This window comes from Stenotrophomonas sp. SAU14A_NAIMI4_5, from assembly GCF_003086795.1.
Lineage (GTDB): Bacteria > Pseudomonadota > Gammaproteobacteria > Xanthomonadales > Xanthomonadaceae > Stenotrophomonas.
The window spans coordinates 4351179-4464046 of sequence record NZ_CP026003.1 but is presented as its reverse complement, the minus strand read 5'-3'; the positions used below and the strand labels follow the sequence as shown (position 1 = coordinate 4464046).

Below are 112868 nucleotides of genomic sequence, written 5' to 3'. Positions count from 1 at the left end.
GACCGCGCAGGACTACCGCAACTACATCGCCCGCCTGAACGACGTGCCGCGCTACTTCGGCCAGCAGACCGACAACATGCGCGCCGGCCTCAAGCGTGGTTTCAGCGTGCCGCGCGCGGTGCTGGACGGCCGCGAGGTCTCCATCGCCACCGTCGCCGAGCTGAAGGACCTGACGACCTCGCCGCTGTACGCGCCGTTCAAGAAGCTGCCCGCCAGCATCCCGGCCGCCGAACAGGCCGCCCTGCGCGAACAGGCCGCGGCGGCCATCAGCGGCAAGGTGGTGCCGGCCTTCCAGCAGCTGCGCACCTTCTTCGTCAGCGAATACGTGCCGCAGGCGCGCACCACCCTGGCCGCCGAGGCCATGCCGGGCGGCAAGGCCTTCTACAAGCAGCAGATCCACGAATACACCACGCTGGACCTGTCGCCGGATGAGATCCACCGCATCGGCCTGGGTGAGGTGGCGCGCATCCAGAAGGAGATGAACGACATCATCCAGCAGGTGCAGTTCAAGGGCAGCTTCGCCGAATTCCTCACCTTCCTGCGCACCGATCCGCAGTTCTACGCCAAGACGCCGGAAGAGCTGTTGTCGCGCGCTGCATGGATCTCCAAGCGCGCCGATGGCCAGCTCGGCCTGTTCATGACGCTGCCGCGTGCGCGCTTCACCATCGTGCCGGTGCCGCCGGACATCGCCCCGTTCTGGACCGCCGGTCGCGGTGGCATGGGCACCTACTGGGTCAACACCTACGACCTGCCGTCGCGCCCGCTGTACAACCTGCCGGCGCTGACCCTGCATGAGTCCGACCCGGGCCATGCGCTGCAGGGCGCGATCGCCTCCGAGCAGAAGGACCTGCCCGAATTCCGCCGCAACGCCTACATCTCCGCCTATGGCGAAGGCTGGGCGCTGTACTGCGAGAAGCTGGGCGTGGAAATGGGCATCTACGAAACCCCGTACGAGGATTTCGGCCGCCTGACCTACGAAATGTGGCGTGCCGCGCGCCTGGTCATCGACACCGGCGTGCACAGCAAGGGCTGGACCCGCGAGCAGGCCCTGGCCTACCTGCGCGACCACACCGCGCTGAGCGAGCATGAAGTGACCACCGAAGTGGATCGCTACATCTCCTGGCCGGGCCAGGCGCTGAGCTACAAGCTGGGCGAGATCGCCATCGTGCGCCTGCGCGCGCAGGCCGAGAAGGAACTGGGCGACAAGTTCGACATCAAGGGCTTCCACGATGTGATCCTGAAGCAGGGTTCGGTGCCGCTGCCGGTGCTGGAACAGCAGATCCAGGCGTACATCGCCGAGCGGAAGAAGGCCTGACCCTGGGCCCGGGGTCGGATCCCTTTCCATCGGAAAGGGCTCCGACCCCAACGCACCTCAGCGCTTCACCAGCCGCCCGGCAAACGTCGGCAGCACCAGCAGGGTCAGCACCGTGGCGGTGATCAACCCACCGATCACCACCGTCGCCAGCGGCTTCTGCACCTCCGCGCCGGCACCACTGGCGATGGCCATCGGTATGAAGCCGACGATGGCCACCAGGGCCGTGGTCAGCACCGCGCGGATGCGGCTGGCGGCACCATTGATGGCCGCCTGCATCGGCAGGTCGCCACCCTCCAGCCGCTCGCGGATCGCCTGCATCAGCACCAGGCCGTTCAACGTGGCCACGCCGGAGACGGCGATGAAGCCCACCGCCGCAGACACCGAGAACGGCATGCCACGCAGCAGCAGGGCGAGGATGCCGCCGACCAGCGCCAGTGGCACGCAGCTGAACACCAGCAGCGCTTCCCTGCCACTGCGCAGGGCCATGAACAGCAGGCCGCCGATCAGCAGGAACACCACCGGCACCACCGTGGCCAACCGCTTCTCCGCGCGCTGCAGGTTCTCGAACTGGCCGCCCCAGCGCAGGTAGGCACCGGCGGGCAACGCCACGTCGGCCACTGCTGCCTGGGCCTCGCTGACGAAGCCACCGAGATCGCGCCCACGCACGTTGGCCTGCACCACCACCCGCCGGCTGCCGTCGCTGCGGCTGATCTGGTTCGGCCCTTCGCTGACGCTGATACGCGCCAGCGAGGACAACGGCACGACCTGGCCTGCCGGCGTGGCGATCGGCAGCGAGGCCAGCTGGTCCGGATCGTTGCGTGCGGCATCGTCCAGGCGCACGACCACATCGAAGCGTCTGTCGCCTTCGAAGATCCGCCCGGCCGCGGTACCACCGATGCCGGTGGACAACGCATCACTCACGTCCGCCGCGGTCAGTCCATGCTGCGCGGCGGCGACATGGTCGATCCTGACGTTGAGCGTGGGCAGGCCGGAAATCTGCTCCACCCGCACGTCGGCGGCGCCGTCCACCGCGCGCAGTTTCAACGCCACCTGCTCGGCCACCTTCTGCAGGGCGGCGAAATCATCGCCGTACACCATCACCGCCAGGTCCGTGCGCACGCCGGAAATCAGCTCGTTGAAGCGCAACTCGATCGGTTGGCTGAACTCGAAACTGTTGCCCAGCTGCTGCCCGGCCAGCTGCTCGAAGCGCTGCACCAGCGCTACCTTGTCCAGCGACGGATCGGGCCACTGCGCGCGCGGCTTCAGCACGATCACGCTGTCGGAGATGTTGGTCGGCATCGGGTCGATGGCCGCTTCGGCGGTGCCGGTGCGCGAGAACACCGTTTCCACTTCCGGCTGTTCGGCCAACGTTTTTTCCAGCGCCAGCTGCATCGCCAGCGACTGCTCCAGCGACGTGGACGGCACGCGCAGGGCCTGCATCGCCACGTTGCCTTCGTCCAGGGTGGGCATGAACTCGCGGCCCAGCAGCGAGAACGAACCGATGCCCACCACCACCATCATCACCGCACCGGCCAGCACCGTGCGCGGGTGCGCGACTGCACGACGGACCACCGGCTCGATGCGCGCACGCAGCACGCGGATCAGTTTCGTCTCGTGCTCGCCGTCGCCAGCATGTGCATCGCCGTCCTTCACCGTGGGCTCGCGCACCAGCAGTGCGGCCATTGCCGGCACGAAGGTGAAGGAGAAGATGAAGGCGCCGATCAGGGCCAGCATGAAGGTGGCCGCCATCGGGTGGAACGTCTTGCCCTCCACGCCTTCCAGGGTGAGGATCGGCGCGAACACCAGCAGGATGATCAGCTGGCCGAAGGCCGCAGGCCGCGCCATCTTCATGGCCGAATCGGAAGCCACGCGGAGGCGCTCCATCGCCGTCAGCGCGCGGCCCAGTTCGGCGCGGCGCTGGCCCAGCATCAGCAGCGTGGATTCGATCACGATCACCGCGCCATCCACCAGGATGCCGAAATCCAGCGCGCCCAGGCTCATCAGGTTGCCGCTGATGCCGAAGCGGTTCATGCCTATCACGGCGAACAGGAACGACAGCGGGATCACCAGCGCGGTGATCGCCGCTGCGCGCAGGTTGCCCAGCAGCAGGAACAGCACCACCACCACCAGCAGCGCACCCTCGCTGAGGTTCTTCGCCACGGTCCTGATGGTGGCGTTGACCAGCTCGCTGCGGTCCAGCACCGACACTGCCACGATGGACGGTGGCAGCGAGGCATTCACCTGCTGCAGGCGTTCCGCGGCGGCCTGGGCCACGGTGCGGCTGTTGCCGCCGGCAATCATCAGCGCGGTGCCGAGCACGGCTTCGTGGCCGTTGCGGCTGGCCGCACCCAGGCGTGGTGCGCGGCTCAAGGCCACCTCGGCCACGTCCGCCACGCGCACCACCACGCCATTGCGCGTGGCCACCGGGGCCTGCGCCAGATCGTCGGTGGTCAGCGCCAGGCCATCGGCACGCACCACCAGGCCTTCGCCAGCGCGCTGCACGAAGCCGGCGCCGGCCTGCACGTTGGAACGCTGCAGGGCGGTGACCAGGTCGGCCAGGCCCAGCCCATGCGCCGCCAGCCGCGCGCTGTCCGGGTGCACGCCGTATTCCTTGACGTAGCCGCCGACCGTATCGACACCGGCCAGCCCAGGGCTGGAGCGCATCTGCGGCGCAATGATCCAGTCATGCACGGTGCGCAGGTAGGTGGCGCGTTCTTCCGGCGTGCGCAGCAGGGTGCCTTCCGGCGTGCGGTAGACCTCGCCAGCCTGCCAGCCGGCATCACCGGGCTTGGCCAGCTGGGCCGGATCGAACGCGGTGAAATCCACCGTCCACATCAGCACCTCGCCCAGGCCGGTGGTGACCGGTGACAGCAGCGGTGACGCACCGTCGGGCAGATCGTCGGCGGCTTCGCGCATGCGCTCGGCCACCTGCTGGCGGGCGAAGTAGATGTCGGTCGCATCGGTGAAGATGGCGGTGACCTGCGAGAAGCCGTTGCGTGACAGCGAGCGGGTGGTGGTCAGGCCGGGAATGCCGGCCAGCGCGGTTTCCAGCGGGTAGGTCACCTGCCGTTCGATCTGTTCCGGCGTCAGCGCCGGGGCCACGGTGTTGATCTGCACCTGGCGGTTGGTGATGTCCGGCACCGCGTCGATCGGCAGCTTGCCCAGCTGCAGCAGGCCGACGGCCGCGAGCAGGGCGGCGGCGAACACCACCAGCCAGCGGTGGCGGACCGCGGTTTCAATGATCAGCTTGAACATGGTCGCCTCCTCAGTGGCCGTGCTCGGCTTCGCCCTTGGCCAGTTCGGCCTTGAGCAGGAAGGCGTTGGCGCCGACGATGCGTTCGCTGCCGGTCAGGCCACCGAGGATCTCGATGCGGTCACCGGCACGGCGGCCGGCCAGCACCGGCTGCGCCTTGAAGCCGCCGTCGACGGCGACGAACACCGCGCTGCGGCCATCGACGTTCTGCACCGCATCGGCCGGCACGCTCAGCGCGTCGCCCTGGGCCTCGGTGACCACCACGGCCGAGACCGGCGAACCGGCTGGCGGCAACGCGGCGTCCACCGGCATGGCACGGATCACCGCCACGCCGCCCTGCTGGCGCACATCCGCGGCCGAACCGGTAACGGTGGCGGTGAAGCTGCCGCCCGGCACGCTCACTTCCAGCGTCATGCCCGGCGTGACCTGCGCGGCCAGAGCCGGTGGCGCGGTGAACACCAGCTCGTTCATTGCCGGATCGGCGACCTCGGCCACCACGCTGCCGGCAGCGACCACGCCGCCCGGCGTGACCTGTACGTTGCCGACGATGCCGGCCACCGGGCTGGTGATGCGTACGCGGCCGCTGGCATCGGGTGCGCCATTGGCGGCGGCCTGTGCCTGTGCCGCCGCCGCCTGCGCCTGCGCAGCCATGGCACGTGCATGCGAGGTTTCCAGCTCCTGGCGCGCGACCACGCCCTGTTCCACCAGCGCCCTGTCACGGCCGTGGGCCAGGCGCGCAGCCTTGGCTTCGGCGGCAGCCGCCAGCGCATTGGCGCGCAGCACCGCGGCCTCACCGCTGAGCACGATGGCCAGCGTCTGGTTCTGCTTCACGGCCGTGCCCGGTGCCACCAGCACGCGTTCAACGCGGCCGGTCACGCTGGACGCCACCGACGCGCGCGCGCCGATCGAGGGTTCCACACGGCCAGACAGGCGCGTGGAGCCGCCACCGCCTCGACCGACGGCGACCACTTCGATGGACGACGCCTTGATCTGTTCCGGCGTCAGCGCGACCACGCCTTCATCGGCTTCGGGCGCGTTGCCTTTGGTGTTCTCAGCGCTGCCCGGTGCATGGCCGTGGCCATCGTCGGCAGCGGCGGTTGGGGTCTGTGCAGTGCCAGTGCAGCCGGCCAGCAGTGCGCCCAATAGTGCAGCGGTCATCAACGAAAAAGTACGGGAGAACATCAGCGAACCTCCACAAACGGGGCGCGCCCTTCCAGGCGGGCAAGATCGATTTCCGCGCCGACGCGCGACAGGCGCGCATCCACGGCGCTGCTGCGGGCGGCGATGAGGGCACTGCGCGTGCTGCGCAGTTCCAGCTGCGAGATGCGTCCGGCGTCGAAGCCAATGCGGGCCAGCCGGTAGGCTTCTTCGGCAGCCACCACGCTGTCATCGGCGGCGCGTGTGCGGCTGCCGGCAGCCTTCAGCCCGGCCACCGCCGCGAGGCGCTCGGCTTCGCTGTCGCGACGCTGCTGGTCCAGCCGCGCTTCGGCCGCACGCTGTTCGGCACTGGCCGCGCGGATGCCGCCGCGGTTGCGGTCGAACAACGGGATCGAAAGGCTCACGCCCAGCGAATAGGCCTGTTCGCGGTCCTCGCGGAAACGGGTCTGCGCGGCGGTCACGCTGAGATCGGGCAGGGCACGCTTGCGCTCCACGTCGACCAGACGGGTGCTGGCCTGTGCCTCGGCTTCGGCGATACGCACCGCCAGCGCGGCATCACCGGCGCCGCGTGGCAGCGGCGGCGTGCGATCCAGCAGGCTGTTGTCGATCGACTGCACCGGCGCATCCAGCAGGGCCGCACTCGCCAGCCGCGCCAAAGCCGCATCGCGGAAGGCCTGTGCTTCATCCAGTGCTGCCGTGGCATTGGCCACTTCGCTGCGCGCTTGCACCGCGCGCAGCTGCGGTTCGCGGCCCTGCTCCACCAGCGCGTCGACGGCCACGGCATCGTCGCGGGTCAGGGTCAGCGCTTCCTTGGCCAGGGCGTAACGACGCAGCGCGCTCTCGGCCTGCGCGTAGAACGCCGCCAGCTGGCTGGCTACATCACTGCGGCTCTGCGTCCCACGCAGTGTTGCGGCCTGTGCTTCGGCGCGGGCAGCACGTACGCGTGCACCACGCTGGCCCCAGATTTCCAGCGGCTGGGACAGGGTGAGCACGTTGTCGGCGCGGCCCATGCCGCCGTAGCTGCCGGTACCCCAGGCGTTTTCGGTGGTGTAGGAGAGCGATGGGTTGGGCAGGGCGCGGGCCTGCTCGGCGCGTGCCTCGGCAGCGTCGGCCAGGGCCGCGCCAACGCGGGCGCCGGGCAGCTGGTCCAGGCGTTCAAGCAGGGTGTCATAGGAAGGGGCGGCTTGCGCCATCGCCTGCAGTGCCGGGGCAAGGCCCAGCAATACGGCAATGACCCGCCCGGCCGCACGCAGCGACCGAGGTGTCGAGTTCGACATGAAGGATGTCCGGTTGTGAGTGAAACGGAAGCCCGCGATCGCGGGACGCGCTCAACTCACGCCCGGGGAGGACGCTTCAGTTCATCCTGCGCGACGGCATAGGTCGCGCTGTCACCGTCCGCCATCCAGCGTGCCGGCAGCGGCGTGCCGAAGGCAGCAACGGTGCCGGCCGGCAGGCTCAGGTTGGAGTGGTGGCAGTGGTTATGGCTGCAGGCACCGTTATGCGTGCCGTCACTGTCGCCGTCTGCATCGTCAGGCGCGGCTTCAACATGGGCCGCGACCGTCTCATGCGGCTCGACCGCGCAGGCCAGCACATCGGCCACCGGCACGACCACGAATGCCGCCATCAGCAGCATCAGCAGGGTCGAACGGAGGTGGCGGGCAATCCAGCGCATGGAGGGCAGGCTAGCAAGCGGTTTCCTGTGGATACAATATCAATGGGGGGGCGGATCCCTTTCCGCAGGAAAGGGCTCTGACCCTCCGGCCTGGTTGCTCCGCCACGCACCATCGTCGAGGATCGGGATTCGTCACCAGGGAAGGAACGATGACCGCACGCATTGCCGCAGCAGGCCTGCTGCTGATACTGGCCAGTCCCGTCGCAGTCGCCGCCGAGGACGTCTACGTGGAATTCCTGTGGGCGCCGACCCCGGCAGATGCCCTCGCGCGCTCGCAGACCCAGCTGTTCATTGCCGACGGCCACCACGATCACCGCATCTGCGTGGCCGCCAATCTCGTCGATACCGACGTGGCGGGCCTGCACATCGACATCCGTGATGCCAAGGGCGTGCAGGTCTCGCGCACGGCCCACGAGGATTACCGGGGCCGCAAGAAGTGCTATGCCGCTGACCTCGGCAGTACCGGCGCGGCCGGGATGTGGACCGTCGACGCCGTGCTGGGGGATGGACGCCGTGGCAGCGCGCAGATCCGGGTGGATCCGACGCTGGAGGCGTCGCCCCTGTACCTGCGGCATGACCAGCCCTACGTAGCGGGGCGGCCGAACTACGACGCGTCCATTCCGCCGGCCGAGTGGGTGGGCAAGCTGGTCTGGGCGATGGACGTGGATGCCGCAGGCAAGGTGACCCATGTCGAGGTGGAGACCGCCGAAGGCATCGGCGAGCGCCTGCGTGAGCGCGCGCTGGCGGCCGGGTGGCTGACCCGGTTTGGGCCTGACCCGGCGCGTGCGCAGACGCCGCTGCGCTGGCGTCGCACGCTGGAGTTTGCTGCGGAGTGATGGCCGCGCGGGGGCAGTGCCCTTCGTCTGGGTAGTGCCGGCCGCTGGCCGGCAACCTCACGAGCGCAGGCAATCGCCTGCCATTGCCGGCCAGCGGCCGGCACTACCCGTCAGGGCAGCTTCGCGATCACCTTGATCTCGAACTGGAACCCATACAGCCAGGTCACGCCGATGCCGGTCAGGGTCGGGTGCGGGGCTTCGCCCCAGTACTCGGGCACGATGGCCCAGGCCTTCTCGAAGTTCGTTTCCGGGTCGACCATGAACACGGTCACGTCGATCACGTCATCAAAGCTGCAGCCGGCAGCGGCCAGCACCGCGTTGAGGTTGTCGAAGGCGCGGCGCACCTGGGTCTCGAAGTCCGGTTCGGGCGAGCCGTCCTCGCGGCTGCCGACCTGGCCGGAGACGAACAGGAAGCCATTGGAACGGATGGCGGGCGAGTAGCGGTTGCGCTCGTACAGCGCCTGCCGGCCGGCGGGGAAAACGACGTCGCGAGGGGTCATTGGGGAGGCTCCAGAGGGAAGGCCTCCATGCTGCTCGCCGGCGCTGTCTGGATAAACAGCGATGATCGGCCTAGATTGATTGCCAATCCCAAACAATCATGGCCCGGCCCATGGACCGTTTCGAGGCGATGCGCGCCTTCGCCCGCGTGGTGGAAACCGGCAGCTTCACCCGTGCCGCGCACACCCTGCAGGTCAGCCGCACCACGGTCACCCAGCTGGTACAGCAGCTGGAGGCGCACCTGCGGCTGCGCCTGCTCAACCGCACCACCCGGCGGGTCAGCGTCACCGCCGATGGCGCGGCCTACTACCCGCGCATCGCGCGCCTGCTGGCTGAGCTGGAAGAAGTGGAGGGCGGGCTCGGCGATGCCGCCAGCCAGCCGCGCGGGCGCCTGCGCATCGACGTGCCCGGTCCATACGCGCGGCTGCAGCTGGTGCCGGCGCTGCCGGATTTCCACGCGCGCTATCCGGACATCCAGCTGGACATCGGCGTCAGCGACCGCGAGGTCGATGTCATCGCCGACAACGTGGACTGCGTGATCCGTGGCGGTGCGCCTGCCGATCCGGCGCTGGTGGCGCGGCCACTGGCCAGCTTGCCGATCGGCTTCCACGCCAGCCCTGCGTACCTGCAGCACTTCGGCATGCCCGCGCACCCGCGCGCGCTGGAAGGGCCGGACCATCACATGGTCGGCTTCCTCAGCCCGCGCACCGGTCGCGCACGCGTGTTCCTCGCCCAGCGCGGTGATGAGCGCACTGAAGTGCAGGGTCGCCATGCAGTGGGCTTCGATGATGGCAATGCCTATCTGGCTGCCGGCGTGGCGGGCCTGGGCGTGGTCGCGCTGCCGAGCTACATGGCGGATCCGCATGTGGCCAGCGGTGAACTGCGGCCGGTACTGCAGGACTGGCAGCTGCCGCCGATGCCGATGCACGTGATGTTTCCGCCGAACCGGCACATGAGCCAGCGCCTGCGGGTGTTCATTGACTGGGCGGTGGAGGTGTTGGGGTGACACGCGCCGCGCATGCGAAAATCATCACTGCACGCACCAGGAAACCGCCACACGCATGAGCCGCATCGTCGCACTGGATACCGAAACCACCGGCATTTCCCATCGCATGGGCCATCGGGTCATCGAAATCGGTGCGGTGGAACTGATCGATGGCCAGCTCACCGGCCGCCAGTTCCACACCTACCTGCAGCCGCAGCGCTCGGTGGACTGGGGCGCGCAGCGCGTGCACGGCATCAGCGATGCGATGCTGGTCGGCAAGCCGCTGTTTTCCAGCAAGGCCGCAGAGCTGCTGGAATTCCTGCGTGGCAGCGAGATGGTCGCGCACAACGCCACCTTCGATGTGGGCTTCCTCGATAACGAGCTGCGCCTGGCCGGCATGCCTGGCAGCCTGGCGCAGTACTGCCGCATCACCTGCAGCCTGAAGCTGGCGCGCGGGCGTTGGCCGGGCCAGGGCAACAAGCTGGACGATGTGCTGCAGCGCCTGCGCATTCCCGGCAATCGCGGCCTGCACGGCGCGTTGAAGGATGCGCATCTGCTGGCGCAGGTGATTCCGCACCTGCGTTGATGGCCGCGCGGGGTTACACCGGCTGCAGCCAGCGCTCGATCATCGCCACACCCGTTGCCACGCCATCCTCGCTGGCCATCGCTACGCCTAGTGCAGCAGCACGCGCACGCGTCGCGCTGTCCTCGGCGAACGCAATCGCCGCCGTAAGCGAGGCCGCTTCCAACCGCTTCGGTGACAGCGGCGCAGGCGCAACGCCCAGCGTCTGCAGGCGCCGCGCCCAGAAGAACTGATCGGCGGCGAACGGCATCACCAGCGAAGGAATGCCGGCGCGGCAGGCCGAATGCGTGGTGCCGCTGCCGCCATGGTGGATGGCCAGCGCGCAGCGTGGGAACAGTGCTTCATGCGGGGTCGGGCCGAGCACGAACACGTTCGCTGGCAATGCACCCGCAGGCAATCCGGCCCAGCCCGGGAACAGCAGCACGCGGCGTGGCGCCAGCGCCTTCAGCAGGGCCGGCAGCACGCGCTCGCGGTCGAAACCGGTCATGCTGCCGAAGCCGAGATAGACCGGTGCCGGGCCTGCATCGAGGAAGGCCTGTAGATCAGCAGGCGGCGACCACGGTTGTTCCGGCATCCGCCATTGCCCGCACACCACATGGTCGGCCGGCCAGTCGGCAGGCGGCGGCAGCAGCTGCGGGGAAATGCCGTACAGCATCGGCAGGCCGGTCCACAACGTGCGGCGCGGCGGTTGCCCCAGTGCGGCCCGCGCAGCGTTGATCGGCGTGCGGAAGGTGCGCCACACCGCCTGGTTGACCAGCCCGTAACTGGCCCGGCGCAGCACGCCCGGCAGCGGCATCGGCGGCAGGAAGGGCGACGCGAAGGCGCGCGTCGGCGTCAGCGGGATCATGCCGGTACCGATGGCCGGCAGGCCGCGGCGCTCGGCCACGCTGAGGCCGACCACCGCGGCCAGACCGCCGGTCAGCACGGCATCGCAGCCGGCGGCCGCCACATCGGCCTGCGCCATCCAGGCGGGCACGTGGCGGCCGGCCATCCGCGCCAGGCCGCGCGAGGCGGCGGCCAGGTTGTTGCCGCGTGCCACCAGGGCCACCACTTCGTCGTGGATGTCGCCTTCCAGCGCCGCGTGCGGCACGCCCAGCTCGCGCGCGCTGCCCAGCGTGCCTTGTTCGGCCAGCAGCATTACCTCGTGGCCGGCCTGGCGCAGGCCATGGCACAGCATCACCAGCGGCCGGGTGTCGCCTTCGGTGCCATAGGTCAGGGCCAGCAGTCGCATCGGGGGCTTCGCGGGTGGGGCCGCCAGTATCGTCGCAGGTCGCAGAAGGCCGCGCGAATGCACCCGCGTGTTGCTATTGGTGGCATTGCACGGGTCCGGCCAGTACGCTTCCTGCATGCGAACCAAGCCCAATGCCCAGCCCAACCAGAGCCTGATCGACGGCATCGCCACCCTTCAGGCACTGGCGTCGTCGCCCGAGCCGGTGGGCTGCCGTGAACTGGCCCGCCAGCTCGACGCCAACCCGACGCGGGTCAACCGCCTGCTCAAGACCCTGGCCTATCTGGGCATCGCGCGGCAGACCGCCGACCGCAAGTACACCGCCGGCCCGGGCATGCACGTGCTGGCCGCACAGAGCCTGTTCGCCTCCGGCCTGATCCGTCGCGCGCTGCCGGTGCTGGAAAGCCTGCGTCGCTTCGGTCACACCGTGGCACTGGGCGTGCTGTGGAACGACAGCGTCAGCTACCTGTTCCATGCGCCGCCGGGCATCGAGGCGGCACGGGGCCTGGGCCGCATCGGCCTGCTGCCGGCCACCACCAGCGGCATCGGCATCGTGCTGCTGGCGCAGCTGAGCGATGACGAAGTGCGCGAGATCTACCAGGACAAGCCGATTCCGATGTTCCCCGAGGGCATCGAGCAGCTGCTGGCGACCCTGGCAGTGACCCGTGCGCAGGGCCATGCCCGGGTGCACGTCGCCGACGAACGTGACCACCACATCGTCGCCATCGCCATGGGCGACCCGGTCCACGCCGGCATCGCCATGTCCGGCTGGATCCCCGAATCGGCCACCGCGGAACTGGTGGCGGCCCTGCGCACGGCGGCGGCGGAGATCGGCTGAGGCACCGCGGACAGGGCTGCCGCAGTGCGACTTGACCTGTTGCTACAATAGCAATACGTTGCAGCCTTCCGATGGGGAGGTGTCGTCGATGGCCAAGCGGTGGAACGCGTGAGCGGGTCGGGCAAGACTAGGTGGGTCCTGCTGGGACTGCTGTTCTTTTCCACCGTCATCAACTACCTGGACCGGCAGGCGCTGTCGATCCTGGCCACGACCATCCAGGCCGACCTGGACATGTCCGACATCGAGTACGCGCGGGTGGTGCAGGTGTTTCTGTTCGCCTATGCCGCCGCCTACGTCATGGCCGGACGCATCACCGACTGGCTGGGCGCGCGGGTGGCGCTGCTGCTGTTCGTGGGCTGGTGGTCGCTGGCCAACATCGCTACCGGCTTCGTACGCAGCGCGGTGGAACTGGGGGCGGCGCGGTTCGCGCTGGGCCTGGGCGAGCCGGGCAATTACACGGTCGGCACCAAGGTGGTGTCCGAACAGTTCCCGCCGCGGCAGCGCGGCCTTGCCCTGGGCCTGTACACCGCCGGCGCGATGATCGGCGCCACCCTGGCACCGCCGCTGATCGGCGGCATCGCCATCGCCTACGGCTGGCGCGCGGCATTCTGGATCACCGGCCTGGCCGGGCTGGTGTGGATGATCGGCTGGTGGTGGGCCTACCCGCGCGGCGCCGGAAAGCAGTCGACCGCAGTGGCGGCCAGCGCTTCGGATGCGTCTCCAGCCGACGAGGCCGCGGCCGCACCGACGCCACCGAGCATGAAAGGGGTCTGGGGCCGGTTGGCGCGCGACCGCACGGTATGGGCGTTGGTCGCCTCGCGCGCCGTGGCCGACCCGGTCTGGTACTTCTACCTGTTCTGGTTCCCCAAATACCTGGGCGATGCGCGCGGCATGAGCCTGATGGCGGTCGCGTCCCTGGCCTGGATCGTCTACGTGGCCGCCGACATCGGCAGCGTCGGCGGTGGCCTGATTTCCGGTGGCCTGGTGAAGCGTGGCATGGACCCGGTGCAGGCCCGCCTGCGCACGATGATCGGCGCGGCGTGCCTGGCACCGGTCGGCATCTTCGTGGCCCTGCATCCGCCAATTCCCGTGCTGCTGGGGCTGGCCTGCCTGGTCACGTTTGCCCACCTCACCTATCAGATCAACCTGACCACGATGACGGTGGACCTGTTCCCGTCGCGCTACATCGCTTCGGTGGCGGGGCTGGTGGGCTGCGGCAGCGCGCTGGGCGGCATGGTGTCGGCGCAGGTGGTCGGGCATCTGGTGGCCGGTGGCAACTTCGACCGCGCGTTCGTGCTGATGGCGGTGCTGCACCCGATCGCGGTGGTGCTGGCCTGGATCGCACTGCGCCAGGCACGTCGCTCGCCGATGACACTGGTGGGGCAGCAGGCGGCGTAACCACGTGTCTCTGTAGCGTCGAGCCGTGCTCGACCGCGGAAAAAACAGTCGAGCATGGCTCAACTCTACAAAGGCCGCAGTCGAGCATGGCTCGACGCTACAAACGGCTGAGGTCAGGCCACGGCTTCGGCGTGTTGCCAGAACGTCGCGTTGGGAACCGCACCCAGGCCGGGGCCGCTGGGCAGCTGGTAGCCGTCCTGCGTATAGGCCATGTCGGTGTCCAGCATCTGCACCGAGCGCGAGAAGATCGAGTGCTGCCACTCGTGCCGCCACAGCCCTTCGACCACCGCCGATGCATGCAGGCTGGCCGCCATGAAGATGCCGCCGCCGATGGTGGCGTGCGGTGCGACCTGTACGCCGTGGGCAGCGGCCAGGCGGGCGATGCGCAGGAACTGGGTGATGCCGGTGTGGCCCATCTCCGGCTGCACGTAGGCCAGGCTTCCACCTTCCACGCGCGGCCTCGCCACGTAATCAGTCGGCCACTCTTCGCCCGCAGCCACCGGAATCGGGCTCTGCTGGCCCAGCGCGACCAGTCCAGGCACGTCCTCCGGCTTCAGCGGCGCCTCGATGAAGGTCAGGCCCACTGGCTGCAGCTGGTGGGCCAACTGCAGCGCGCCCTCCAGATCGAACTTCCAGTGCAGGTCGACCATCAGCTGGGCGTCCGCGCCCAGTGCCTGGCGAAGCGCCGCCATCTCTTCGGCAATGCCGTCGTGGCTGACCACCGCGTGCACCTTGAAGGCGGTATGGCCCTGCTGCTGGAACGTGCGCGCCATGGCCACCTTTTCCTCCAGCGTGGCCGCGGGCAGGCCGGACACGTAGCCGGCGATGCGCTCGTGGCGCCGCTCTCCCAGCAGCGACCACAGCGGCTGGTCCGCGGCGCGTGCGCGCAGGTCCCACAGCGCGATGTCCAGCGCGGCGATGGCATCGGTGTGGAAACCGCTGCCGCAGCCGCGCACGCGCATCAGGCCGTACAGGTCGTCCCAGATCGCCTCGACATCTTCCGGTTCGCGGCCCAGCAGCTCCGGTGCCAGCAGGTCGTTGATGATTTCGCAGGTCGCTCGCGGTGCGCAGATGCCGTACGTCTCACCCCAACCAACGGCGCCGTCGGCGGTGGTCACCCGTACCAGCACCGAGCGGTCCACGGTCGGGTACAGCGTGCCGTTGCCCCGGCGCACCAGGTAGCCACGCTCGTTGACCCTTTCCCCGATACCCAATGGCCCCAGGTAGGGCGTGCTGCGTGGCACGGTGAGGATGAAGGTTTCGACGCGGGTGACGGCGCTCATGCAGGGGTCCGTTGTGGGCGGCCGGGCACAACGTCCAGCGGCAGCAGGTCGGCAATGCGGGACAACAGGGTATCCAGTTCCCGGCGGTCCCAGGCGTCCAGCGCCGGGCCGGGGGCGCGTACATGTTCGCAGTCGATGATGCCTCGGCGCAGCAGCACGGCCTTGGTCAGCCGCCAGCGGAACACCGCCTGCATGCTCAGCAGCGGCAGCGTGCGCTCGAACAATACGCGTGCGCGCTCGTGGTCACCGGCGGCGTATGCGGCCAGCATCGCCACGTGCACTTCGGTGATCTCGCAGGCCGGCATGGTACCCACCGCACCGCGTGCCAGCTCGTCCAGCACGTAGCGCGCGCCCGCGCCACCGAACACCGCCTGCACGGCATCGCCAGCCCGTTCGGACAGCGCGGTGATGCGATGCCCGGACGGCATTGTTTCTTCCTTGACGTAGGTGATCGCCGGCACCTGCGTGGCCAGGGCCAGCAGCGCATCCACGCCCAGGCCCACGCCCATCGGCGGCGGCGCGTTCTGCAGCATGATCGGCACGCCCGATTCGGTGCCCAGGCGCGCGAAGAACGCCGCCATGCCTTCGTTGTCACCGGCCAGCGCGTGCGGGGTCAGCACCATCGCCGCCGCCGCGCCTGCTTCGCCGCCGGCACGGGTCAGGCGCACGGCATCGTCCAGCGTCTTCGCACTGCCACCGACGATGAACGGCACGCGGCCGCTGTTCCAGCGGCCGATGCAGGCGGTCAGGTGCAGGCGCTCCTCCATGTCCAGCATGTCGTATTCGCTGGCCAGGCCGGGGAACACCACGCCGGCGGCGCCCGCGGCCAGCAGGTATTCGAACACCCCCTGGGTAGCGGTTTCGTCCACTACGCCCTGGGCATCGAAGATCGTCGGAAGAATCGGGAAGACACCTTGCAGAGCGGCCATTGCGCCGGATCCTTGTGGAAAGGGTGTGCCATGTGTAGCAACACCATGAAAGGGAGGTTCCCGCCGAGGCCGCGAAGGAACCGTCACTCTTCGCTGCATTGCAGCGTGCGCGGCGAAAACATATTGCTATATTAGCTACACCATTGCCAAGTCGCAGTGCAGCAGCAACGACCGGAAAAGCGCTGGATCCAGGTGGCAGTTCGGCAAGCGGGGTGGGGCGGGGCAGCGGACGGAGGGTCCGCGCCGGTCCCGGTCGGTGCCGCCTGGGTCCCAACCTTGGGAGAGGGCCCGATCCATGCATCGTTTTCCACGTTCGACCTTGTTCACCGCTCTGGGGACCTGCCTGCTGATGCCCGTGCTGGCATCGGCGCAGGACACGGCCCCGGCCACCACCACAGGCGACGGCCAGCAGCAGGCGCAGACCCTGGATGCCGTCAGCGTCGTTGGCATCCGCGGCAGTCTGGAGGCCTCGCGTGACCTGAAACGCGACTCGGCGCAGATCGTCGATGCGATCGTCGCCGACGACATCGGCAAGCTGCCCGACACCAACGTCGCCGAGTCGCTGGGCCGCGTGGCGGGCGTGCAGCTCGAGCGCGGCATGGGCGAGGGCAGCGACATCCTGGTGCGCGGCCTGAAGGAAAACGTCCTGCTCTACAACGGGCGGCAGATCGTCGATGCCACCGGCCGCGGCGGCAACGGCCTGGACCAGCTGGCCACCTCCACCTACGGCCTGCTCTCGCTGGTGCCGTCGGAGCTGATCTCGCGGCTGGAGGTGACCAAGCTGGCCGGTGCCGACCAGCTCAGCGGTGGCCTCGGTGGCATCGTCGACATCCATACCCGGCAGCCGCTGTCCGGCGATGCCGAGCAGAACGTGGTGAGCGTGGCCGGCACCTACGATCAGATGGCCGATTCCTGGGGCCACAATGCCTTCGGCCTGGTGTCGCGGCGCAGCGATGACCGCCGCTTCGGCGCGCTGGTCTCGGCCACCTATGGCCGCCGCAACGTAGTGCAGCAGGGCCTGGATACCTTCTCAGGCTATGCCCGCTACACCGACCCGGCGAGCCCGGGTACCACCCGCTTCGGCAGCACCGACATGCGCGCGCAGAACATCGACGACGACCGCACCAAGGTCGGCGTCAGCACCGTGCTGCAGTGGCGCCCCAGCGATGGCGTGGAGCTGACCTGGGACACGTTCTATTCGCGGCAGAAGGCAGAGCGTGACCGCTACTGGATCGCCTTCAACCCATCCGCAGGCCTGAGCAACGCGGTCTACTCCGAGCACGACATCCTGCTGGCCGGCCGGTCCACCGGCACCGTGCTGCTCAACTCCGAAGCGGCTGACATCGATTCGGACACGATCTCCAGTGCGCTGCGCGCCAGCTTCCGCGTCGGCGAACGGCTGGATGGTTCGGTGGAACTGGACTGGGGCCGTTCCACTGCAAAGTACGACCAGCGCTACATGCGCCTGGCGCCGATGGCCGGGCTGACCTCGGTGACCGACTTCGACCTGCGCAGCGGCAACTTCGGCAGCTTCAACGTCAGCGGCGTGGACGTGGCCGACCCAGCGCAGTGGCGCATGACCATCATGTTCGACAACTACTGGCGGGCCAGGACCGACTCGCGCGCGCTGCGCAGCGACTGGAGCCTGGCCTTCGATGACGGCCCGCTGCGCTCGCTGGATTTCGGCGCCCGCTTCAGCCGCCTGGAGAGCCTGCAGGATCCGCTGCGCGCGGACATCCGCCCGGCTGGTGGCATCCCGGTCACGCAGATGGCGCCGTACATCCGCGTCTACAGCAACAACGATTTCCTGCCCGGTGAATTCAGCGGACTGCCGCGCGACTACCTCGGCGCGTTCCGCAGCACCTTCGGTGGCTGTGAAAGCTTCACCACCGTGCCGCAGATCTCGCAGAACGCGCAGTGCCTGGACCCGCGCAACAACGCACTGGCCTACGCGGCAACCTTCCGCGTGGACGAGGATTTCCTCGAGGCCTACGCCAAGCTCAACTGGGATACCGACGTGGCCGGCATGGCGCTGGGCGGCAATGTCGGCGTGCGCTTCGTTGGTCGTGACCTGACCTCGCGCGGCAACCTGATCAGCGGCAACGGCACGCTCACCCCGTCCACCTTCGACCGTGACGACCGCGAAGTCCTGCCCTCGGCGGTGGCCAAGCTGCAGATCACCGACAGCCTGGTGCTTCGTGGTGGCGCGGCCAAGGTGGTGGCGTTCCCCAACACCGAAGACCTCAACAACGGCGTAACCCTCAACAACAACGCCGTGTTCGATGGCAACGGCGTGCAGACCTCGCCGGGCACCGGCAGCGGCGGTGCACCGGACCTGGACCCGTTCAAGGCCACCCAGTACGACCTGTCGCTGGAGTGGTACTACGGCGGCCAGGGCCTGCTCTCGGCCGGCCTGTTCTACAAGGATGTGTCGACCTTCATCGTGCAGCGGCAGAGCGCGGAAACCTACAACAACATCAACTACTTGGTGCTGCGCAAGATCAACGGCGACAAGGCCAAGGTGAAGGGCGTCGAGCTGCTGGCGCAGGTGCCGTTCAGCGGCATGCTCGATGGCTTCGGCGTGGTCGCCACCTACACCTGGATCGACTCGGAAACCCCGATCACCGACGTCAACGGCAATGCGATGACCTTCCCGGGGCTGTCGAAGAACAATGCCAACCTGATCGGCTATTACGAGAACGGCCCGTTCGGCATCCGCGTGGCCTACAACTGGCGCGATGAATACCTGGTCGGCCTGTCCAGCGCCGCCACCGGCATCTTCAACGACACCTACAAGGATCTGTCGGCGTCGATGAGCTACGATTTCAGCGACCGCCTGTCGTTGAAGGTGGAAGCCAACAACCTGCTGGACAGCGAGCAGCGCACCTTCGACGGCTATGACGAGGGCCTGCGCACCAACGTGGTGTTCGGTCGCTCGTACAAGGCCAGCCTCACCTACCGGTTCTGAGCATGGGCAACGACGCAATGCAGGGCGAATGGCAGGGCCGGCATGTCTGGTTGAGCGGGGCGGCCAGCGGCATCGGCGCGGCAGTGCTGGCGCAGCTGCAGGCACAGGGGGCGACGGTGTTGGCACTGGATCGCGAGCCGGTGCCGGCGGCGACCACGCAGGTACAGGCCGATCTGGCTGATGCCGGCGCGGTCGATGTCGCCCTGGCGCCACATCTTGGCCAGCCGCTGGACGCGCTGATCCACTGTGCTGGCTGGTGCCCGCCGGCCGATACCTGGGCTGACGACGATGCGCTCTGGCAGCAGGTTCATGCGGTGAACGTGCTGGGTGCGCGCCGTCTGATGCGCCATGCATTGGCTGGCCTGCATGCGAATGGCGGCGGCAGCATCGTGCTGCTGTCCTCCATCAACGCGCGCTACGCCACGCCTGGGCTGGCGGCCTACGCGGCCTCCAAGGCGGCGCTGGAATCGCTGGCACGTACCGCAGCGCTGGAACTGGCCGAAGCGAACATCCGGGTCAACGCGATCGCGCCGGCTTCGGTGGATACGCCGATGCTGCAGGGCTCGTTCGCACGCAGCGCTGATCCCGCCGCGGCCCGCGCACGCAACGTGCAGCGGCATCCTCTGCAGCGCCTGGGCAGCGCAGTCGATGCGGCGGAACTCGCGCTGTTCCTCGCCTCACCGCGCAGCGGCTGGATGACCGGCGCGGTGGTGCCGCTGGATGGTGGCGCCGGAGTGACGCGCCGATGAGCATGCACGACAACGACGCACCGATCATCGGCATCAACTGGGGCAGCAGCAACTTCCGTGCCTTCCTCATCGCCGCCGATGGGCGGGTGCTGGACAGCGTGGAACAGCCACGCGGCATCGCCGGGCTGGACCGCGCGCAGATGCAGGCCCTGCTGGAGCAGACCGTGGTCGCCTGGCCCGACGCGGCGGCGGTATATGCCTGTGGCATGGTCGGCTCGAACATCGGCTGGAGCGATGCCGGCTACGCCGATTGCCCGGCCACGCCGCAGCGGCTGGCCGCGCAGCTGCACCACACCCGCATCGGCCAGGTGCCGGTGGCCATCGTGCCCGGGCTGGCCTGCCAGCGTGCGCAGGACGACGCGCCGGACATCATGCGTGGCGAGGAAACCGAGCTGCTCGGCCTGCTGGCCGGTGGCGCCCTGCCGCTGGATGGGCTGGTGGCACTGCCCGGCACGCACAGCAAGTGGGTGCAGCTGCAGGGCGGGGCGGTGGTGTCCTTCCTCACCGCGATGTCGGGTGAAATCTTCGACCGCCTTACCGCTGCCGGGCTGCTGGCGTCGGTGGTGGATGGCCCTGCCGAGGAAGGCGCGGCCTTCTTCGATGGCCTGCAGCACGGCCATGCGGGCGGGCTGGGATTGGGCAGTCTGCTGTTCGGCGCACGCGCGCGGGTGATCCGTGGCCAGCTGCCGCGCCCGGACGGTGCCTCATGGCTGCGCGGTGTGCTGATCGGCGCCGAGCTGGCCGACGTGCGCCGGCTGTGGCCCGCCGCGCTGCAGGTGCCGCTGCCGATGGTCGGTGCTGCGCCGGTGTGCGCGCTGTACGCCGCCGCCGTGCGTGCCCTGGGTGGCAGCGCACGCACGCTGCTGTCCCACGATGCCGTGACCCGCGGCTTCCTCGCCCTGCACCGGGCCGCACAGGTAACGCCATGAACACCGCACACGCCGCCGCCTTCGATGCGGCCATCGAACACACACCGCTGGTAGCCATCCTGCGCGGGCTGACCGGCTCCGAGGCGTTGGCCGTCGGCCAGGCCCTGGTGGATGCCGGCGTGCGCTTGGCCGAAGTCCCGCTCAATTCGCCGGACCCGCTGGCCACCATCGCCCTGTTGGCCGCGCATTTCGGCGACCGCCTGTGGGTGGGTGCGGGCACCGTGCTGGAGGTGGCCCAGGTCGAAGCCCTGGCCGCCACCGGCTGCCGCTTCTGCGTATCGCCCAACACCAACCCGGAGGTGATTGCCGCGGCACGCGCGCACGGCATGGAGCCGATGCCCGGCTTCAGCACTGCCACCGAGGCGTTTGCCGCGCTGGCCGCAGGCGCGCGCTACCTGAAAGCATTTCCGGCGCACGATTCCGCACCGCGGCTTGCGGCACTGTCGGCGGTGCTGCCGGCGCAGGCGCGGCTGGTGGCCGTGGGCGGGTTCACCACCGATGCGCTGCCTGCGCTGTGGCAGGCCGGCGTGCGTGCGGTGGGCATCGGTACCGACCTGTATCGCCCCGGTCGCGCCGCGGACGAGGTCGGTCGACGCGCGCGGCACTGGTTGCAGGCGCTGCGGGCGGTACCTGCCAGCGGCGTGCGCCTGGCCTGCGATGCCGGAACGCTGGTGGGGGAGTCGCCGGTGGTGCTGGAGGATGGCCGCGTGGCCTGGGTCGAGCCGACCGCACCGGCGCTGCTGCATTGGGATGGCCAGGCGTGCGTGCGCACGCCGCTGTCCGAGCCGGTCTGGTCGCTGGCGGTGACGCCGCAGGGCCTGGTCGGCAACGGCGAAACGCACTTCGTGCGGATTGCCGATGACGGTGGCCTGCAGCCCGGGCCGACCATCGATGTGGGTGCCGGTTGCCGCCTGAACGACATGACCGTGGATGCGCGCGGCGGCCTGTGGGCCGGGTCGATGCACCGGGGCCTGCTGGGCGGCCGTGGCGCGCTGTTCCATGCAACAGCGGTGGATGCGCCGGTGCGGCGTGTGGCCGAAGGGCTGGGGGTGGCCAACGGCATGGTGTTCAGCCCCGCGGGCGATACCCTGTATGTGATCGATACCCTGGCCCGCACCCTGCTGGCCTACCCGGCCGATGTGGCCACAGGCACGCTGGGCGAACCGAAGGTGGTCACCGATTTCCTCGGCGAAGCGGGCAAGCCCGACGGGTTGGCGCTGTCGCCGCAGGGCAGCCTGTGGGTGGCCATGTGGGGCGGGGGCTGCGTGCTGGAACTGGCGGCCAACGGCGCGGTACAGCGGCGGCTGGCGGTACCGGCGCCGCACGTGGGCGCACTGTGTTTCGCCCCGGATGGGCGCCTGTTCATCACCACGGCACGGGCGCGGCTGGGCCCCGACGCATTGCAGCGGGCTCCGGGCTCCGGCGGCCTGTTCATCGCCACGCCCTGACCCACGCCTGTGGGTAACTTGCGCAAGTGCTTGAACCCGTGCATAATGCGCGGCTCGCTGTGTCCGGTTTTCTACCGGGCGGCGCCCCCGGGAGCACGTCCCCGGCCGCCCAACGCCAGCGTAACCCTTTGATTCTCTTGACGTGTGGTGGGCAACCACCGAGGCCGCCGTCTCCCGGGCTACGGGCTGACACAACTTACTATCGAGGTGCGCAATGTCCCGCGTATGCCAGGTTTCCGGCAAGCGAGTGCAGACGGGTAACAACGTCTCGCACGCCAACAACAAGACCCGTCGTCGTTTCCTGCCGAATCTGCACGAGCGCCGCTTCTGGGTTGCCAGCGAGAACCGCTGGGTGAAGCTTCGTGTTTCCGCGCATGCACTGCGCACCATCGACAAGAACGGTATCGATTCCGTTCTGGCTGAGCTGCGTGCGCGCGGCGAAAAGGTCTGAGGAGTAGACGATCATGGCAGGCAAGCGCGATAAGGTCCGTATGATTTCGACCGCTGGTACCGGTCACTTCTACACGACCGACAAGAACAAGAAGAACACCCCGGGGAAGATGGAATTCTCCAAGTACGATCCGGTCGTGCGTAAGCACGTCCCGTACAAGGAAGGCAAGATCAAGTAATCCGCGAGGATTGCTGGTCGCTTCCGAAAAAACCCGCTCTCGTGGCGGGTTTTTTTGTGCCCGGCTTTCCTGTGGTGGGTGCCGGTGGGTGCCGGTGGGTGCCGACCGTTGGTCGGCACGCTTTGGGTTGGCACACCGACAGAAGGCTGGGCAGAATGACCCCACACCTCCGACGGGCGACGCGATGCTGTTCGAGTGGCTGCTGGGTTCCTACCTGCTGTTGATCGACTGGCTCATCCGGCTGGTCGCGCTGTGCTGGATCCCCACCCGCACCACGCCGGGGGCGGCGCGCAGCTGGCTGCTGCTGGTCGGCTTCGTGCCGCTGCTGGGCCTGCCGCTGTACCTGCTGTTCGGCCACCCGTGGCTGTCGCGCGAACGCATCCGCCGGCAAGCCGAGGCGTCGCAGGTCATCCGCGAGGAACAGGCGCTGCAGCACCGCCTGCGCTGGACCCCGACCGCCGACACCGCCATCGCCGAGATCGTGCCGCTGGTGCAGCGCCAGGGTGATTTCATGCCGGTGCACGGCAACGCCGTCGACCTGCTCACCGACTACGACGAATCGCTGCACACCCTCATCGCCGACATCGACCAGGCCGAGGACCGCGTCCACCTGCTGTACTACCTGATGTTCGACGACGCGGTAGGCGAGGCCATTGTCGAGGCGCTGCAGCGTGCCGCCGCGCGCGGCGTGCAGTGCCGCGTGCTGCTGGATGCAGTGGGTGCCAAGCGCGGCCTGCGCGCCTACCGCAAGCGCCTGCAGGCGCGTGACGTCGAAGTGCGGGCGATGCTGCCCGGAGGCCTGCGCTGGCGCCGCAGCGGACGCATGGACCTGCGCAACCACCGCAAGATCGCGGTGATCGACAACGAAGTGGCCTACGTCGGCTCGCAGAACCTGGCCGGCCCGCGCTTCGTGCCCGGCCACCCCAACCGCGAGCTGGTCGCGCGCGTGCGCGGCCCGGCGGTGGCCCACCTGGAGGCGGTGTTTGCCAGCGACTGGTACATGGAAACCGGGCAGCGCCTGGACGTCATCGCCGACGTGCCCGAGTGCGGCGATGACATCGCCACCCAGCTGCTGCCCAGTGGCCCGGCGTACCCCTACAGCAACGCGCGCGATGCGGTGGCGGCGCTGATCCACCTGGCGCGGCGACGGCTGGTGATGGTCACGCCGTATTTCGTGCCTGACGAAGCGACGCTGAGCGCGCTGCGCATCGCTGCGCTGTCCGGCGTGAAGGTGCAGCTGATCCTGTCGGCCAGCAACAACCAGCGGCTGACCTCGTGGGCGCAGGAGGCGTACTACGAGGAGCTGCTGCGTTGTGGCGTGCAGATCGCGCTGTACGAGCCGCAGTTCCTGCACGCCAAGCACATGAGCGTGGACGAGGACATCGCCGTGCTCGGCTCGATCAACATGGATATCCGTTCTTTTGCGCTGAATGCCGAGATCGGCCTGATCTGCTACGACCGCCCGCTGGTGCAGCAGCTGTGCGCCATCGAGGACGACTACCTGCGCCAGTCGCGCCTGCTGGACCTGGAGCAGTGGCGCCAGCGCCCGGCCTGGAAGCGCAGCCGCGAAGGCATCGCGCGGTTGGCCGATGCGTTGATGTAGGCAGCGCTGGTGGGGGCGCGTGACCGGTGGGTATGCGTGATCCGCAGGTATGTGTAACCGGCAGGTATGTGTAACCAGCAGGGTAGAGTCGACTGTTAGTCGACTGCTCTTCGCATCTGCGTTCGAAATCCCCGCGCTGCGCGCGATAGTCGACTAACAGTCGACTCTACCCCGTCGTCCCGTCGTCCCACGCCCGATCCTGCACCCAGGCCGTCACCCGCCATGGCCTACAATCGGCGCATGACTGATTCATCGCGACATGGCGAACTGGACCTGGCGATCATCGGCGGTGGTGCCGCCGGTGTACTGGTGGCGATCCAGGTGTTGCGCCAGGCCCAGGCGCCGCTGGCGCTGGCCATCTTCGAACCCGCCTCGCAGCTCGCCCAGGGCATCGCGTACGCCACGCCGTGGCCGGAGCACATGCTGAACGTGCCGGCGGCGAAGATGAGTGCCTTCCCCGACCAGCCCGGCGATTTCCTCGATTACCTGCAGGCCGTCAACGCTTACCCGGGCGAGACGCGCGAGCTGCTCGGCGAGCGTTACGTGAGCCGCCACCACTTCGCCGCCTACCTGCAGCAGCGCCTGCAGGACGCGGTGGCCGCCAGCCCGGCGCAGCTGCAGGAGATCGCGCAGCCGGTGCTGGGCCTGCAGCCGGATGACCACGGTTACCACCTGCAGCTGGGCGATGGCAGCACGCTGCACGCGGCGCAGGCGGTCATCGCCACCGGCAACAGCATGCGTCCGCTGCCGGTGGCCGGCGCCGATGCGCTGCCTGCCGACGACGTGGTCGAGGCCTGGGACTATGACGGCGTGCGCACGCTGGCCGGTGCCCATGCGCTGGCCATCGTCGGTTCCGGCCTGAGCATGGCCGACACCGTGCTGGCCCTGGTCGCCGCCGGCCATACCGGCCCGCTGCACGTGATCTCGCGGCATGGCCTGTTGCCGCTGCCGCATGCGCATGGCGTGCTGCCCGAATTCGATCCGGCCGCGCTGCTGCCGATGACCCTGCGCCAGCGCGTGCGGGCCCTGCGCGGCTTCGCCCGGCAGACGCAGGCCGATGGCCAGCCGTGGCAGGGCGTGATGGATCGCATCCGCCCGCATGGCCAGGCGCTGTGGTGCAGCCTGGACGAAGCCGACCAGCGACGCTTCCTGCGCCACGTGGTGCGCTATTGGGACGTGCACCGCCATCGCATCGCCGAAGACGTCGATGCCCAGCTGCAGGCCCTGCAGGCCAGCGGCCAGCTGCAGCTGCACCGTGCCCGCCTGCAGCGCATCTGGCGCGAAGGCGACGCGCTTCACCTGTCCGGTCGCGATGCCGCTGGCGACGAACAGCAGTGGACGATCGCGGCGGTGGTCAATGCCACCGGCGTCGAGACCCGAGCCGCTGCGCTGCGCAATCCCTTGCTGCAGCAGCTGCAGGCCGACGGCCTGGCCCGCCCCGGGCCGCATGGCCTGGGCCTGGACAGCAGCGTGCCGGGCGACCGTCTGTGCAGCCGCAGCGGTGCAGCGCAGGCGCGGCTGGGCGTGCTCGGCAGCCTGCGCATCGGCAGCCTGTGGGAAAGCCTGGCCGTGCCTGAACTGCGTCAGCAGGCGCAGGCCCTGGCCATGCAGGTGGTCGCAGGAGCCGCGACGGCGATGCCGTAAAATGGGGGCATGGATGTCTCCCACCTGCTCGATGGCCTGAACCCGGCCCAGCGCGAAGCCGTCTCCGCTCCCCCCGGCCACCACCTGGTGCTGGCCGGTGCCGGTTCCGGCAAGACCCGCGTACTCACCCACCGCATCGCCTGGCTGCATGAAGTCGAAGGCGTGCCAACCCATGGCATTTTTGCGGTGACTTTCACCAACAAGGCCGCCGGCGAGATGCGCCACCGCATCGACGCGCAGCTGCCCAACGGCAGCCGCGGCATGTGGATCGGCACCTTCCACGGCCTGGCCAACCGCCTGCTGCGTCTGCACTGGCAGGACGCCAAGCTGCCCGAAGGTTTCCAGGTCATGGATTCGGACGACCAGCTGCGGCTGGTCAAGCGCGTGGTGCAGGCGCTGGAAATCGACGACAGCAAGCACCCGCCCAAGCAGATCGCCTGGTGGATCAACGAACAGAAGGATGAGGGCCGCCGCCCGCAGCACATCCAGCCCGAGCCGCATGATGCGTGGCTGGAAACCATGCGCCAGGCCTACATCGAATACCAGGCGCGCTGCGACCGCGCCGGCCTGGTCGACTTCGCCGAGCTGCTGCTGCGCGCGCACGAACTGCTGCGCGACAACCCGCCGCTGCTGGCGCACTACCGCGCGCGTTTCCGCGAAATCCTGGTGGACGAGTTCCAGGATACCAACGCCATCCAGTACGCCTTCGTGCGCGTGCTGGCCGGTCACGAAGGCCATGTGTTCGTGGTCGGTGACGATGACCAGGCCATCTACGGCTGGCGCGGCGCCAAGGTCGAGAACGTGCAGGGCTTCCTGCGCGATTTCCCCGGTGCACAGACCATCCGCCTGGAACAGAACTACCGTTCCACCGCCAACATCCTTGGTGCGGCCAACGCGGTCATCGCGCACAACCCCGACCGCATCGGCAAGGAACTCTGGACCGACAGCGGCGACGGCGAGCCGATCGACCTGTACGCGGCCTACAACGAGATGGACGAGGCGCGTTACATCGTCGAGCGCGCGCGGCAGTGGGTGCGCGATGGTGGCAGCTACACCGAAGTGGCCGTGCTCTACCGCAGCAATGCGCAGTCGCGCGCGCTGGAAGAAGCGCTGCTGAGCGAACAGGTACCGTACCGCGTGTATGGCGGCATGCGCTTCTTCGAGCGTGCCGAAATCAAGGACGCGCTGGCCTACCTGCGCCTGCTGTCCAACCGCAATGATGATGCCGCCTTCGAGCGCGCGGTGAACACGCCGACCCGTGGCATCGGCGAGCGCACCCTGGATGAGGTGCGTCGCGAGGCGCGCGCACAGGGCATCTCGCTGTGGGAGGCCACCATGCTGGTCACCCAGGGCACGGCCCTGGCCGCGCGTGCACGCAATGCGCTGGCCGGCTTCCTGGTGCTGGTGAACGAGCTGCAGGCGCAGACCCTGCACATGACCCTCGCCGAGCGCGTGGACCATGTGCTGTCGCGCTCGCAGCTGCGCGAGCACTGGAGCAAGGAAAGCCGCAATTCGCTGGATTCGGAATCGCGTACCGACAACCTCGACGAACTGGTCTCGGTCGCTTCGCGCTTCCTGCGCCGCGCCGACGACATCGAGGAAGTGGGCGAGGACATGGACGAGCTGGTCGCGTTCCTGGCCTACGCCGCGCTGGAGGCCGGTGAGGGCCAGGCGCAGGCGGGCGAGGAAGGCGTGCAGCTGATGACCCTGCACTCGGCCAAGGGCCTGGAATTCCCGCTGGTGTTCCTGGCCGGCATGGAAGACGGCCTGTTCCCGAGTGCGCGTTCGCTGGAAGAAAGCGGCCGCCTGGAAGAAGAGCGCCGATTGGCCTACGTGGGCATTACCCGCGCGCGGCAGAAGCTGGTGCTGTGCTACGCCGAATCGCGCCGCATCCACGGCCAGGACAACTACAGCCTGCCGTCGCGCTTCCTGCGCGAGATCCCGCGCGAGCTGCTGCACGAAGTGCGCCCGAAGGTGCAGGTCTCGCGGCCGGCCTCGCTGGGCAGCAGCCGGGTGATGGGCCACGCCTCGATCGAGGCACCGCCGCTGAAGCTGGGCGCGCTGGTGACCCATCCCAAGTTCGGCGAAGGCATGGTGACCGACTACGAAGGCAGCGGCGCCCACGCCCGCGTGCAGGTCGAATTCGCCGACGCCGGCAGCAAGTGGCTGGTGATGGCCTACGCCAACCTGACGGTGATCTGAAATCGCATCGCTGGATCCGGCTTGCCCGCGTCCGCAGGCAAGCCGGAGTCGATAGTCACTCCATTGCAATGTTGCTTTCAAAATTGCAGCGGGCGGCTGCAAGTCGAATCAATTCGACTGGAACGTCATCGGCAATCAAGTGCCGCTTATTGAACATCTTGGGAAAGTTCTTCCTCGCAAGATCCGATCGGACATACGCGGTTGATCGCCAAACGCCCCTCCACGCAATGAGTTCCCGCTCTGCTTCGATGACGTAGACGGGATGGCGTCCTAATCTACGTACTGCCTCTACCGATGCGGCTCCCTCAAGGGGACGAGGTACTCGAACTTCCTGACCGAATTTGTCCCAACCCTCCCACTGACTGTAGTGGGCTATACCGTTTGGCAGCGCCTTCAGCTCGAAGTAGGGCTGTAAATTGTCAATGGGCAGCCTTGCAGCGCAAATCTCCCGCATGAGCCTGAGAGACACTGGACCAAGTTCGTCCTTGGGCGTGTGCTCCAAACTGGCACGGAAGTCATGATAGTTCCGGTAACCGAGCAAGACCGCTTTCCGGTCCAGTGTCCGGCAGTACCCAATTTCAGCTACGAAGGAATCAAGAACAGAAGCGTTCTTGAACGCGTCAATCACTTCGTTGAAAGAGAACATGCAAGACTCCAAAGAGATCGCCTACCAGAAGAACTGGTCGAGTCGGCACGCTGCTTGCCAATGTGGCGAAAAGGGGTCTTCAAGAGTGAGTGACACTATGGCGAATTTTCCCATGCAGCGGGGAGGCATTCGCAATGCCCAAGGCGAAATTAGCAGCTTCCAAAATCCCTGTAAAGGCTGCAGGAACGACCAAGTTCAACGATGCCGGGGCTTAGGATTCATCGCGCAGCGCCCTCCCTTCTACGTGCTCTTCCTCTGCAGCCAGAACGCCTGCGCAGCCCAACGGCCGAGCAGGTGCTTGCCCATTGGCCGGGGATTGAAGCTGCTTCGGCCGGGCTGCTGGCGGACGCAGAGGCAGTGCTCAGCCCGGAGCTGCTGCAGTGCCGCCGTTCCTGCGGCGAGCCCGGGTGTTGCAGAGCCGAGCAAAAGGCAGCCGAGCATCGGCTCGGCTCTACAATAGGCTCCACATCTTCCAGGAACGCCCCCATGACCGAACCGACCTTCCACGTCACCGTGAAGTTGAATGCGAAGCTGCAGCCCGAGCATCGCCACGAGCTGTTCGAGGATCCGCTCGATGCGCTGCTGCAGGCGGTCCAGCTGGGCGAGCTGGTCGGAGGCGGCACGGCGATCTCTGACCTGGGCGAAGTCGAGTACGGCGACATCGAAGTGGCGCTGGTTGATGCGGACGGTGTGCCGAAGCTGATCGACCTGCTGGAGCAGCTGGGTGCGCCGAAGGGTTCGCAGGTGCAGCGTGCGGAAGAGGCTGATCGCGCCTTCGGCGTGACCGAGGGCCTGGGCATCTACCTGGATGGCCTGAACCTGCCGGACGAGGTCTACGAACAGTGCGATTCCAACCACGTGTTCGAGCAGCTGTCCGACAACATTGATGGCCTGGGCGAAATCTGCAGCTGGTGGCAGGGCCCGACCGAGACCGCGCTGTACATGTACGGCGAATCGTTCGAGAAGATGCGTGATGCGATCGCCGAGTTCGTGGCCAGCTACCCGCTGTGCCAGAACGCGCGCATCGTGCAGATCGCCTGAGACAGCCGAGTCTTCGGCATCGTGCCAACCGGGTTGGCACGATGCTGACGGTTCGTCCGGTAGGTGCCAACCTTGGTTGGCACGATGCCGCCGGTCACAAAGAACAGTCGAGCAAGCTCGACTCTATCGGCTTGCGGCCTGCTGCGCGTTCTCGCGCAGGGCCAGCTGCTTACCCACCTGGTAGCCGCTGTAGAAGAGAACGAACGCGGCGGCCACGGTCAGCAGAATGTTCCGTGCGGTGATCCATGACGTCGGCTTGCGGTCCTGCATGTGCGTGCTCCCCGCGGGCGGCGGCATGCCGCGCGGCCAGCATGCGCCGCCGGCGGCCGTCGAGCAAGCTCGACGCTACCGTTCCACGGGGCCGCGCACCTGCTCCCAATCCAGTCCGAATTTCGCCAGGTACTTGCGCAGGCGGTCGGCATCGTTGGTGCTGGCACGCTGGGTGCGCGATACCGCGAACAGCTCGCGGCCGGCCGCAGACAGCGACTTCGAGCGCGCGCAGACCTGCACGACCTCCTCCAGCTGCACGCGGTCGAAGCGGTCCAGTTCATCCACGGCCGGGCCCAGCAACGCCTCCAGCGGTGACGGCGCCTGGCCGCCGCGCCATTGCTGGCGCAGGCGCGCGATCTCGTCGTCCACGCCCTCGGTCTGGATGCGCCCGGCGTTGGCCAGCGTCGCCAGGCGCATGATCGATGCACCCAGGTCGCGGAAATTGCCGCGCCAGGCGGCCTCGGCACTGGTGGCAAAGGCCAGGTAACGCGTGCGTGCCTCCACGTTGAAGCGCACCTGCGCGTGCTGCTGCTGCGACCAGCGCTGCAGCTCGAACTCGATGTTCGGCTCGATGTCCTCCCTGCGCTGGGCCAGGCCGGGCAGGTGGTAGGTCCACAGGTTCAGGCGCGCCAGCAGGTCTTCGCGGAAGCGGCCTTCCAGCACCGACTGCTGCAGGTCGCGGTTGGTGCCGGCAATCAGCTGGAATTCGCTTTCCACTTCGCGGTCGCTGCCCACCGGCAGGAAGCGCTTCTCTTCCAGCGCCCGCAGCAGCATGGCCTGTTCGTCCAGGCCCAGCTCGCCGATCTCATCCAGGAACAGCAGGCCCTGGTGGGCGGAACGCAGCAGGCCGGCACGGTCGGAGGAGGCGCCGGTGTAGGCGCCCTTGGTGTGGCCGAACAGCGTGCTCATCGCGCCGTCGCCACGCAGGGTGGCGCAGTTCACTTCGACGAAACGGCCGGGCAGCTGGTGCTTGAGCTTCTTCAGCTCGAACACGCGCTTGGCCAGCTGGCTCTTGCCGGCACCGGTGGGCCCCATCAGCAGCATCGGCGCGCGTGAGCGGGTGGCCACGGTTTCGATCTGCGCGATCATCGCGTTGAAGGCCGCGTTGCGCGTGGCGATGCCGCTCTTCAGCAGGTCGCGGTCCTGCAGCTGCTGCTGCGCGAAGCGCTGGGCGATGTGGTCGTAGCGCGACAGGTCCAGGTCGATGATGGCGTAGCTGCCGGCGGCGCCGTCCTGTTTGCGCGGCGGCGAGGTCTGCAGCAGGCGGCCGGGGAAATGCCGGCTCTCGGTCAGCAGGAACCAGCAGATCTGCGCCACGTGCGTGCCGGTGGTGATGTGGACGTAGTAGTCCTCCTCCTCCGGCTGGAACGGATAGCTGGCCAGGAAGTCGTGCAGCGTCGAGTAGACCCCTTCGAACTCCCAGGGATCGGCCAGGTAGGTGTCGTGCCGGCGCACGTCCATCTCCGGCGCCACCTGCTGCAGGTCCGCGCAGACCACGCGGGCCAGCTTGGCGTAGCGGCGTTCGTCCAGCAGCAGCTCGATGCGGTCGGGCAGGAAATCCTCGTGCATGCCCATCGACACCGTCGGCCGCCACTTCTCCCACCGGCCCGGGCCCTCGCCCGAATCGAGCTGGGTGCCAAGCATGCCGAAGACTACCTGTCGCCGTGACATATCCATTCCTATAAAAGACGCGCTTTAACTATATACGTGTTGGGGCGCCAGCAAGGCAGAACGTCACCTAAAAATAAGAAAAAGACACTAAAAACAATACGTTGAAAGAATGTGGCAAAAGTTGGCACGGCCATTGCTCTAGCCATCCCATGACACGAAGCGGGCTGTTCCCGCCGAGGACACCACGATGGCCAACCTGACGCTCTTCTCCACCCCGCGTGCCCCGGCGCTGCCGCCGGCCACCACCGTCAATGAAGCCGGTGGCCTGGCCTACCGCCGCGACCCGCGCGCTGCCCTGGCCCTGTACGCGGCCACCGGCTGCCTCAACAACACCTTCTACAGCGATGCCCAGGCACAGCTGCAGCACGTGCTGGCGCTGACCGCGCAGGTCGAGCCGCGCTTCATTGCCCGCACGGCGGTCTATGCCCGCCAGGTGGCGCACATGAAGGACATGCCGGCACTGCTGGCGGCCGTGCTCAGCGTGCGTGACCCGGAAGCCTTCGCCCAGGTGTTCCCGCGGGTGGTCGACAACGGCCGCCAGCTGCGCACCTTCGTGCAGATCATGCGCAGCGGCCAGGTCGGCCGCCGTTCGCTGGGGTCGCTGCCGAAGCGTCTGGTGCGCGAGTGGATCCAGCAGGCATCGGCGGAAACCCTGGTGCGTGCGGCTATCGGCCAGCAGCCGTCGCTGGCCGACCTGATCCGCATGGTGCACCCGAAGCCGGCCAACGCCGAGCGCAAGGCGCTGTATGCGTGGATCGTCGGCCGGCCGTACGACGAAGCGCAGCTGCCGGCACTGGTGCAGGCCTACGAGGCGTTCAAGCGTGACCCGCGTGGACTGCCGCCGGACCTGCCGTTCCAGTACTTCAGCACGCTGCCGCTGGATGCGGCGCAGTGGTCGGCGCTGGCGCGCAATGCGTCGTGGCAGTCGATGCGGATGAACCTCAACACGTTCGCCCGCAACGGCGTGTTCGAAGACCCGGCGATGGTGTCGGCGATCGCAGCGCGGCTGCGTGATCCGGCCCAGGTGCGCCGCGCCCGGGTGCTGCCGTACCAGCTGCTGATGGCCTACCAGGCCAGCGCCAGCCTGCCGCAGCAGATTCCCGAAGCGTTGCAGGACGCGATGGAAACGGCCACGGCGCAGGTACCGGTGCTGCCGGGCCGGGTGGTGGTGGCGGTGGACGTATCGGGTTCCATGCAGTGGCCGGTGACCGGCTACCGCAAGGGCGCCAGTTCGGCGGTGCGCTGCGTGGACGTGGCGGCGCTGATCGCGGCCTGCGTGCTGCGCGGCCAGCCGCTGGCCACGGTGCTGCCGTTCGACACCGAGGTGCGCCCGGTGCGGTTGAACCCGCGCGACAGCGTGATGACGTTGGCGGCGCAGCTGGCGATCAATGGCGGTGGTACCTCGGTCAGTGCACCGCTCGAATACCTCAACCGTCGCCGCGAGCAGGTCGACCTGGTGGTGCTGGTGTCGGACAACGAGAGCTGGCGTGACACCCGCAAGGGCGGCGTGACGGCCACGATGCAGGCCTGGGACGTGCTGAAGCAGCGTTGCCCGCAGGCGCGGCTGGTGTGCATCGACCTGCAGCCGGTGGCCAGCAGCCAGACCGTGCAGCGCGAGGACGTGCTGCACATCGGCGGCTTCAGCGATGCGGTGTTCGACCTGCTGGCGCAGTTCGCGCAGGCGCCGGGCGATGGCAGCGGCTGGGTCGAGCGCATCGAGGACATGCCGTTGTAAACACGATGTTGGACGGCGGCAAGGATGTCGCCAGGGACCGCCCGGCTGGCAATGGGGCCAGCCGGGCAGGACCAGGAATTGAAGTTTCAACGCCGGCACTGCGAATGCCGGAGGAACTACAGCCTTCTAAGCTCCGTGTCGCGGGTTCGAGCCCCGCCCGCTGCGGCAACGCAGCGGTAGCTCAGTGGTAGAGCAGGATGTTCCTCCACCCCTCGTCGTGCTGCCGGCACCTTCGCTTTCGTTGCGCGGGGAATGCAGGCCGAACTACATCGGAAACCCTTCGGGGGCGGGTTCAAGTCCCGGCCGGCTGCCACGGCAACGTGGCAGGCGGAGCGTTCGGCCACCTTTGTCACCGCACTTTTTTTTTTTATGTATTGGATGAAAGGAAACATCACCATGACCACTGTGAACCATGACGTGATCCAGCAGCCGGGCGCTGCACCCATCAAGCTGTGGACGCGCGGCGTGCCGCTGGAAGACCAGGCACGCGAACAGCTGCAGAACATCGCCAGGCTGCCGTTCATCCACAAGTGGATCGCGGTGATGCCCGACGTGCACCTGGGCAAGGGTGCAACCGTGGGGTCGGTGGTGCCGACCGTCGGCGCGATCATTCCCGCCGCGGTGGGCGTGGACATCGGCTGCGGCATGATGGCCGTGCGCACCACGCTGGATGCCAGCGACCTGCCGGACAACCTGTCGGCGGTGCGCAGCGCGATCGAGCGGGCGGTGCCGCACGGCCGCAGCGTGACCCGTGGCGGCCGTGACAAGGGCAGCTGGGACACGCCGCCGGAGCTGGCCATCGAAGGCTGGAAGCAGCTGGTCGATGACTTCGCGCTGATCTGCGAGCGCCACCCGCGCCTGAAGAACACCAACAACCTCAAGCACCTGGGTACCCTTGGCACCGGCAACCACTTCGTCGAAGTCTGCCTGGACCAGGACCAGCGCGTGTGGTTCATGCTGCACTCCGGCTCGCGCGGCGTGGGCAATGCCATCGGCACCTACTTCATCGAACTGGCCAAGCAGGAAATGCGCCGCTGGATGATCAACCTGCCCGACCAGGACCTGGCCTACCTGCCCGAGGGCAGCCAGCACTACGGTGACTATGTGTTCGCGGTGGAATGGGCGCAGCGTTTTGCCCGCATGAACCGCGAGGTGATGATGCGCAACGTGGTGGCGGCCGTGCGTACGGTCATCAGCAAGCCGTTCGAGGCCCAGGCCGAGGCGGTGAACTGCCACCACAACTACGTCAACCGCGAGGTGCACTTCGGCAAGGAAGTGATGCTGACCCGCAAGGGCGCGGTGAGCGCGCGCAAGGGCGAGCTGGGCATCATTCCCGGCAGCATGGGCGCCAAGAGCTTCATCGTGCGCGGGCTGGGCAACGAGGACAGCTTCCACAGCTGCAGCCACGGCGCCGGCCGCGTGATGAGCCGTACACAGGCGCGCAAGCTGATCACCGTGGACGAGCACGCCAGGGCCACCGCGCACGTGGAATGCCGCAAGGATGCGGACGTGGTGGATGAATCGCCGGCGGCCTACAAGCCGATCGAGGCGGTGATGGAAGCCCAGCGTGATCTGGTCGAGATCATGCACACGCTGCGCCAGGTGGTGTGCGTGAAGGGATGAAGCGGGCCGCGCGCGACGTACACTGCGTCGCGCGCGGCAGGACGGCCTGCAGACCAGACCGCAGGCATGGAGGAACGGAACAGATGGACATGATCGAACTTGATGGCGGGCACGGCGGCGGACAGCTGCTGCGCTCGGCCCTGACCCTGAGCCTGTGCACCGGCATCGGCTTCACCCTGCAGAACATCCGCGCGATCCGCCGCAAGCCCGGGCTGATGCGCCAGCACCTGACTGCGGTGAATGCCGCCGCACAGGTCGGCAACGCCTGCACCCACGGTGCAGCGCTGGGCGCTACGTCGCTGCGCTTCGAGCCGGGCGTGATCAGCGCCGGCGACTACCACTTCGCCACCGGCAGTGCCGGCTCGGCCACCCTGGTGCTGCAGACCGTGCTGCCGGCGCTGTGGCGCGCGCAGGGGCCTTCGCGCCTGCGCCTGGAAGGCGGCACCCACAATCCGTTGGCACCCAGCGCCGACTTCATCGCCGACAGCTACCTGCCGTCACTGGCACGGATGGGTGTGCAGGCCTCGATGCAGCTGCTGCAGCATGGCTTCCACCCGGCCGGTGGCGGCGTGATCGAACTGCAGGTGCAGCCGTGTGCCGCGTTGCAGGCGCCGTGCATGGAACAGCGCCCGGCACTGGAGTCGATGCAGGCGCAGGTGGTGATGTCGGGCCTGTCCAGCAGCATCGGCCTGCGCGAACTGCAGGTGCTGGCCGATGAACTGGGCATCGATCCGCATCCGCGGCACGTGCAGTCGGTGCGGCCGGCGCTGGGCCCGGGCAATGTAGCGATGGTGCGCGTGCGCCATGGCGACCACGTGGAAGTGTTCGATGGCCACGGCGAGCGTGGCGTGTCGGCCGAGCGGGTCGGCGCGCGCCTGGCCGGCCAGGTCCGCACCTATCTCTCCGGTGGCGCCTGGGTGGGCGAGTACCTGTCCGACCAGCTGCTGCTGCCGATGGCGCTGGCCGGCGGGGGCAGCTTCACCACCCACGTCATCAGCGACCACCTGGCCAGCAACGCGCGCCTGACCGAAAAGTTCCTGCCGGTGGAGTTCGACTGGCAGCCGCACGAGGGCGGCTGGCGGGTGACCGTCAAGGCCTGAACGCGCCGCCGGGCATGCCCCGGCGCTACCGGGGCACGGATTGATCCTGCTCAAGGCGCGGCCTGCACATCAGGTGTGCAATGGTGGTGTTCCCAACTGGCACCCCGCCAAGGAGGCCCACCATGTACACCCGCATCCTGATCGCCACCGACGGCTCCGAGCTGTCCGACAAGGGCCTGGCCAAGGGCCTGGAGCTGGCCAAGGATCTCAATGCCGAGGTCGATATCGTTACGGTCTCCGAGCCGTGGGCGGTGGGCATGTATGACGCCATGGGCTGGAGCGTGGGCTACATGAACAGCCCGGAGTACAAGGCCGACCGCGAGGAGGGCGCGCAGAAGGTGCTGCAGCCGGCGCTGGCCAAGGCCGCCGAGCAGGGCATCCGTGCCAATCCCATCCATGTGCTGGACCGCTACGCCGCCGATGGCATCATCGAGACGGCCGGCGAGCGCAACAGCGATCTGATCGTGATGACCTCGCATGGCCGCCGTGGCGTGACCCGCGTGCTGCTGGGCAGCCAGACCGCCGAAGTGCTGGCGCGCAGCACCCTGCCGGTGCTGGTCATCCGCTGATCGATACCTGCGGGCTCAAGCGTTCCCGGGGAGGGGACCCGGCGCCGGCACGCAGGACGCGTGCCGGCGCCACCTTCCCGCCCCGCCGATGGCGGCAACATGCCCGCTCAGGACAGCAGCGACCCCCGTGCGCGCTGCCTGCAGGCGAGCCGCCAATCGGCCGGCGACATGCCGAACTGCGCCAGGAACGCGCGCTGGAACTGGCGCTCTGACGCGAATCCGACTTCATACAGCAACCAGGTGAGACGGCAGCCCGGATCACGCGCCAGATGGCGGTGCGCCAGCCAGGCCCGGCACTCGCGGATATAACGCGCCACCCCGCCGTGGGCCTGGAACAGCCGGTAGACCGTGGAGCGGGACATCCCGAAGGCCTCGCAGATCATCTGCTCGCCCAGTTCGCTCTCACCCAGGTGGTCGTCGATGTAATCAAGGATGCGCAGCAGGCGCGGGTCGGCCGTGCCGTTGCGGCTGATGCGCGCGCGCGCGTTGCTGCGGCGCAGGTCGGCGGCGAGGGATGCAACCAGCGATGGGGTTGCCGGTTCGAGGTTCATGGCAGCGCGATCCCGGCCCACTTGCGGGGCCTGTCATGGGATCAACCGGAAGATCCGGCGCGAACCTATCACCGGCCTGTGGGGGCCGGCCGGGGGTCGGATCCCTTTCCGCAGGAAAGAGCTCTGACCCCCCGCCCATCACCAGCTGTAGAGCTTCCAGTAGACCGGCGAGACGCCGTCCTTGTCGTTGTCCATGCGGCCATCGCCGTTCTTGTCGTACATGTAGAACGGTGCGCCGCGCGACGGGGTCACCTTGACCATGCGCAGCTGGCCGGACACGCGGTATTCCTCGATGACATCACCGTTGTCCATGGTGCGGCTGGACACTTCGGCGCCCTTCACGTCCACCGGGGGAGCGCCTGCACCACCCATGCTGGCGCAGCCAGCAAGCAGCAGCAGGGAAGCCAGCATCAGGGTCTTCATCGGCAGGGCCTTCGCATCGATCGGAGCCTGATTATGCCCCATGGATGCGTCGCCGCCGTGTCGCCGCGGTGCAGGCAGGGGCGCGTAGAATCGTCGCATGAGCAGATTAGTCCTGATCGACGGGTCCAGTTACCTGTACCGCGCGTTCCACGCGCTGCCGCCCCTGTCCAATGCACAGGGCGAGCCCACCGGCGCGCTGTTCGGCGTGGTCAACATGCTGCGCTCGACGCTGAAGGAGCGACCAGCCTACGTCGCCTTCGTCGTCGACGCGCCGGGCAAGACCTTCCGCGACGACCTGTACGACCAGTACAAGGCCAACCGCCCGCCGATGCCCGATGACCTGCGCAGCCAGGTCGAGCCGATGTGCCGCATCGTCGAAGCGCTGGGCATCAGCATTCTGCGCATCCCCGGCGTGGAAGCCGACGATGTGATCGGCACGCTGGCCCTGCAGGGCGTGGCGCAGGACCTGAAGGTGACCATTTCCACCGGTGACAAGGACTTTGCCCAGCTGGTGCGTCCGGGCATCGAGCTGGTCAACACCATGACCGGCAGCCGGATGGATTCCGACGCCGCGGTGATGGACAAGTTCGGCGTGCGCGCCGACCAGATCATCGACCTGCTGGCGCTGATGGGCGACACCGTGGACAACGTGCCCGGCGTGGAGAAGTGCGGCCCGAAGACCGCCGCCAAGTGGCTGGCCGAATACCAGCACCTGGACGGCGTCATCGCCGCCGCCCCGACCATGAAGGGCAAGATCGGCGAGAACCTGCGCGCGGCGCTGGAGCGCCTGCCGCTGAACCGCGAGCTGGTGACCATCCGCACCGACGTCGAGCTGGATGCATCGCCGACAACCCTGGCCCTGCGCGAGCAGGACGTGCCGGTGCTGACCGAGCTGTACGCCCGCTACGGCTTCACCCAGGCGCTGAAGGAGCTGGGCGGCCCGCTGCCGGCGCCGGCAGGCGCCAGCGAAGCCACCCCGAGCCTGCGTGGCACCGCCGCCGGTTTTGCCCGTGGCAGTGCCGAGGCAGCGCCATCGGCTGAACTCGACCCGGCGCTGTCCGCGCCTGGTGAATACGAAACCGTGCTGACCAGCGAACAGCTGCAGGCCTGGGTCGAGCGTGTGCAGCAGGCCGACCTGATCAGCTTCGATACCGAGACCGATGCGCTGGACGCGATGCGTGCACGCCTGGTCGGCGTCAGCCTGGCGGTGGAGCCGGGCAAGGCGGCCTATATCCCGGTCGGCCACGATTACCCCGGTGCGCCGGCGCAGCTGCCGCTGCAGCAGGTGCTGGACGCGCTGCGCCCGGTGCTGCAGGACCCGTCGAAGAAGAAACTGGGCCAGCACGGCAAGTACGACCTGCATGTGCTGCGCCGCCATGGCGTGGACGTGCAGGGCTACCACGACGACACCATGCTCGAGAGCTTCGTGCTCAATTCCACTGCCACCCGCCACGACATGGATTCGCTGGCCCTGCGTTACCTGGGCTACAACACCATCAAGTTCGAGGACGTGGCCGGCAAGGGCGCCAAGCAGATCCCGTTCTCGCAGGTGGGCATCGACGAAGCCAGCCGCTATGCGGCCGAGGACGCCGACATCACCCTGCGCCTGCACCACGCGCTGCAGCCGCAGCTGCTGGCCGAGCCGGCGCTGGACAGCGTGTACCGCGACATCGAGATGCCGCTGGTGCCGGTGCTGACCCGCATCGAAGCCAACGGCGTGCGCATCGACACCGATGAGCTGCGCCGGCAGAGCCACGATCTGTCCTCGCGCATGCTGGCCGCGCAGCAGAAGGCCACCGAGCTGGCCGGGCGCAGCTTCAACCTGGATTCGCCCAAGCAGCTGCAGGCGGTGCTGTTCGACGAGCTGAAGCTGCCGGCGGTGGTGAAGACCCCGAAGGGCCAGCCCAGCACGAATGAAGAGGCGCTGGAGGCGATTGCCGACCAGCACGAGCTGCCGCGGGTGATCCTCGATTACCGCGGCCTGGCCAAGCTGCGCAGCACCTACACCGACAAGCTGCCGGAGATGGTCAACCCGGACACCGGCCGGGTGCACACCAGCTACCACCAGTCCGGTGCGGCCACCGGCCGCCTGTCCTCGTCCGACCCGAACCTGCAGAACATCCCGATCCGTACCGAGGATGGCCGCCGCATCCGCCGTGCCTTCGTGGCGCCGGAAGGCTTCCAGCTTCTGGCGGCCGACTATTCGCAGATCGAGCTGCGGATCATGGCCCACCTGTCCGAGGACCCGGGCCTGGTGCGCGCCTTCGAGCAGGGCGCCGACGTCCACCGTGCCACCGCCGCCGAGGTGTTCGGGCGCACGCTGGAAGAGGTGACGCCCAACGAGCGCCGCGCCGCCAAGGCCATCAACTTCGGCCTGATGTACGGCATGAGCGCCTTCGGCCTGGCCCGCAACCTGGGCATCGACCGTGGCCAGGCGCAGGATTATGTCGCGCTGTATTTCAGCCGTTATCCTGGCGTGCGCGACTTCATGGAGCGGATGCGCCAGCAGGCGCGTGACCAGGGCTACGTGGAAACCCTGTTCGGCCGCCGCCTGTATCTGAATGACATCCACGCGCGCAACCAGGGCCTGCGTGCCGGTGCCGAGCGCGCGGCGATCAATGCGCCGATGCAGGGCACCGCGGCGGACATCATCAAGCGGGCGATGGTCTCGGTGGACCAGTGGCTGCACGACAGCGGCGCCCCGGCGCGGATGATCCTGCAGGTACACGATGAACTGGTGTTCGAAAGCGAGGCCGGTTTCACCGAGGAACTGCGTAAAAACGTGATCGAGCGCATGTCGCAAGCGGCCAAATTGCGGGTTCCGCTGGAGGTCGATACCGGCGTTGGGGTTAACTGGGACGAGGCGCACTGATTCGCATTCAGGCTAATAACGCCATGAATCGTTCATTTGTCCGGTTTTTCTGACTCGAAGATGAATGTTTCCGGCGGGGGCCCACAATAAATTGGGTCCCTTCACGAACCGTTAGTGTTCGGGGTGTTTCTATAACTCTCGACAGGCGCAACGCCTGTTGTGGATCTCTCCCATCCCCTGGAGCAGATCTCGGAACGGGGGCTCCTCCCCAAGCGCCCGTTCCCCGGCCCCGTTGACCTCCCCCTGGTCAGCGGGGCTTTTTATTTGTGCCTCGCTGCGCCACGCTGGGGCATCGCTTCGCAGGGGAAACCACAATGCCCGATCTGTTCGCACTGGCGATGCCGTGGTGGGAATTCGTCCTGCGCGCGGTGGTGGTCTATGTCGTCGTGCTGGGCATGGTCCGGCTGGGCGGCAAGCGCGCGCTGGGGCAGATCACCCCGTTCGATGTGCTGCTGATCGTGCTGCTGGGCAACGCGGTGCAGAACGCATTGCTGGGCACCGACACGTCGCTGGGCGGCGGCCTGCTGCTGGCCGCCACGCTGATCCTGCTGAACTACGGCGTGGGCTGGCTGACCACGCGCAGCCGGCGCATGGAACGCATGATTGAAGGCGAGCCGGTGGTGATCGCCCGCGACGGGCGCCTGCTGGCGGCGGTGCTGCGTCGTGAGCTGGTCAGCACCGCGGACTTCGACGCCGCGCTGCGCCAGCAGGGTTGCCTGCGGGTAGAGGATGTCGAACTGGCGCTGCTGGAAACCACCGGCCACATCACGATCATTCCGCGGCAGAAATCCGCGTAACGCCGAAAGCAGCCGAGCGTGGGCTCGGCTCTACACTGCAGAGATCCGTGTAGAGCCGAGCCCACGCTCGGCTGCCTTTCGCATGGCGCTACAGGCTCACACCCAGTCGCGCGGCACCAGGTAATCGGCCAGGCGCGCCTCGGCGCTGCCGGCTTCGGGGCTGAACCCATATTCCCAGCGCACCCGCGGCGGCAGGCTCATCAGGATGCTCTCGCTGCGGCCGCCACTCTGCAGGCCGAACAGCGTGCCGCGGTCGTAGACCAGGTTGAACTCCACGTAGCGGCCGCGACGGTACAGCTGGAACTCGCGCTCGCGTTCGCCATGCACCGTGTCCTTGCGCTGCTGCACGATCGGCAGGTAGGCCTCGAGGAAGCCGTCGCCGACCGCGCGCAGGTACTCGAAGTCGCGCTCGAAATCGCCGTGCAGGTCATCGAAGAACAGGCCGCCGACGCCGCGCGTTTCATTGCGGTGGCGCAGGAAGAAGTACTCGTCGCACCAGCGCTTGTGCGCGGCGTAGCGCTCCTCGCCGAACGGCGCGCACAGGTCATGGGCCACCTGGTGCCAGTGCTGCACGTCCTCATCGAAGGGATAGAACGGGGTCAGGTCGAAGCCACCGCCGAACCAGCTGGCCACCACTTCGCCATCGCGCTGCGCCTGGAAGAAGCGCACGTTGGCGTGGGTGGTCGGCACGTAGGGGTTGAGCGGGTGGAACACCAGCGACACGCCAGTGGCGCGCCAGGAGGCGCCGGCCAGCTCCGGCCGGTTGGCCGAGGCCGACGGCGGCAGGCGGCTGCCGGACACATCGGAGAAGCCGATGCCGGCCTGCTCGAACACCGCACCGTCGCGCAGCACGCGGGTACGCCCGCCACCGCCCTCGGCCCGCTGCCACAGGTCTTCCTGGAAGCGGGCCTGGCCGTCGGCGGCTTCAATGGCCGCACAGATACGGTCCTGCAGGTCGGTGAGGTAGGCGCGGACGCGCTCGAAATCGTTCATGGCGCGTACTTTACCGCAGGGCCCGTGCTGTTCCGCAGCACGGCGGCCGCGCAGATCAGCGGAAGCGCGCGCGGATGTCCGGCCGCAGCAGGCGCCAGGCCAGCCAACCCTGCAGGCCAAGGATCACTATCGAACCACCGAACGTGGTGGCTGACATCAGAAGGCGCTGCACCTGCATCTCGCTGCGGGTAGCAGCATCGTCCACGTGGGCGATCATCTCCGCTACGACGGCGTCCAGCCACCCGGCCAGGACCAGATTGGCCAGCCCGGACAGCACCAGCAGCCAGACGTAGCTCCACAAGCCCCAGCGCCGCTGCCGGTACAGGCCCCAACTGGCCAGCGTGGAAGGCACGCAGCCAGCCGACAGCCACAGGCTGGCTGCAACCGGCTCCCGCAGGAGCCACAGTACGCTGGACGGGAGCGATTTCTCTTCTGCGGCGGCGACCATAACCTGCCATGGTCCGCTGCCGCTCAGCGCCCACAGCGCCAAGGTCTGCAGCAGGCACCAGACAAGCACCAGTGCGCAGACCAGCAGGGAAGCGATCGCCAGCGGACGGACGAAATCGTTGCGTGCGAACGCACGGGCCGCGGGCAATGTGGGGGGAGACGATGACATCCGATGTCCTTGGCTGCGGGTCTCAGAGCGTGCAGAAGCGCGCTACTGCCGGCAGGATATGGTGTTCGCTCAGGGGTGCCAAGCGCAGGCCGTGCGGCGGCCGCAGCGGCACCCAGGCCAGCTCGGCGATCTCGGCGCGTGCGGTCGGTATGCCCGCGACCTGCACCCACCAGGCCTGCGCCTGCACGCGGTGGCCGGGTTCGTTCACCGCCCAGTCCTCGAAACGGCCCAGGGCAACCGCGCTGGCGGCATCGAGCTGCACGCCCAGCTCCTCGTCCAGCTCGCGGGCCAGCGCCTGCAACGGCGCTTCGCCCGCCTCGGGCTTGCCGCCGGGCTGGATGAAGCGGTCGGCGCCGTGCTTGCGCACCACCAGCGCCCGGCCGCGGTCATCCAGGATGACCGCGGCCACGATCTGGATCGTGGCCGCGGCGTTGCTCACTTCAGCGTGGTCTCGAACAGCTTGAGGATGCGCTTGTACTGGTCCAGCCAGGAGTCGGCACGGATGTAGCCGTGGCGTTCCAGCGGGTACGGGGCGATCGACCAGTTGTCCTTGTGCAGCTCGATCAGGCGCTGGGTCAGGTGCACCGAGTCCTGGAAGAACACGTTGTCATCCATCATGCCGTGGGCGATCAGCAGGTTGTCCTGCAGGTTCTGCGCGTACTCGATGGGCGAGGACGTGCGGTACGCCTCCGGGTCGATGTCCGGGGTGTTGAGGATGTTGCTGGTGTAGGCGTGGTTGTAGTTCTGCCAATCCAGCACCGGGCGCAGCGCGGCACCGGCCTTGAACGTGCCCGGCGAACGGAACAGCGCCATGAAGGTCATGAAGCCGCCGTAGGAACCGCCGTAGATGCCGGCGTGGTCGCGGTCACCCTGCTGGGTGTCGACCAGCCAGTCCAGGCCGTCCTTGTAGTCTTCCAGTTCCGGGTGGCCCATGTTGCGGTAGATCGCCGTACGCCAGTCGCGGCCGTAGCCCTCGCTGCCGCGGTAATCCATGTCCAGCACGATGTAGCCCTTTTCCACCAGCAGGTTGTGGAACATCTGCTCGCGGAAGTAGGCCGGGTAGCGCTGGTGCACGTTCTGCAGGTAGCCGGCACCGTGCACGAACATCACGATCGGGTACTTCCTGCCCGGCTCCTTGTGCTCGGGCTCGTAGTACTTGGCCCAGACCACGCCGGCACCGTGCTTGGACGGCACCGCCACCAGCTTCGGCTGGATCCACTCGCGCGCCTTGTACTCGGCGGTGCGGGTGTCGGTCAGCACGCGCGCCTGGCCACCGGCGCTCGGCACCACGGCCAGCTGGGTCGGCAGGTAGGCGGCCGAGTAGCGCACCAGCAGCTGCTGGCCATCGGGCGACAGCGAGAAGTCTTCCACGCCATTGAGGCTGGTCAGCTCGCGTACCTGGCGGTTGCCGGTGTCGACCGCGCAGACTTCATAGTCGTGCGGCGCCTGCTGGTTGCACAGGAAGTAGAAGCCCTTGCCGTCGGCCGACAGCACCGGCGCGGAGGTTTCCCACTTGCCGCTGGTCAGCGTCTGCGGCTTGGCCGAACCGGCCTGGGTGTACAGGTGCGAGAAGCCGGACTCTTCGGAAAGCAGCCACAGGGTGCGGCCATCGGCCATCCAGCCGAAATCGTTGAAGCCCCAGTTGATCCAGGCGTTGTCGGTCAGGCGGTGGCGGGTCTGCACGCGGCCGTCGCTGCCGATGCTGACGATCCAGCGGTCCTTGTTGTCGTTGGCGCGCAGCATCACCGCGGCCAGCTGACCATCGGCGCTCCAGCGCATGCCGCCGCCCATGAAGTCGCTCATCACCTGCACGCTGCGGTCGCCCTTCAGCGGGTCCTTGCCGGCCTTGCGGCGCAGCTCGGCCAGCGGGTCGGTGCCGATACCCGGCAGGCCCGACAGCGAGAGCTTCTCGGCCTTGCCGGTGCGCACGTCCACGTACCACAGGGTGTGCGGCTCGAAGCCGTTGCGGCCGACGCGGGTGCGGGTGTCCTCGCTTTCCTCATAGCCGGATTCGGTCACGTACAGCGGCATCTTGCTGGTGCGGCCGTCGTCGAAGTCCTTCGGCTTGGTCACCACGATCAGGTGGCCCAGGTCCGGCGACAGCAGGCTGTCGGCGATCTCCACGTCGGCGCCCAGGTAGATCGGGGCCGCCGCGCGGGTCGGGTCAGCCTGGCGCCAGCGCTGGTCCTGGTCCTTCAGCGCCTCACGCTGGTCGCGGTCGCGGCGCAGGGTTTCCAGGGTACGCAGCTGCTGGTCGCGCAGCAGGTCGTCCTTGGGCTTGCTGGCCGGGTCCTTGTCGGCCTTCAGGCTGGCCACCTGCTGCACGCCGCTGGCGGCGGTCCAGTGGAACCAGTTCTGGCCCACGCGCCAGATCACGCCGTTGTCGGCGGCGAAGTTCACGCCGGCGGCGCGCTCGTTGCTGCGGGTCAGCTGGGTCAGCGCGCCGCTGCGCAGGTCGCGCACGAACACATCGCCGTTGCGGACGAAGGCGCTGCGGCTGCGGCTGCGGTCGTAGACCGGCTCGGCCACGTCCAGGGTGCCGCGCTGGTCATCGGCCACCTGCGCGGCGGCGCCACCGGCCAGCGGCTGGCGGAAGGTGTCGCGCACCGGGCTGCCGCTGCGCTTGAGCTGGTACTCGACCTGCTGGCTGTTCCAGGACCACCAGGCCTTCTCGACCGGCGGACCGATCCAGTCCGGGTCGGCCATGGCCTGTTCGATGGTGATCGGCGTCGGCGCAGCATGCGCGGCCGGTGCGGCCAGCACGGCCGACAGCAGGAGGGACAGGGGCAGCACTCGGGACATGGGCTCACGGCACCAGATGAGGAAACCGGGCAAGGGTAGCAGCCGCCCGGGCCGGGGGAGGGGGCCACAGGTCATGCAGACCGCTTGGGCAAAGGCGCTGCAGGGCCTCGCGTGGCGCATGATGGGCGCCTGATCCGGACGGAACCGACGTGTACCCTTACGACTACCGCATTTCCCTGGTGGTGCAGCACCCCGTGTGCTCCAGCGCCGACATTGCGGCCCGGCTGGGGTTGGAACGCGGGTTCTTCCGGGATGTGGGCACCGACCTGCTTGACGGTGATGGTCACTTGATCCGGGTACATGGCTTCACCCGGGTGAGCTTTGAACTGGCCGCTGGCAAGGACGGCTGGCTGATGGACGCCTGGCCCCAGGTGGTCGAAATCCTGCAGGCGCGGCTGGGGGTGATCCAGGCATTGAACCAGGAAGGCGCCGAAATCGGCCTGCGCATCGCCGTGTTCGGCAAGCAGGCCTGGGCCGGGTTCGTGCTGGACGACGCGCTGGTAAAGCTGATGGCCGACCTGCGGCTGGGCTTCCATGTGGAAACCTACTTTCCCGATCCGCCGGCCGACCCCGGGACCGACGACGACGCCTGAAATCTGCACTGCAACCGGTGACCGGCCTCAAGCATCCAATCTCCTGAACCCGCATCATTCACCGGACAGGAGCACGACCATGCAGGAACTCATCCCGATCACCCTCTTCATCTGCATCGCCTACGCGATCCATGCCGTCGCCGATGCGCGTGCACGCAGCAAGTTGGTCGCCCCGCACGTGCCGGAGGAGGTGATCCGCTCGCTGGCCGGGCTGGAAGAAGAGCGCCGCCGCCAGGGCGCGCTGCGCTGGGGCATCAGCCTGGTCTGCCTGGCCCTGGCCATGGCCCTGCTGGAAGCCATCGGCGCCCGCGAGCTGACCTTCGGAGCCGCCGCCGCGCTGGCCGGCAGTGCCGGCCTCGGCCAGCTGCTGGCGTGGCACTTCACCCGTCCCGCCGTCCGCAAGGGCTGACCGGCGCATGCCACGGGCGCCCGGAGTGCATTGCGCATGAGCCTGCTGGGCGGTGCCTTGGCCGCACTGCGCGGGCGTCGTCGCGACGCCCCCGTGGAGGCACCGGCTGGGTGGGAGGACGACCGCGCGCTGGTGGTTGCCATCATCGATGGCTCGCAGACGGCGTTCGCGCAGCTGGTGCAGGCCCATCAACGCACCTGTGCGCACGTGATCGGGCGCATGGTCGGCGACCGTGACCAGGTCGCCGACCTGCTGCAGGAGACCTTCCTGGCGGTGTTCCGCCAGCTGCACCGGTTCCGTTTCGAATCCTCGCTGCGCACCTGGGTATCGCGGGTGGCCTACACCACCGCGCTGCAGCACCTGCGCCGCCGCCGGCTGGAAATGCAGTGGATGGTGGCGGTGGAGGTGCCCGAGGAACTGGGCATCGGCGACGAGGGGCCCGGCCCGGCCGAGCTGAGCGAGGCGCTGCAGGCTGGACGCCAGCTCGGCGCGGCGCTGGAACGGCTGACCCCGCCGCAGCGCCTGATCGTGGGCCTGCACTACCTGGAGGATTTCGATCTGGTCGAGATCGAACAGGTGACCGGGCTGGCGCGCGGTACCATCAAGAGCCACCTGTTCCGCGCGCGGCAGACCCTGAAACAGGAGCTGACGCGACGCGCCACCGCCGGAGAGCTGCTGTGAGCGAAGCCAACGACCCCCGCGATGCCGATGCGCGCGCGCTGTCGCAGGCGCTGCGCGAGCAGGAACGGCAGGCGCCGGTGCCGGATGTGAGCGAGGCGCTGCAGCGGCGGCTGCAGGCGGAAACGCGCGACAGTGGCGCGCTGTATCTGGTGGTGCAGGTGCTGTTGTTCGGCGCGCTGCTGGCTGCGGCGGCCTGGTATTTCTGGCACTGACAGCCCCCCGCCGGGCATGGCCCGGCGCTACCGCGGCCGATTCCAGGGTAGCGCCGGTCCATGCCCGGCGGCTTCCGCCCTGCGACATAGTGAAGCAGCGCGTCACCCGGTCGCATCCCGGCTTAACCAAATCCTCCTAAAGTGGTCCGGTATCCCACCCGTACCCGGCAGGAGGCGTCCCTTGGACGCGTTGTTGTTGTCTCGGATCCAGTTCGGATTCGTCATCAGTTTCCACGTGCTGTTCCCCGCCTTCACCATCGGCACGGCCAGCTGGCTGGCCTTCATCGAGTGGCGCTGGCTGCGCACGAAACTGCCCGTGTGGCGCGACCTGTATTTCTTCTGGCAGAAGATCTTCGCCGTGTCCTTCGGCATGGGCGTGGTCAGCGGCATCGTCATGGCCTTCCAGTTCGGCACCAACTGGCCGCGGCTGAGCGAGGTGGCCGGCACGGTCATCGGCCCGCTGCTGACCTATGAAGTGCTGACCGCGTTCTTCCTCGAAGCCAGCTTCCTCGGCGTGATGATGTTCGGCTGGGGCCGGGTATCGCCGCGCCTGCATTTCCTGTCCACCTGCATGGTGGCGCTGGGCACGCTGTTTTCCACCTTCTGGATCCTGTCGTCCAACAGCTGGCTGCACACGCCGGCCGGCTACGAAATGATCAACGGCATCGTGCACCCGGTGGACTGGTGGCAGGTGGTGTTCAACCCATCCTTCCCGTACCGCCTGGCGCACATGGCGCTGGGTTCGTTCATCACCACCTGTTTCGTGATCGGTGGCGTGGGCGCGTGGTACCTGCGCAAGGGCACGCACGTCGAAGCGGGCCGGCGCATGCTGGTCGCGGCGGTGGCGTTTGCCGCGCTGACCGTGCCGGTGCAGATCTTCGTCGGCGACATGCACGGACTGAACACGCTGAAGCACCAGCCGATGAAGATCGCGGCGGTGGAAGCGCACTGGCATGAAAGCAAGGCCGGCGAGGGCGTGCCGCTGGTGGTGTTCGCCCTGCCGAACGAAAAGGAAGAGCGCAACGATTTCGAAGTGGCCATCCCCAAGCTGGGCAGCGTGATCCTGACCCACTCGCTGGACGGCACCTTCGATCCGCTCACGTCCGTGCCAGCCAGCGAACGGCCGCCGGTGACGCCGGTGTTCTTCGCCTTCCGCATCATGGTCGGGCTGGGCACGCTGATGCTGCTGCTGGCCTGGGTCTCGGCGGTGCAGCTGTGGCGGAAGAAGCTGCTGCAGTCACCCTGGCTGCTGCGCGGCTGGAACTGGATGCTGCCCAGCGGCTTCATCGCGCTGGTATCCGGCTGGTTCGTCACCGAGATGGGGCGCCAGCCGTGGGTGGTCTACGGCGTGCTGCGCACCGCCGATGCGGTGGGCCCGCAGAGTGCGTGGATGACCGCGCTGTCGCTGGCGGTGTACGTGGTCGGCTATGCCTTCGTGTTCGGCTGGGGCATCTGGTACCTGGTGAAGATCCTGCGCCACGGTCCGCAGCCCTATGTGGAAGGGCCGTCGCTGGACCATGGCAGCCACACCCCGGCGCGGCCGTTGTCGGCCGCCGACGAACCGCTGGAGGAGCGCTGACATGGACCTGATGACCTGGCTGCCGGTGGCGTGGTTCGCGGTGATCGGCTTTGGCGTGCTGATGTACGTGGTGCTGGACGGCTTCGTGCTCGGCATCGGCATCCTCGCCCCGTTCGCCGAGGACGAGGAACAGCTGGACCTGATGATGAACACCGCCGCGCCCATCTGGGACGGCAACGAGACGTGGCTGGTGCTGGGCGGTGCCGGCCTGCTGGCCGCGTTCCCCAAGGCGTATGCGGTGCTGCTGTCGGCGCTGTACCTGCCAGTGCTGCTGCTGGTGGTGGCGCTGGTGTTCCGTGGCGTGGCCTTCGAATTCCGCTTCAAGGCGCACCGCTCGCGCCGGCTGTGGAGCGTGGCCTTCGGCCTGGGCTCGCTGCTGGCGACCTTCGCCCAGGGTGTCATCCTGGGCACGCTGGTGCAGGGCATCCCGCTGGTCGATGGCCGCTTCAGCGGCGGCGCGTTCACCTGGTTCAGCCCGTTCGCGATGCTGACCGGTGCGGCGCTGGTGGCCGGCTACGCGCTGCTGGGCAGCACTTGGCTGATCCTGAAGACCGAGGGCCGCGTGCAGGCGCTGGCGCGGCAGATGACCCGGCCGCTGGTGGCGGCGGTGATCGCGGCGATGGGCCTGGTCAGCAGCTGGCTGCCGTTCCTCGATTCGCGGCTGATGGATCGCTGGTTCAGTGACGGCAACTTCTGGTGGCTGTCGCCGGTGCCGCTATTGACCTTGGCGGTGGCCGCCGCGCTGTGGCGCAGCGCCACCCATCCGCGTCGCGACCTGCCGCCGTTCCTGCTCAGCCTGGCCCTGTTCGTGCTCGGCTTCGCTGGCCTGGTGCTGGGCATGTGGCCCTACCTGCTGCCGCCGTCGATGACGCTGTGGCAGGCCGCGGCACCGGCCTCGTCGCTGGGCTTCACCCTGGTGGGCCTGGTGGTGCTGCTGCCGGTCATCCTTGGCTACACCGCCTGGTCGTACCGGGTGTTCCGCGGCAAGGTGCGCGCCGACGCCGGCTACCACTGAAGCAGGTGAACGGGGAGCGGCCGGTGACCGCTCCCCGTTTCGGTTTGTGAAACATGTATTCCCTGCGCGGGACGTGCTAGCGTTCGCACCTTTCCGGCCGCCAGGGGGGCTGCCGGCGACGTCCTGGACGGACGCACGGCTGCAGGAATGGGGGGCCGCCGCGCGTCGCCATGCTGTTGGCCCGTGCCTGTCTTCCGCCCATCCAAACATCACCGGTAATGATCGAATTTTCCGTTGTCGACTGGGCCGCCTGGGCGCCTGGACTGACAGAACGTAACCAATGGATGGGCTGGGCCGACGCGCCGTTCCTGCCGCAGGGCGAGGGCACGCCGTCGTTGGCCGAAGTGCCGGCCATGCAGCGCCGCCGCATCGAGCGCCTCGGCCGCATGGCCATCCAGGCCGCGTGCTGGTGTGAAGACGCGCAGGGCGCCGACAGCGACGTGCCGCTGGTGTTCGCCAGCCGCCACGGGGACGTGGCCCGTTCGATGGAGCTGCTCGGCTCGTTGATCGCCGCCGAGCCGCTCTCGCCCACCGGTTTTGGCCTGTCGGTGCACAACGCCATCGCCGCCCTCTATTCGATCGCCCGCGGCCATCGTGGCAACTACCTGGCGCTGGCCGCTCGGCAGGCGACCGTGGAAGCCGCCTGCCTGGAGGCCGCCGGCCTTCTGGCCGATGGCGCCAAGGAAGTGCGGGTGGTGATGTATGAGTCACCTTTGCCGGACATTTTCAGCGAATTCGCCGACGAACCCGACCCGTTCTTCGCCTGGTGCTGGCGCCTGGCGCCGTCTGGCACCGCCGGCACCGGCCTGCGCCTGGCCTGGGAACCCGCCGCCGATACGGGCAGCACCGCACCGGGCCTGCTGCCGCATGCGCTGGATCTGCACCGCTTCCTGCTGTCATCGGCCCCCACGCTGGAACACGTGACCGAGGGCCAGCGCTGGTGCTGGAGCCGCCATGGCTGAAGCCCTGCGCCGTCTTGACCACGCCTGGCGGGTCTTCGGTACCGGCCTGAGCTTCGCCGCATTCGGCGTGGGCGGGCTGCTGCTGGGCGTGTTCGTGATGCCGGTGCTGCTGTTGATGCGCGACCCGGTCGCGCGCCAGCGGCGGGCGCGGCGGCTGGTGCAGGCGGCGTTTGCCAGCCATGTGTGGCTGATGTGCCGGCTGGGCTTGATGACCCTGCAGGTCGAGGGCCGCGAGCGCCTGCAGCGCGATGGCCTGCTGGTGCTGGCCAACCACCCGACCCTGATCGATGTGGTCTGCCTGATCGCGCTGCTGCCCAACGCCGACTGCGTGGTCAAGCGCGCGGTGGCCTGCAACCCGTTCATGCGTGGCCCGGTCCGCGCCGCCGGCTACATCGCCAATGACGATGGCGCCGGCCTGGTCGATGACTGCGTGGCGGCCGTGCATGCCGGCGGCACCCTGGTCATTTTCCCGGAAGGAACGCGCACCGTGCCGGGGCAGCCGCTGCGGCTGCAGCGCGGTGCCGCCAACATCGCCGTGCGTGGGCGGCTGGACATCACACCGGTGCGTATCAGCTGCACGCCGGCGACGCTGACCAAGGGCCAGAAGTGGTATCGTGTGCCCTCACGTCGTTTTCACGTTCAGCTGCAGATCGGCGAAGATATCGCCATCGCGCCCTTTCTGGACGAAGATGACGCGTCAAGGGGGGATGCCTTGGCGGCCCGTCGCGTCACCGACCACCTCACTCGTTATTTCGACCTGTCTGGAGATCCGACCCGTGCAAGCACTTGAGCACGAGATCAAGGAATTGATCATTTCCTCGCTTTCGCTGGAGGACATCACGCCGGAGGACATCGATCCGACCGCGCCGCTGTTCGTGGAAGGCCTTGGCCTCGATTCGATCGACGCCCTGGAACTGGGCCTGGCCCTGCAGAAGAAGTACGGTGTCAGCCTCTCGGCCGACTCGGAAGAAACCCGTCGCCATTTCTCCAGCGTGCGCGCGCTCGGCGAGTTCGTCGCCGCCCGCCAGTCGTAAGGCGCCAGGAACTGCCATGACCAAGAATGAACTCTTCGAGCGCATCGTCCGCATCCTGACCGACAGCTTCGAGATCGAACCTGCCCGGATCAGCCCGGAGTCGCGCCTGTATGACGATCTGGACATCGACAGCATCGATGCCGTCGACCTGATCGTGCAGCTCAAGCCGCTGCTGGGCCGCAACCTGCAGCCGGAAGCCTTCAAGGCCGTGCGCACCGTGCAGGACATCGTCGATGTCGTGCATGGCCTGCTGCCTGGCCAGGCAGCCGCCTGACCGCAGCCAGGGAATCCCGACCATGGCACGTGCACGCATGGTCGTGGTGGCAGCGCTTTCGCTCGCCTATCCGGTGCTGGTCTACGCGGCCATGGGCCGCTTCGAGCCACGCTGGCTGTCGCTGCTGCTGTTCGGCCTGGCCCTGCTGCGTGCGCTGAGCACCCGGCAACCGCTGTGGTGGGCCGCCGCGGCCGGTGCCGGCCTGCTGGCCGGGCTGGCCACCGTGCTCAACCAGGCCCTGCCACTGAAGCTGTACCCGGCGCTGGTGAACGTGGTGATGCTGGCGGTGTTCGCCACCAGCCTGCGTTTCGGCCCGCCGCTGGTGGAGCGCCTGGCGCGCCTGCAGGAGCCGGACCTGCCGGACTTCGCGGTAGCCTATACCCGTCGCGTCACCCAAGTGTGGTGCGGCTTTTTTGTTCTCAACGGTGGCCTGGCCCTGTTCACCGCGCTGTACGCGTCGGACCGGGTCTGGATGCTCTACAACGGATTGTTGGCGTACGTGATGATGGGAGTGTTGTTCGCAGGCGAATGGCTGGTGCGGCGTCGGGTCAAGGCGGCCCATGCCAATGGCTGACTGGATCGCCCTGGACCGGTTGCTGGTCGACGCGCAGCCCGGCCGTGACATCGGCCTCTGCGAAGGCGTCGCCCTGGACCACAGCGCCTTCCGCCTGCGCGCGCTGGCCTGGCGTGATGCGTTCGCCGCCGCCGAAGGCCGCGACTGGGCGCTGTATTTCGACGATGCGATTGCCTTTGCCGCGGCCCTGTTCGGTGCCTGGCACGCCGGCAAACGCGTGTTCCTCGCCGCCGACAACCTGCCGGCCACGCTGCAGGCGCTGCAGCCGCAGGTCAGTGGCTTCGCCGGCGATGTCCCGGCCGACTACCGCCCGTTGACGCCGGCCGTGGCGGCCGAGGGTGTGCTGCAGGTGCTGGACGAGCGCGCCTGCGAACTGTGCGTGTTCACCTCCGGCAGCACCGGCCAGCCCAGCGCGATCAACAAGCGCATGGACCAGCTGGCGCGCGAAGTCGATGCGCTGCAGGCCGCCTTCGGCGCCCGGCTCGACGGCGTGCAGGTGCACGGCACGGTCTCGCACCAGCACATCTACGGCCTGCTGTTCCGCGTGCTGTGGCCGCTGGCCGCGGGCCGCCAGATCCAGCCGCGGCGCTTCTTCCATGAAGACCTGGTCGGCACCCTGGCCGGCGCCGACAGCGTGCTGGTCGCGACCCCGGCACACCTGAAGCGCCTGCCCGAACAGCTCGACTGGGCCAGCCTGCACGGCCGCCTGCATGCGGTGTTCTCCTCCGGCGGCCCGCTGCCGGAAGAGGCCGCGCGGCAGGTGCGGCAGTGGCTGGGCGTGGCCCCCACCGAGGTGTACGGCAGCAGCGAGACCGGCGGCATCGCCTGGCGCCGCTGGGAGACCGACATGCCACCGTGGCAGCCGCTGCCGGGCGTGCAGTGGCGCATCGATGACGGCTGCCTCGCGGTGGCCTCGGCGCACCTGGACAGCAGTGACTGGTGGCGCACCCAGGACCGCGTGGAGGCACTGGCCGATGGCCGCTTCCGCCTGCTCGGCCGCGCCGACCGCATCGTCAAGATCGAAGAACGCCGGGTCTCGCTGGACGCGCTGGAACGCGCGCTGCGCGATGACCCGGACGTGGAGGACGTGCGCGTGCTGGTGCTGTCCGGCCAGCGCGAACAGCTGGCGGCGGTGGTGGTGCCGGCCGATCCGGCGCAGGTGACCGCCGGCGATGCCGCGCGCCGCGCCTTCGGCCTGCGCCTCGGTGCGCGCCTGGCGCAGGGCCACGATGCGGTCACCCGCCCGCGTCGCTGGCGGCTGGTCGAAGCGCTGCCCATCAACGCGCAGGGCAAGGTCACCCAGGCCGCGCTGGCGGCGTTGTTCCAACCGCTGATGCCGGTGCCGCAGTGGGACCATCGCGGCGCAACGGCCGCGACCCTGCGTGTCACCCTGGATGCCTCGCTGCGCGCGTTCCAGGGACACTTCCCGCAGGCGGCGATCCTGCCTGGCGTGGCCCAGCTGGACTGGGCGATGCGCTTCGCCCGCCAGGCCTTCGCGCTGCCGCGCGGTTTCGTGCGGATGGAGGCGGTGAAGTTCCAGCACGTGGCCCGCCCCGGCGACGAACTGACCCTGCAGCTGGACTGGGATGCCGAACGCGGCGTGCTGACGTTCCGCTACACCTCCCTGCATGGCACGCACGCCAGCGGCAAGGTGGTCCTGACCGATGCGCGCTGACGCCGTGGTGGCCGGTGGCGCCTTCGCGCCGCTGGTGGTCATTCCCGTGTACGACCATGAGCATGCCATCGGCGCCGTGGTGGACGGCGTGCAGGCCGCCGGCCTGCCATGCCTGCTGGTCGACGATGGCTCGCGTGCATCGTGCGCCGAGGTGCTGCAGGTGCTGGCGCAACGCGATGGGGTCGACCTGCTGCGGCTGGACGTGAACCAGGGCAAGGGTGGGGCGATGCTGGCCGGCTTCGCCGAAGCCGCGCGCCGCGGCCACAGCCACGTGCTGCAGATCGATGCCGACGGCCAGCACGATACGGGCGACCTGCCGCGTTTCATCGCCGCCGCACGGGCGCGGCCGGACGCGGTGATCTGCGGCATTCCTGCCTACGATGCCAGCGTGCCCAAGGCCCGCCTGTATGGCCGCTATGCCACCCATGTCTGGGTCTGGATCAACACGCTGTCGCTGCACCTGCGCGACACCATGTGCGGCTTCCGGGTCTACCCGCTGCCGCCGGTGCTGCGCCTGATCGGTGAGGAAACCATCGGCCGGCGCATGGATTTCGATACCGAAGTGATGGTGCGGCTGTACTGGCGGCAGCTGCCGGTGGAGCACCTGGCCACCCGCGTGACCTATCCGGCCGACGGCGTTTCGCACTTCGACGTGTGGCGCGACAACGTGCGCATCAGCCGCATGCACACCCGCCTGTTCTTCGGCATGCTGCCGCGCGCGCCGCGCCTGCTGTGGCGCCGCCTGCAGGGGCAGGGTTGAGATGAGCCGCGCGCACGACGCACCGCACTGGGCCGACATCGGCGAATCCACCTCGGTGGCCGGCGTGCTGTTCCTGTGCTGGGTGCACCGCTGGTTCGGGCGTTGGCCGTTCCGCCTGTGCGTGTGGCCGGTGGTGGTCTGCCACTGGCTGGGCAACCGGGTCGGCCGCCGCGCCTCGCTGCAGTACCTGCAGCGGCTGCAGGCGCATACCGGCGCGCTCGGCCATGCGCCGGGCTGGGGTGACAGCCTGCGCCATTTCTTCAGCTTCGCCGACACGATGCTGGACAAGATCCTCGGCCTCGGCGGCCGTTACCCGCCCGAGCGCATCCACCTGCAGCGCGACCTGGTGCTGGGCAAGATCGCGCGCCGCGAAGGCGGCCTGATCCTGACCGCCCACATCGGCTGCCTGGAACTGTGCCAGGTGCTGGCCGAGCAGGTGCCCGGGTTCCGCATCACCGTGCTGGTGCACACCGCGCACGCGCAGCGCTTCAACCGCCTGTTGCAGCGGCTGGATCCGCTGGCCGCGGTGGAACTGGTGCAGGTGACCGAAATGGGCCCGGCCACGGCGGTGATGCTGGCCGAGAAAGTCGCCTCCGGCGGCTTCGTTGCCATCGTCGGAGACCGCGTGCCGGTGCAGGGCGGGCGCAGCGTGATGGCCGATTTCCTCGGCCACCGTGCGCCGTTCCCGATCGGTGCCTATGTGCTGGCGTCCGCGCTGGCGTGCCCGGTCTACACGATGTCCTGCCTGCACGAAGGCGATGGCTATCGCGTGGCCTTCGAACACTTTGCCGACCGCGTGGTACTGCCGCGTGGTTCGCGTGACGCCGCACTGGCTGAACAGGCGCAGCGCTTCGCACGCTGGCTGGAACTCCAGGTCATCCAGTCCCCGCTGGACTGGTTCAACTTCTTCCCCCTCTGGGACCAGGCTCCTCATGACGATTGACGCCGTACCCGTGTGCCGTTTCGGCGATGCACCGCTGACCATCGAAGACGTGGTTGCTCTGGCCCAGCGCCAGTGCGACGCCGCCCTGAGCGAGGCGCCGGCCTTCCGCGCGCATATCCAGCGCGGCGCCGATTTCCTCGACCGCCTGCTGCGCGAGGACGGGGTGATCTATGGCGTGACCACCGGCTACGGCGATTCGTGCACGGTGAACATTCCGCCGGCGCTGGTGGCCGAGCTGCCGCACCATCTCTACACCTACCATGGCTGCGGCCTGGGCCGTTACCTGGACCCGGCCGAGACCCGTGCCGTGCTGGCCGCGCGCCTGGCCTCGCTGGTGCGCGGCATGTCCGGTGTCAGCGTGCAGCTGCTGGAAGGCCTGGCCACCCTGCTGCAGCACGACGTGCTGCCGCTGATCCCGGCCGAAGGCTCGGTGGGCGCCAGTGGTGACCTGACCCCGCTGTCCTACGTGGCCGCCGTGCTGTGTGGCGAACGCGAGGTGCTGTTCGAAGGCCAGGTGCAGCCGGCCGGCCCGGTGCTGGCGAAGATCGGCATGGTTCCGCTGAAGCTGCGGCCGAAGGAAGGCCTGGCGATCATGAACGGCACCGCGGTGATGACCGGCCTGGCCTGCCTGGCCTGGCGGCGCGCCGATTACCTGGCCCGCATGGCCACCCGCCTGACCGCGTTCAACGTGCTGTCCAGCGATGGCAACGCGCATCACTTCGATGAGACCCTGTTCGCCGCCAAGCCGCACCCGGGCCAGGGCCGCATCGCCGCGCGCCTGCGCAGCGACCTGCACAGCGAGCGCCCGCCGCGCAACGAACAGCGCCTGCAGGACCGCTACTCGCTGCGCTGCGCGCCGCACGTGATCGGCGTGCTGGAAGACAGCCTGCCGTTCCTGCGCCAGCTGATCGAAACCGAACTGAACAGCGCCAACGACAACCCGCTGATCGATGCCGACGGCGAGCGCATCCTGCACGGCGGCCACTTCTACGGCGGCCACATCGCACTGGCGATGGACACGCTGAAGAACACCGTGGCCAACGTCGCCGACCTGCTCGACCGGCAGCTGGCGCTGGTGGTCGATGCCCGCTACAACCACGGCCTGCCGGCCAACCTGTCGGCGGCCACCGGCCCGCGCGCGGCCATCAACCATGGCCTGAAGGCGCTGCAGATCAGCGTGTCCGCATGGACCGCCGAGGCGCTGAAGCAGACCATGCCGGCCAGCGTGTTCTCGCGTTCGACCGAATGCCACAACCAGGACAAGGTCAGCATGGGCACCATCGCCGCGCGCGACTGCCTGCGCGTGATCGAACTGACCGAACAGGTGGTGGCCGCGATGCTGATCGCCGCACGCCAGGGCCTGGCCCTGCGCGAACGGGTTGGCCTGAACGCGCAGCTGCATGGCAGTCTGGCCGACATGTACGCCGACCTGGGGCAGCGCATCGCCCTGGTCGAAGAAGACCGCGCGCTGGATCGCGAGCTGCGGGAACTGCTGGTGGAGATCCGCGCGCAACGCTGGGAGCTGTATGTCGGTGAATGAAGCAATCGAACTGGTCGGCGAGATTTCGCTGTCCCCGGCCTTCCATGACTGCGATCCGATGAACGTGGTCTGGCATGGCAACTACTTCAAGTACTTCGAGATCGCACGCTGCGCGCTGCTCAGCCGCTACGACTACGACTACCCGCAGATGCTCGAATCGGGCTATCTGTGGCCGGTGGTCGATGCACGGGTGAAGTACGTGCGGCCGCTGCTGTTCAACCAGGCGCTGCGCGTGGTCTCGCGCATCGTCGAATGGGAGAACCGGCTGAAGATCGAATACGAAATCATCGATGCGGAAAGCGGCCAGGTGCTGACCCGTGCGATGACCATCCAGGTCGCGGTGGACGCGGCCAGCAAGGAAATGCTGTACCAGTGCCCGCCGGTGCTGTGGCAGCGTCTTGGAGTGCCTGCCCCGTGAATGCTTTCGTCCCGTCCCTGCGCACGGTACTCCCGCGCGCGCTGCTGTGCGCGCTGATGCTTGCCGCTGCGCCGCTGGTGCAGGCGGCCGATGCCGCCGTCGATGCGATCACCCAGGCAGTGGCGCGGCCCGACGTGCTGCGTGGCCAGTTCACCCAGGAAAAGCAGGTCAACGGCTTCAAGAACCCGCTGCGCTCGCAGGGCCAGTTCGTGGTCGCACGCCAGCACGGCGTGATCTGGACCACGCTCAAGCCGTTCCCGTCCGAAGTGGTGGTCACCGCCGACCGCATCCTCAGCCGCCAGCGTGATGGCAGCACCCGCGTCGAACTGGATGCGCGCCAGCAGCCGGCGATGCGCTCGGTCAACGCCATCATGTTCGCGCTGATGAGTGGCGACGTGCAGGCGCTGTCCAGCCAGTTCAACGTGCAGGCCAGCCGCGAAGGGCAGGGCTGGCGGCTGAAGCTGACCCCGAAGTCGGCGATGCTGGCCAAGGCCTTCGAATCGCTGACCCTGCAGGGCGACCGCTACGTGCGCCAGGTGGAGATCGTGGAGGCCAACAAGGACCGCACGCAGATCCAGTTCGTCGCGCTGAGCGAAGCGCCGGCAAGTCTGTCCGCCGACGAGGCGCGCCGTTTTGACTGATATGTCGACTGGCACCGCAGGGAAGGGGTCGGAGCGCCTGCGCCGGTGGTGGCATTGGCTGGGCATTGCCTGGCTGCTGGTGCTGCTGGTGATGGGCGCGCAGCAGTGGCGCCTGTGGAGCCAGGAATCGCGGATCGACACCGACATCCTCGCCCTGCTGCCGCAGGATGCGCACGACCGCCTGCTGAGTGATGTCACCCGGCGCATCGCCGATGGCAGCTCGCGCCAGGTGGTGGTGCTGCTGGGCAGTACCGATGGCGCCGCCGCCAAGCGCGCGCAGGCCGCCTTCGCCAAGGCCATGGCCAGCGATGCCGACAGCGGGCTGCTGGTGCCCAGCGGTTCGATCGAAGGTTGGTTCGATGAAGCGCGTGCGTTCTACGCGCCGTATCGCGACCGCCTGCTGACCCCGGCCCAGCGCGAACAGCTGCAGCAGGCCGAACCGGGTGCGCTGGCCGAACAGGCGCTGGGCGCGCTGTATGGCCCGATGGGCGCACCGCGGCTGACCGACTGGCGGCAGGACCCGCTGTCGCTGTGGCCGCAATGGTGGCAGCAGCAGGCCCAGGGCTCCGGCCTGCGTCTGGGCGATGACGGCCTGCTCGAAGCCGAGGGCAAGCACTGGGCCGCGCTGCAGTTCGACACGCCCGGCTCGGCCTTCCAGCTCGATGGCGAGCGCCATATCGACGGCCTGCTTGAACGCGCCGGCCAGGCCGCCAAGGCCGCCGCCGCGGATCTGGAGATCCTGCATGCCGGCGTGCCGCTGCATGCCGAAGCGGCGGCCGTGCAGGCCAACCAGGAAATCAACACGATCGGCTGGGGCTCGCTGGCGGCGGTGCTGCTGCTGGTCTGGCTCGCGTTCCGTTCGCTGCGGCCGATCCTGCTGGTGGCCGCGTCGCTGCTGATCGGCTGCGGCGTGGCGCTGGCGGTGACCGTGCTGGTGTTCGGCAAGGTGCACGTGCTGACCCTGGTATTCGGCGCGTCGCTGGTCGGCGTGGCCGAGGATTACGGCATCCACTGGTTCGCGTCGCGCCAGGCCGAACCGGCCGACCGCCGCTGGAAGCTGCTCAAGCACCTGCTGCCGGGCCTTTGGCTGGCCCTGGTGACCAGTGCGCTGGCTTATCTGGCACTGGGCCTGGCCCCGTTCCCGGGCCTGCGGCAGATGGCGCTGTTCTCGGTGGTCGGCCTCGCCGGTGCCTTCCTGACGGTGATCTTCTGGTTCCCGTGGCTGGACGGTGGCGAGATCCGCCAGACCCGCTTCTCGCAGTGGCTGGGCAACACGCTGGAGCGGTTCCCGCGCCTGCATGGCACGCGCCCGGTCACCGTGTTCATCGTCGCCACGCTGGCGCTGTCGGCCATCGGCATCGTGCGCCTGCAGAGCAACGACGACCTGCGCAGCCTGCAGTCCTCGCCGCCGGCGCTGATGGCCGAACAGATCCGCCTCAGCCAGCTGCTGGGCATGCCCAGCCCGGCGCAGTTCTACCTGGTGCAGGGCGCCGACGCGGCGCAGCTGCTGGAACGCGAAGAAGCGCTGACCGGACGCCTGCGCGCGCTGGCCAGTGACAAGCGCATCGGTGGTTACCGCGCGATCAGCGACTGGCTGCCGTCGCCGGCGCGCCAGCAGGCCGATGCCGCGCTGACCGCGAAGGTGGAACCGGGCGTGCTGTCGGCGGTATCCGAAGCGGTGGGCGAGCCGTTGCCGCGGCCGGACTTCGCGGCCTCGCCGCTGACCGCCGAGGCCTTCCTCGCCTCGCCAGCCTCCAAGCCGTTCCGCCACCTGTGGGTGGGTGCAGTGGGTGGACAGATGGTCAGCGTGGTGATGGTCGATGACCTCTCGCGTGCCGATGCGCTGGCCACCCTGCAGGGCGCGGCCGAGGGCCTGCCCGGCGTGCGCTGGGTCGACCGCACGGCCGACTTCTCCAAGCTGCTGGGCCACTACCGCAAGCTGATGGGCGGGCTGCTGCTGGTCGGCATCGCGCTGGTGTTCGGCGCGCTGTGGCTGCGTTACCGCCGCCAGGCCTGGCGCGTGTTCGCGCCCACGCTCATCGCCGGTGCGCTCACCCTGGGCCTGCTCGGCCTGTTCGGCCAGCCGCTGCAGCTGTTCAACGTGCTGGCGCTGATGCTGCTGCTGGGCATGGGCATCGACTACGGCATCTTCCTGATCGAGCACCGCGGCGATGCCAGTGCCTGGCTGGCGGTGTGCGTGGGCGCGGCCAGCACCTGGCTGTCGTTCGGCCTGCTGGGCCTGTCGCAGACGCCGGCGCTGCGCGCGTTCGGCCTCACCCTGCTGTTTGGCATCGGCCTGGTCTGGCTGATCTCGCCGCTGTTCCGCCCGCCGCCGCACGACCTGCCGCCGGCCTGACCGCGCTGTACCGCACGCCCTTCCTTTCCACCTGATCGAGCAACAAGGACGCACCGATGAATACTGCCGTGGATGCAACTGCCCAACCGACCGACGTCGAACGTACTGAAATCCTGATCATCGGCGCCGGCCCGGCCGGCTCGGTCGCCGCGGCGATGCTGCGCCAGCAGGGCCGCCAGGTGCTGATGCTGGAGCGCCAGCAGTTCCCGCGCTTCTCGATCGGCGAGAGCCTGCTGCCGCAGAGCATGGAGTACATCGAGGCGGCCGGCCTGCTGCAGGACGTGGTGGAAGCCGGTTTCCAGCACAAGAACGGTGCGGCCTTCGTCCACGGCGAAGCGCGTACCGCCTTCGATTTCCGCAGGAAGTTCTCGCCGGGCTGGGGCACCACCTACCAGGTGCAGCGCGCCGACTTCGACAACGTGCTGGCCCGCGGTGCCGAGCGCATGGGCACCACCCTGCGCTTCGGCGATGAAGTGCTGGCGGTGGAAGCCGGCGAGCACCCGGCGGTGAACGTGCGCCGTCCCGATGGCAGCGAGTACCGCATCGAAGCCGACTTCATCCTCGATGCCTCCGGTTTCGCGCGCCTGCTGCCGCGCCTGCTCAACCTGGAATCGCCGTCCAACTTCCCGGTGCGCGGTGCGATCTTCTGCCACGTGCGCGACAACATTCCGGCCGAAGCGGATTTCGACCGCAACAAGATCCTCATCACCACCCACCCCGAGCACATCGACGTCTGGTACTGGACGATTCCGTTCTCCAACGGCTGCTGCTCGCTGGGCGTGGTCGCCGAGCCGTCGTTCTTCGAACGCTACGAGGGCGACGACCTGCAGAAGCTGCAGGCCATCGTCGGCGAGGACCCGAACCTGACCGGCCTGCTGGCCAATGCCGAATGGGCCGTGCTGCCGGTGCGCCGCATCACCGGCTATTCGGCCAACGTCAGCTCGCTGTGGGGCCCGGGCTACGCGCTGCTGGGCAACGCCGGTGAATTCCTCGACCCGGTGTTCTCCTCCGGCGTCACCATCGCCTTCAAGTCGGCACAGCTGGCCAGCGAATGCCTGAAGCGCCGCTACGCCGGTGAAACCGTCGACTGGGAAAACGAGTTCTCCATTCCGCTGCGCGCCGGCGTGAAGACCTTCCGCCGCTTCGTCGAAAGCTGGTACGAAGGCGGCTTCCAGAAGATCATCTACCACCCCGACCAGCAGCCGGAAGTGCGCGACATGATCAGCTCCATCCTGGCCGGTTACGCCTGGGACACCAACAACCCCTACGTGGCCGACCCCAACGGTCGCCGCATGCGCGTGCTGGAGCAGCTGTGCAGCGCCTGATCGTCCGCTTCGGCGCGGTGCTGCTGTGCCTGCTGCTGGCCGCCTGTGCCAGCCGCATGCCGCGCCCGCTGGTTGAACTGCCGCCGCTGCGCCTGTCGCCGGCCAGCCTGCCGGCGCCGTTGGCGTTGCAGCAGCAGCTGCATTTCCGCTTCGGCAGCCATGAACGCGATCTCGATGCGCTGCTGGAAGCGGATGCGCAGCAGGTGCAGCTGGCCGTGCAGGCGATGGGCCAGACCGGCGTGCGCCTGCAGTGGGACGGCCAGCAGCTGACCCAGCAGCGTGCGCCGTGGCTGCCGCCGCAGGTGCGTGCTGAGCGCGTGCTGGATGACCTGCAGTTCGCCCTGTGGCCGACCGAAGCGATTGCCAAGGCGCTGCCGGCCGGTTGGCAGGTGGCCGACGATGGCCACCAGCGCAGCCTCTCGCGCGATGGCCAGGTGTGGCTGCAGCTGCAGCGCCTGGACGATGGCAGCGTGCAGCTGGAAAACCGCGCCGAGGGCTACACCCTGCGCATCGAATCGATCGACATGGCCGGGCAGGATAAATGACCGCAGCGATTTACCTGAACGACCTGGGCGTGGTCTGCGCGCTCGGTGAGGGCCGCGCGGCCGTGGCCGCAGCCCTCTTTGCCGACGCACCGGGCGGCCTCAGCGACAACGACACCCTGCTGCCGGGCCAGACCCTGGCGCTGGGCGAAGTGCGCACGCCGCTGCCGACGCTGGACGACCTGCCGGTGGCCCTGCGTGGCCGCAACAACGCGCTGCTGGACGCGGCCCTGGCGCAGATCGCGCCGTCGGTGCAGGCCGCCATCGCCCGCTACGGCGCGCAGCGGGTGGCGGTGGTGCTGGGCACCAGCACCTCGGGCATCGGTGAATCCGAGCAGGCCCTGCGTACCCGCGCCGAGACCGGTGAGTGGCCGCAGGGCTTCGACTACGCACAGCAGGAAATGGGCACCGCCGCGCAGTTCGTGCGCCAGCGCAGCGGTGCGCTGGGCCCGGCCTGGACGCTGTCCACCGCCTGTTCCTCCAGTGCCAAGGCGCTGATGTCGGCCGCGCGCATGCTGCGCGCCGGCATCGTCGATGCGGTCATCGCCGGTGGTGCCGATTCGCTGTGCCGCTTCACCGTGGCCGGCTTCAGCGCGCTCGAGTCGGTATCCGCGCTGCGCTGCAATCCGTTCTCGCAGCACCGCTGTGGCATCAACATCGGCGAAGGTGCCGCGCTGTTCCTGCTGACCCGCGACGCCGGCCCGGTGCAGCTGGCCGGCTGGGGCGAATCGGCCGATGCCCACCACATGTCCGCGCCCGACCCGAAGGGCCTGGGGGCGATCGATGCCCTGCAGCAGGCGCTGCAACGCGCCGGCTGGGATGCAGGCGACGTGGATTACGTGAACCTGCACGGCACCGCCACCGGCCACAACGATGCGATGGAAAGCGTGGCCGTGGCCCAGGTGCTGGGCACCACGGTGCCGGCCAGCTCGACCAAGCCGCTGACCGGCCACACCCTCGGCGCCTCCGGTGCGATCGAGGCGGCCGTGTGCTGGATCCTGCTGGCCGAGAATCCCGGCCACCGGCTGCCCACGCACTGGTGGGATGGCAGCGCGGATCCGGCCCTGCCGGCGTTGCCGCTGGTCGCCCCGGGCGCGTGCCTGGAACGGGCGCCGCAGCGCGTACTGAGCAATTCCTTCGCCTTCGGCGGCAGCAATGCCGTGCTGGCACTGCAGCGGGTGGCCGCATGAGCCTGCCCCTGTTCGCGATCGAAGACGTGGTGCCGCACCGCCAGGACATGTGCCTGCTGGAGCGCATCGTGCGCTGGGACCAGGACAGCATCGAGGCCGAGCTGGTGGTGCCCGCCGCGGGGCTGTTCATCGAGGACGGCGGCGTGCCGGCCTGGGTCGGCATCGAATACATGGCGCAGGCCATCGCGGCCTGGGCCGGCTGCCGTGCCCGCGTGGCCGGCAACCCGCCGCAGCTGGGCTTCCTGCTCGGCAGCCGGCGCTACACCAGCCCGCGCAGCAGCTTCCCCAGCGGCAGTGTGCTGCGCGTACACGCGCGCTGCGAGCTGTTGGGTGACAATGGGCTAGGGATGTTCGCCTGCCGGATCCTGGCAGGCGATGAAGAATGGGCGGTCGCCAACGTGTCGGTGTTCGAACCGGCCGACTCGATGGCATATCTGGAGAGTGGACAGGCATGACAGGGAATCGAAGCGTGCTGGTGACCGGCGCCAGCCGGGGCATCGGCCGGGCCATTGCGCTGCGTATCGCGCGCGACGGCTTCGACGTGGTAGTGCATTGCCGCAGCCGCGTGGAGGAAGCACAGGCCGTGGCGGCCGAGATCCAGGCACTGGGCCAGCAGGCCCGCGTGCTGGCTTTCGACGTGGCCGACCGGGCAGCCGCGCGTGCGGCGCTGGAAGCGGACGTGGAAGCGCATGGCGCCTGTTACGGCGTGGTCTGCAATGCCGGCATCGCCCGCGACGGCGCCTTCCCGGCGCTGTCCGAGGACGACTGGGACCAGGTCATCCACACCAACCTGGATGGCTTCTACAACGTGCTGCACCCGCTGATCATGCCGATGGTGCGGCGGCGCAAGCCGGGCCGCATCGTCACCCTGTCCTCGGTGTCCGGCGTGGCCGGCAACCGCGGCCAGGTCAACTACAGTGCGGCCAAGGCCGGCATCATCGGTGCCACCAAGGCGCTGGCGCTGGAGCTGGCCAGCCGCCAGATCACCGTCAACTGCGTGGCCCCGGGCCTGATCGAGACCGACATGCTGAACGAAGAAGTGGTCGACCATGCGCTGAAGCTGATCCCCGCCGGCCGTGTCGGCCGTCCGGAGGAAGTGGCCGCCACCGTCGCCTTCCTGCTGTCCGAGCCGGCCGGCTACATCACCCGCCAGGTGATCTCGGTAAACGGGGGCATGATCTGATGGCCGCCGATCGTCGCGTGGTGGTCACCGGTGCCGCCGCCATCAGTCCGCTCGGCCATGACTGGCCGACCATCGAAGCGCACCTGCGCAGCTGCCGCAATGCGGTGCGCACGATGCCCGAATGGGATGTCTACGCTGGCCTGAACACCAAGCTGGCCGCCCCGGCGCAGGAGTACGACCTGCCGCCGAACTACAACCGCAAGACCACCCGCTCGATGGGCAAGGTCGCCATCATGTCGGTGCGCGCCACCGAAGTGGCGCTGCGCGAAGCGGGCCTGTTCGAGCACCCCGTGCTGCACAGCGGCCGTGCCGGCGTGGCCTATGGCTCGTCCTCGGGCAGCCATGAAGCCACCGGCGAATTCGGCCGCATGCTGCACGAGTTCACCACCGACGGCATCAGCGCCACCACCTACCTGAAAATGATGAGCCACACCGCGCCGGTCAACATCGGCGTGTTCTTCGGCCTGTCCGGGCGGGTCTACACCACTTCCAGCGCCTGCACCTCGGGCAGCCAGGGCGTGGGCGCCGGCTACGAAGCGATCCGCAGCGGCAAGCAGACGGTGATGGTGGCTGGTGGTGCCGAGCAGCTCGACGCCACCGCCGCGGCGGTGTTCGACACCCTGTTCGCCACCAGCACGCGCAACGATGCACCGCAGACCACCCCACGCCCGTTCGATGCCGGCCGCGATGGCCTGGTGCTGGGCGAGGGCGCCTGTACGCTGATCCTGGAAGACCTGGAACACGCACAGGCCCGCGGCGCGACGATCCTCGCCGAGATCGTCGGCTACGGCACCAACAGCGACGGCCAGCACGTCACCCAGCCCAGCGCCGACACCATGGCCCAGGCCATGCGGCTGGCGCTGGAGGATGCCGGCCTGCAGCCGTCGCAGATCGATTACGTGAACGCCCACGGCACCGCTACCGACCACGGTGACATCGCCGAGACCCAGGCCACCGCCCAGGTCTTCGGCAACCGCATGCCGATCAGCTCGCTGAAGAGCTACGTCGGCCACATGCTGGGGGCCTGCGGCGCGTTCGAAGCCTGGATGAGCATCGAGATGATGCGCGCCGGCTGGTTCGCCCCGACCCTCAACCTGGGCGAGGTCGACCCGCGTTGCGGCCAGCTCGATTTCATCACCGGACAGGGCCGCGAACTGCAGGCCGAGTACGTGATGAGCAACAATTTCGCCTTCGGTGGCATCAACACCTCGCTGGTGTTCCGCCGCTGGAGCGAATGATCCACCGCCCCACACCGCGCTCCACCCCGCACCCCGAACAAGGAGAAGTTTCGATGCGTCGTACCCTGATGATCGCCACGGCCACCGCACTGCTGGCCCTGACCACCACCGCCTCGGCCCGCGACACCCGCGTCGAGCAGTCCCTGCGCGAGCTGGTCAGCTCGCAGGCCGCCAAGGATGCCGGCATCGACGGCAGCGTGCGCTTCTACCTGGCCGGCCAGCCGGTCAGCGTGCAGCAGCGCCTGGGCGAGGACGTGACCAACAAGAAGACCAACGCCGCCAACAAGAGCGACGAGGAAGCCTGCCGCTGGGTGGCCCTGTCGGCGCTGCGCGCCCTGCAGGATGGCGCCAAGTCGCGCGGCGCCAATGCCGTGGTTGACATCGTCAGCTACTACAAGAAGAACGAGTTCAAGAGCGCGACCAATTACGAGTGCTACGCCGGCGCGATCCTGGCGGGCGTGGCGCTGAAGGGCACCTACGCCAAGGTAAAGTAAGCATTGCCGTAGTCCCCGGCGGTGTGCCGGGGACGCGGTCTACAGGGGGAACACCATGAAGTCGATCCACGCCGCTGCCCTGGCAGCGGTTTTTTTGTGCGTGCCCGCGCTCCAGGCGCAGGCCGCCGGCACACCCATCCTCATCACCGCCGACGTGCCGTACCGCGAGGGCGTGGGCGGCGAACTGATCCGCGACGAATGCCACTTCGGCCAGTACCTCAGCCAGAGCATCGTGCGCCATGCCGATGGCGCGGTGGTGGTGGGTGACAGCGAGGACGGCGCCGGCCGCAACCTGCACCTGGTGGTGACCAAGGCGCACGCTGCGGGCGGCGGTGCCATTTCCGGGCCGAAGTGGGGCCGCATCTATGGCGAGCTGAAGGAGGACGGGAAGGTGGTCGGCAACTTCACCCTGAAGCGCTCGACCAACCGGCCGTTCACCTTCCGCGCCTGCACCACGCTGGAGCAGATTGCCGATGCGCTGGGCGGCGACGTGGTGCGCTGGCTGCAGGCGCCCACCTTCGATCCGCAGCTGACTGAAGAGGTCGCGGCCAACTGAGGCCGGTGGCGGCAGGCTGAACGCCGCCGCCACATTGCTGAACCCCTCGCGGGAAACGCCGTCGATCGCGCCGCCATCGTCGCTTGACGGCTTTCCCCGGTGTCGGCTTTCCGACACAATCATGGCTCTTCCCGGGTTATCGTCCCGCGGACATGCACGCCTACGTCTATAAAAGCCAACTCAAGCCGGACACCTACGTCTATCTCGCCCGTCGTGATGATTTCAGCGCGCTGCCTGCGCCGCTGTTCACCTCGCTGGGTGCGCTGTCGTTCGTCCTCGAAGTGACCCTGGATGCGCAGCGCCGGCTGGCCCAGGCCGACCCGGACAAGGTCCGCAGCGAGCTGACCGAGCGGGGTTTCTACCTGCAGGTGCCGCCGTCGGTGACCAGCATGATGCGGCGCCACTATGACTGAGCTGTCGCGCCCACGCGCACTGTCGATCGCCTTCGTCCTCGGCGCCGTGCTGGCGCTGGCCTCGGTCGTGGGTGGGCTGCCCGGTGCCGTGCTTGCCGCACTGGCGCAGCCGGCGTTCGCGCTGGGCGTGTCGTGGTGGCGGCGCAGCCGCACGCTGCAGGCTCCGAAGCTGATCGCGCGGCAGGAACTGCCGGCGCTGGCGGTGCTGTGGGCCGCGGCCCCGGCAGGCCTGGCGCTGCTGCTGGCATGGCCGCTGGCGGCGCTGCGTGACAGCGGCAGCCTGGCCGCCGTGCTCGGCCTGAGCGTGCTGGTCAGTGCCGGCCTGCTGGCCGCGTGGCGCACCTGGCCGTTGTGGAACGATGTCGAACGCCTCGACGGCAGTCTCGCCCAGCATTGGCAGGCCCTGGCCGGGCGTGACCTGACCGCCTGGCGTGGCCTGCTGGTGGCGGCGATCGTGGTTGCCCTGGCTGCGCTGATCGTGCTGCCGGCGTGGCCGGGCCTGTTGCCGGAAGGCGCAGGTTGGCCCGCCGCACTGGCCACGCTGGTGCTGTCGCCGGTCCTGCACCTGCTGCTGCAGCGGGTGGCGCCGGCACCGATGGTCAGCCTGCGCAGCACCGCCCAGGACCTGCCCAGCGGCGATGCCGAAGCCCTGTTCAACGCCGCCGCCGAAAGCACGCCGCTGGAAGCGATGGCACCGCAGGAACTGACTCCGGCGCTGTACGAAGCCGCGCGCCACGGCCGCATCGACCGCGCGCTGCAGCTGCTGCAGGCCGGTGCCGACCCGCACGCGCTGCCGGACCCGAACTGGCGCGACCAGCGCAGCCTGGCCGTGCTCGCCGCCGTGCTGCCCGATCTGCGCCTGCTGCGCGAGCTGATCGGTCGCGGCGTTGACGTGAATGCCCCGCACCGTGGCATGACCCCGCTGCTGGCCGCCACGCGCGACAGCTGGCATGGCCGCCCCGAAGCGGTGATGACCCTGCTGGCCAACGGCGCCGATTCGCGCGCCATGGACAGCGATGGGAACACCCCGCTGCACCACGCCGCGCGCAGTTCCGACCCGGGCGTGGCCGCGCTGCTGCGCGATGCCGCCGCCGAGGTGGATGCGCTCAACACCGAAGGCTGGTCGCCGCTGGCGGTGGCCTGCCAGGTCGGCAACTGGCGCCTGGCCCGCTTCCTGCTGGAACGCGGTGCGCGCAGCGAACCCAACGAAGGCACTCCGGTGCTGCTGGCCGCCGCCGCCACCGAGGACGACGATCCGGCCGGCGTGCAGCTGCTGCTCAAGCACAAGGCGCGCGCCGATGCGCGCGACCGCCAGCGTCGCAGCGCACTGCACGAAGCCGCCCTGGCCGGCCATGTCGAGATCATCGGCGTGCTGCTGGGTGCTGGCGCCAACCTCGAAGCGCGCGATGCGCTGGGCCGCACGCCGTGGCTGGAAGCCGCCCGCGCCGGTCGCGCCGCCGTCATCGAACACCTGCTGCCGCACAAGCCGGATCTGGTGGCGGTCGATGGCGAAGGCCGCAACGCCGTGCTGCTGGCCGCGATGGCCGAGGATGTCTCGCCGCTGCTGGTCAAGCGCCTGGTCGATCTGGGCATCGCCGCCGATGCCAGCGATCCGCTTGGCCGTCGTGCGGTGGATTACGCCGCCGAAGCCGGGCGCTGGGCGATCGTGGCCCTGCTGGATCCGTCCTATCCGCTGCCGGCGGCGGTCAGCGATGGCCTGGCCGAGCGCGGTGAAGCCGCCAGCGCCAGCGGCCTGCTGCCCGACCGACCGCCGCTGACCCTGCTGCGCGAAGCGCTGGGCTTCGGCAATACCGAAGGCATGGCCGCGCTGGCCAGGCTGTGCCAGCCGGAAGAGCTGGGCGGCCTGCTGCTGGACCCGGAACTGGCGCTGGAACCGCGCGCGGTCGACTGGCTGCTGGGCCACGGTGCCGACCCGTACGTGCGCGACGCCTGTGCCGATACCCCCATGTTCGCCCTGCTGTCGCGTGGCATCGACGCGGTGCCGGCGCTGCAGGTGATGCTGCAGCGTGGCCTGTCGCCGGCTGGCCGCGGTGGCCTCGCGCGCTTCCTTGCCGCCTGCGCGCAGCACGACCAGGCTGCGCGCGGCCTGGAACAGCTGGCGCTGGAACTGCTCGAACGCGGCGCCGATCCATTCGCTGCTTCGCCGGCCGGTGATCCGCCGCTGTCGCTGGCGGTGCGCTTGGGCTGGCTGCGCCTGCAGCAGGCCCTGCTCAATGCCGGTGTCGATCGCGAAGCCCGCGACAGCCACGGCATGACCGCCCTGCACCTGGCCACCGCGCTGGCCCGCGAAGGCGCGCTGAAGCTGCTGGTGCAGCACGGTGCATCGCCGGAAGCGCGTGCCGCCGATGGCCAGACCCCGCTGGGCGTGGCGCTGTCGATCGGCCGCCGCGACCTGGCCGACTGGCTGGATTGGCGGGTGTGGCCGCTGCCGCGCCGCACCCTGCGCGAAAGCGACCTGCCGGCCGCCGCCATGGCCGGCGACGTCGATGCCGTGCGCCGCTTGAACGACCTGGGCTTTGCCATCGACGCCGTCGATGCGCAGGGCTGCACCGCGCTGCTGCGTGCGGCCGGCGGTGGACATCTGGCGGTGGTCGACCTGCTGCTGGCGCGTGGCGCCGATCCGCAGCACGGCGCCGCCAGTGGCGCGACCCCGCTGTCGGCGGCGGTCAGCATGCGCCAGGTGGATATCGTCTCGGCCCTGCTCGATGCCGGCGCCCAGCTGGAACACCGCCTGCCGGGCGGAGTGACCGTGCTGATGCTGGCCTCGGCGCTGGGCCTGCCGGACATCGTCGCGCGCCTGCTCACCGCCGGTGCCGATGTGCACGCCGGCGATGCGCAGCAGCTGGGCCCGCTGCACTGCGCGGCGCTGTACGGCTTCAGCGCCCGCGACCGTTCGCGCCTGCTGGCCCTGCTGGATACGCTGCTGCTGGCCGGCGCCGAGCCCGACCTGGCCGCGGCCGGTTCGGTCACGCCGTTGCTGCTGCTGCTGGGTGCACGTGCCGAGCCGGGCACCGCCTGCGACGAGCAGGTGGTGATGGCTGCAGTGGAGCGCCTGCTGGATGAGGACGTGAGCCTGGACGTGCGTGACCCGCGCGGCTTCGGCCCGCTGCACCTGGCGGCCCTGCACGGGCTGCCGCTGCTGGTGCAGCGCCTGCTGCGCGCCGGTGCCGATCCGGAAGTACGCGACAGCCTCAACCGCAGCCCGCGCGAGATCGCGGTCATGCGCGGCTTCATCGACGTGGCCGGCGAATTCGAACCGCGCGTGCCGGGCGTGTCCTCGATGGCCCGGTTCCTGCGCGACAACGGCTGAGTGCCTGTAAAAGGGTAGTGCCGGCCGCTGGCCGGCAACTTCATGAAACCTCCGGGATCTCGAGATTGCCGGCCAGCGGCCGGCACTACCGGGTCCGCCTTCGACAGGGTGGGTGACGACCGTTGGTCGGCACACCTACTTCTCGTCGCTTTCCGCGTCGGCCTCGAACAGATGCATCAGGTCGTTGCGTGCATCGCGCGAGGTCTGGATCACCGCGGCTTCGTCGTCGTAGACCAGGTACTGGTCGCGCAGCAGCTGTTCGTCATGCTCGCGGAACCGCTGCACATGGCGCTGTGCCACGTCCGCGGCCACGCCCAGCGCGGTCAGCACGCGCCCGCTCATTTCCAGGCTGGTACCAAACACCTCGCGGAACGGCTCGGCCGACATGTCCATCAACCGCCACGCGTGCTGGCGGTTGCGTGCGCGCGCCAGCACCTTCGCGTCCGGGTACAGGCGGCGCACCATGCGCACCGCGCGCAGGTTGGTTTCCGGATCGTCCACGGTGATCACGAACACGTCGATATGCTCGCCGCCCGCGGCGCGCAGCATCTCCGGCCGGGTCGGGTCGCCGTAGTAGAGCTGGTTGCCGAAGCGGCGCAGGTCGGCCACGGTGTCCGGGTTCGCTTCCAGTGCCACGAACGGCACCTTCTGCGCGTTCAGCAGGCGCGCGATCACCTGGCCGAAGCGGCCCATGCCGGCGATCAGCACCTTGGGCTGGTTGTCCGGGGCCACCTTGTCGGCCGGTGCGGCATCGCGCGGCGCCGGCTTTTCCCGGCCCAGCAGCTTCAGCAGCACCAGCATCAGCAGCGGCGTGATCGCCATCGACAGGCCGACGATGGCCACCAGCCGGTCATGGTTGGCGTCGCCCAGCAGGTGCGCGCGCTGCGCTTCGTTGAACACCACGAAGGCGAACTCGCCGCCCAGCCACAGCACGCTGCCCAGCAGCAGCGACTGCCGCGACCCCAGTTTGGCGATGCGGCCGATCAGGTACAGCAGGCTGAACTTCACCACCAGCAACGCGGCCACGCCGGTGGCGATCAGCCACGGCTCGGCAGCGATGCGGTCGAGGTCGATGCCCATGCCCACGGCGATGAAGAACAGGCCCAGCAGCAGGCCCTTGAACGGCTCGATCTGCGCTTCCAGCTCGTGGCGGAATTCCGAATCGGACAACAGCACGCCGGCCAGGAACGCGCCCAGGCTGGGGCTGAGGCCGGCCTCCTGCATGAACCACGCGGTGCCCAGCACCACCAGCAGCGCAGTGGCGGTGAACACTTCCGGGCTGCGGGTGCGGGCGATGATGCCGAACACCTTGCGCAGCACCGGGCGCCCGCACAGGATCACCACCGCCAGCGCACCCAGCGCCACGGCCGCGTCTTCCCAGCGCAGGGTCTCGTTCTTCGCCCCGCCCAGCAGCGGGATGGCAGCCAGCAGCGGGATCGCGATCAGGTCCTGGAACAGCAGGATCGCAAAGCCCAGCCGGCCATGGTCGCTGTTGATCGCCTTGTGTTCGGACAGCAGCTGCAGGCCCACCGCGGTGGAGGACAGGGCCAGCGCGATGCCGACCACCAGCGCGCTCTTCCACTGGAAATGATCGAGCAGCAGCAGGCCACCCAGCAGCAGGCCGGACAGCGCCACCTGCGCCGCACCCGCGCCGAACACCGAGCGCCGCATCACCTTCAGGCGGGCGGGCGACAGCTCCAGGCCGATGACGAACAGCAGCATCACCACGCCGATCTCGGCCGCGCCGAGGATGCGGTCGGCATCCTGCACGAAGCCCAGTCCGTCCGGGCCCAGCACCACGCCGGCGGCGAGGTAGCCGAGCACTGCGCCAAAGCCGAACTTCTTGAACACCGGCACCGCGATCACCGCGGCCAGCAGCAGTACAAGCGCCAGTTCCAGACCACCGCTATGCATGGGAATACCTGGTCATCGCGGGGCCTTTGCTGCGTGCGTGCGGCGGGGGAAGCGCGGCCGTGCAGGCCACCCCGTCATTATGCGCGCCCGCCTGTGCACGCACGACAACGGCTACGGAAGGCCGGGGTCAGAGCCCTTTGCGCCGCAAAGGGCTCTGACCCCACGGGCACCTGACTGCGAGCCCGGGCCAGGGTTGACCAGGCGTGCCGGCAGGTCCAGACTGCCCGCCGCTGCCGGTCGCGCCGTCGTCGAGCGTGTCAGGCAGTACACCCATCCGGAGTCCCCAACCCATGTCCAGCGACAGTAGAAGTCGACCTCGTTCGACGCCAGCGATGGCTACCGCCTGATATCGGGTCGGTTTGCCTGCGTTGGCGTTGCGCGAGGTCGCATCCCCACAAGGCAAGCCCATGAACCAGAAGCAATTGCTGCGCCCGGTGGCCGACGCCGCTGCCCTCGCCGCACCCTTGGCCAGCTACAACACCGCCGACGCGGTGGAGTTCCTCAACACGCTCGACCTGGAGCGCGCCGCCGAAACGCTGGCCGCGCTGTCGCTGCCGCGCGCGGTGAAGATGCTCGAAGCGCCCGAACTGCACCGCAGTGGCGAGCTGGTGGCCGCATTGCCGCCGGCCCGCGCCGCCGCGCTGCTGGGGCTGATGGCCGATGACCGCGCCACCGACATCGTCCACGAGCTGGACGAGGAAGAACGCGCGCGGCTGATCCCGCTGCTGGGCAGCGATGCCCGCCAGGCCATCCAGACGCTGCTGAGCTACCCGGCAAACACCGCCGGCGCGCTGATGACCACCGAGTTCGTCGCCGTGCCCGCTACCTGGACGGTGGCTCAGACCCTGCAGCACATCCGCCAGGTCGAGCGCACCCGCGAGACCGTGTACGCGATCTACGTGCTCGATCCGGCCAGCCAGCAGCTGCAGCAGGTGGTGACCATGCGCCGGCTGATCACCGGCCTGCCGGAGGAATCGATCCTCGACGTGGCCCAGGTCAATCCGCCGGTCACCGTCGATGCCCTGCTGGACCAGGAAGAAGTGGCGCGGCTGATCCGTCGCCACGACCTGCTGGCCATTCCGGTGGTGGACGCGCAGCAGCACCTGCTGGGCATCGTCACCGTCGACGACGTGCTCGATGCGCTCATCGAGGAATCGACCGAGGACGCGCACAAGTTCGGCGGCATGGAAGCGCTGGACAAGCCGTACATGCAGATCGGTTTCTTCGAGATGCTGCGCAAGCGCGCCGGCTGGCTGAGTGTGCTGTTCCTCGGCGAGATGCTCACCGCCAGCGCGATGCAGCACTACGAGGACGAGCTGGCGCGCGCGGTGGTGCTGACCCTGTTCATTCCGCTCATCATGAGCTCGGGCGGCAACTCCGGTTCGCAGGCCACCTCGCTGCTGATCCGCAGCCTGGCCCTGCGCGAGCTGCGCTTGAGCGACTGGTGGAAGGTGGCGCTGCGCGAAGTGCCGACCGGCATGGTGCTGGGCGCCATCCTCGGCTGTCTGGCCATCGTGCGCATCGTCATCTGGCAGCTGGGCGGCCTGCATGACTACGGCGAGCACTGGATCCTGCTGGCCATCACCATCGGCGCGGCCCTGGTGGGCATCGTCACGTTCGGCTCGCTGTCCGGCTCGATGCTGCCCTTCATCCTCAAGCGCCTGGGCTTCGACCCGGCCAGCGCCTCGGCACCGTTCGTGGCCACCCTGGTGGACGTGACCGGCCTGGTGATCTACTTCAGCATCGCCGCCCTCATCCTGCACGGCACCCTGCTGTAACCGGGCCGTCATCCACGCATGGCGTGGATCTACCCGTAGTAGATCCACGCCATGCGTGGATGCGGTGTGCCGGTGTGCCTGCGCACGATCATGCCGCTGCAGCGCCAGTCCGTGTACCGTAGGCGCATGAGTACCTACCACCTGCAGTCCGTGTTCCGTCCGCAGTCGGTCGCGGTGATCGGCGGCAGCCCACGTGAGCGCTCCGCCGGCCGTGCGGTGATGCGCAACCTGCGTGGCACCGGCTTTCCCGGCAAGGTGGCGTGGATCAACCCGCGCCACGCCGAGATCGATGGCATCCGCACGGTCAAGCGGCTGAAGGACCTCGACTGGGTGCCCGACCTGGTGGTCATCACCGCGCCCGCGGCGATCGTGCCGCAGGTGGTGCGTACCGCCGCCGAGCGCGGCGTGCAGGCAGCGATCATCCTCACCGCGCATCTCGGTGAGGGCCCGGGCTCGCTGTCCGAACAGGTGGAAACGGTGGCGCGCAAGCACGGCCTGCGCATACTCGGCCCGCATTGCCTGGGCGTCATCGCGCCGCATGCGCGGCTCAACGCCAGCATCGCCGCGCACTTCCCGCAGGCCGGTGACCTCGCGCTGATCTCCGAATCCTCGGCGATTGCCGCTGCGCTGGTGGAGTGGGGCGTGGCACGCTCGGTGGGTTTTTCCGCCGTGGTTTCGCTGGGCGACACCATGGACGTCGACTTCGGCGACCTGCTCGATTACTTCGCCACCGACTACCGCACCCGCGCCATCCTGCTCTACGTCGAACACATCAAGGACGCGCGCAAGTTCATGTCAGCCGCGCGTGCCGCCGCGCGCGCCAAGCCCGTGGTGGTGGTCAAATCCGGCCGCGCCGAGCGCGTGCAGCCCGGCAGCGCCGACACCCACGTGCAGGCGCTTGCCCGCGCCGATGATGTCTACGGCGCTGCTTTCAACCGCGCCGGCCTGTTGCGTGTGAATGCACTGGACGAGCTGTTCACCGCAGCGGAGACCCTCGGTCGGCTCGGTACCTTCCCCGGCCGCCGCCTGGCCTTGCTCAGCAATGGCGGTGGCGTCGGCCGCCTGGCGGTGGACCAGCTGGTCGCGCTGCGTGGCACCCTTGCGCAGCTGTCCGACAGCACGGTGGAAACGCTGGACAAAGTGCTGCCGCAGGGCTGGTCGCGCAGCAACCCGGTCGACATCGTGGTCGACGCCGATGGTGATCGCTACGCGGCTGCCATCGAGGCGCTGCTGGCCGACAACGAGAACGATGCGGTGATGGTGGTCAACGTGCCCACTGCGTTCACCTCTTCTGCCGATGCCGCGCAGGCACTGACCCGCACGCTCGGCCTGCGCCCGCGCCACCACCGCGACAAGCCGGTGTTCGCGGTATGGCTGGGCAATGATGACCAGGCCACCGCCACGCTCAACGCGGCGCGCGTGCCGACCTATCCGACCGAGGCCGAAGCCGTGCGCGGCTTCCAGCACCTGGTGCGCTACCGCGAAGCGCAGAACGCGCTGATGGAAACGCCGCCCAGCCTGCCGCAGGATTTCAGCGTGGATACCGCGCGCGCGCGCGCGCTGGTCGACGCCGCACTGGCCAATGGCCAGCAGTGGCTGGACCCGCTGGCCACCCACGATCTGCTCAAGGCCTACGGCATTCCGTCCGCCCCGGTGATGCATGCGCGCGACGCGCACGAAGCGATGGACCTGGCGCAGCCGCTGCTGGAGCGCGGTGCCACGGTCGCGCTGAAGATCCTGTCGCCGGACATTCCGCACAAATCCGAAGTGGATGGCGTGCGCCTGAATCTGGCGACGTTGCCGGCAGTGCAGAGCGCGGCCAATGCCATCCTCGAACGCGCCCGCCAGCTGCGCCCGGATGCGCGCATCGACGGCCTGCTGGTGCAGCCGACCATCATCCGCCCGAAGGCGCGCGAGATCATCGTCGGCATCGCCGATGACGCCACGTTCGGCCCGGTCATCGTGGTCGGCCGCGGCGGCACCGCGGTGGAAGTGATCAATGACAAGGCGCTGGCGCTGCCACCGCTGGACCTGCGCCTGGCCCACGAACTGATCGGCCAGACCCGTGCCTCGCGCATCCTCAAGGCCTATGGCGATGTGCCGGCCGCCGATGAGCGCGCGCTGGCGCTGGCGCTGGTGAAGCTGGCGCAGCTGGCGGCCGACATTCCCGAAGTGCGCACGCTGGACATCAACCCGCTGCTGGTGGACGGCAAGGGCATCCTCGCCCTCGACGCACGCGTGGCCATCGCGCCGTCGCGCATCCTGCACAAGGGCCGTGGTCACCCGCGTTTTTCGGTGTTCCCGTACCCGAAGGAGTGGGAGCGCACCCTCGAACTGTCCGATGGCGGACGCGCCTTCGTGCGCCCGGTGCGGCCGGAGGACGATGCACTGTTCCGCGCGTTCTTCGCCCGCGTCAGCGATGAAGACCTGCGCCTGCGCTTCTTCCAGTCGGTGAAGCACTTCAGCCACGAGTTCATCGCGCGGCTGACCCAGCTCGACTACGCGCGCTCGATCGCGCTGGTGGCCATCGACCCGCGCAACGGCGACATGCTCGGTGCGGTGCGCCTGCATGCCGACGCCGACTACCATCGCGGTGAGTACGGCATCCTGATCCGCTCGGACCTGAAGGGCCACGGCATCGGCTGGCGCCTGATGGCGATCATGATCGAGTACGCCAAGTGGCTGGGGCTGGACGTGGTGGAGGGCCAGGTGCTGCGCGAGAACAGCACCATGCTGGCGATGTGCCAGAGCCTGGGCTTCAAGACCCGGCTGGACCCGGACGACCCGACCGTGATGATGGTGACCCTGCCGGTGCAGCAGGTCGAAGTGCCTGCCCCGGACTTGTAGAGTCGAGCCATGCTCGACTGCTCTGCGCACGGCAGTCGAGCAAGCTCGACTCTACGGCCAGGTTACCGCAGCGGCTCCACCACCACCGCCGTGCCGTAGCACAGCACCTCGGTCAGCCCGGTCATCACATCGGTGGCGTCATAGCGCATGCCGATGATGGCGTTGGCGCCCAGTTGCCGCGCGTGCTTGACCATGTCGCGGTAGGTTTCTTCGCGGGCCTGCTCGCACAGCTCGGTGTAGATGGTGATGTTGCCGCCGAAGATCGTCTGGATGCCGCCGAGGAAGTTGCCGACGATCGAGCGCGAGCGCACGGTGATGCCGCGCACCACGCCCAGGTTGCGGGCCACGCGGTAGCCGGGCAGCTCGAAGGCGGTGGTGACCAGGGAATCCTCGAAGCGCAGGGCCGGAGGGGAGGGGATGCCGCTGTTGTAGGGGTCTGCCATGCTGCTGCCTTCTGTAGAGTCGAGCCATGCTCGACTGGCTGTGTGGCAGTCGAGCACGCTCGACTCTACAGCCCAACAGCCCGTTACGGCATGGCCGGACCCACCCGGCCGCGCGACAATACCCCCATGACCGATCGCATCCCCCTGCTGCTGCTCCCCGGCCTGCTCAACGACGCCGAGCTGTGGCGCGCGCAGCTGGCCGACCTGGCCGACATCGCCGACTGCACCGTGGGCGACCAGACCCGTGGCGAGACCCTGCAGGCGGTGGCCGAGGACGTGCTGGCGCAGGCCCCCGAGCGCTTCGCCCTGGCCGGTTTCTCGCTGGGCGGCTTCGTTGCTCAACAGATCCTGCGCACCGCGCCCGAGCGCGTGCTGCAGCTGGCGCTGGTCGACACCTCGATCCACGCTGATTCCCCCGAGCGCGCCGAGCAGCGCCGCAGCCAGCGTGCCAGCGTGCGCCTGCCCGGCAAGTTCCATGGTTTTGGTGATGCGCTGATGCGCAGCTACATCGATGCGTCGCGGCTGGACGACTACGTGCTGGTGCAGCGCGTGCGCGACATGACCGCGCGGCTGGGCGCGGAAGTATTCATGCGCCAGAGCGGGCTGGAACGCCGCGATGGGCACGAGGTGCTGGCCGCGTACCGCGATCCGCTGCTGATCGTCTGCGGTGCGAACGACCGCATCACGCCGCTGGCGGTGAGCGAGGAAATGCACGCGCTGGTGCCGCATTCGCAGCTGGTGGTGGTGCCTGACTGCGGGCACCTGGCACCGATGGAAAAGCCGGACGACGTGAGTGCGGCGATGCGCGGCTGGCTGTTGCAGGCCTGATGGATCCGCCGGGCATGGCCCGGCGCTACCCACGCGTATCCGGTAGCGCCGGGTCACGCCCGGCGTAGGTTTCCCACGGTAGCGCCGGGCCATGCCCGGCGGCCGTTCCTCAATCCCAGGCCGGGGCGATGCCTTCCGGGTTGGCCAGGCGCTGGCCACGATCAAGCTTGGCGATCTGCGCCATGTCGTCGTCGGTCAGGCGGATCGCCGCCGCTTCCAGGTTGCCGGCCAGGTTCTCGCGCTTGGTCGACGACGGGATGACCGCAAAGTCCTGCTGCAGCGCCCAGGCCAGTGCGACCTGCGCCGGGGTGGCCTGGTGGCGGCCGGCAATGGCCTGGATCACCGGGTCCTTCAGCACTTCGCCGTAAGCCAGGCTCATGTAGGCGGTGATGCGGATGCCGTTGTCCTGCAGGAACTTCACCAGCAGGCGGTTCTGCAGGTACGGGTGGATCTCGATCTGGTTGGTGGCGATGGCATCGGCACCGAGGATCTCGATCGCCTTGCGGGTCTGCGCGATGGTGAAGTTGGAAATGCCGATCTCGCGGGTCAGGCCCTGTGCCTTGGCCTCGGCCAGCGCCGGCAGGTATTCCTCCATCGGCACGTCCACCTGGTCATTCGGCGAGGGCCAGTGGATCAGGGTCAGCTCGACATGGTCGGTGCGCAGCTTTTCCAGGCTGGTGCGCAGGCTGGCCAGCAGCGCATCGCGCTTGAACTCGGTGATCCACACCTTGGTGGTCAGGTAGATGTCGTCGCGCGGTACGCCGGATTCGGCGATGGCCTGGCCGACCTCGGCTTCGTTGCCGTAGATCTGCGCGGTATCGATGGCGCGGTAACCGACGTCCAGCGCATTGCGGACGGAATCGATCACGGTCTGGTCTTTCAGGCGGAAGGTGCCAAGACCAAAGGCGGGGACAGTCATGGGAAGCTCCAACGGGGGGAAAGGAGTGAACAGGAAGGGTAGGTCAGGGACCGTGTGCATGCCGGCAACGGTGCATTGCGTTGCCGGTCAGTGGGCGGTAACGGCGATGCCCTCGGCACGGTGGTCGACGCCATCGCGGCGATCCAGGCGGCCGCTGAGCACGGTCAGTGCGTAGGCAAGCACGACGACCAGCGCACCCAGCCACGGCGTGTGCATCAGGCCGATGTGCTCCACCACCAGGCCGCCCAGCGAGGCGCCCAGGGCGATGCCGATGTTGAACGCGGCGATGTTCAGGCCCGAGGCCACATCAGTGGCCTGCGGCGCATAGCGCTGCGCCTGCTTGACCACGTACACCTGCAGGCCCGGCACGTTGCCGAACGCCACCGCGCCCAGGGCCAGCACGGTCAGCAGCATCAGCCAGGTGTTGTAGGCGGTGAAGGTCAGCACGAACAGCACGATGGCCAGCAGCGCGAAGATGCGCTTCAGTGCCGGCACCGGGCCGAGGCGGTCGGCCAGGCGGCCGCCCCACAGGTTGCCGATCGCCACCGACACGCCGTACACCAGCAGCACCAGGCTGACCGCATTGGCCGAGAAACCGGTGACGTCCTGCAGGATCGGCGCCAGATAGGTGAACGCCAGGAACGTACCGCCGTAGCCCAGCGCGGTCATCGTGTAGACAAGCAGCAGGCGCGGCTGGGCCAGCACGCCCAGCTGCTGGCGGAAGCTGGCCGGCGCGCTCTGCGGCACGTTGCGCGGCACGAACAGCAGCGCACCCAGCAGAGCCACCACGCCCAGCCCGGCCACGGCGAGGAAGGTCGCGCGCCAGCCCAGGTGCTGGCCGATGAAGGTACCCAGCGGCACGCCGGTCACCAGTGCCACGGTCAGGCCGGTGAACATGATGGCGATCGCGCTGGCGGCCTTTTCCTTCGGCACCACCGCGGTGGCGATGATCGAGCCGATGGAGAAGAACACGCCATGGGCCAGGCCGGTGAGGATGCGGGCGACGATCAGCGAGGTGTAGCCCGGTGCCATCCAGGCGATGACGTTGCCGAGGGTGAACATCAGCATCAGTGCGACCAGCAGCTGCTTGCGCGGCACGCGGCCGGTCAGTGCGGTCAGCACCGGCGCGCCGATGGCCACGCCCAGGGCATACAACGAGACCAGCAGGCCGGCCGAGGGCAGGCTGACGTGCAGGTCGGCGGCGATGGTCGGAATGAGGCCGACGATGACGAACTCGGTGGTGCCGATGGCGAAGGCGCCGAGGGTCAGCGCCAGCAGGGCGAGGGGAATGCCACGGGTCATGGCAGGCTCCGGAGGGAAGGAAGGGGCGCAGTGTGCGCGGCGCACCTTTGCCGAAAAACCGGTCTTCACGCCAATCACTCTTGCCTGCTGGTCAATAATGGCGCCATGAAGACCACCCTTGACGAAATGCAGGCCTTCCTGGCCGTCATCGACAGCGGCTCGATCAGCGCCGCCGCCGAGCAGCTGGGGCAGACCCCCTCGGGCGTCAGCCGCGCGCTGGGCCGGCTGGAGGAGAAGCTGGGCACCACCCTGCTGACCCGCACCACCCGCCGCCTGCACCTGACCGCCGAGGGCGAGGCCTACCTGCGCCACGCGCGGGCGATCATCGATGCGGTGGAATCGGCCGAGGAACAGATGGCGGCCCGCCGCGAGCGCCCGGCCGGGCGGCTGCGCGTGGATGCAGCCATGCCCTTCGTGCTGCACGTGATCGCGCCGCTGGTGGCCAGCTACCGTGCGCGCTACCCGGAAGTGCAGCTGGAACTGAACAGTTCCGAGCGCTACATCGACCTGCTGGAGCGGCGCACCGACCTGGCCATCCGCATCGGCCCGCTGGCCGATTCCACCCTGCACGCGCGCTCGCTGGGGCGCTGCCGGCTGCAGCTGGTGGCCAGCCCGGCCTATCTGGCCGCGCACGGCGAACCGGCCAGCGTGGCCGCGCTGGGCCAGCACACGCTGCTCAGCTTCAACGAACCGGAATCCTTGAACCGCTGGCCGCTGCCGGGTGACGCCGACGGGCAGCTGCTGGTGCGCCCGGATATCGCCGTCTCCAGCGGCGAAACCCTGCGCCGGCTGGCGGTGGAAGGCGTGGGCATCACCTGCCTGTCCGACTTCGTCACCGACCGCGACCGCGCCGCCGGCACCCTGGTGCCGGTGCTGGCCGCGCAGACGCTGGATGTGTACCAGCCGATCCACGCGGTGTACTACCGCAACACTGCAGTGTCGGCGCGCATCAGCTCGTTCCTGGATCACCTGGGCGAGGGGATGGCACAGGGCGATTACCTGCGCTGAGGTTGCTGCGGGTATTGGTGGGTGCGGACCGTTGGTCCGCACAGAACCGCCGCTTCGCGTCGCCGCCCGACCAACGGTCGGGCGCTACCTGAGGTGCTGCTGGGTGACCGGACCCTTGGTGGGTGCGGACCGTTGGTCCGCACGGATGCGCGCCGCTGCGCGCTGTCGCCCGACCAACCGTCGGGCGCTACCTGAGGTGCTGCTGGGTGACCGGACCCTTGGTGGGTGCGGACCGTTGGTCCGCACGGCTGCGCGCCGCTTCGCGCCGTCGCCCGACCAACGGTCGGGCGCTACCAATACAGCACCCTCATGCTGCGTGCGGACCTGCCTCCCGGTGGGTGCGGACCGTTGGTCCGCACAGATGCGCGCCGCTTCGCGTCGCCGCCCGACCAACGGTCGGGCGCTACCTGAGGTGCTGCGGGGTGACCGGACCCTTGGTGGGTGCGGACCGTTGGTCCGCACGGATACGCGCCGCTTCGCGCCGTCGCCCGACCAACGGTCGGGCGCTACCTGAGGTGCTGCTGGGTGACCGGACCCTTGATGGGTGCGGACCGTTGGTCCGCACAGATGCGCGCCGCTTCGCGTCGCCGCCCGACCAACGGTCGGGCGCGACCTGAGGTGCTGCTGGGTGACCGGACCCTTGGTGGGTGCGGACCGTTGGTCCGCACAGATGCGCGCCGCTTCGCGTCGCCGCCCGACCAACGGTCGGGCGCTACCCATGCAACACCTTCACGCGGCGCGGGCGAAGGCATCCTTGCTCGTCGCCGCACTCGACAGATCAAACACATCCACCGCTTCGATCAAGCGGTCGGCCTGCTGCTCCAGGCTGCGCGCGGCGGCACTCGCTTCTTCCACCAGCGCGGCGTTCTGCTGGGTGGTGCCATCCATCTGGATGACGGTCTGGCTGACCTGTTCGATGCCTGCGCTCTGTTCCTGCGAGGCCGCGGAAATCTCGGCCATGATGTCGGTCACCCGCTGCACCGAGGCGACGATCTCGGCCATGGTGTCACCGGCCTGGCGCACACGCTGCGCGCCGTGGCCGACCTGTTCCACCGACGCTTCGATCAGCGTCTTGATCTCCTTGGCCGCCGCCGCCGAGCGCTGCGCCAGCGTGCGCACTTCGCTGGCGACCACGGCGAAACCACGGCCCTGTTCGCCGGCACGCGCCGCTTCCACCGCCGCGTTCAAGGCCAGGATGTTGGTCTGGAAGGCGATGCCATCGATGACGCTGATGATGGCGGCGATCTGCCGCGAGGACGTCTCGATCGCGCCCATGGTCGCCACCACCTGGCCGACCACTTCACCGCCCTGCGAGGCCACGCCGTGCGCGCCGATCGCCAGCTGGTTGGCCTGGCGCGCGTGCTCGGCGTTCTGGCGCACGGTGGAGGTCAGTTCCTCCATCGACGCGGCGGTCTCTTCCAGATTCGCGGCCTGCTGTTCGGTACGGCGCGACAGGTCGTTGTTGCCGGCAGCAATTTCAGCGGCGGCCGAATGGATGCTGCCCGAGGTGTGCTTGATGTCGGTGACGATCGTCGCCAGCTGCGCCGCCGTGGTGTTGGCATCGCCGGCGATGCGCGCGAACACACCCTGGAAGTCGCCGTGCATGCGTGCGCCAAGGCGGCCATCGGCAATCGCCCGCAGCATCGTCGAGACCTCGCCCAGGTTCTGCTCGGTGCCCTGCATCAGCTGGTTCAGGCCATCGACCATCGCGCGGAAATCATGCTCGAAGCGCGCGCTGTCGCCACGCTGGCTGAAATCGCCGGCGGCGGCCGCACCGGCCAGGCGGCGGATCTCGCCGTTGATCGCGCCGAGATTGTGCTTGACCGCATCCAGCGCCTCGGTGATCACCGCCTTCTCGCCCGGCAGCCGTTCCATGTCCTGGCTGAGGTCGCCCACCGCGTAGCGGCCCATGATCGCGATCGCGCGCATCTTCACCTGGATGTGCGCGTCGACCAGTGCATTGGTGTCGGCCACCATGCGCCCGTACGCGCCGGGGAAGGTGCTGGCCTGCATGCGGTGGCTGATGGTGCCGGCGTCGTGCGCCTGCGCCATCGCGGTCTGTGCGGCCAGCACGTCGCGCAGGGTGCCCTGCACGGCCTGCATGGCCTGCGCCAGGCGGCCGATCTCATCGCGGCTGCGCACCTGCACCACATGGTCCAGATCGCCGGCGGCCACCGCGCGCGCGGCCGCTTCCACCGCCAGCACCGGCTGCACCACGGCACGCCGCAGCCACCAGCCCAGGCCGGCCAGCAGCAGCAGTGCCGCGGCGATGGTCATCACCGCACATACCACCAGAGTGCGCCGTGCCTGCTGCGAACGCGCGCTCACGGCGGCCTCGGCCACCTCGGTGGTGTGCGTGCCCAGCGCATCCAGCGCGGCCGTCACCGGGCGGTCCTTGCCGCGCACCAGGCTGTCGCCGGCGGACGGGTCGTAGCCGGCCTCGGCGAACGCCTGCAGGGCCGCGTGGTAATCCTTCTGCAGCTGCGCGTGCAGGACGCTGAACGCCTGCGCCATGTCGCGGGTGCGCGCATCGGGGCTGGCGGCCAGGCCGGTGGCCAGCTTCTCCACCAGCTTTCCTTCGTCATCGAAGGCCTGCAGGTGGCGCTGGCGCAACGCCTCGTCGTGGCCGCGCAGCAGCACGTTCTTCCATTCCTGCACCTGCCCGCGGAACTCGCGCTGCAGGCGCTCGGCATCGCGGCTGTGGGCGACCTCGGCGGGGACTTCGGTGGACAGCTTCAGCCACGCCGATGCCAGGCCGGCGAGGGCGCACAGCAGGACGATGGCCAGACCAACGGACACAGCACCAAGCAGCTTCGACTGCAGCCGCGGCGCACGGGAAGAGGCGTTCATGGAGCGGACTCTTGGAAGGGGGGCGATGCGGTATCGACCGCGCTTGAGTCCGCTGAAGTGCGAAGCCGATCACATTACCGTTGCGTTCAATGATGTGAAGGGCGCGTGATATAGGACAGATGTGTCCAAATGGAACGAAAGCGGACCCTCGACAGGTGGTTTAAATGTAACTATCGTAGTTACATGAAATCCGCAGACCCGCTCTCCGACGCCCTGCACGTGATGGCCCACCTGGTCGGCCAGGAAGGCCCGCGTACCTCCGAACAGCTGGCCACCTGCCTGCCGACCCACCCGGTGGTGATCCGCCGCCTGCTGGCGCAGATGCACAAGGCCGGGCTGGTGCGCAGCACGCGCGGCCACGGCGGCGGCAGCCAGCTGGCACGCGATGCAGCGCAGATCAGCCTGCACGACATCTACCTGGCCGTTGGTGCGCCGCCGCTGGTGCAGGTCGGCCAGCGCGACAGCGGCGGTGGCTGCCCGATCCAGCAGCTGGTCAACCAGGCCCTGCAGGACGGCGCGCGCGAGGCCCAGCGCCTGCTCGAAGCGCGCCTGCAGGCCAGCACCCTGGACCAGCTGGGCGCCGACTTCGCCCGCCATCTTGCCCATCACCGTTCCCTGGAAGGTCCCCATGAATCCTGATGTCCTCATCGTCGGCGGCAGCTACGCCGGCATTGCCGCCGGCCTGATCCTGGCCCGCGCGCGCCGCCCGGTCACCATCATCGACAGCGGCCTGCCGCGCAATCGCGCCGCCAGCCACTCGCATGGCGTGCCCGGCCAGGACGGCATCAGCGGCGCCGAGCTGCTGAAGAACGCGCGCCAGCAGCTGCTCGATTACCCCACCGTGCGCTGGCTGCAGGGCGAAGTGGTGCACGCGCAGTCCACGGCCGAGGGCGTGGAGGTGCGTACCGCCGATGGCCAGGTGCTGGCCGCGCGCAAGCTGCTGCTGGCCACCGGCATCGCCGACCAGCTGCCAGAACTACCGGGCCTGGCCGAACGCTGGGGCAGCACCGTGCTGCACTGCCCGTACTGCCATGGCTACGAAGTCGGCGGCGGTGCCATCGGCCTGCTCGGCGGCCACCCGATGTCGGCGGCCAAGGCGACGCTGTTCGCCGACTGGGGCAACGTCACCTTCTTCAGCCAGGGCCTGCCGATCAGCGATGAAGAGCAGGCCGCCATGCAGCAGCGCGGCGTGCAGATCGAGATCATCCCGGTGGTGGGCGTGCAGGGCGAACAGCCGACGTGGCTGGAAGTGGAACTGGCCGATGGTCGCCGCATCGCCCAGCGTGCGCTGTTCGTGCCGGCCATGCAGCAGATGGCCACGCCGCTGGTGCAGCAGCTCGGCTGTGCGCTGGTGGAAAGCCCGCTGGGCGTGCTGGTCGAGGTCGACATGATGAAGCAGACCTCGGTGGCGAACGTGTACGCCGCGGGCGACGCGACCACGGTCGGCAACATTACCCTGGCGATGGCCGAAGGCGTGCGTGCCGGCATCGGCGTGCATCACGCGCTGGTGGGTGAGGACAGCGTGCCGCGCTGAGCGCAGCGGGGTCAGATCCCTTTCGCAGAAAGGGCTCTGACCCCTGACTCGCCTTGACGCCGACCTTGGTCCGCGCCGTTGGGGTCAGAGCCCTTTCTGCGAAAGGGATCCGACCCCGGCGTGGATGCGGCGATCAACCCTCGACGCTGGCCGCGTCCAGCTGTGCGATGTCCTGCACGCTCAGGCCGACATTGGCGGCCGCCAGCAGGTCGTGCAGCTGCTCGACGCTGGTGGCGCTGACGATCGGCGCGGTGATCGACGGCCGTGCGATCTGCCACGCCAGCGCGATCTGCGCGGCACTGGCGTTGTGCTTGCTGGCCACATCATCCAGTGCCTGCAGGATGCGCAGGCCCCGCGGGTTCAGGTAGCGCTTGACCACGTTCTCGCCGCGCGCCGGGCTCTTGCTGGCATCGGCCGGGGTGCGGTATTTGCCGCTGAGGAAACCACTGGCCAGTGCGTAATAACCGATCACGCCGATCTGTTCGCGCTGCACCAGCGGTTCCAGTTCCTTCTCGTAACCGGCGCGGTCGTACAGGTTGTACTCCGGCTGCAGGGTTTCATAGCGCGGCAGCTTGTAATCGGTGGACACCTTCAGCGCATCGGCCAGGCGCGTGGCGCTGTAGTTGGACGCACCGATGGCGCGCACCTTGCCCGCTTCGATCAGCCGGCCGAACGCGGCCAAGGTTGCTTCAAGCGGCGTGGATTCATCGTCCTCGTGGGCCTGGTACAGATCGATCACATCGGTCTGCAGGCGGCGCAGCGAATCTTCCACCGCAGCGTTGATGTTGTCCGGGGTCAGACCGGGGCGTTCTGCCCACTTGGCCACCTTGGTCGCCAGCACCACCTTGTCGCGCTTGCCGCTGCGCGCGAACCACTTGCCGATCAGCGTTTCCGATTCACCGCCTTCGTTGCCCGGTACCCAGGCCGAATAGACATCAGCGGTGTCGACCAGGTTGAAGCCGGCATCGACGAAGGCATCGAGCAGGGCGAAGCTGGCCTTCTCATCGGCGCTCCAGCCAAACACGTTGCCACCGAAGGCGAGCGGACGTACATGCAGGCCGGAACGGCCCAGTTCGCGGGTTGCCGTCATGGGCACGGACTCCTTGGGGGTAGTCCTGCAGCATAGAACGCGCTGTGTGACCGCGCTGCGGCGTCGAACACAAAACAGTGTTCCGTCGCGGAGCGCGTGGCTAACGTTTTGTGAACACCTTGCACGCGGCGGCTGCTAGTCTCGCCGCATCTTCCGCTGGAATCGCCCCGATGATCGCTGCCTCGTCCCTGCGTAGCTGCCGCCTGCTGCTTGCCTCGGCCCTGCTCGTTGCTGTTCCCGCATTCGCTGCACCGGCCACGGTGGCACCGGCGAAGATCCAGGTCTCGCCGGCCATCGATGCCGCGGTGAAGGCATCGACCCGCGACCCCGCCAATGTGAAACGCGACAACTACCGCCATCCGGCTCAGTCGTTGGCCTTCTTCAAGGTCGCACCGGAAAAGACCGTCATCGAGATCACCCCCGGCAACGGCTGGTACTCGGAAATCCTGGCGCCGCTGCTGCGTGACAAGGGCCACTACATCGCCGCCGTGGTCGATCCGGCCGCAGTGCCCGAAGGCCGTGGCCGCGATTACCAGCAGCGCAGCCGCGACGGCCTGGAAAAGAAGTTTGCCGGTGCGCCGGCCCAGTTCGACAAGGCCGCCGTGGTCGGCTACGACCCGGCCAAGCCGGTGTTCGGCCCGGCCAATTCGGCCGACGTGGTGCTGACCTTCCGCAACGTGCACAACTGGCGCAAGGCCGGCCAGGCGCAGGGCATGTTCCAGGGCTTCTTCAATGTGCTGAAGCCGGGCGGCGTGCTGGGCGTGGTCGAGCATCGCGCCAAGGCCGACGTCGCCGATGACGACGACACCGGCTATGTCGGCCAGCAGCAGGTGATCGCCATGGCCGAGGCCGCCGGCTTCAAGCTGGATGCGCGCACCGAGGTCAATGCCAACCCGCGTGACACCAAGGACCACCCGAACGGTGTCTGGACCCTGCCGCCGACCAACCAGCACGACAAGGCCGACGACGCCAAGTACCAGGCCATCGGCGAGAGCGACCGCATGACCCTGCGGTTCGTGAAGCCGTAAACCGATGACGCCGGGCCCGCCCGGCGAGCGCGCAGCGCGGCGTGGGACAATGCATCACCCCGCCGCCTGCCGTTCCCGCAATGCTGATCGCCTTCAACAAGCCCTTCAACGTGCTCTGCCAGTTCACCGACCGCAGCGTGCCGCCGCGGCCGACCCTGGCCGGCTTCGGCCTGCCGCCGCGCGTGTACGCTGCCGGCCGGCTTGACCATGACAGCGAGGGCCTGCTGCTGCTGACCGACAACGGCACGCTGGCGCACAAGCTGACCGACCCGAAGCACAAGGCCGACAAGACCTACTGGGTGCAGGTGGAAGGCACGCCCAGCGATGAGCAGCTGCAGCAGCTGCGCGACGGCGTGGTCCTGAACGATGGGCCGACTTTACCGGCGAAGATCGAGCGCCTCGATCCGGCGCCGGAGCTGTGGCTGCGCAATCCGCCGGTGCGTTTCCGCAAGACCGTGCCGGACAGCTGGCTGGCCATCACGATCCGCGAAGGCCGCAACCGCCAGGTGCGGCGGATGACCGCGGCGGTGAACCTGCCGACCCTGCGCCTGGTACGCGTGTCGATGGGGCCGTACCGGCTGGATGACCTGCAGCCGGGGCAGTGGCGGCAGATCGGCTGAGCCGAACTGCAGAAATGAAAAGGGTCGGAGCCCTTCCTGCGGAAGGGATCCGACCCCGTCAGACTCAGGCATCGCTGCCGATGTCGCTGTGCTCGTCCACCACGGTGTGGTTGCGGCGGTCACGCGCGTTGATGCGCTTGGCCTGTCCATTCACCACCTGGCCGTTGGCCGCCTTCTTCTTCTGCTGCTTGCGGTACAGCGCATAGCCCAGCAGGCCCACGCCCACCGCAGCGGCGGTGATGGCCACGGCCGGATTGCGGCGCACGAACTTGGTGGCGACCTTGCCGCCGGTCTTCACCGCACCCACGGCGGCGCCGGTCTTGATCCAGTCACTGGCCTGCGGGCCGAAATGGCGCAGGCTGCCACCAGCGCTCTTCAGGCCGTCACCCGCGGTGTGCGCCAGTTCCAGGGCGCGCTCCAGGGCGCGGTCGGTGATAACGGTCAGCTTGCTCATTCGTGGGGTCCTTTGCCTCGGGTCGAAGTCCAGTGTGTCGTGCTGCCTGTAAACGGTATGTCAGTCAGGGCGGTCGATGAGGTGACTTTACCCGGTCCATTCAGGATCAGGCAGGGTCTGCACCCGGTAGTGCCGGCCGCTGGCCGGCAACCCCAGGGCATCTAGTACACGGCGTCTGCCGGCCAGCGGCCGGCACTACCGCTCAGGTGCCGCGCGGCTTGGCCCGGTGCGTGGCGGTCGCCGTCCACGGGTCGTCCGGCCACGGATGGCGCGGGTAGCGGCCCTTCATTTCCTTCTTCACCTCGGCATAGGTGTTTTCCCAGAAGTTGCGCAGGTCCTGGGTGACCTGCAGTGGGCGGCCGCCCGGCGACAGCAGGTGCAGGGTCAGCGGTACGCGGCCATCGGCGATGCGCGGGGTGTCGGCCAGGCCGAACAGCTCCTGCAGCTTCACCGCCAGCACCGGCGGCAGCGGCTCGCCGCTCTCGCTGTCCAGCGCGTAGCTGATCGGCCGCTCCAGCCCCGAGGGCACGGTGATGCGGGTCGGCGCATGGCGCTCCACCAGCTGCCGCTGCGACCATTCCAGCGGCGACTTCAGCGCTTCGGCGAAGCTGCTCTCGTCCAGGGCATCCAGCCGCGTCTTGCCGGCGAACGCCGGCTGCAGCCACTGCGCGCGGGTGGCCAGCAGGGCGGCGTCGCTGCAGTCGGGCAGGCCGAGTTCGGGCATCCAGCGGCGCAGCGATTCCACCCGCGCCTGCCATTGGCGCAGGCCTTCGGTCCACGGCAGCGCGGACAGGCCGAGCTCGGCCACCGCATCGGTCAGCGCCTGCGCGGCATGCTGCGGGTCGACGCGGCCGGCGGAGCGGCTGTCCAGCACGATGCGGTCGAAGCGCGTCTCGCGCAGGGCCACCAGGGCGCGGCGCTCGCTGTCCCAGCGCACGGCGTCCTCGGTGACGAAGCGCTGCGGCCATGCTGCGCGCAACGCGTTTTCATCCACGGGCGCGGCGCGCAGCAGCAGGGCATCGCGTGCTTCATAGCGCAGCTCGCTGACCACCAGCCACGGCTCGCCGCGCAGGTCGCTCAGTTCATGCAGGCGCGCGCTGCGGCCGTTGGCCAGCAGGTAGCGCAGCGGATCGCTGGGGTGCTGGAAACCGATGCGGTCGGGGAAGGCGTGGGCGAGCAGATCACCCAGCTCATGCGCTTCGATGCTGCTGGGCGGCGTCGCCTCGCAGCGCAGGCGTCGGCGCCACTGCTTGGCGGCCGCATCGATGGCGGCCAGGCCGCTGCGGTTGGCATCGGACGGCGCACGACCGTTGCGGAATGCCGCCAGCGCACGCCAGCGTGCGGCCAGCGCATCGCCGCCCTGGCGCAGCGGATCGCGTGCTTCCAGCAGCGCGGCCAGATCGGCGGCCAGCGCCTGTGCGCGCGCATCGGGCGCGGCCAGCAGCATCGCCGCCATGCGCGGGTGCGTGCCCAGCGCCAGTACGCGGCGACCGAGTGCGGTGATCGCGCCGGTGTCCGACAGTGCGCCCAGGCGTTGCAGCAGTTCGCGTGCGGCGGCCATCGGGCCGGACGGCGGCGGATCGAGGAAACGCAGGTCGCTGCTGCCCCAGGCCGCCAGTTCCAGTGCCAGCCCGGCCAGTTCCACCTGGTCGATCTCGGCGCGGCGCTGCGGCTCCAGCCGCTGCGACTGCGGCCACAGCCGCCACGCCACGCCCTCGGCCACGCGTCCGGCACGGCCGGCGCGCTGGTCGGCCGAAGCCTGGGCGATGGCCACCACGTCCAGCCGGGTGAAGCCGCTGTTGGGGTCGTAGCGCGGCTCGCGCGCCTGGCCGCTGTCGATCACCACGCGCACGCCGGGCAGGGTCACCGAAGATTCGGCCACGTTGGTGGCCAGCACCACGCGGCGGCGGCCATCGCTGGCGACCTGCAGCACGCGTGCCTGCTGTTCCACCGGCAGCTCGCCGTGCAGCGCCAGCACCTCGATGCTGCCGTCCAGCGATTCCTGCAGGCCCGCCTGCACGCGCGCGATCTCGCGCTGGCCGGGCAGGAACACCAGCAGGTCGCCGGGATGCTCGGCCAGGGCCTGCTGCACCGCGCGGCGCACCTGCAGTTCCAGCGCCTCATCGCGGCGCGCCGGGAAATGGCTGATCGCCACCGGGTAGCTGCGGCCCTCGCTGCTCAGGCGCGGCGCATCGAGGAAGCGGGCAAGCCGCTCGCCATCCAGCGTGGCCGACATCACCACCAGCCGCAGGTCGTCGCGCAGCTGCGCCTGCACGTCCAGCGCCAGGGCCAGGCCGAGGTCGCCACTGAGGTGGCGCTCGTGGAATTCATCGAACAGGATCGCGCCGACCGTTTCCAGCATCGGGTCATCCTGCAGCATGCGGGTCAGAATGCCCTCGGTGACCACTTCAATGCGGGTGCGCGCCGAGATCTTGTTCTCGAAGCGGATGCGGTAGCCGACGGTGCCGCCCACCTCTTCGCCCAGCTGCCGCGCCATGAACAACGCGGCGCTGCGTGCGGCCACCCGGCGCGGTTCCAGCAGGATGATCCTGCGGTCCTGCAGCCACGGCGCATCGAGCAGGGCCAGCGGCACCTGGGTGGTCTTGCCGGCGCCGGGCGGCGCTTCCAGCACCAGCCGCGGCTGCGCGGCCAGGTGCTGCTGGATCTGCGGCAGCAGCGGGGAAATCGGGAAGAGCGGGGCGTTCATGTGCAAAGGATAAGGGGCCATGGCCGGCGCGGGTACAATGCGCGGGCACTTTTCCCCCGCGATGACCATGCACCTGATCGATATCGGCGCCAACCTGACCCACGACTCCTTCGACCGCGACCGCGATGCCGTCCTGGACCGTGCACGGCAGGCCGGCGTGGTGCAGATGGTCATCACCGGCGCCAGCCGCGAGCACTCCCCGCTGGCCGTGCAGCTGGCCCAGCAGCACCCCGGTTTCCTGTACGCCACCGCCGGCGTGCACCCGCACCACGCGGTGGAATACACCGAGGAGTGCGACGCCGAAATGCGCGCACTGCATGCGCACCCGGAAGTGGTGGCGGTGGGCGAGTGCGGGCTGGATTACTTCCGTGATTTCTCGCCGCGCCCGGCGCAGCACCGCGCGTTCGAGCGCCAGCTGCAGCTGGCCGCGGACAATGGCAAGCCGCTGTTCCTGCACCAGCGCGATGCGCATGCCGATTTCATGGCGCAGATGAAGAACTTCGAAGGCCGCCTCGGCCCGGCGGTGGTGCATTGCTTCACCGGCGAACGTGACGAGCTGTTCGATTACCTGGACCAGGACTGGTACATCGGCATCACCGGCTGGCTGTGCGACGAGCGCCGTGGCGCGCACCTGCGCGAGCTGGTGAAGAACATCCCGGCCAACCGCCTGATGATCGAGACCGACGCGCCGTACCTGCTGCCGCGCACGCTGAAGCCGATGCCGAAGGACCGCCGCAACGAGCCGATGTTCCTCTCGCACATCGTCGAGGAACTGGCCCGCGACCGTGGCGAAGACGTAGCGGTGACCGCGGCCAATGCCACGGCTGCCACGCGCACGTTCTTCCGCCTGCCCGACGCAGGTTGATCCTGTCGTTTACATCCGTCGCGCTGCGCGCAGGGTGGTAGTGCCGGCCGCTGGCCGGCAGCACGGTGGATTGCCGGCCAGCGGCCGGCACTACCGGATCAGGCTCCGCCCGGCGAGCGAAGCGGCCAGCTCCTCCAGCCCTTCCCGATACGTCGCAAACTTCGGCACCCACGCCAACGCCTTACGCGTGCCGCGGCTGTCGATGCGCTTGTTGCTGGCGTAGAAGCGCCACAGCGTTGCGCTCACCGCCGGGTCATCCCAGGCCACCGCCGGTGGCAGCGTGAATCCGCCCAGCTGCGCGGCATAAGCCAGCACATCCTGCGGTGGCGCGGGCTCGTCATCGGCAGGCAGGTACAGTCCATCCCGCATGGGCCGCTGCATCGCCGCGATGACCACCGCCGACAGATCCTCCACATGCAGCCGGTTGAACACCAGCCCGGGCCGCACGACATGGCGCGCGCGGCGCTCGGCCAACTGCAGCAGCGCATTGCGGCCAGGGCCATACAGCCCCGGCAGACGGAACACCGCCGAGGCGATGCCTCGCGCGTCGGCCAGGGCCCGCCACTGCGTCTCGGCCAGGCGGCGCTGCACGCCAGCAGTTTCGCTTGCATCGGCCTCGCTGTTCTCGTCTACCCAGCCACCGCCGCGATCGCCATAGACCGACGTCGAGGATAGATAGCCCACCCAGCGCAGTGCCGGACTGGCCTGCAGCGCGGGCAGCAGCTGGCGCAGTGCAGGATCGCCCTGCGCATCCGGCGGCACGCTGCACAGCACCGCCTGCGCCTGTGCGATTGCCTCCAGCAACGCCGCTGACGGCGCGGGATCGGCATGCAGGCGGTGGCGCTGAAGTCCATCGTCGGCGGTCGACGACGGATCGCGCACCGTGCCCGACACCTGCACGCCGCGTGCCTGCAGCTGCGCGGCGAGCACGCGTCCACTCCAGCCCATGCCGAGGATCAGCACCGGCGACGGCAGTGGCGCGGGCGATGCCATCACGCGCTGCGCTGCGCCTGGTAAGCCTGCAGGCTGCTGTAGGCAACCTGCAGCAGCAGACCTTCCTGGTCGGCGGTGCGTGCACGCGCCAGCATGTCGCCGACGATGTGCGCGGCTTCCACCTGCTGGCCGGCTTCCAGGTCGCGCAGCATCGAGGCCTTCAGTGCAGAACCGGCCTGGGTCAGGGTGCCGCGCGCGGTGTCCTGCGCGGCCTGCGGTACTGGCTCACCGGCTGCCTCGGCCACGGCCAGGCACTCGTCGTACAGGCCACGCACGATGGCCTCGCCATCATCGGTGGCGACGATCGTGCCGATGTCCGCGCGCAGCAGGCAGGTGGCTGCCGCGAGCGTGGTCAGGAAGGTGTACTTGATCCACTGCTCCTGGCCGATCTGCTCGCTGGCCAGGTGGTCCAGGTTGGCCTGCGCACACGCGGCGGCGAAGGCACGCACGCGCTCGGAGATCGCACCACCGTCGCGCTCGCCGAAGGTCAGCTTGGCCGGCTTGCCCAGGTGCAGCACCGCGCCATCGGGCGCCTTGGTGGCGCTGATGAAGCACAGGCCGCCGAGCACGGCCTCGCGGCCGAAGCGTGCATCCAGCGCGCCGTAGTGGTGCAGGCCGTTGAGGATGGGCAGCACGCTGGTGTCAGCGCCCACCGCCGGTGCGATCGCATCGATCGAGCTGTCCAGGTCGTAGGCCTTGCAGCTGAGGATGACCAGGTCGAAGGGCTGCTGCGCGGCAAGCGCGGGCAGGGCGTCGGCAGTGACGTGCTGCACGGGGAAGCTGGCATCGCCTACGGGGCTGCGGATGACCAGGCCATCCTGGTCCAGCTGGCTGGCGCGGGTCGGGCGGACCAGGAAGGTCACGTCCACGCCGGCCTGCGCAAGGCGGCCGCCGAAGTAACCGCCGGTACCACCGGCGCCGAGAATCAGGATGCGCATTGCACGTTCACCGTTTTCTGGGGGAAGTCTTCCAGCGATTGTGCCGGAGATCGCAGGCAAAAAAAGAGCCGAGCATTAGCCCGGCTCTACCGTTACGCCATCCACGCATGGCGTGGATCTACTGGCCACCGGCCAACTGTCGAAGGCGGGGTGGGTCCGGTTGAGGGGGTGTGAGCGGCATGGATGCCGCGACCAAGCCCCCATGGATGGGTTTACGGCGTCCCCCTCAACCGGACCCACCCCGCCAACCCACGGATACCCAGCTGTTGACGTTGACGTTGACGTTGCTCCGGCTTGCAGCGGGTGCAGGGCCGCAGGCCCTGCAGGCAACCCTCAGCTGCGCATGCCCACGCCACGGCGCAGCAGCCACAGCGCCAGCGCCGTCAGCACCACCACGAAGCCGAGCATCAGCGCATAGGCCACCCACACCGGCACGTCGCTGCTGCCCAGCAGGCCGTAGCGGAACGCATTGACCATGTAGAAGATCGGGTTGGCGTGCGTGGCCGCCTCGGCCCAGCCCGGCAGCAGCTTCACCGAATAGAACACGCCGCCCAGGTAGGTCAGCGGAGTCAGGATGAAGGTCGGCACGATCGCCACGTCATCGAACTTCTTGGCGTACACCGCGTTGATGAAGCCGGCCAGCGAGAAGATCGTCGCGCCCAGGACCACCGTGGTCAGCGTCACCAGCGGGTGCGGAATGCGCACCGGGGTGAAGAACATGGCGATGATCAGCACGATCACGCCGACCATCAGGCCGCGCAGCACCGCACCGGCCACGTAGCCCCACAGGATCACCCAGTTCGGCATCGGGCTCACCAGCAGCTCTTCCACGTGGCGGCCGAACTTGGCGCCGAAGAACGAGGAGCTGATGTTGCCGTAGCTGTTCTGGATCACGCTCATCATCACCAGGCCCGGCACGATGAACTGCATGTAGCTGTAACCGCCCATGTCACCCACGCGCGAGCCGATCAGGCCGCCGAAGATGAGGAAGTACAGGGTCATGGTGATCGCCGGCGGCACCAGGGTCTGGCCCCAGATGCGCAGGATGCGCGCCACTTCGCGGCGCACGATGGTCATCAGGGCGATGCGGTTGCGCTGTGCGTCGGTGATCGGCGCAGCGGGCGTGTTCGGGGTGCTGCTCATGCGGATTTCTCCTGGTTGCCGGTGAGGCGCACGAACAGTTCCTCCAGGCGGTTGCTCTTGGTACGCATCGAACGCACGCGGATGCCGGACTCGTTCAGCGTGGCGAACACGCGGTTGAGATCCATGGCGCGCGGCATGTCGATGTCCAGCGTGTGCGCGTCCGGCGCGGTCAGGGTCGCGCCCTCGATCACCGGCAGCTGCGCGGGCAGGTCACCGTCGATGTCCAGCAGGAAGCCTTCCACATCGAGCTTGGCCAGCAGGGTACGCATCGGGCCCTGGGTGACGATCTGGCCGTGGTTGATGATGGCCAGGTTGCGGCACAGGTACTCGGCCTCTTCCAGGTAGTGGGTGGTGAGGATGATCGTGGTGCCGGCGGCATTGATCTCCTTCAGCACCCGCCACATGTCGCGGCGGATCTCGATGTCCACGCCGGCGGTCGGCTCGTCGAGGATCAGCAGGCGCGGGCGGGTCATCATCGCGCGGGCGATCATCAGGCGGCGCTTCATGCCACCGGACAGGGTGCGGCTCATCACCTGTGCCTTTTCCCACAGGTGCGCGCGCTTCAGTTCCTCTTCGGCGCGCTTCTCCGCTTCCTCGCGGGCCACGCCATAGAAGCCGGCGTAGTTGACCAGGATGTCGAAGGGCTTCTCGAACAGGTTGAAGTTGATTTCCTGCGGCACCAGGCCGATCAGGCGCATGGTGGCGCTGCGGTTGCGCACCAGGTCGCTGCCGAACACTTCCACCTGGCCCTCGCTGAGGTTGACCAGGGAGCTGATGATGCCGATCAGGGTGGACTTGCCGGCGCCGTTGGGGCCGAGCAGGGCGAAGAAATCGCCCGGGGCGACCTCCAGGGAAACCCCTTTCAGGGCCTGGGTGCCGTTGTCATAGGTCTTGCGCAGGTCGCGCACGCGCAGGGCGGGCGCCGTATCGTTCAGGGAAGCCAAGCTCGAAGCCTTCGCGCCCATGGGCTGGCGCTGGAGAGGGGCGGGGAGGGGCTATTATAGAAGACCCCGAGGGCTTGCCCCGGCTACACACTGTCCCGAAAAGTCGTGCCTGTCCAATTCCCCATCAAGCTGGTCGGCCGCCGCATGCTGGCGCCCACGGTCGGCCACTACCAGTTCGTGCGTGATGACGGCCAGCCGCTGGATTTCCAGCCCGGCCAGTTCATCCAGGTCCATTTCAGCTACGCCGATGGCACCGAAACCAAGCGCAGCTACTCGCTGGCGACCATCCATGACCACGCGCTGGGCCCGGGCGAGGCGGTGGATATCGCCGTCAGCTTCGTGCCCGGCGGCGCCGCCACGGCCCTGTTCGAGGCGCTGGACCTCGGCGGCCAGGTCAGTGCGTCCGGCCCGTACGGCCGCTTCTGCCTGAACCCCGGCGACCACAATGCCCGCTACCTGCTGATCGCCACCGGTACCGGTGTCACCCCGTACCGGTCGATGCTGCCGCTGCTGGAAACGGCCATGGCCGAGCGCGGCGTGCAGGTGGTCCTGCTGCAGGGCGCGCGCAGCCCGGGCGAGCTGCTGTACAGCGAAGATTTCTACAGCTTCGCCGAAAAGCACCCGAACTTCCGTTATGTGCCGTGCCTGTCGCGCGAACTGCCGGCCGATCCGCACCCGGACGTGCACCACGGCTACGTGCAGCAGGCCTTGGCAGGCTTCACGCCGGACCCGGCCACCGACATCGCCTACCTGTGCGGCAACCCGGACATGGTCGATGCCTGCGCCGAGGCGCTGAAGGAAGCCGGGCTCGGCAACCCGCAGATCCGCCGCGAGAAGTACGTCAGCAGCAAGTAAGGGCCCGCCACGGGCGCGGTAGTGCCGGCCGCTGGCCGGCATGTCCCGCAACGGCATGCCGACCGGCCCCGGGCTAGACTGCTGATATCTGCCAGGAGCCCGCCATGAGTCCTCCCGTCACCGCCAAGCAGGAAGTCGCCCAGCTGCTGACCCAGCTGCCGGACGACGCAACGCTGGAAGACATCCAGTACCACGTCTATGTGCTCGAGAAGATCCAGCGCGGGCGCGCGGATATTGATGCCGGTCTCTCCTTCACCACCGAGCAGGCGCGTGAGAGGCTGGGCAAATGGCTGGACCGCTGATCTGGTCCAGCGAATCACTTGAAGACATCGATGCGATTGCGCAGTTCATCCGAGGGCGGCATCACGCCGCCCCCGGTGCCTTTTTTCAGTACGGAATCCAGGCATCGCGCCAGGCCGAGCCCACGCCGGGGCGGTACGGTTCGGCGTTGATGTTGCACCACGCGCCCTCCGGGAACGGGCGGCAGGCATACAGCTTGCCGTCAGTGCCCTTCACCACGGTCTGCCCCGGCACATAGCTGCCGATGCCGTCCGGGTACACGTGGTCATAGTCGCCACCGGGCGGGTCCACCGGATCCACCGGATCAGGCACCTTGGTATCCAGCTGGAAACGATGCCCCGGACGCAGGTACACGCGGTTCTCGGTGGCCGAGGCCACGGGCGTGATCACGCCATCGCGCAGGATGCCCACGCGCGCCTGCGCAGCGCTGGCATTGGCCTTTCGGGCCAGCACCAGCGGCCACTGCGTCGGCGCGGTCTGACCACTGGCCAGCACCACGTCCACCTGCTCCACATCGTTGCCGGCCGCGTTGAACACGCGCAGCGAAACCGTGGTGCCCACCTCCAGCGCGCCGCGAGCGGTCACCGCACCGGCGTCCTGCCACTGCGGCGGCGGGGTCACGTCACCGCCTTCGAAGCGCACGTCGGCACAGGTGTAGAAGGCCTCCTGCGAATCCGAACGCTGCCAGGTGTTGTAGATCACGTGCTGGCCCGAGCGCTTGGGCAGCGGACACTCCAGCTTGTACACGCCACCTTCGGACAGCGGCACGTCGCCCAGGGTGCAGAACGCTTCCAGGTCCGACCAGCGCAGGCCGTCGCTGGCCTTCCAGCCATCGCGGGTGACATAGAACTTCCACTCGCGGGTGGCATGCGGCGCCGATCCCAGGAATTCGAAGGTATAGCGACCGTTGGCATCGGCGCGGATCGGTGACGTCGTCCAGTCGCTGCGGTCCAGGTCCAGGCCGCGGTACTTGCTGTTGCCGCCGCTGCACAGCTGGCCATCGGGCACGACTGCCTGGTGGTTGCCGTTGGCGTGGGCCTGGTTGACGCCGGCCCAGTCGTAGAACGGCTGCGCGCCGCCCACGGCCTTGGCAGCGGCGCACGCTGGGTTGGTCGGATTCTGCGGATTGCCCTGGTAACAGGCGTAGATGCGGCTCATCGGTTTGGACAACGTGCCGTGCGCCTGCGCCTGCGCGCTGCCGGGCAGGAAGAGCCCTGCGGTCAGCGTCGCGGCAACGGCGAGCAGGAGGCGTGTCTGCATGGGGTGCGTCCCTGGACGTGTGGAAGAGCGGGCAGTCTCCACACCGGTTGCAGTCCGCCTGCTGCAGGCATGTGCGCTGCCGCCCCTGCAACAGCGGTTTCGCCAGAACGCGCTAGGATGCAGCCATTGCCTGGCACGCACGGACCGCATGTCCCTGGATCTTCCCACCATCGGTGTACTTGGCCTGCTGCTGTGCATCGGCATCGCAACAGGCTTTTCGCTGCTGCTGGTGGTGCTGCGCGGGCAGCCGGTGCTGCGCCTGTGGACGGCCAGCCTGTGGCTGCTGACCCTGGGCGTGATCCTGATGGGGCTGCGCCCTTGGCTGCCGCAGGTGCCGGCCATCCTCGGCGGCAATGCGGCCATGGCGGCCTCGAGCGTACTGATGCTGCGCGGCATGGCCCTGCACCTGGGTCAGCCGATGCCGCTGTGGCGCGCCCTGGGCCTGGTCGCGGCCTTCATGGCCGGCATCTTCCTGTTCCTGGTGCCATGGCCCAGCCTGGAGGTGCGCCTGCATGTGTTCAGCGTGTTCGCGATCATCATCAACAGCTGGATCGCCGCGCTGCTGCTGCGCCATGCGCCGCCGGCACAGCGCATCAGCTGCCGGCTGGCGGCGGCGGTGTTCCTTGCCGAAGCGGTGGTCTACGTCGTGCGCCTGTTCCTGCCGCCAGATGCCGATGCGGGCGGGGACATCATGCGTGCGGGCTCGCCGATGTTCCTCACTTACCTGGCCGGGATAATGCTGGAGCTGGCGCGCTGCTTCGCGCTGGTCCTGCTGCTGCTTGAACGCCTGCTGGTGGACCTGCGCCGCGCCGCCCGTACTGATGGCCTCACCGGCCTGCTCAACCGCAGTGCGGTGCTGGCCGACGGGGCCGACCAGCTGCAGCAGGTGCGCCGCGTGCAGCGCCCGCTGGCGGTGCTGCTGCTGGACGTGGACCACTTCAAGGCCATCAATGACCGTTGGGGGCATCTGGCTGGCGACCAGGTGCTGCAGCATTTCACCGGCGTGCTGGAGCACTGCGCACGCGACCACGTGCACTTGCTCAGTCGCTATGGCGGCGAGGAATTCCTGTTGCTGCTGCCCGGCAGCGCCGGCGAAGCGGAGCGCCTGGCCACGGGCATCCGTCATGCACTGCAGCAACGGCCGGCGCCGCTGGGTACCGGCCCGGTGGCGGTCACCGCCAGCATCGGTCTGGCCATGGATGACGGCCATAGCGATCTGGCCGGGCTGATCGCCCGCGCCGATGCCGCGCTGTACCGGGCCAAGGCCGAAGGCCGCGACCGGTTGGTGTCCGCTGCCGAAACGGCCTAGCGCGATTGCCCATCGCCGCCAGCGCCGGGGCCGTGTAAGTTTGTTCGAAAGTGGGTCACATCTGCCGCGGCGCTGCGTCGTGGTCGACAGGAACGTCCTCCAGGGGAATCAAGCACGATGCAAAAACACCCTTTCCGACTGGCCAGGCGATCGGCCAGCATGCTGTTTGCCGGCGCGATGCTTGCCGGCTGCAGTGCAACCGCTCCCGGTGCCGCCGACGGCAATGACACGCCGAGCCAGCGCTACGGGGCGATCGAGTTCCGTCCGTGCACGCTGACCACGGTCGGCGCCAGCGCCAACGTCGAAGCCCAGTGCGGCACGCTGCAGGTGCCCGAAGATCGCGCCCATCCCGAGGGCCGCAAGATCGACCTGCGCATTGCCTGGCTGGAATCGGATGACAGCGGCAACGGCCAGCCTGACCCTGTGTTCTTCCTCGCCGGCGGCCCCGGCCAGGCGGCCAGTGAAGTGGCAGTCATCGTCGATACGGCCCTGCGCCAGGTGCGCAAGCAGCGTGATGTGTTCCTGATCGACCAGCGCGGCACCGGCGGTTCCAACCCGCTCAGTTGCCTGGGCGCGGACGGCAAGCCGCTGCAGATGGACGAGGACGCGGCGCCGAGCGAGGCGCTGCTGCGCGACTACGCGCAGCAGTGCGCGGCATCGCTGCAGGGGCGCGCCGATGCGCGCTTCTACACCACCGCCGAGGCCATCGCCGATCTGGACGCGGTGCGCCAGGCGCTGGGCGCGGACAAGCTGAACCTGGTCGGCGGCTCCTACGGCACCCGCGTGGCCCAGCGTTACGCGATCGCCTACCCGCAGCACACCCGCAGCCTGGTCATCGACGGCGTCGTGCCCAACGATCTGGTGGTCGGCGGCGAGTTCGCCAACACCTTCGACAACGCCATCACCCTGCAGTCCGCGCAGTGCCGCAAGGATGCCGCGTGCAGCAAGCGCTTCCCGGTCGATACCCGCACCCAGCTGCGCAGCGTGGTCGACACCCTGCGCCGCGCACCGGTCACCGTCGATTACCGCGACCCGGGCACCAACGCGCCGCGCCAGGACGTGCTGACCCCGGACAGCGTGGTCGGCCTGGCCTTCGCCTTCTCCTACGTGCCCGAGTATTCCTCGCTGCTGCCGCTGGTGCTGGACGAAGCCGCACAGGGCCGCTACGCGCCGCTGGCTTCGCTGGCACGCGGCGCGACCCGCACCATGGATTTCCAGATCAACCGTGGCATGCAGTGGTCGGTCATCTGCAGCGAGGATGCACCGCGCTACCAGGCACCGGCCACCAGCGACGATGATCTGTTCGGCCCGGAAGCGGCGCGTGCGTTCTTCGCCGCCTGCCCGGTGTGGCCGCACCAGCCGGCTGCGGCCACGCTCACCGCACCGCTGAAGAGCGACCTGCCGGTGCTGCTGCTGTCCGGTGAAGTGGATCCGGTGACTCCGCCGCGCTACGCCGAACAGGTGCTCAAGGGCCTGCCCAACGGCCGCGCGCTGGTCGCCCGCGGCCAGGGCCACGGCACCCTCACCGCCGGCTGCATGCCGCGCCTGCTGGGCCAGTTCATCGATGCCAACGATGCCAAGGCGCTCGACGCCAGCTGCCTGGACACGCTGAGCCACGTGCCGGCGTTCACCTCGTTCAACGGATGGACCCCATGATCGTCGCCGACAACCTGCACAAGGCCTTCGACACCCGCACCGGTCGCGTCCAGGCGGTGGCCAACGTCGGCTTCCGCGCCGCCGATGGCCAGATCACCGGACTGCTCGGCCCCAACGGCGCCGGCAAGACCACCACCATGCGCATGCTGTACACGCTGATGACGCCCGACCAGGGCAGCATCACCGTCGATGGCATCGATGCCGCGCGCGATCCGATCGAGGTGCGCCGCCACCTGGGCGTGCTGCCCGATGCGCGCGGCGTCTACAAGCGCCTGACCGCGCGCGAGAACATCACCTATTTCGGCGAACTGCACGGCCTGTCGGCGCAGCGCATCCGCGAACGCATCGAAGTGCTGTCGCACGCGCTGGACATGGCCGACATCCTCGACCGCCAGACCGATGGATTCTCGCAGGGCCAGCGCACCAAGACCGCCATCGCCCGCGCGCTGGTGCACGACCCGCGCAACGTCATCCTCGATGAACCCACCAATGGCCTGGACGTGATGACCACCCGCGCGCTGCGCCGGTTCCTGCTGGGGCTGCGCGAGGAAGGCCGCTGCGTGATCCTCTCCAGCCACATCATGCAGGAGGTCGGCGCGCTGTGTGACCACATCGTCATCATCGCCAAGGGCACTGTGATGGCCGCCGGCAGTGCCGATGAACTGCGCGCGCAGGCCGCCGAAACCAACCTGGAAGATGCGTTCGTGAAACTGATCGGCAGCGAAGAGGGCCTGCACGCATGAGCATGATGTCGACCCTGATGACGGTGATGCGCAAGGAACTGCGCGACCTCTCGCGTGACCGCCGCACCCTGGCGCTGACCCTGCTGTTCGGCCCGCTGCTGTACCCGCTGCTGATCCTGGGCATGGGCAAGCTGTCGGAAAGCCGCTTCCGCACGCAGATCGAACAGCCGCTGGACATCCCCACCATCGGTGCCGAGCACGCACCGAACCTGGTCCGCTTTCTCGCCGCGCAGGGCCTGAACACCACCGCGGCGCCGGATGACCTGGCCGAGGCGATCCGCGCCCAGGACATCGACGTGGCGCTGCGCATCAGCGCCGATTTCGGCAAGGACTGGGCTGACGGCAAGCCGGCGCTGGTGGAGGTGATCCGTGACAGCACGCGGCGTGCCGCCGAGGTGCCCACGGCACGCCTGCAGGCGGCGCTGTCCACCTACAACGGGCAGGTGGGGGCGCTGCGCCTGATGGCCCGTGGCGTCGATGCGCAGGTCGCACGACCTCTCGACATGGCCACCCAGGACATGGCCAGTACCGAAGCCAAGCGCGGCATGATGCTGTCGATGCTGCTGCCGGTGCTGTTGACCCTGACCTCGTTCATCGGCGGCGCGTACCTGGTGATGGACACCACCGCCGGCGAACGTGAGCGGCAATCGCTGGAGCCGTTGCTGGCCACGCCCGGCTCGCGCAGCGCGATCGTCAGCGGCAAGATCGGCGCCGCCTGCGTGGTCGGGTTCGTGTCGCTGCTGCTGACACTGGTCGCGTTCAAGGTCAGCGCCCAGTTCGCCTCCGGCAACGTCAGCCGCCAGCTCAACATGAACATCCTCTCGATGGTGCAGATGCTGCTGGTGATGCTGCCGATGCTGCTGATCGGCACCTCGCTGCTGACCTACCTGTCGGCCGCGGCCAAGAGCATGAAGGAGGCACAGAGCCACATGACCTGGCTGGTGCTGCTGCCGATGCTGCCGGGCTATGCGCTGATGGCCTACCCGGTGAAGAGCCAGCTGTGGCAGTACGCCGTGCCGTTCCTGTCGCAGAACCAGATGCTGCTGAAGGTGATCCGCCACGAAGTGATCACCCCGACCATCTGGGCGATCTACCTGGGCGCAAGCCTCGGCCTGGCCGCAATCCTGTGGTTCGCCGCCGTGCGCCGCTACCACCAGGAACGCTTGGCCATCTCCGGCTGATCGCAACCGGTAGCGCCTGGCCACGCCCGGCGGATGTGCAGCGAGGCCCGGTCACGCCGGGCCTCGTTGTTTTCCGATCCGCCATGACGGGCGTCACCGCACGCCATACCGCGCCGGCGTCACCCCCATCTCGCGCTTGAACACGGCAATGAACGCACTGGGCGTGTCATAGCCCATCGACAACGCGACCTCGATGACCGTTTCCCCTGCCAGCAGACGCGGCAGCGCCAGAAGCACCCGAAGGCGCTGCCGCCACTGGCCCAGCGTCATGCCTGTTTCGGCCAGCCAATGGCGGGCCAGGCTGCGGCCGGACAGCGCACTGGCAAGGGCCCAGTCTTCAACGCTGCGCTTGTCATGCGGTGCGCGCGCCAGCGCGGCGGTAATGCGCCGCAAGCGACGGTCGCGCGGTTGCGGCAGCGCAAGCGGCAGGGGAGTGCTGCTGCCAATCTCGTCGGCAATCACGCCCGCCAGCCTCAGCTGCGCATCCTCCAGAGCGCCATGCGGCCACTGCAGGGCACGCGGTAGAGCCGCCTGCAACAGCACGCTGGGCTGGAATACACGCGGCGCAGCTGGCAATGCAGTGCAAGTCGCAGTGCTGAAGTACAGGCTCCAACCATCGAAGGCATCGATGCTGGCGAGTGCGTGTGGCAGATCAGGCGGCACCCAGGCGACGTGGCCGGCAGGCAACAGCCAGTGATGGTTACCCACTTCAATGCGCAGCAGGCCGTGATGTGCACCCAGCAACTGTCCGCGTGCGTGCCGGTGCCGCGCGGTGCGGCGTGGTCCTGTCATTGCCAGCTGCGCGCCCAGCAGCCACGGCCCGCTGCCAGCGTCAGCCAGTGCGGGTTCGATCAAGGGCGTCGGGTTTGGCTGGTCTGCCATATCAATTGGCAGTTATACGGCAGAACGGCCGCGCCGCAAGCCTGACACTGGGCGTCCATCCCCAGGGAGCACTTCCCATGAAACCGCAGGACATCCTTCCCGACCAGCAGGACGACGTGCAGGTGAACGGGCTGACCGTGCGCAAGGGCAGCGTCGGCGCCTTCCTCGCCAGCGTGCGCGACTGGCAGGATCCGACAGGCAGCGATGCCACACGTGCTGCCGCCGAGACCGATCTGCGCAGCTTGATGCCGGCATTGCACGCGCTCGGCCTCTTCCAGGTGCTGACGGCGCGTGATCCGGCGCTGCAGCAGCTGATCGACGGCGAGCGCTGAAACAGACAAGGCCCGGATCGCTCCGGGCCTTTTGAGGGTGTCTCGCCGGGCATGGCCCGGCGCTACCGGAGGCCTGGTCAGCCGCCCGGTGCGAACACCAGGGTGCGGCGGGTGGTGACCGGGGCACCAACCGGTTCGAAGCGCCAGCGCTTCACGGCGTTCAGCGCTTCGCGGTCGAAGACGCGCGACGGCGTCGCACGCAGCACGCGGGCGTTGGTCACCGAGCCGTCGGTACCGACGGTGATTTCCATCAGCACTTCGCCCGAGGTGCCCGAGCGCAGGGCTTCGGCCGGATAACGCGGGGCCGGGGTGCTGACCGGGCGCAGGGTTGGCGCGGCGGTCGCAGCGGCGGCTCGCGCGGCACTGGCCTGCTGGGCCGCGGCCTGCTGCTGCTTCTGTTCGGCATCGCGACGCGCGGCGGCCTGGCGTTCGGCGTCCTGGCGCTCGCTGTCGCGGCGGGCCGCGTCCTGCTGGGCGGCAATCTGCTTGGCCGCGTCGGCTTCCTTGGCGCGCTGCTCGGCCAGGCGCTGCTGTTCAACCAGCTGCTTGGCGCGGTCCTCGGCGTCCTTCTTGACCTTGGCGGTCTCGTCCTCGGTGCGCTTGGCGGCCACCTGCACGCTCCTGGTCAGGCCTTCCTTCAGGCGCGGCAGGGCCGGCGCGGATGGGTCGACCTTCTCGATCAGGGCCACCAGGCGCTGGGCTTCGGCGAAGTCCTCGCGGCCCAGGTGCTGCTCGGCGGCAATCAGGGTGTAGGGCAGCAGGTCGGTCAGCGCGCTCTTCACCGAGGCGTCGTCCGGCGTCTTGTCACGCAGGGCGATGTAGTACTCGATGGCGTTGTCGCCGGCCGGCGCGTACATGCGGTTCTCGGCCAGGGCACGGCTGGCCGAATCGCGCAGCTGTTCGGTGCCCATCGACTGCACCTTGGCCGCCACGGCCGGTGCGGCAGGCGTGCTGGCGGGTGCGGCAGCCCCTTCGGCGGCCGGTGCCGGTGTTTCTTCCTTGCCCGAACAGGCAGCCAGTGCCAGTGCCAGGGCAACCGGCATCCACCGGCGCGCGGCAGCGATCGTTGTGACGTGCGACATCCTGCTCCCCTTTAGAAGACGACGTTACGTAAGCCGTGGATCTGCATGGCCGGGACCGGGGTCCGGGCGTGGCGGCTGGCGTTTCCCGACGCCGCCGCCGGCAACGGCGAGGGTGCAATCTAGCATCCCGCCGACCCTTGCGTACAAGGGCGGGCCAGAGGCGATGACGACATCAGGTGTCGCCATCGCCTCGTCAGGTCAATGCTCGGCGGTCTTGCCGTGGCTGTCGGCCTTGTCGTGGCCGCCGGACATCAGCTTGTCGGTCCAGGCGATGCCGATCGCCGACAGGATGAACACGCAGTGGATGATGGTCTGCCACAGCACGCCATCGGCGGTGAGGGTGGCGCAGGTCTGCTCGCCGATGTTGGCGGCAGCGGTGGCCATGCGCTCCGGCGGGCACAGCGGAATGCCGCCCAGTGCGCCGGTGCCGATGAACGTCTTCAGCAGGTGGATCGAGGAGATGCCGATGATCGCCATCGCCAGCTTCACCTTCAGCACGCTGGCGTTGACGTGGCTCAGCCACTCCGGCTGGTCCGGGTGGCCTTCCAGGCGCAGGCGCGACACGAAGGTCTCGTAACCGCCCACGATCACCATCACCAGCAGGTTGGAAATCATCACCACGTCGATCAGGCCCAGCACGATCAGCATGATCTGCTGCTCGCCCATCGAGGCCGAATGCGAAATCAGGTGCCACAGTTCCTTGCCGAACAGGAACACATAGACGCACTGCGCCACGATCAGGCCCAGGTACAGCGGCAGCTGCAGCCAGCGCGAGGCGAAGATCAGGTTGGACAGCGGGGAGGGCGGCAGGCGGTTTGCACTCATGCGGGGGATGCTGCGTTTCGAGGGAGAGGCGAGGTTACCGGGCCACCATGACGGTGCCAAGCCAACTCACGCACTAGACTTCAGGTTCCTTCCGAACCCCGAGCCGACGCCATGATCGACCTGTATTACTGGCCCACCCCCAACGGCCACAAAGTCACCCTGCTGCTGGAGGAAGCCGGCCTGGAATACCGCATCCACCCGGTCAACATCGGCTCGGGTGACCAGTTCAAGCCGGAATTCCTGGCGATTTCGCCCAACAACAAGATGCCGGCCATCGTCGACCATGCCCCGGCCGATGGCGGCGCCCCGCAGAGCGTGTTCGAATCCGGCGCGATCCTGCTGTACCTGGCCGAGAAGACCGGCCAGTTCCTGCCCAGCGACGCGCGCGGCCGCGTCACCACCCTGGAATGGCTGTTCTGGCAGATGGCCGGGCTGGGCCCGATGAGCGGCCAGATGGGCCACTTCAATGTCTATGCCCCGGAAAAGATCCCCTACGCTGTCGAGCGCTATGACAACGAAGTGCGCCGCCTGCACGGGGTGATGGACAAGCGCCTGGCCGATTACGCCTTCCTGGCGGGTGATGACTACACCATCGCCGACATGGCCAGCTACCCGTGGATTGGCGCTTACGACAAGATTCCGGTAGATTTCGCCGCCTTCCCGAACCTGAAGCGCTGGCACGACGCCATCGCCGCGCGCCCGGCCACCCAGCGCGCCTATGCCCTGAGCAAGCAGGTGAACCCCAACGCCGGCAAGCCGATGAGCGAGGAAGAGCGCAAGCTCCTGTTCGGCCAGCGCTGACCAGCCCAGGGGCGGCATCATCCACGCATGGCGTGGATCTACTGGTGGTGGATGCCGACCAGCCCGGGGTCGGATCCCTTTGCCACGCAAAGGGCTCTGACCCCGGCGACGGTAGGTGCCGACCGTTGGTCGGCACGGCGCCATGGGCAGAAGGTCATGCTGCCTTCGCAGACCGGCTTGGTTAGGATGGGGGTACGACCGCTGCGCGCCTGGCGCGTGACGGACCTGCCGTTTGCCGGGACCTTCCATGCGCCATCTGTTCGCCTCGCTCGCCCTCATGCTCGCCACCACCACTGCCGCCCACGCTGAAAAACTCACCCTGGAAGCCATCACCGGCCCGCTGCCGCTGTCCGGCCCGACCCTGATGAAGCCCAAGGTGGCCCCGGACGGCTCGCGCGTCACCTTCCTGCGCGGCAAGGACAGCGACCGCAACCAGCTGGACCTGTGGAGCTACGACATCGGCAGCGGCCAGACCCGCCTGCTGGTCGATTCGAAGGTGGTGCTGCCCGGCACCGAAACCCTCAGCGATGAAGAGAAGGCCCGCCGCGAGCGCCAGCGCATCGCCGCGATGACCGGCATCGTCGATTACCAGTGGTCGCCGGACGCGCAGCGCCTGCTGTTCCCGCTGGGCGGCGAGCTGTACCTGTACGACCTGAAGCAGCAGGGCGCAGCGGCCGTGCGCCAGCTGACCCACGGCGAAGGCTTCGCCACCGATGCCAAGCTGTCGCCCAAGGGCGGCTTCGTCAGCTTCATCCGCGGCCGCAACCTGTGGGTGATCGACCTGGCCAGCGGCAAGCAGCTGCAGCTGACCACCGACGGCAGCGCGACCATCGGCAACGGCGTGGCCGAGTTTGTCGCCGATGAGGAAATGGACCGCCACACCGGCTACTGGTGGGCGCCGGATGATTCGGCCATTGCCTTCGCCCGTATCGACGAAGCGCCGGTGCCGGTGCAGAAGCGCTACGAGGTCTATGCCGACCGCACCGATGTGGTCGAACAGCGCTACCCGGCTGCCGGCGATGCCAACGTGCGCGTGCAGCTGGGCGTGATCGCGCCGACCGCCGCCGCCACGCCGCGCTGGATCGACCTCGGCAAGGAACAGGACATCTACCTGGCCCGCGTCGACTGGCGCGATGCCAAGCGCGTCACCTACCAGCGCCAGTCGCGCGACCAGAAGCTGCTGGACCTGGTGGAAGTGGACCTGGCTGCCAACGGCACGCGCATGCTGGCGCACGAGACCAGCCCGACCTGGGTGCCGCTGCACAACAGCCTGCGTTTCCTCGATGACGGCAGCGTGCTGTGGTCGTCCGAGCGCACCGGTTTCCAGCATCTGTACCGCATCGATGCCAAGGGCAAGACCACCGCGCTGACCCACGGTGACTGGTCGGTGGATGAGCTGCTGGCCGTCGACGAAAAGGCCGGCAAGGCCTACTTCCGTGCCGGCATCGATTCGGCGCGCGAAAGCCAGATCTACGCCGTGTCGCTGCAGGGTGGCCAGCCGCAGCGCCTGTCCCAGGCGCCGGGCATGCACACCGCCAGCTTCGCGCGCAACGCCAGCGTCTACGTAGACACCTGGTCCAACAGCACCACGCCGCCGCAGATCGAACTGTTCCGTGCCAACGGCGAGAAGATCGCCACCCTGCTCGAGAACGACCTGGCCGATCCCAAGCACCCGTATGCGCGTTACCGCGATGCGCAGCGCCCGATCGAGTTCGGCACGCTCACTGCCGCCGACGGCAAGACCCCGCTGAACTACAGCATCATCAAGCCTGCAGGCTTCGACCCGTCCAAGCGCTACCCGGTGGCCGTGTACGTGTATGGCGGCCCGGCCAGCCAGACCGTCACCGACAGCTGGCCCGGCCGCGGCGACCACCTGTTCAACCAGTACCTGGCGCAGCAGGGCTACGTGGTGTTCTCGCTGGACAACCGCGGCACCCCGCGTCGCGGTCGCGATTTCGGCGGCGCGCTGTACGGCAAGCAGGGCACGGTGGAAGTGGCCGATCAGCTGCGTGGCGTGGCCTGGCTGAAGCAGCAGCCGTGGGTGGACCCGGCGCGCATCGGCGTGCAGGGCTGGTCCAACGGCGGCTACATGACACTGATGCTGCTGGCCAAGGCGTCGGACAGCTATGCCTGCGGCGTGGCCGGCGCACCGGTCACCGACTGGGGCCTGTACGACAGCCACTACACCGAACGCTACATGGACCTGCCCAAGCGCAATGAAGCCGGCTACCGCGAAGCGCGCGTGCTCACCCACATCGAGGGCCTGCGTTCGCCGCTGCTGCTGATCCACGGCATGGCCGACGACAACGTGCTGTTCACCAATTCGACCAGCCTGATGAGCGCGCTGCAGAAGCGTGGCCAGCCGTTTGAACTGATGACCTACCCCGGCGCCAAGCACGGCCTGTCCGGTGCCGATGCACTGCACCGCTACCGCGTCGCCGAGGCCTTCCTGGACCGCTGCCTGAAGCCCTGACAGACCCACGGGAAGGAGCCCGCCGATGCATCTGCCACCGCCGATCCCCGGCCACCGCGCTGCCAGCCCTGGCTGGTGGCGCCGTCACTGGCGCTGGGCCATGCCGCTGTCGGTGGTGTTGTTCCTGGGCGCGCTGTGCGGCATGATCGCCTGGAGCGTGCTGCGCTGGAGCGAGGCCGCACACGAAAGCCCGCCGATGCGCGAAGCAATGCGCCGCGCCGCCTGCAGCATCGAACTGGTGCAGGTGCTCGGTGAGCCGCTGCGTGCCGAGGCGATGCCGCTGGGCAGCATGCAGACGGCCTACGACGGCCGGCGCGATGTCGCCCTCACCGTGGCCCTGGATGGGCCGCAGGGGCAGGGGCGGTTGTTCGTGACCGGCATCCGCCGCGACGACGTGTGGGACTACCCGGTGATGTACGTGCTGGGCGAGGACAAGCAGACCTTCGACCTGACCGCGCTGGATGATGCAGAAGCTGCAGGCGAATGCGCGCTGCAGGCGTGTCGCGAGCGCGGCGACTGCCCCCTCACCCTGGCCTTGTGATCGCGGCGTAGCGTCGACCATGCTCGACAGATCACCTGCTCTCGTAGCGTCGAGCTTGCTCGAAAGATCACCTGCTCTCGTAGAGTCGAGCTTGCTCGACTGCCGTCCGCGTGGGAGCCGCAACCGTGCCAGCGCTCAACGAGCGCGAAAGACGCTTTCAGCACCTTCTTGCGTCAGCGATAACGCCGCTGCTGCGCGTCGACCTCCCAGGAGGCTTGGTTTTTCTCCAATAACCGCAGAATGTGCGGCTGGTTCCTTGCGCCCGCCCGAATCATCTGGTTTTCTTTCGCCTTCGGATGCAATCGCCCGGTTCGGGCTGTGAGATCTGCGCGCGCGGCGCGCTCAAGGACGAGGAATGCCAATGAAGGAACATTCATGGGCCCGGCAGGGCGCCGGGTGGGTTGCCCTTGCGTTATCCGCCGTGTGCGCGGGCGGGGCGTCGGCACAGGAAGTCACCCACACCTGGTACAGAATAGGCACGCCAGCCCCGCTGGAATACAGGAGCGAGCGCGACGCGCAGGCTGCTATTGAGGCGATGGGCAAGCGAATTGGCTTTGCCGCCGAGCCGGTGAAGTGGGGCGTGCGGGGGCACGCCATGACCCGGGACGATCTGGTGACCTACTACGGC

104 protein-coding genes and 1 pseudogene (1 of these 105 only partly in view) are annotated in these 112868 nt (G+C 68.6%); 71 read left to right on the top strand and 34 right to left on the bottom strand.

Going from position 1 to position 112868, the window contains the following annotated elements; all coding sequences use genetic code 11:
- A protein-coding gene (locus C1925_RS20415) for a DUF885 family protein (protein WP_108770489.1) crosses the window boundary here: on the top strand, nt 1-1315 show its 3' portion. 455 nt of this gene lie to the left of the window's left edge; 1315 of the gene's 1770 nt are visible here — the last part of the coding sequence; its start codon lies beyond the left edge, outside the window; it ends in the stop codon at nt 1313-1315.
- Nucleotides 1316-1372: 57 nt separating this feature from the next.
- Here the strand turns inward: C1925_RS20415 and C1925_RS20410 are convergent, their stop codons facing one another.
- From C1925_RS20410 to C1925_RS20395, 4 genes are read right to left on the bottom strand one after another with little or no spacing between them, the layout of a single operon-like run.
- Nucleotides 1373-4570: a CusA/CzcA family heavy metal efflux RND transporter gene (locus C1925_RS20410; RefSeq protein ID WP_108770488.1), complete on the bottom strand. Its 3198-nt coding sequence runs from the start codon at nt 4568-4570 to the stop codon at nt 1373-1375.
- A gap of 10 nt (nt 4571-4580) precedes the next feature.
- Nucleotides 4581-5753 (bottom strand): efflux RND transporter periplasmic adaptor subunit, encoded by a 1173-nt coding sequence (locus C1925_RS20405; protein ID WP_108770487.1) that lies wholly within the window; start codon nt 5751-5753, stop codon nt 4581-4583.
- Entirely contained in the window at nt 5750-7003 is a 1254-nt protein-coding gene (locus C1925_RS20400; protein ID WP_108770486.1) for a TolC family protein, read from the bottom strand. The genes C1925_RS20405 and C1925_RS20400 overlap by 4 nt, the downstream gene beginning before the upstream one ends.
- A 56-nt stretch (nt 7004-7059) precedes the next feature.
- Complete coding sequence (locus C1925_RS20395) at nt 7060-7398, bottom strand: hypothetical protein (protein ID WP_108770485.1); 339 nt, start codon at nt 7396-7398, stop codon at nt 7060-7062.
- Nucleotides 7399-7547: 149 nt separating this feature from the next.
- On the opposite strand from C1925_RS20395, the gene C1925_RS21435 reads away from it, so the two are divergent.
- On the top strand, nt 7548-8234 hold the full coding sequence (locus tag C1925_RS21435) for a hypothetical protein (protein WP_254051356.1): 687 nt from the start codon (nt 7548-7550) through the stop codon (nt 8232-8234).
- A 110-nt stretch (nt 8235-8344) separates the two neighbouring features.
- Here C1925_RS21435 and C1925_RS20385 read toward each other — a convergent pair whose 3' ends face one another.
- Entirely contained in the window at nt 8345-8734 is a 390-nt protein-coding gene (locus C1925_RS20385; protein ID WP_108770484.1) for a RidA family protein, read from the bottom strand.
- A 110-nt stretch (nt 8735-8844) separates the two neighbouring features.
- Here C1925_RS20385 and C1925_RS20380 point away from each other — a divergent pair, with 110 nt between their 5' ends.
- Together C1925_RS20380 and dnaQ are read left to right on the top strand one after the other, a co-directional pair.
- On the top strand, nt 8845-9738 hold the full coding sequence (locus C1925_RS20380; protein ID WP_108770483.1) for a LysR family transcriptional regulator: 894 nt from the start codon (nt 8845-8847) through the stop codon (nt 9736-9738).
- Nucleotides 9739-9793: 55 nt separating this feature from the next.
- On the top strand, nt 9794-10303 hold the full coding sequence (gene dnaQ, locus C1925_RS20375) for a DNA polymerase III subunit epsilon (RefSeq protein ID WP_079224295.1): 510 nt from the start codon (nt 9794-9796) through the stop codon (nt 10301-10303).
- 13 nt (nt 10304-10316) lie between these two features.
- On the opposite strand, the gene C1925_RS20370 is transcribed toward dnaQ, so the two are convergent.
- Entirely contained in the window at nt 10317-11531 is a 1215-nt protein-coding gene (locus C1925_RS20370; protein WP_108770482.1) for a glycosyltransferase, read from the bottom strand.
- A 115-nt stretch (nt 11532-11646) separates the two neighbouring features.
- On the opposite strand from C1925_RS20370, the gene C1925_RS20365 reads away from it, so the two are divergent.
- Together C1925_RS20365 and C1925_RS20360 are read left to right on the top strand one after the other, a co-directional pair.
- Entirely contained in the window at nt 11647-12366 is a 720-nt protein-coding gene (locus C1925_RS20365) for a helix-turn-helix domain-containing protein (RefSeq protein ID WP_079224290.1), read from the top strand.
- A gap of 108 nt (nt 12367-12474) precedes the next feature.
- Entirely contained in the window at nt 12475-13764 is a 1290-nt protein-coding gene (locus tag C1925_RS20360; RefSeq protein WP_108770781.1) for an MFS transporter, read from the top strand.
- Nucleotides 13765-13877: 113 nt separating this feature from the next.
- Here C1925_RS20360 and C1925_RS20355 read toward each other — a convergent pair whose 3' ends face one another.
- Together C1925_RS20355 and C1925_RS20350 are read right to left on the bottom strand one after the other, a co-directional pair.
- The gene (locus C1925_RS20355; RefSeq protein ID WP_108770481.1) at nt 13878-15047 is read right to left on the bottom strand and encodes a mandelate racemase/muconate lactonizing enzyme family protein; all 1170 of its coding nucleotides are present in this window, start codon (nt 15045-15047) and stop codon (nt 13878-13880) included.
- Nucleotides 15044-15976: a dihydrodipicolinate synthase family protein gene (locus tag C1925_RS20350; protein ID WP_108770480.1), complete on the bottom strand. Its 933-nt coding sequence runs from the start codon at nt 15974-15976 to the stop codon at nt 15044-15046. The genes C1925_RS20355 and C1925_RS20350 overlap by 4 nt, the downstream gene beginning before the upstream one ends.
- A 349-nt stretch (nt 15977-16325) precedes the next feature.
- Here C1925_RS20350 and C1925_RS20345 point away from each other — a divergent pair, with 349 nt between their 5' ends.
- From C1925_RS20345 to uvrD, 9 genes are all read left to right on the top strand, one after another.
- Entirely contained in the window at nt 16326-18944 is a 2619-nt protein-coding gene (locus C1925_RS20345) for a TonB-dependent receptor (protein ID WP_159097586.1), read from the top strand.
- A 2-nt stretch (nt 18945-18946) separates the two neighbouring features.
- Nucleotides 18947-19693, top strand: coding sequence for an SDR family oxidoreductase (locus tag C1925_RS20340; RefSeq protein WP_108770478.1), 747 nt, complete (start codon nt 18947-18949; stop codon nt 19691-19693).
- Entirely contained in the window at nt 19690-20622 is a 933-nt protein-coding gene (locus C1925_RS20335) for a 2-dehydro-3-deoxygalactonokinase (RefSeq protein ID WP_108770477.1), read from the top strand. Before C1925_RS20340 ends, C1925_RS20335 begins: the two co-directional genes overlap by 4 nt.
- Entirely contained in the window at nt 20619-22070 is a 1452-nt protein-coding gene (locus C1925_RS20330; RefSeq protein ID WP_108770476.1) for a 2-dehydro-3-deoxy-6-phosphogalactonate aldolase, read from the top strand. The genes C1925_RS20335 and C1925_RS20330 overlap by 4 nt, the downstream gene beginning before the upstream one ends.
- Before the next feature lie 214 nt (nt 22071-22284).
- Complete coding sequence (rpmB, locus tag C1925_RS20325; RefSeq protein WP_005411638.1) at nt 22285-22521, top strand: 50S ribosomal protein L28; 237 nt, start codon at nt 22285-22287, stop codon at nt 22519-22521.
- A 10-nt stretch (nt 22522-22531) separates the two neighbouring features.
- A complete protein-coding gene (rpmG, locus tag C1925_RS20320) occupies nt 22532-22699 on the top strand; it encodes a 50S ribosomal protein L33 (RefSeq protein ID WP_170272460.1) in 168 nt (55 codons plus the stop codon).
- 184 nt (nt 22700-22883) lie between these two features.
- Nucleotides 22884-24302, top strand: coding sequence for a cardiolipin synthase (gene cls, locus C1925_RS20315; protein WP_108770475.1), 1419 nt, complete (start codon nt 22884-22886; stop codon nt 24300-24302).
- A 222-nt stretch (nt 24303-24524) separates the two neighbouring features.
- Nucleotides 24525-25946: an FAD/NAD(P)-binding protein gene (locus C1925_RS20310; RefSeq protein ID WP_108770474.1), complete on the top strand. Its 1422-nt coding sequence runs from the start codon at nt 24525-24527 to the stop codon at nt 25944-25946.
- 9 nt (nt 25947-25955) lie between these two features.
- Nucleotides 25956-28148: a DNA helicase II gene (gene uvrD / locus C1925_RS20305; protein ID WP_108770473.1), complete on the top strand. Its 2193-nt coding sequence runs from the start codon at nt 25956-25958 to the stop codon at nt 28146-28148.
- Nucleotides 28149-28203: 55 nt separating this feature from the next.
- On the opposite strand, the gene C1925_RS21075 is transcribed toward uvrD, so the two are convergent.
- On the bottom strand, nt 28204-28794 hold the full coding sequence (locus C1925_RS21075; RefSeq protein ID WP_159097585.1) for a hypothetical protein: 591 nt from the start codon (nt 28792-28794) through the stop codon (nt 28204-28206).
- A 244-nt stretch (nt 28795-29038) separates the two neighbouring features.
- On the opposite strand from C1925_RS21075, the pseudogene C1925_RS21430 reads away from it, so the two are divergent.
- Nucleotides 29039-29175 (top strand): annotated as a pseudogene (locus C1925_RS21430) (phosphotyrosine protein phosphatase); the annotation flags it as partial.
- 105 nt (nt 29176-29280) lie between these two features.
- A complete protein-coding gene (locus C1925_RS20295; protein ID WP_108770780.1) occupies nt 29281-29835 on the top strand; it encodes a hypothetical protein in 555 nt (184 codons plus the stop codon).
- Nucleotides 29836-29958: 123 nt separating this feature from the next.
- Here the strand turns inward: C1925_RS20295 and C1925_RS21170 are convergent, their stop codons facing one another.
- Nucleotides 29959-30105, bottom strand: a complete 147-nt coding sequence (locus C1925_RS21170) for a hypothetical protein (protein WP_174213524.1) — start codon at nt 30103-30105, stop codon at nt 29959-29961.
- Nucleotides 30106-30180: 75 nt separating this feature from the next.
- Complete coding sequence (gene rtcR / locus C1925_RS20290) at nt 30181-31776, bottom strand: RNA repair transcriptional activator RtcR (RefSeq protein ID WP_108770472.1); 1596 nt, start codon at nt 31774-31776, stop codon at nt 30181-30183.
- A 187-nt stretch (nt 31777-31963) separates the two neighbouring features.
- Here rtcR and C1925_RS20285 point away from each other — a divergent pair, with 187 nt between their 5' ends.
- The 4 genes from C1925_RS20285 to C1925_RS20270 all read left to right on the top strand — a co-directional run bounded on the left by C1925_RS20285 (nt 31964) and on the right by C1925_RS20270 (nt 36803).
- Nucleotides 31964-33511, top strand: coding sequence for a VWA domain-containing protein (locus C1925_RS20285; RefSeq protein WP_108770471.1), 1548 nt, complete (start codon nt 31964-31966; stop codon nt 33509-33511).
- Nucleotides 33512-33907: 396 nt separating this feature from the next.
- Nucleotides 33908-35134 (top strand): RtcB family protein, encoded by a 1227-nt coding sequence (locus tag C1925_RS20280; protein ID WP_108770470.1) that lies wholly within the window; start codon nt 33908-33910, stop codon nt 35132-35134.
- Nucleotides 35135-35223: 89 nt separating this feature from the next.
- The gene (gene rtcA, locus C1925_RS20275; protein ID WP_254051355.1) at nt 35224-36234 is read left to right on the top strand and encodes an RNA 3'-terminal phosphate cyclase; all 1011 of its coding nucleotides are present in this window, start codon (nt 35224-35226) and stop codon (nt 36232-36234) included.
- 122 nt (nt 36235-36356) lie between these two features.
- On the top strand, nt 36357-36803 hold the full coding sequence (locus tag C1925_RS20270) for a universal stress protein (RefSeq protein WP_079224261.1): 447 nt from the start codon (nt 36357-36359) through the stop codon (nt 36801-36803).
- Between the two features lie 107 nt (nt 36804-36910).
- Here the strand turns inward: C1925_RS20270 and C1925_RS20265 are convergent, their stop codons facing one another.
- Both C1925_RS20265 and C1925_RS20260 read right to left on the bottom strand, forming a co-directional pair.
- Complete coding sequence (locus tag C1925_RS20265) at nt 36911-37354, bottom strand: AraC family transcriptional regulator (protein WP_108770468.1); 444 nt, start codon at nt 37352-37354, stop codon at nt 36911-36913.
- Between the two features lie 138 nt (nt 37355-37492).
- On the bottom strand, nt 37493-37777 hold the full coding sequence (locus C1925_RS20260; protein WP_108770467.1) for a DUF2782 domain-containing protein: 285 nt from the start codon (nt 37775-37777) through the stop codon (nt 37493-37495).
- Between the two features lie 97 nt (nt 37778-37874).
- Between C1925_RS20260 and polA the strand changes: the two genes are divergently transcribed.
- Nucleotides 37875-40649, top strand: coding sequence for a DNA polymerase I (gene polA / locus C1925_RS20255; RefSeq protein ID WP_108770466.1), 2775 nt, complete (start codon nt 37875-37877; stop codon nt 40647-40649).
- Between the two features lie 314 nt (nt 40650-40963).
- Complete coding sequence (locus tag C1925_RS20250) at nt 40964-41446, top strand: YetF domain-containing protein (protein WP_108770465.1); 483 nt, start codon at nt 40964-40966, stop codon at nt 41444-41446.
- A gap of 96 nt (nt 41447-41542) precedes the next feature.
- On the opposite strand, the gene hemF is transcribed toward C1925_RS20250, so the two are convergent.
- From hemF to C1925_RS20230, 4 genes are read right to left on the bottom strand one after another with little or no spacing between them, the layout of a single operon-like run.
- Nucleotides 41543-42439, bottom strand: coding sequence for an oxygen-dependent coproporphyrinogen oxidase (hemF, locus tag C1925_RS20245; protein ID WP_108770464.1), 897 nt, complete (start codon nt 42437-42439; stop codon nt 41543-41545).
- A 55-nt stretch (nt 42440-42494) separates the two neighbouring features.
- On the bottom strand, nt 42495-43055 hold the full coding sequence (locus C1925_RS20240; protein WP_108770463.1) for a hypothetical protein: 561 nt from the start codon (nt 43053-43055) through the stop codon (nt 42495-42497).
- 22 nt (nt 43056-43077) lie between these two features.
- Nucleotides 43078-43494 (bottom strand): NUDIX domain-containing protein, encoded by a 417-nt coding sequence (locus tag C1925_RS20235; RefSeq protein WP_108770462.1) that lies wholly within the window; start codon nt 43492-43494, stop codon nt 43078-43080.
- Nucleotides 43491-45857, bottom strand: a complete 2367-nt coding sequence (locus C1925_RS20230; protein ID WP_108770461.1) for a S9 family peptidase — start codon at nt 45855-45857, stop codon at nt 43491-43493. The genes C1925_RS20235 and C1925_RS20230 overlap by 4 nt, the downstream gene beginning before the upstream one ends.
- Nucleotides 45858-46006: 149 nt before the next feature.
- Between C1925_RS20230 and C1925_RS20225 the strand changes: the two genes are divergently transcribed.
- From C1925_RS20225 to C1925_RS20090, 28 genes are all read left to right on the top strand, one after another.
- Nucleotides 46007-46450: a hypothetical protein gene (locus C1925_RS20225; protein ID WP_108770460.1), complete on the top strand. Its 444-nt coding sequence runs from the start codon at nt 46007-46009 to the stop codon at nt 46448-46450.
- A gap of 79 nt (nt 46451-46529) precedes the next feature.
- Complete coding sequence (locus tag C1925_RS20220; RefSeq protein ID WP_108770459.1) at nt 46530-46859, top strand: hypothetical protein; 330 nt, start codon at nt 46530-46532, stop codon at nt 46857-46859.
- 36 nt (nt 46860-46895) lie between these two features.
- Nucleotides 46896-47540 (top strand): sigma-70 family RNA polymerase sigma factor, encoded by a 645-nt coding sequence (locus C1925_RS20215; protein ID WP_108770458.1) that lies wholly within the window; start codon nt 46896-46898, stop codon nt 47538-47540.
- Nucleotides 47537-47752, top strand: a complete 216-nt coding sequence (locus C1925_RS20210; protein WP_108770457.1) for a hypothetical protein — start codon at nt 47537-47539, stop codon at nt 47750-47752. The genes C1925_RS20215 and C1925_RS20210 overlap by 4 nt, the downstream gene beginning before the upstream one ends.
- Before the next feature lie 181 nt (nt 47753-47933).
- The gene (locus C1925_RS20205) at nt 47934-49331 is read left to right on the top strand and encodes a cytochrome ubiquinol oxidase subunit I (RefSeq protein ID WP_108770456.1); all 1398 of its coding nucleotides are present in this window, start codon (nt 47934-47936) and stop codon (nt 49329-49331) included.
- Nucleotide 49332: 1 nt separating this feature from the next.
- Nucleotides 49333-50346, top strand: coding sequence for a cytochrome d ubiquinol oxidase subunit II (gene cydB, locus C1925_RS20200; protein ID WP_108770455.1), 1014 nt, complete (start codon nt 49333-49335; stop codon nt 50344-50346).
- Nucleotides 50347-50564: 218 nt separating this feature from the next.
- Nucleotides 50565-51308, top strand: coding sequence for a beta-ketoacyl synthase chain length factor (locus C1925_RS20195; protein ID WP_108770454.1), 744 nt, complete (start codon nt 50565-50567; stop codon nt 51306-51308).
- Nucleotides 51301-52098, top strand: coding sequence for a lysophospholipid acyltransferase family protein (locus C1925_RS20190; protein WP_108770453.1), 798 nt, complete (start codon nt 51301-51303; stop codon nt 52096-52098). Before C1925_RS20195 ends, C1925_RS20190 begins: the two co-directional genes overlap by 8 nt.
- Nucleotides 52085-52342, top strand: a complete 258-nt coding sequence (locus C1925_RS20185) for a phosphopantetheine-binding protein (protein WP_005411610.1) — start codon at nt 52085-52087, stop codon at nt 52340-52342. The genes C1925_RS20190 and C1925_RS20185 overlap by 14 nt, the downstream gene beginning before the upstream one ends.
- A gap of 16 nt (nt 52343-52358) precedes the next feature.
- Nucleotides 52359-52616 (top strand): acyl carrier protein, encoded by a 258-nt coding sequence (locus C1925_RS20180; protein WP_025878014.1) that lies wholly within the window; start codon nt 52359-52361, stop codon nt 52614-52616.
- Nucleotides 52617-52638: 22 nt separating this feature from the next.
- Nucleotides 52639-53190, top strand: a complete 552-nt coding sequence (locus C1925_RS20175; RefSeq protein WP_108770452.1) for a hypothetical protein — start codon at nt 52639-52641, stop codon at nt 53188-53190.
- A complete protein-coding gene (locus tag C1925_RS20170; protein WP_108770451.1) occupies nt 53183-54865 on the top strand; it encodes an AMP-binding protein in 1683 nt (560 codons plus the stop codon). The genes C1925_RS20175 and C1925_RS20170 overlap by 8 nt, the downstream gene beginning before the upstream one ends.
- Entirely contained in the window at nt 54855-55625 is a 771-nt protein-coding gene (locus C1925_RS20165) for a glycosyltransferase family 2 protein (protein ID WP_108770450.1), read from the top strand. The genes C1925_RS20170 and C1925_RS20165 overlap by 11 nt, the downstream gene beginning before the upstream one ends.
- Nucleotide 55626: 1 nt before the next feature.
- Nucleotides 55627-56568 carry an acyltransferase gene (locus C1925_RS20160; protein ID WP_108770449.1) on the top strand — a complete coding sequence of 314 codons (942 nt, stop codon included), beginning with the start codon at nt 55627-55629 and terminating at the stop codon, nt 56566-56568.
- On the top strand, nt 56558-58108 hold the full coding sequence (locus C1925_RS20155) for an aromatic amino acid ammonia-lyase (RefSeq protein ID WP_108770448.1): 1551 nt from the start codon (nt 56558-56560) through the stop codon (nt 58106-58108). Before C1925_RS20160 ends, C1925_RS20155 begins: the two co-directional genes overlap by 11 nt.
- Complete coding sequence (locus C1925_RS20150) at nt 58095-58526, top strand: acyl-CoA thioesterase (RefSeq protein WP_108770447.1); 432 nt, start codon at nt 58095-58097, stop codon at nt 58524-58526. Before C1925_RS20155 ends, C1925_RS20150 begins: the two co-directional genes overlap by 14 nt.
- Nucleotides 58527-58582: 56 nt before the next feature.
- The gene (locus C1925_RS20145; protein ID WP_108770779.1) at nt 58583-59167 is read left to right on the top strand and encodes an outer membrane lipoprotein carrier protein LolA; all 585 of its coding nucleotides are present in this window, start codon (nt 58583-58585) and stop codon (nt 59165-59167) included.
- 1 nt (nt 59168) lies between these two features.
- On the top strand, nt 59169-61523 hold the full coding sequence (locus C1925_RS20140; protein ID WP_108770446.1) for a hypothetical protein: 2355 nt from the start codon (nt 59169-59171) through the stop codon (nt 61521-61523).
- A 56-nt stretch (nt 61524-61579) separates the two neighbouring features.
- The gene (locus tag C1925_RS20135; RefSeq protein WP_108770445.1) at nt 61580-62848 is read left to right on the top strand and encodes an NAD(P)/FAD-dependent oxidoreductase; all 1269 of its coding nucleotides are present in this window, start codon (nt 61580-61582) and stop codon (nt 62846-62848) included.
- Entirely contained in the window at nt 62836-63393 is a 558-nt protein-coding gene (locus C1925_RS20130; protein ID WP_108770444.1) for a DUF3261 domain-containing protein, read from the top strand. The genes C1925_RS20135 and C1925_RS20130 overlap by 13 nt, the downstream gene beginning before the upstream one ends.
- Nucleotides 63390-64580 (top strand): beta-ketoacyl-ACP synthase, encoded by a 1191-nt coding sequence (locus C1925_RS20125; protein ID WP_108770443.1) that lies wholly within the window; start codon nt 63390-63392, stop codon nt 64578-64580. Before C1925_RS20130 ends, C1925_RS20125 begins: the two co-directional genes overlap by 4 nt.
- A complete protein-coding gene (locus C1925_RS20120) occupies nt 64577-65035 on the top strand; it encodes a hotdog family protein (protein WP_108770442.1) in 459 nt (152 codons plus the stop codon). Before C1925_RS20125 ends, C1925_RS20120 begins: the two co-directional genes overlap by 4 nt.
- The gene (locus C1925_RS20115; RefSeq protein WP_108770441.1) at nt 65032-65763 is read left to right on the top strand and encodes a 3-ketoacyl-ACP reductase FabG2; all 732 of its coding nucleotides are present in this window, start codon (nt 65032-65034) and stop codon (nt 65761-65763) included. Before C1925_RS20120 ends, C1925_RS20115 begins: the two co-directional genes overlap by 4 nt.
- The gene (locus C1925_RS20110) at nt 65763-67001 is read left to right on the top strand and encodes a beta-ketoacyl-ACP synthase (RefSeq protein ID WP_108770440.1); all 1239 of its coding nucleotides are present in this window, start codon (nt 65763-65765) and stop codon (nt 66999-67001) included. Before C1925_RS20115 ends, C1925_RS20110 begins: the two co-directional genes overlap by 1 nt.
- A 53-nt stretch (nt 67002-67054) precedes the next feature.
- On the top strand, nt 67055-67495 hold the full coding sequence (locus C1925_RS20105) for an excinuclease ATPase subunit (protein ID WP_108770439.1): 441 nt from the start codon (nt 67055-67057) through the stop codon (nt 67493-67495).
- Between the two features lie 55 nt (nt 67496-67550).
- Entirely contained in the window at nt 67551-68051 is a 501-nt protein-coding gene (locus tag C1925_RS20100; RefSeq protein ID WP_159097584.1) for a hypothetical protein, read from the top strand.
- 152 nt (nt 68052-68203) lie between these two features.
- Entirely contained in the window at nt 68204-68464 is a 261-nt protein-coding gene (locus tag C1925_RS20095) for a YcgL domain-containing protein (RefSeq protein WP_108770437.1), read from the top strand.
- Nucleotides 68457-71795, top strand: a complete 3339-nt coding sequence (locus C1925_RS20090) for an ankyrin repeat domain-containing protein (RefSeq protein WP_108770436.1) — start codon at nt 68457-68459, stop codon at nt 71793-71795. The genes C1925_RS20095 and C1925_RS20090 overlap by 8 nt, the downstream gene beginning before the upstream one ends.
- A 135-nt stretch (nt 71796-71930) precedes the next feature.
- Here the strand turns inward: C1925_RS20090 and C1925_RS20085 are convergent, their stop codons facing one another.
- Nucleotides 71931-73709, bottom strand: coding sequence for a monovalent cation:proton antiporter-2 (CPA2) family protein (locus tag C1925_RS20085; protein ID WP_108770435.1), 1779 nt, complete (start codon nt 73707-73709; stop codon nt 71931-71933).
- A 407-nt stretch (nt 73710-74116) separates the two neighbouring features.
- Here C1925_RS20085 and mgtE point away from each other — a divergent pair, with 407 nt between their 5' ends.
- Together mgtE and C1925_RS20070 are read left to right on the top strand one after the other, a co-directional pair.
- Complete coding sequence (mgtE, locus tag C1925_RS20075; protein WP_108770434.1) at nt 74117-75487, top strand: magnesium transporter; 1371 nt, start codon at nt 74117-74119, stop codon at nt 75485-75487.
- Nucleotides 75488-75613: 126 nt separating this feature from the next.
- The gene (locus C1925_RS20070) at nt 75614-78334 is read left to right on the top strand and encodes a bifunctional acetate--CoA ligase family protein/GNAT family N-acetyltransferase (protein WP_108770778.1); all 2721 of its coding nucleotides are present in this window, start codon (nt 75614-75616) and stop codon (nt 78332-78334) included.
- A 62-nt stretch (nt 78335-78396) separates the two neighbouring features.
- Here the strand turns inward: C1925_RS20070 and C1925_RS20065 are convergent, their stop codons facing one another.
- Complete coding sequence (locus tag C1925_RS20065; RefSeq protein ID WP_108754558.1) at nt 78397-78777, bottom strand: YbjQ family protein; 381 nt, start codon at nt 78775-78777, stop codon at nt 78397-78399.
- A gap of 126 nt (nt 78778-78903) precedes the next feature.
- On the opposite strand from C1925_RS20065, the gene C1925_RS20060 reads away from it, so the two are divergent.
- Nucleotides 78904-79605: an alpha/beta hydrolase gene (locus C1925_RS20060; protein WP_108770433.1), complete on the top strand. Its 702-nt coding sequence runs from the start codon at nt 78904-78906 to the stop codon at nt 79603-79605.
- Between the two features lie 109 nt (nt 79606-79714).
- On the opposite strand, the gene dkgB is transcribed toward C1925_RS20060, so the two are convergent.
- Both dkgB and C1925_RS20050 read right to left on the bottom strand, forming a co-directional pair.
- Nucleotides 79715-80524 carry a 2,5-didehydrogluconate reductase DkgB gene (gene dkgB / locus C1925_RS20055; protein WP_108770432.1) on the bottom strand — a complete coding sequence of 270 codons (810 nt, stop codon included), beginning with the start codon at nt 80522-80524 and terminating at the stop codon, nt 79715-79717.
- 87 nt (nt 80525-80611) lie between these two features.
- Nucleotides 80612-81826, bottom strand: coding sequence for an MFS transporter (locus C1925_RS20050; protein WP_108770431.1), 1215 nt, complete (start codon nt 81824-81826; stop codon nt 80612-80614).
- A 105-nt stretch (nt 81827-81931) separates the two neighbouring features.
- Here C1925_RS20050 and C1925_RS20045 point away from each other — a divergent pair, with 105 nt between their 5' ends.
- Nucleotides 81932-82834 (top strand): LysR family transcriptional regulator, encoded by a 903-nt coding sequence (locus C1925_RS20045; protein ID WP_108770430.1) that lies wholly within the window; start codon nt 81932-81934, stop codon nt 82832-82834.
- 729 nt (nt 82835-83563) lie between these two features.
- Here C1925_RS20045 and C1925_RS20040 read toward each other — a convergent pair.
- Nucleotides 83564-85684 (bottom strand): methyl-accepting chemotaxis protein, encoded by a 2121-nt coding sequence (locus tag C1925_RS20040; protein WP_108770429.1) that lies wholly within the window; start codon nt 85682-85684, stop codon nt 83564-83566.
- A gap of 183 nt (nt 85685-85867) precedes the next feature.
- Between C1925_RS20040 and C1925_RS20035 the strand changes: the two genes are divergently transcribed.
- Together C1925_RS20035 and C1925_RS20030 are read left to right on the top strand one after the other, a co-directional pair.
- Complete coding sequence (locus C1925_RS20035; RefSeq protein WP_108770428.1) at nt 85868-86323, top strand: Rrf2 family transcriptional regulator; 456 nt, start codon at nt 85868-85870, stop codon at nt 86321-86323.
- Nucleotides 86313-87218 carry an NAD(P)/FAD-dependent oxidoreductase gene (locus tag C1925_RS20030; RefSeq protein ID WP_108770427.1) on the top strand — a complete coding sequence of 302 codons (906 nt, stop codon included), beginning with the start codon at nt 86313-86315 and terminating at the stop codon, nt 87216-87218. The genes C1925_RS20035 and C1925_RS20030 overlap by 11 nt, the downstream gene beginning before the upstream one ends.
- Nucleotides 87219-87351: 133 nt before the next feature.
- On the opposite strand, the gene C1925_RS20025 is transcribed toward C1925_RS20030, so the two are convergent.
- On the bottom strand, nt 87352-88308 hold the full coding sequence (locus C1925_RS20025) for an aldo/keto reductase (RefSeq protein ID WP_108770426.1): 957 nt from the start codon (nt 88306-88308) through the stop codon (nt 87352-87354).
- A gap of 170 nt (nt 88309-88478) precedes the next feature.
- Between C1925_RS20025 and C1925_RS20020 the strand changes: the two genes are divergently transcribed.
- Together C1925_RS20020 and C1925_RS20015 are read left to right on the top strand one after the other, a co-directional pair.
- The gene (locus tag C1925_RS20020; RefSeq protein WP_108770425.1) at nt 88479-89336 is read left to right on the top strand and encodes a class I SAM-dependent methyltransferase; all 858 of its coding nucleotides are present in this window, start codon (nt 88479-88481) and stop codon (nt 89334-89336) included.
- Between the two features lie 80 nt (nt 89337-89416).
- Nucleotides 89417-89956, top strand: a complete 540-nt coding sequence (locus C1925_RS20015; protein WP_108770424.1) for a pseudouridine synthase — start codon at nt 89417-89419, stop codon at nt 89954-89956.
- A gap of 64 nt (nt 89957-90020) precedes the next feature.
- Here C1925_RS20015 and C1925_RS20010 read toward each other — a convergent pair whose 3' ends face one another.
- Together C1925_RS20010 and hrpB are read right to left on the bottom strand one after the other, a co-directional pair.
- Nucleotides 90021-90410 carry a hypothetical protein gene (locus C1925_RS20010; RefSeq protein ID WP_108770423.1) on the bottom strand — a complete coding sequence of 130 codons (390 nt, stop codon included), beginning with the start codon at nt 90408-90410 and terminating at the stop codon, nt 90021-90023.
- A 202-nt stretch (nt 90411-90612) separates the two neighbouring features.
- A complete protein-coding gene (hrpB, locus tag C1925_RS20005) occupies nt 90613-93117 on the bottom strand; it encodes an ATP-dependent helicase HrpB (protein WP_108770422.1) in 2505 nt (834 codons plus the stop codon).
- A 67-nt stretch (nt 93118-93184) separates the two neighbouring features.
- Here hrpB and C1925_RS20000 point away from each other — a divergent pair, with 67 nt between their 5' ends.
- Nucleotides 93185-93982 (top strand): TatD family hydrolase, encoded by a 798-nt coding sequence (locus C1925_RS20000; protein ID WP_108770777.1) that lies wholly within the window; start codon nt 93185-93187, stop codon nt 93980-93982.
- A 90-nt stretch (nt 93983-94072) separates the two neighbouring features.
- Here the strand turns inward: C1925_RS20000 and C1925_RS19995 are convergent, their stop codons facing one another.
- From C1925_RS19995 to C1925_RS19980, 4 genes are all read right to left on the bottom strand, one after another.
- A complete protein-coding gene (locus C1925_RS19995; RefSeq protein WP_108770421.1) occupies nt 94073-94975 on the bottom strand; it encodes an NAD-dependent epimerase/dehydratase family protein in 903 nt (300 codons plus the stop codon).
- Complete coding sequence (panE, locus tag C1925_RS19990) at nt 94975-95913, bottom strand: 2-dehydropantoate 2-reductase (protein ID WP_108770420.1); 939 nt, start codon at nt 95911-95913, stop codon at nt 94975-94977. The genes C1925_RS19995 and panE overlap by 1 nt, the downstream gene beginning before the upstream one ends.
- A gap of 333 nt (nt 95914-96246) precedes the next feature.
- Nucleotides 96247-97056 carry an ABC transporter permease gene (locus tag C1925_RS19985; protein ID WP_108770419.1) on the bottom strand — a complete coding sequence of 270 codons (810 nt, stop codon included), beginning with the start codon at nt 97054-97056 and terminating at the stop codon, nt 96247-96249.
- Nucleotides 97053-98021 carry an ABC transporter ATP-binding protein gene (locus tag C1925_RS19980; RefSeq protein ID WP_174213523.1) on the bottom strand — a complete coding sequence of 323 codons (969 nt, stop codon included), beginning with the start codon at nt 98019-98021 and terminating at the stop codon, nt 97053-97055. Before C1925_RS19980 ends, C1925_RS19985 begins: the two co-directional genes overlap by 4 nt.
- A gap of 84 nt (nt 98022-98105) precedes the next feature.
- On the opposite strand from C1925_RS19980, the gene C1925_RS19975 reads away from it, so the two are divergent.
- Complete coding sequence (locus C1925_RS19975) at nt 98106-98855, top strand: ferredoxin--NADP reductase (RefSeq protein ID WP_108770417.1); 750 nt, start codon at nt 98106-98108, stop codon at nt 98853-98855.
- A 104-nt stretch (nt 98856-98959) separates the two neighbouring features.
- Nucleotides 98960-99157: a hypothetical protein gene (locus tag C1925_RS19970; protein ID WP_108770416.1), complete on the top strand. Its 198-nt coding sequence runs from the start codon at nt 98960-98962 to the stop codon at nt 99155-99157.
- A gap of 85 nt (nt 99158-99242) precedes the next feature.
- Here C1925_RS19970 and C1925_RS19965 read toward each other — a convergent pair whose 3' ends face one another.
- Nucleotides 99243-100415 (bottom strand): lytic polysaccharide monooxygenase, encoded by a 1173-nt coding sequence (locus C1925_RS19965; protein WP_108770415.1) that lies wholly within the window; start codon nt 100413-100415, stop codon nt 99243-99245.
- Between the two features lie 148 nt (nt 100416-100563).
- On the opposite strand from C1925_RS19965, the gene C1925_RS19960 reads away from it, so the two are divergent.
- The 4 genes from C1925_RS19960 to C1925_RS19945 all read left to right on the top strand — a co-directional run bounded on the left by C1925_RS19960 (nt 100564) and on the right by C1925_RS19945 (nt 105304).
- Nucleotides 100564-101724, top strand: coding sequence for a GGDEF domain-containing protein (locus C1925_RS19960; RefSeq protein WP_254051354.1), 1161 nt, complete (start codon nt 100564-100566; stop codon nt 101722-101724).
- A 117-nt stretch (nt 101725-101841) separates the two neighbouring features.
- Nucleotides 101842-103380, top strand: a complete 1539-nt coding sequence (locus C1925_RS19955; RefSeq protein WP_108770414.1) for an alpha/beta hydrolase — start codon at nt 101842-101844, stop codon at nt 103378-103380.
- A complete protein-coding gene (locus C1925_RS19950; RefSeq protein WP_108770413.1) occupies nt 103377-104123 on the top strand; it encodes an ATP-binding cassette domain-containing protein in 747 nt (248 codons plus the stop codon). The genes C1925_RS19955 and C1925_RS19950 overlap by 4 nt, the downstream gene beginning before the upstream one ends.
- Entirely contained in the window at nt 104120-105304 is a 1185-nt protein-coding gene (locus tag C1925_RS19945; protein ID WP_108770412.1) for an ABC transporter permease, read from the top strand. Before C1925_RS19950 ends, C1925_RS19945 begins: the two co-directional genes overlap by 4 nt.
- A 93-nt stretch (nt 105305-105397) precedes the next feature.
- Here the strand turns inward: C1925_RS19945 and C1925_RS19940 are convergent, their stop codons facing one another.
- A complete protein-coding gene (locus tag C1925_RS19940) occupies nt 105398-106186 on the bottom strand; it encodes a helix-turn-helix transcriptional regulator (protein WP_108770411.1) in 789 nt (262 codons plus the stop codon).
- 77 nt (nt 106187-106263) lie between these two features.
- Here C1925_RS19940 and C1925_RS19935 point away from each other — a divergent pair, with 77 nt between their 5' ends.
- Nucleotides 106264-106518, top strand: a complete 255-nt coding sequence (locus C1925_RS19935) for a hypothetical protein (RefSeq protein ID WP_108770410.1) — start codon at nt 106264-106266, stop codon at nt 106516-106518.
- Between the two features lie 77 nt (nt 106519-106595).
- On the opposite strand, the gene C1925_RS19930 is transcribed toward C1925_RS19935, so the two are convergent.
- Together C1925_RS19930 and C1925_RS19925 are read right to left on the bottom strand one after the other, a co-directional pair.
- The gene (locus C1925_RS19930; RefSeq protein WP_108770409.1) at nt 106596-107600 is read right to left on the bottom strand and encodes an energy transducer TonB; all 1005 of its coding nucleotides are present in this window, start codon (nt 107598-107600) and stop codon (nt 106596-106598) included.
- 198 nt (nt 107601-107798) lie between these two features.
- A complete protein-coding gene (locus tag C1925_RS19925) occupies nt 107799-108425 on the bottom strand; it encodes a TIGR00645 family protein (RefSeq protein ID WP_108770408.1) in 627 nt (208 codons plus the stop codon).
- A gap of 111 nt (nt 108426-108536) precedes the next feature.
- Here C1925_RS19925 and C1925_RS19920 point away from each other — a divergent pair, with 111 nt between their 5' ends.
- The 3 genes from C1925_RS19920 (at nt 108537) to C1925_RS19910 (ending at nt 112240) form a co-directional block, all read left to right on the top strand.
- Nucleotides 108537-109226 carry a glutathione binding-like protein gene (locus C1925_RS19920; protein WP_108770407.1) on the top strand — a complete coding sequence of 230 codons (690 nt, stop codon included), beginning with the start codon at nt 108537-108539 and terminating at the stop codon, nt 109224-109226.
- Between the two features lie 247 nt (nt 109227-109473).
- Complete coding sequence (locus C1925_RS19915; protein ID WP_108770406.1) at nt 109474-111699, top strand: S9 family peptidase; 2226 nt, start codon at nt 109474-109476, stop codon at nt 111697-111699.
- Between the two features lie 25 nt (nt 111700-111724).
- Nucleotides 111725-112240: a cytochrome c oxidase assembly factor Coa1 family protein gene (locus C1925_RS19910; protein WP_108770405.1), complete on the top strand. Its 516-nt coding sequence runs from the start codon at nt 111725-111727 to the stop codon at nt 112238-112240.
- A gap of 173 nt (nt 112241-112413) precedes the next feature.
- Here the strand turns inward: C1925_RS19910 and C1925_RS21070 are convergent, their stop codons facing one another.
- Nucleotides 112414-112602 carry a hypothetical protein gene (locus C1925_RS21070; protein ID WP_159097583.1) on the bottom strand — a complete coding sequence of 63 codons (189 nt, stop codon included), beginning with the start codon at nt 112600-112602 and terminating at the stop codon, nt 112414-112416.
- Here C1925_RS21070 and C1925_RS21255 point away from each other — a divergent pair.
- The coding region (locus C1925_RS21255) for a hypothetical protein (protein WP_216821983.1) at nt 112602-112868 on the top strand (267 nt) is incomplete at its 3' end. The genes C1925_RS21070 and C1925_RS21255 overlap by 1 nt on opposite strands.

What these genes read in the sequence shown, in the direction of transcription:
- C1925_RS20025 (WP_108770426.1), bottom strand. Translation starts at nt 88,308, where the DNA reads ATGACGGCAACCCGCGAACTGGGCCGTTCCGGCCTGCATGTACGTCCG.
- mgtE (WP_108770434.1), top strand. Translation starts at nt 74,117, where the DNA reads ATGAACCAGAAGCAATTGCTGCGCCCGGTGGCCGACGCCGCTGCCCTC.
- C1925_RS20095 (WP_108770437.1), top strand. Translation starts at nt 68,204, where the DNA reads ATGCACGCCTACGTCTATAAAAGCCAACTCAAGCCGGACACCTACGTC.
- C1925_RS20000 (WP_108770777.1), top strand. Translation starts at nt 93,185, where the DNA reads ATGCACCTGATCGATATCGGCGCCAACCTGACCCACGACTCCTTCGAC.
- C1925_RS20165 (WP_108770450.1), top strand. Translation starts at nt 54,855, where the DNA reads ATGCGCGCTGACGCCGTGGTGGCCGGTGGCGCCTTCGCGCCGCTGGTG.
- C1925_RS19970 (WP_108770416.1), top strand. Translation starts at nt 98,960, where the DNA reads ATGAGTCCTCCCGTCACCGCCAAGCAGGAAGTCGCCCAGCTGCTGACC.
- C1925_RS20330 (WP_108770476.1), top strand. Translation starts at nt 20,619, where the DNA reads ATGAACACCGCACACGCCGCCGCCTTCGATGCGGCCATCGAACACACA.
- C1925_RS19945 (WP_108770412.1), top strand. Translation starts at nt 104,120, where the DNA reads ATGAGCATGATGTCGACCCTGATGACGGTGATGCGCAAGGAACTGCGC.
- C1925_RS19965 (WP_108770415.1), bottom strand. Translation starts at nt 100,415, where the DNA reads ATGCAGACACGCCTCCTGCTCGCCGTTGCCGCGACGCTGACCGCAGGG.
- C1925_RS20410 (WP_108770488.1), bottom strand. Translation starts at nt 4,570, where the DNA reads ATGTTCAAGCTGATCATTGAAACCGCGGTCCGCCACCGCTGGCTGGTG.
- C1925_RS20090 (WP_108770436.1), top strand. Translation starts at nt 68,457, where the DNA reads ATGACTGAGCTGTCGCGCCCACGCGCACTGTCGATCGCCTTCGTCCTC.
- C1925_RS20145 (WP_108770779.1), top strand. Translation starts at nt 58,583, where the DNA reads ATGCTTGCCGCTGCGCCGCTGGTGCAGGCGGCCGATGCCGCCGTCGAT.
- rtcA (WP_254051355.1), top strand. Translation starts at nt 35,224, where the DNA reads ATGATCGAACTTGATGGCGGGCACGGCGGCGGACAGCTGCTGCGCTCG.
- hrpB (WP_108770422.1), bottom strand. Translation starts at nt 93,117, where the DNA reads ATGAACGCCCCGCTCTTCCCGATTTCCCCGCTGCTGCCGCAGATCCAG.
- C1925_RS20110 (WP_108770440.1), top strand. Translation starts at nt 65,763, where the DNA reads ATGGCCGCCGATCGTCGCGTGGTGGTCACCGGTGCCGCCGCCATCAGT.
- C1925_RS20180 (WP_025878014.1), top strand. Translation starts at nt 52,359, where the DNA reads ATGACCAAGAATGAACTCTTCGAGCGCATCGTCCGCATCCTGACCGAC.
- C1925_RS20355 (WP_108770481.1), bottom strand. Translation starts at nt 15,047, where the DNA reads ATGAGCGCCGTCACCCGCGTCGAAACCTTCATCCTCACCGTGCCACGC.
- C1925_RS20105 (WP_108770439.1), top strand. Translation starts at nt 67,055, where the DNA reads ATGCGTCGTACCCTGATGATCGCCACGGCCACCGCACTGCTGGCCCTG.
- C1925_RS19995 (WP_108770421.1), bottom strand. Translation starts at nt 94,975, where the DNA reads ATGGCATCGCCCGCGCCACTGCCGTCGCCGGTGCTGATCCTCGGCATG.
- C1925_RS20250 (WP_108770465.1), top strand. Translation starts at nt 40,964, where the DNA reads ATGCCCGATCTGTTCGCACTGGCGATGCCGTGGTGGGAATTCGTCCTG.
- C1925_RS20050 (WP_108770431.1), bottom strand. Translation starts at nt 81,826, where the DNA reads ATGACCCGTGGCATTCCCCTCGCCCTGCTGGCGCTGACCCTCGGCGCC.
- C1925_RS20230 (WP_108770461.1), bottom strand. Translation starts at nt 45,857, where the DNA reads ATGTCCCGAGTGCTGCCCCTGTCCCTCCTGCTGTCGGCCGTGCTGGCC.
- C1925_RS20030 (WP_108770427.1), top strand. Translation starts at nt 86,313, where the DNA reads ATGAATCCTGATGTCCTCATCGTCGGCGGCAGCTACGCCGGCATTGCC.
- C1925_RS19985 (WP_108770419.1), bottom strand. Translation starts at nt 97,056, where the DNA reads ATGAGCAGCACCCCGAACACGCCCGCTGCGCCGATCACCGACGCACAG.
- C1925_RS20045 (WP_108770430.1), top strand. Translation starts at nt 81,932, where the DNA reads ATGAAGACCACCCTTGACGAAATGCAGGCCTTCCTGGCCGTCATCGAC.
- C1925_RS20065 (WP_108754558.1), bottom strand. Translation starts at nt 78,777, where the DNA reads ATGGCAGACCCCTACAACAGCGGCATCCCCTCCCCTCCGGCCCTGCGC.
- uvrD (WP_108770473.1), top strand. Translation starts at nt 25,956, where the DNA reads ATGGATGTCTCCCACCTGCTCGATGGCCTGAACCCGGCCCAGCGCGAA.
- C1925_RS19920 (WP_108770407.1), top strand. Translation starts at nt 108,537, where the DNA reads ATGATCGACCTGTATTACTGGCCCACCCCCAACGGCCACAAAGTCACC.
- C1925_RS20020 (WP_108770425.1), top strand. Translation starts at nt 88,479, where the DNA reads ATGATCGCTGCCTCGTCCCTGCGTAGCTGCCGCCTGCTGCTTGCCTCG.
- C1925_RS20135 (WP_108770445.1), top strand. Translation starts at nt 61,580, where the DNA reads ATGAATACTGCCGTGGATGCAACTGCCCAACCGACCGACGTCGAACGT.
- hemF (WP_108770464.1), bottom strand. Translation starts at nt 42,439, where the DNA reads ATGAACGATTTCGAGCGCGTCCGCGCCTACCTCACCGACCTGCAGGAC.
- dnaQ (WP_079224295.1), top strand. Translation starts at nt 9,794, where the DNA reads ATGAGCCGCATCGTCGCACTGGATACCGAAACCACCGGCATTTCCCAT.
- C1925_RS20040 (WP_108770429.1), bottom strand. Translation starts at nt 85,684, where the DNA reads ATGAACGCCTCTTCCCGTGCGCCGCGGCTGCAGTCGAAGCTGCTTGGT.
- rpmB (WP_005411638.1), top strand. Translation starts at nt 22,285, where the DNA reads ATGTCCCGCGTATGCCAGGTTTCCGGCAAGCGAGTGCAGACGGGTAAC.
- C1925_RS20085 (WP_108770435.1), bottom strand. Translation starts at nt 73,709, where the DNA reads ATGCATAGCGGTGGTCTGGAACTGGCGCTTGTACTGCTGCTGGCCGCG.
- C1925_RS20070 (WP_108770778.1), top strand. Translation starts at nt 75,614, where the DNA reads ATGAGTACCTACCACCTGCAGTCCGTGTTCCGTCCGCAGTCGGTCGCG.
- C1925_RS20120 (WP_108770442.1), top strand. Translation starts at nt 64,577, where the DNA reads ATGAGCCTGCCCCTGTTCGCGATCGAAGACGTGGTGCCGCACCGCCAG.
- C1925_RS19940 (WP_108770411.1), bottom strand. Translation starts at nt 106,186, where the DNA reads ATGGCAGACCAGCCAAACCCGACGCCCTTGATCGAACCCGCACTGGCT.
- C1925_RS20340 (WP_108770478.1), top strand. Translation starts at nt 18,947, where the DNA reads ATGGGCAACGACGCAATGCAGGGCGAATGGCAGGGCCGGCATGTCTGG.
- C1925_RS19935 (WP_108770410.1), top strand. Translation starts at nt 106,264, where the DNA reads ATGAAACCGCAGGACATCCTTCCCGACCAGCAGGACGACGTGCAGGTG.
- C1925_RS20115 (WP_108770441.1), top strand. Translation starts at nt 65,032, where the DNA reads ATGACAGGGAATCGAAGCGTGCTGGTGACCGGCGCCAGCCGGGGCATC.
- C1925_RS20220 (WP_108770459.1), top strand. Translation starts at nt 46,530, where the DNA reads ATGCAGGAACTCATCCCGATCACCCTCTTCATCTGCATCGCCTACGCG.
- C1925_RS20140 (WP_108770446.1), top strand. Translation starts at nt 59,169, where the DNA reads ATGTCGACTGGCACCGCAGGGAAGGGGTCGGAGCGCCTGCGCCGGTGG.
- C1925_RS20280 (WP_108770470.1), top strand. Translation starts at nt 33,908, where the DNA reads ATGACCACTGTGAACCATGACGTGATCCAGCAGCCGGGCGCTGCACCC.
- C1925_RS20285 (WP_108770471.1), top strand. Translation starts at nt 31,964, where the DNA reads ATGGCCAACCTGACGCTCTTCTCCACCCCGCGTGCCCCGGCGCTGCCG.
- cls (WP_108770475.1), top strand. Translation starts at nt 22,884, where the DNA reads ATGCTGTTCGAGTGGCTGCTGGGTTCCTACCTGCTGTTGATCGACTGG.
- C1925_RS20060 (WP_108770433.1), top strand. Translation starts at nt 78,904, where the DNA reads ATGACCGATCGCATCCCCCTGCTGCTGCTCCCCGGCCTGCTCAACGAC.
- C1925_RS20035 (WP_108770428.1), top strand. Translation starts at nt 85,868, where the DNA reads ATGAAATCCGCAGACCCGCTCTCCGACGCCCTGCACGTGATGGCCCAC.
- C1925_RS20215 (WP_108770458.1), top strand. Translation starts at nt 46,896, where the DNA reads ATGAGCCTGCTGGGCGGTGCCTTGGCCGCACTGCGCGGGCGTCGTCGC.
- C1925_RS20240 (WP_108770463.1), bottom strand. Translation starts at nt 43,055, where the DNA reads ATGTCATCGTCTCCCCCCACATTGCCCGCGGCCCGTGCGTTCGCACGC.
- rtcR (WP_108770472.1), bottom strand. Translation starts at nt 31,776, where the DNA reads ATGTCACGGCGACAGGTAGTCTTCGGCATGCTTGGCACCCAGCTCGAT.
- C1925_RS20150 (WP_108770447.1), top strand. Translation starts at nt 58,095, where the DNA reads ATGTCGGTGAATGAAGCAATCGAACTGGTCGGCGAGATTTCGCTGTCC.
- C1925_RS20380 (WP_108770483.1), top strand. Translation starts at nt 8,845, where the DNA reads ATGGACCGTTTCGAGGCGATGCGCGCCTTCGCCCGCGTGGTGGAAACC.
- C1925_RS19955 (WP_108770414.1), top strand. Translation starts at nt 101,842, where the DNA reads ATGCAAAAACACCCTTTCCGACTGGCCAGGCGATCGGCCAGCATGCTG.
- C1925_RS20100 (WP_159097584.1), top strand. Translation starts at nt 67,551, where the DNA reads ATGAAGTCGATCCACGCCGCTGCCCTGGCAGCGGTTTTTTTGTGCGTG.
- C1925_RS20270 (WP_079224261.1), top strand. Translation starts at nt 36,357, where the DNA reads ATGTACACCCGCATCCTGATCGCCACCGACGGCTCCGAGCTGTCCGAC.
- C1925_RS20350 (WP_108770480.1), bottom strand. Translation starts at nt 15,976, where the DNA reads ATGGCCGCTCTGCAAGGTGTCTTCCCGATTCTTCCGACGATCTTCGAT.
- C1925_RS20015 (WP_108770424.1), top strand. Translation starts at nt 89,417, where the DNA reads ATGCTGATCGCCTTCAACAAGCCCTTCAACGTGCTCTGCCAGTTCACC.
- C1925_RS20195 (WP_108770454.1), top strand. Translation starts at nt 50,565, where the DNA reads ATGATCGAATTTTCCGTTGTCGACTGGGCCGCCTGGGCGCCTGGACTG.
- C1925_RS20260 (WP_108770467.1), bottom strand. Translation starts at nt 37,777, where the DNA reads ATGAAGACCCTGATGCTGGCTTCCCTGCTGCTGCTTGCTGGCTGCGCC.
- C1925_RS20155 (WP_108770448.1), top strand. Translation starts at nt 56,558, where the DNA reads ATGACGATTGACGCCGTACCCGTGTGCCGTTTCGGCGATGCACCGCTG.
- C1925_RS19950 (WP_108770413.1), top strand. Translation starts at nt 103,377, where the DNA reads ATGATCGTCGCCGACAACCTGCACAAGGCCTTCGACACCCGCACCGGT.
- C1925_RS20125 (WP_108770443.1), top strand. Translation starts at nt 63,390, where the DNA reads ATGACCGCAGCGATTTACCTGAACGACCTGGGCGTGGTCTGCGCGCTC.
- C1925_RS20345 (WP_159097586.1), top strand. Translation starts at nt 16,326, where the DNA reads ATGCCCGTGCTGGCATCGGCGCAGGACACGGCCCCGGCCACCACCACA.
- C1925_RS20370 (WP_108770482.1), bottom strand. Translation starts at nt 11,531, where the DNA reads ATGCGACTGCTGGCCCTGACCTATGGCACCGAAGGCGACACCCGGCCG.
- C1925_RS20190 (WP_108770453.1), top strand. Translation starts at nt 51,301, where the DNA reads ATGGCTGAAGCCCTGCGCCGTCTTGACCACGCCTGGCGGGTCTTCGGT.
- panE (WP_108770420.1), bottom strand. Translation starts at nt 95,913, where the DNA reads ATGCGCATCCTGATTCTCGGCGCCGGTGGTACCGGCGGTTACTTCGGC.
- C1925_RS21075 (WP_159097585.1), bottom strand. Translation starts at nt 28,794, where the DNA reads ATGTTCTCTTTCAACGAAGTGATTGACGCGTTCAAGAACGCTTCTGTT.
- C1925_RS19930 (WP_108770409.1), bottom strand. Translation starts at nt 107,600, where the DNA reads ATGTCGCACGTCACAACGATCGCTGCCGCGCGCCGGTGGATGCCGGTT.
- C1925_RS19960 (WP_254051354.1), top strand. Translation starts at nt 100,564, where the DNA reads ATGTCCCTGGATCTTCCCACCATCGGTGTACTTGGCCTGCTGCTGTGC.
- polA (WP_108770466.1), top strand. Translation starts at nt 37,875, where the DNA reads ATGAGCAGATTAGTCCTGATCGACGGGTCCAGTTACCTGTACCGCGCG.
- C1925_RS20385 (WP_108770484.1), bottom strand. Translation starts at nt 8,734, where the DNA reads ATGACCCCTCGCGACGTCGTTTTCCCCGCCGGCCGGCAGGCGCTGTAC.
- C1925_RS20295 (WP_108770780.1), top strand. Translation starts at nt 29,281, where the DNA reads ATGACCGAACCGACCTTCCACGTCACCGTGAAGTTGAATGCGAAGCTG.
- C1925_RS20265 (WP_108770468.1), bottom strand. Translation starts at nt 37,354, where the DNA reads ATGAACCTCGAACCGGCAACCCCATCGCTGGTTGCATCCCTCGCCGCC.
- C1925_RS20395 (WP_108770485.1), bottom strand. Translation starts at nt 7,398, where the DNA reads ATGCGCTGGATTGCCCGCCACCTCCGTTCGACCCTGCTGATGCTGCTG.
- C1925_RS20400 (WP_108770486.1), bottom strand. Translation starts at nt 7,003, where the DNA reads ATGTCGAACTCGACACCTCGGTCGCTGCGTGCGGCCGGGCGGGTCATT.
- C1925_RS20170 (WP_108770451.1), top strand. Translation starts at nt 53,183, where the DNA reads ATGGCTGACTGGATCGCCCTGGACCGGTTGCTGGTCGACGCGCAGCCC.
- C1925_RS21435 (WP_254051356.1), top strand. Translation starts at nt 7,548, where the DNA reads ATGACCGCACGCATTGCCGCAGCAGGCCTGCTGCTGATACTGGCCAGT.
- C1925_RS19915 (WP_108770406.1), top strand. Translation starts at nt 109,474, where the DNA reads ATGCGCCATCTGTTCGCCTCGCTCGCCCTCATGCTCGCCACCACCACT.
- C1925_RS19980 (WP_174213523.1), bottom strand. Translation starts at nt 98,021, where the DNA reads ATGGGCGCGAAGGCTTCGAGCTTGGCTTCCCTGAACGATACGGCGCCC.
- C1925_RS21170 (WP_174213524.1), bottom strand. Translation starts at nt 30,105, where the DNA reads ATGCAGGACCGCAAGCCGACGTCATGGATCACCGCACGGAACATTCTG.
- C1925_RS20365 (WP_079224290.1), top strand. Translation starts at nt 11,647, where the DNA reads ATGCGAACCAAGCCCAATGCCCAGCCCAACCAGAGCCTGATCGACGGC.
- C1925_RS19925 (WP_108770408.1), bottom strand. Translation starts at nt 108,425, where the DNA reads ATGAGTGCAAACCGCCTGCCGCCCTCCCCGCTGTCCAACCTGATCTTC.
- C1925_RS20160 (WP_108770449.1), top strand. Translation starts at nt 55,627, where the DNA reads ATGAGCCGCGCGCACGACGCACCGCACTGGGCCGACATCGGCGAATCC.
- dkgB (WP_108770432.1), bottom strand. Translation starts at nt 80,524, where the DNA reads ATGACTGTCCCCGCCTTTGGTCTTGGCACCTTCCGCCTGAAAGACCAG.
- C1925_RS20010 (WP_108770423.1), bottom strand. Translation starts at nt 90,410, where the DNA reads ATGAGCAAGCTGACCGTTATCACCGACCGCGCCCTGGAGCGCGCCCTG.
- C1925_RS19910 (WP_108770405.1), top strand. Translation starts at nt 111,725, where the DNA reads ATGCATCTGCCACCGCCGATCCCCGGCCACCGCGCTGCCAGCCCTGGC.
- C1925_RS20335 (WP_108770477.1), top strand. Translation starts at nt 19,690, where the DNA reads ATGAGCATGCACGACAACGACGCACCGATCATCGGCATCAACTGGGGC.
- cydB (WP_108770455.1), top strand. Translation starts at nt 49,333, where the DNA reads ATGGACCTGATGACCTGGCTGCCGGTGGCGTGGTTCGCGGTGATCGGC.
- C1925_RS20175 (WP_108770452.1), top strand. Translation starts at nt 52,639, where the DNA reads ATGGCACGTGCACGCATGGTCGTGGTGGCAGCGCTTTCGCTCGCCTAT.
- C1925_RS20310 (WP_108770474.1), top strand. Translation starts at nt 24,525, where the DNA reads ATGGCCTACAATCGGCGCATGACTGATTCATCGCGACATGGCGAACTG.